This window comes from Peteryoungia aggregata LMG 23059, assembly GCF_030814435.1.
GTDB lineage: Bacteria > Pseudomonadota > Alphaproteobacteria > Rhizobiales > Rhizobiaceae > Allorhizobium > Allorhizobium aggregatum.
Map to the genome: position 1 here is coordinate 167,735 of NZ_JAUSUW010000003.1, position 113,262 is coordinate 280,996.

At 60.6% G+C, this 113,262-nt stretch carries 105 protein-coding genes, 1 tRNA gene and 2 pseudogenes (1 of these 108 running past the window's edge); 43 read left to right on the forward strand and 65 right to left on the reverse strand.

Translation table 11 applies throughout. The features are described 5' to 3' along the window. From J2045_RS05995 to J2045_RS06005, 3 genes are all read right to left on the reverse strand, one after another. Positions 1-705 carry the 5' portion of a primary-amine oxidase gene (locus tag J2045_RS05995; protein ID WP_307370480.1) on the reverse strand. It extends 1,290 nt beyond the left edge of the window, so only the first 705 of its 1,995 coding nucleotides appear in the window; the start codon lies at positions 703-705; its stop codon lies off the left edge, out of view. 66 nt (positions 706-771) lie between these two features. Further along, positions 772-942: a hypothetical protein gene (locus J2045_RS06000; protein WP_307370482.1), complete on the reverse strand. Its 171-nt coding sequence runs from the start codon at positions 940-942 to the stop codon at positions 772-774. After that, positions 939-2,378: an APC family permease gene (locus J2045_RS06005; protein WP_307370484.1), complete on the reverse strand. Its 1,440-nt coding sequence runs from the start codon at positions 2,376-2,378 to the stop codon at positions 939-941. Before J2045_RS06005 ends, J2045_RS06000 begins: the two co-directional genes overlap by 4 nt. A 121-nt stretch (positions 2,379-2,499) precedes the next feature. Between J2045_RS06005 and J2045_RS06010 the strand changes: the two genes are divergently transcribed. Next, positions 2,500-3,513 carry an AraC family transcriptional regulator gene (locus J2045_RS06010; protein ID WP_307370486.1) on the forward strand — a complete coding sequence of 338 codons (1,014 nt, stop codon included), beginning with the start codon at positions 2,500-2,502 and terminating at the stop codon, positions 3,511-3,513. Between the two features lie 21 nt (positions 3,514-3,534). Here J2045_RS06010 and J2045_RS06015 read toward each other — a convergent pair whose 3' ends face one another. From J2045_RS06015 to J2045_RS06030, 4 genes are all read right to left on the reverse strand, one after another. Continuing rightward, positions 3,535-4,563: a histone deacetylase family protein gene (locus J2045_RS06015; RefSeq protein ID WP_307370489.1), complete on the reverse strand. Its 1,029-nt coding sequence runs from the start codon at positions 4,561-4,563 to the stop codon at positions 3,535-3,537. A 139-nt stretch (positions 4,564-4,702) separates the two neighbouring features. Beyond that, entirely contained in the window at positions 4,703-5,071 is a 369-nt protein-coding gene (locus tag J2045_RS06020) for a hypothetical protein (RefSeq protein WP_307370491.1), read from the reverse strand. A gap of 125 nt (positions 5,072-5,196) precedes the next feature. Continuing rightward, positions 5,197-5,727, reverse strand: coding sequence for a GNAT family N-acetyltransferase (locus J2045_RS06025; protein WP_307370494.1), 531 nt, complete (start codon positions 5,725-5,727; stop codon positions 5,197-5,199). A 26-nt stretch (positions 5,728-5,753) separates the two neighbouring features. After that, positions 5,754-6,329, reverse strand: a complete 576-nt coding sequence (locus J2045_RS06030; RefSeq protein WP_307371136.1) for a helix-turn-helix domain-containing protein — start codon at positions 6,327-6,329, stop codon at positions 5,754-5,756. Positions 6,330-6,449: 120 nt separating this feature from the next. On the opposite strand from J2045_RS06030, the gene J2045_RS06035 reads away from it, so the two are divergent. From J2045_RS06035 to tdh, 3 genes are all read left to right on the forward strand, one after another. Then, a complete protein-coding gene (locus J2045_RS06035; RefSeq protein ID WP_307370496.1) occupies positions 6,450-7,016 on the forward strand; it encodes an XRE family transcriptional regulator in 567 nt (188 codons plus the stop codon). Between the two features lie 82 nt (positions 7,017-7,098). Continuing rightward, complete coding sequence (locus J2045_RS06040) at positions 7,099-8,301, forward strand: glycine C-acetyltransferase (RefSeq protein ID WP_307370498.1); 1,203 nt, start codon at positions 7,099-7,101, stop codon at positions 8,299-8,301. A 2-nt stretch (positions 8,302-8,303) separates the two neighbouring features. Further along, positions 8,304-9,329: an L-threonine 3-dehydrogenase gene (tdh, locus tag J2045_RS06045; protein ID WP_307370500.1), complete on the forward strand. Its 1,026-nt coding sequence runs from the start codon at positions 8,304-8,306 to the stop codon at positions 9,327-9,329. Positions 9,330-9,384: 55 nt separating this feature from the next. Here tdh and J2045_RS06050 read toward each other — a convergent pair whose 3' ends face one another. Further along, the gene (locus J2045_RS06050; RefSeq protein WP_307370502.1) at positions 9,385-9,786 is read right to left on the reverse strand and encodes a ketosteroid isomerase-related protein; all 402 of its coding nucleotides are present in this window, start codon (positions 9,784-9,786) and stop codon (positions 9,385-9,387) included. Between the two features lie 81 nt (positions 9,787-9,867). Between J2045_RS06050 and J2045_RS06055 the strand changes: the two genes are divergently transcribed. The 5 genes from J2045_RS06055 (at position 9,868) to lepA (ending at position 13,886) form a co-directional block, all read left to right on the forward strand. After that, positions 9,868-10,461: a GNAT family N-acetyltransferase gene (locus J2045_RS06055; RefSeq protein WP_307370504.1), complete on the forward strand. Its 594-nt coding sequence runs from the start codon at positions 9,868-9,870 to the stop codon at positions 10,459-10,461. Further along, complete coding sequence (locus tag J2045_RS06060) at positions 10,458-11,333, forward strand: carbon-nitrogen hydrolase family protein (protein WP_307370507.1); 876 nt, start codon at positions 10,458-10,460, stop codon at positions 11,331-11,333. The genes J2045_RS06055 and J2045_RS06060 overlap by 4 nt, the downstream gene beginning before the upstream one ends. Before the next feature lie 74 nt (positions 11,334-11,407). After that, the gene (locus tag J2045_RS06065) at positions 11,408-11,677 is read left to right on the forward strand and encodes a CopG family ribbon-helix-helix protein (RefSeq protein WP_307370508.1); all 270 of its coding nucleotides are present in this window, start codon (positions 11,408-11,410) and stop codon (positions 11,675-11,677) included. Continuing rightward, positions 11,674-11,940: a type II toxin-antitoxin system RelE/ParE family toxin gene (locus J2045_RS06070; RefSeq protein WP_307370510.1), complete on the forward strand. Its 267-nt coding sequence runs from the start codon at positions 11,674-11,676 to the stop codon at positions 11,938-11,940. Before J2045_RS06065 ends, J2045_RS06070 begins: the two co-directional genes overlap by 4 nt. Before the next feature lie 125 nt (positions 11,941-12,065). Further along, entirely contained in the window at positions 12,066-13,886 is a 1,821-nt protein-coding gene (gene lepA, locus J2045_RS06075; protein ID WP_307370512.1) for a translation elongation factor 4, read from the forward strand. A 46-nt stretch (positions 13,887-13,932) separates the two neighbouring features. Here the strand turns inward: lepA and J2045_RS06080 are convergent, their stop codons facing one another. Next, complete coding sequence (locus tag J2045_RS06080; protein ID WP_307370514.1) at positions 13,933-14,298, reverse strand: winged helix-turn-helix transcriptional regulator; 366 nt, start codon at positions 14,296-14,298, stop codon at positions 13,933-13,935. A gap of 112 nt (positions 14,299-14,410) precedes the next feature. On the opposite strand from J2045_RS06080, the gene J2045_RS06085 reads away from it, so the two are divergent. The 4 genes from J2045_RS06085 to J2045_RS23145 all read left to right on the forward strand — a co-directional run bounded on the left by J2045_RS06085 (position 14,411) and on the right by J2045_RS23145 (position 15,752). Continuing rightward, positions 14,411-14,716, forward strand: coding sequence for a putative quinol monooxygenase (locus J2045_RS06085; RefSeq protein ID WP_307370516.1), 306 nt, complete (start codon positions 14,411-14,413; stop codon positions 14,714-14,716). A 57-nt stretch (positions 14,717-14,773) separates the two neighbouring features. Continuing rightward, on the forward strand, positions 14,774-15,004 hold the full coding sequence (locus tag J2045_RS06090) for a type II toxin-antitoxin system CcdA family antitoxin (RefSeq protein WP_307370518.1): 231 nt from the start codon (positions 14,774-14,776) through the stop codon (positions 15,002-15,004). Between the two features lie 2 nt (positions 15,005-15,006). After that, on the forward strand, positions 15,007-15,306 hold the full coding sequence (locus J2045_RS06095) for a CcdB family protein (protein WP_307370520.1): 300 nt from the start codon (positions 15,007-15,009) through the stop codon (positions 15,304-15,306). Between the two features lie 80 nt (positions 15,307-15,386). Next, a complete protein-coding gene (locus tag J2045_RS23145; RefSeq protein WP_370873002.1) occupies positions 15,387-15,752 on the forward strand; it encodes a YegP family protein in 366 nt (121 codons plus the stop codon). A 1,516-nt stretch (positions 15,753-17,268) separates the two neighbouring features. On the opposite strand, the gene J2045_RS06110 is transcribed toward J2045_RS23145, so the two are convergent. The 5 genes from J2045_RS06110 to J2045_RS06130 all read right to left on the reverse strand — a co-directional run bounded on the left by J2045_RS06110 (position 17,269) and on the right by J2045_RS06130 (position 22,252). After that, positions 17,269-18,906 carry a CRTAC1 family protein gene (locus J2045_RS06110; protein WP_307370524.1) on the reverse strand — a complete coding sequence of 546 codons (1,638 nt, stop codon included), beginning with the start codon at positions 18,904-18,906 and terminating at the stop codon, positions 17,269-17,271. After that, the gene (locus J2045_RS06115) at positions 18,903-20,216 is read right to left on the reverse strand and encodes a vanadium-dependent haloperoxidase (protein ID WP_307370526.1); all 1,314 of its coding nucleotides are present in this window, start codon (positions 20,214-20,216) and stop codon (positions 18,903-18,905) included. The genes J2045_RS06110 and J2045_RS06115 overlap by 4 nt, the downstream gene beginning before the upstream one ends. Positions 20,217-20,314: 98 nt before the next feature. Beyond that, positions 20,315-20,908, reverse strand: a complete 594-nt coding sequence (locus J2045_RS06120) for a LysE family translocator (protein WP_307370529.1) — start codon at positions 20,906-20,908, stop codon at positions 20,315-20,317. A 104-nt stretch (positions 20,909-21,012) separates the two neighbouring features. Then, positions 21,013-21,717 (reverse strand): type 1 glutamine amidotransferase, encoded by a 705-nt coding sequence (locus J2045_RS06125; RefSeq protein ID WP_307370531.1) that lies wholly within the window; start codon positions 21,715-21,717, stop codon positions 21,013-21,015. Positions 21,718-21,811: 94 nt separating this feature from the next. Then, positions 21,812-22,252 (reverse strand): DoxX family protein, encoded by a 441-nt coding sequence (locus J2045_RS06130; protein WP_307370533.1) that lies wholly within the window; start codon positions 22,250-22,252, stop codon positions 21,812-21,814. A 120-nt stretch (positions 22,253-22,372) separates the two neighbouring features. Here J2045_RS06130 and J2045_RS06135 point away from each other — a divergent pair, with 120 nt between their 5' ends. Then, positions 22,373-22,675, forward strand: coding sequence for an Rdx family protein (locus J2045_RS06135; protein WP_307370536.1), 303 nt, complete (start codon positions 22,373-22,375; stop codon positions 22,673-22,675). Between the two features lie 49 nt (positions 22,676-22,724). On the opposite strand, the gene J2045_RS06140 is transcribed toward J2045_RS06135, so the two are convergent. Beyond that, positions 22,725-23,189 (reverse strand): BA14K family protein, encoded by a 465-nt coding sequence (locus J2045_RS06140; protein ID WP_307370537.1) that lies wholly within the window; start codon positions 23,187-23,189, stop codon positions 22,725-22,727. Positions 23,190-23,443: 254 nt separating this feature from the next. On the opposite strand from J2045_RS06140, the gene J2045_RS06145 reads away from it, so the two are divergent. Then, positions 23,444-23,530, forward strand: a tRNA-Leu gene (locus J2045_RS06145). A gap of 173 nt (positions 23,531-23,703) precedes the next feature. Next, positions 23,704-23,925 carry a hypothetical protein gene (locus J2045_RS06150; protein WP_166600054.1) on the forward strand — a complete coding sequence of 74 codons (222 nt, stop codon included), beginning with the start codon at positions 23,704-23,706 and terminating at the stop codon, positions 23,923-23,925. Positions 23,926-23,986: 61 nt separating this feature from the next. On the opposite strand, the gene J2045_RS06155 is transcribed toward J2045_RS06150, so the two are convergent. From J2045_RS06155 to J2045_RS06175, 5 genes are all read right to left on the reverse strand, one after another. Beyond that, complete coding sequence (locus J2045_RS06155; RefSeq protein ID WP_307370540.1) at positions 23,987-25,213, reverse strand: TadE/TadG family type IV pilus assembly protein; 1,227 nt, start codon at positions 25,211-25,213, stop codon at positions 23,987-23,989. Between the two features lie 194 nt (positions 25,214-25,407). Next, positions 25,408-25,905, reverse strand: a complete 498-nt coding sequence (locus tag J2045_RS06160) for a hypothetical protein (RefSeq protein ID WP_307370542.1) — start codon at positions 25,903-25,905, stop codon at positions 25,408-25,410. Next, positions 25,862-26,716 carry a C40 family peptidase gene (locus tag J2045_RS06165; RefSeq protein WP_307370544.1) on the reverse strand — a complete coding sequence of 285 codons (855 nt, stop codon included), beginning with the start codon at positions 26,714-26,716 and terminating at the stop codon, positions 25,862-25,864. The genes J2045_RS06160 and J2045_RS06165 overlap by 44 nt, the downstream gene beginning before the upstream one ends. Positions 26,717-26,729: 13 nt before the next feature. Beyond that, entirely contained in the window at positions 26,730-27,077 is a 348-nt protein-coding gene (locus J2045_RS06170) for a MarR family winged helix-turn-helix transcriptional regulator (RefSeq protein WP_307370547.1), read from the reverse strand. Positions 27,078-27,172: 95 nt separating this feature from the next. Further along, positions 27,173-28,564, reverse strand: coding sequence for a leucyl aminopeptidase family protein (locus J2045_RS06175; protein ID WP_307370549.1), 1,392 nt, complete (start codon positions 28,562-28,564; stop codon positions 27,173-27,175). 153 nt (positions 28,565-28,717) lie between these two features. Here J2045_RS06175 and J2045_RS06180 point away from each other — a divergent pair, with 153 nt between their 5' ends. Continuing rightward, positions 28,718-29,533 (forward strand): tetratricopeptide repeat protein, encoded by an 816-nt coding sequence (locus J2045_RS06180; RefSeq protein ID WP_307371141.1) that lies wholly within the window; start codon positions 28,718-28,720, stop codon positions 29,531-29,533. A 6-nt stretch (positions 29,534-29,539) separates the two neighbouring features. Here J2045_RS06180 and J2045_RS06185 read toward each other — a convergent pair whose 3' ends face one another. Further along, positions 29,540-30,127, reverse strand: coding sequence for an IMPACT family protein (locus tag J2045_RS06185; protein WP_307370552.1), 588 nt, complete (start codon positions 30,125-30,127; stop codon positions 29,540-29,542). Between the two features lie 10 nt (positions 30,128-30,137). After that, complete coding sequence (locus tag J2045_RS06190) at positions 30,138-30,530, reverse strand: hypothetical protein (protein ID WP_307370555.1); 393 nt, start codon at positions 30,528-30,530, stop codon at positions 30,138-30,140. A 254-nt stretch (positions 30,531-30,784) separates the two neighbouring features. Here J2045_RS06190 and J2045_RS06195 point away from each other — a divergent pair, with 254 nt between their 5' ends. Further along, positions 30,785-33,865 carry a DNA translocase FtsK gene (locus tag J2045_RS06195; RefSeq protein ID WP_307370558.1) on the forward strand — a complete coding sequence of 1,027 codons (3,081 nt, stop codon included), beginning with the start codon at positions 30,785-30,787 and terminating at the stop codon, positions 33,863-33,865. Positions 33,866-33,880: 15 nt separating this feature from the next. On the opposite strand, the gene J2045_RS06200 is transcribed toward J2045_RS06195, so the two are convergent. The 11 genes and pseudogenes from J2045_RS06200 to J2045_RS06250 all read right to left on the reverse strand — a co-directional run. Then, on the reverse strand, positions 33,881-34,690 hold the full coding sequence (locus tag J2045_RS06200; RefSeq protein WP_307370561.1) for an SDR family oxidoreductase: 810 nt from the start codon (positions 34,688-34,690) through the stop codon (positions 33,881-33,883). A gap of 254 nt (positions 34,691-34,944) precedes the next feature. Then, positions 34,945-35,919 (reverse strand): glutathione S-transferase family protein, encoded by a 975-nt coding sequence (locus J2045_RS06205; RefSeq protein WP_307370563.1) that lies wholly within the window; start codon positions 35,917-35,919, stop codon positions 34,945-34,947. 145 nt (positions 35,920-36,064) lie between these two features. Next, a complete protein-coding gene (locus J2045_RS06210) occupies positions 36,065-36,595 on the reverse strand; it encodes a copper uptake system-associated protein (RefSeq protein ID WP_307370565.1) in 531 nt (176 codons plus the stop codon). Positions 36,596-36,599: 4 nt separating this feature from the next. After that, positions 36,600-37,376 (reverse strand): ABC transporter ATP-binding protein, encoded by a 777-nt coding sequence (locus J2045_RS06215; RefSeq protein WP_307370567.1) that lies wholly within the window; start codon positions 37,374-37,376, stop codon positions 36,600-36,602. Further along, the gene (locus J2045_RS06220; RefSeq protein WP_307370570.1) at positions 37,373-38,437 is read right to left on the reverse strand and encodes a FecCD family ABC transporter permease; all 1,065 of its coding nucleotides are present in this window, start codon (positions 38,435-38,437) and stop codon (positions 37,373-37,375) included. Before J2045_RS06220 ends, J2045_RS06215 begins: the two co-directional genes overlap by 4 nt. Next, a complete protein-coding gene (locus J2045_RS06225; protein WP_307370573.1) occupies positions 38,434-39,534 on the reverse strand; it encodes an ABC transporter substrate-binding protein in 1,101 nt (366 codons plus the stop codon). Before J2045_RS06225 ends, J2045_RS06220 begins: the two co-directional genes overlap by 4 nt. 79 nt (positions 39,535-39,613) lie before the next feature. After that, positions 39,614-41,026, reverse strand: coding sequence for a PepSY-associated TM helix domain-containing protein (locus J2045_RS06230; RefSeq protein WP_307370575.1), 1,413 nt, complete (start codon positions 41,024-41,026; stop codon positions 39,614-39,616). A 29-nt stretch (positions 41,027-41,055) separates the two neighbouring features. Then, positions 41,056-41,736, reverse strand: a complete 681-nt coding sequence (locus tag J2045_RS06235; RefSeq protein ID WP_307370578.1) for a helix-turn-helix domain-containing protein — start codon at positions 41,734-41,736, stop codon at positions 41,056-41,058. Between the two features lie 99 nt (positions 41,737-41,835). After that, a complete protein-coding gene (locus tag J2045_RS06240; RefSeq protein WP_307370580.1) occupies positions 41,836-42,183 on the reverse strand; it encodes a hypothetical protein in 348 nt (115 codons plus the stop codon). A gap of 182 nt (positions 42,184-42,365) precedes the next feature. Further along, positions 42,366-43,352, reverse strand: coding sequence for a GlxA family transcriptional regulator (locus J2045_RS06245; protein WP_166600071.1), 987 nt, complete (start codon positions 43,350-43,352; stop codon positions 42,366-42,368). Between the two features lie 282 nt (positions 43,353-43,634). Continuing rightward, positions 43,635-43,795, reverse strand: a pseudogene (locus J2045_RS06250) (osmoprotectant NAGGN system M42 family peptidase); the annotation flags it as partial. 286 nt (positions 43,796-44,081) lie between these two features. On the opposite strand from J2045_RS06250, the gene J2045_RS06255 reads away from it, so the two are divergent. The 8 genes from J2045_RS06255 (at position 44,082) to J2045_RS06290 (ending at position 52,446) form a co-directional block, all read left to right on the forward strand. Next, positions 44,082-44,906 (forward strand): class I fructose-bisphosphate aldolase, encoded by an 825-nt coding sequence (locus tag J2045_RS06255; protein ID WP_307370584.1) that lies wholly within the window; start codon positions 44,082-44,084, stop codon positions 44,904-44,906. A 22-nt stretch (positions 44,907-44,928) separates the two neighbouring features. Next, positions 44,929-46,071: a Gfo/Idh/MocA family protein gene (locus tag J2045_RS06260; protein WP_307371144.1), complete on the forward strand. Its 1,143-nt coding sequence runs from the start codon at positions 44,929-44,931 to the stop codon at positions 46,069-46,071. A gap of 9 nt (positions 46,072-46,080) precedes the next feature. Continuing rightward, positions 46,081-46,752, forward strand: coding sequence for a D-lyxose/D-mannose family sugar isomerase (locus J2045_RS06265; RefSeq protein ID WP_307370586.1), 672 nt, complete (start codon positions 46,081-46,083; stop codon positions 46,750-46,752). Beyond that, positions 46,752-47,813, forward strand: coding sequence for a carbohydrate kinase family protein (locus J2045_RS06270; protein ID WP_307370589.1), 1,062 nt, complete (start codon positions 46,752-46,754; stop codon positions 47,811-47,813). Before J2045_RS06265 ends, J2045_RS06270 begins: the two co-directional genes overlap by 1 nt. A 58-nt stretch (positions 47,814-47,871) precedes the next feature. Beyond that, entirely contained in the window at positions 47,872-48,819 is a 948-nt protein-coding gene (locus J2045_RS06275) for a substrate-binding domain-containing protein (RefSeq protein WP_307370592.1), read from the forward strand. 105 nt (positions 48,820-48,924) lie between these two features. Next, the gene (locus J2045_RS06280) at positions 48,925-50,427 is read left to right on the forward strand and encodes a sugar ABC transporter ATP-binding protein (protein WP_307370594.1); all 1,503 of its coding nucleotides are present in this window, start codon (positions 48,925-48,927) and stop codon (positions 50,425-50,427) included. A gap of 14 nt (positions 50,428-50,441) precedes the next feature. Then, positions 50,442-51,428, forward strand: a complete 987-nt coding sequence (locus J2045_RS06285; RefSeq protein WP_307370597.1) for an ABC transporter permease — start codon at positions 50,442-50,444, stop codon at positions 51,426-51,428. Further along, complete coding sequence (locus J2045_RS06290; protein ID WP_307370600.1) at positions 51,421-52,446, forward strand: aldose epimerase family protein; 1,026 nt, start codon at positions 51,421-51,423, stop codon at positions 52,444-52,446. Before J2045_RS06285 ends, J2045_RS06290 begins: the two co-directional genes overlap by 8 nt. A 4-nt stretch (positions 52,447-52,450) precedes the next feature. Here the strand turns inward: J2045_RS06290 and J2045_RS06295 are convergent, their stop codons facing one another. After that, positions 52,451-53,482 carry a LacI family DNA-binding transcriptional regulator gene (locus tag J2045_RS06295; RefSeq protein ID WP_307370604.1) on the reverse strand — a complete coding sequence of 344 codons (1,032 nt, stop codon included), beginning with the start codon at positions 53,480-53,482 and terminating at the stop codon, positions 52,451-52,453. A gap of 90 nt (positions 53,483-53,572) precedes the next feature. Then, positions 53,573-54,400, reverse strand: a complete 828-nt coding sequence (gene kdgR / locus J2045_RS06300) for a DNA-binding transcriptional regulator KdgR (protein ID WP_307370606.1) — start codon at positions 54,398-54,400, stop codon at positions 53,573-53,575. A 205-nt stretch (positions 54,401-54,605) separates the two neighbouring features. On the opposite strand from kdgR, the gene bglB reads away from it, so the two are divergent. From bglB to J2045_RS06340, 8 genes are all read left to right on the forward strand, one after another. Next, positions 54,606-55,724 carry a beta-galactosidase BglB gene (gene bglB, locus J2045_RS06305; RefSeq protein WP_307370609.1) on the forward strand — a complete coding sequence of 373 codons (1,119 nt, stop codon included), beginning with the start codon at positions 54,606-54,608 and terminating at the stop codon, positions 55,722-55,724. A 122-nt stretch (positions 55,725-55,846) separates the two neighbouring features. Next, positions 55,847-57,133, forward strand: a complete 1,287-nt coding sequence (locus J2045_RS06310; RefSeq protein WP_307370612.1) for an ABC transporter substrate-binding protein — start codon at positions 55,847-55,849, stop codon at positions 57,131-57,133. A gap of 74 nt (positions 57,134-57,207) precedes the next feature. After that, complete coding sequence (locus J2045_RS06315) at positions 57,208-58,101, forward strand: carbohydrate ABC transporter permease (RefSeq protein ID WP_307370614.1); 894 nt, start codon at positions 57,208-57,210, stop codon at positions 58,099-58,101. Between the two features lie 127 nt (positions 58,102-58,228). After that, the gene (locus tag J2045_RS06320; RefSeq protein ID WP_307371147.1) at positions 58,229-58,999 is read left to right on the forward strand and encodes a carbohydrate ABC transporter permease; all 771 of its coding nucleotides are present in this window, start codon (positions 58,229-58,231) and stop codon (positions 58,997-58,999) included. A gap of 13 nt (positions 59,000-59,012) precedes the next feature. Then, entirely contained in the window at positions 59,013-60,098 is a 1,086-nt protein-coding gene (locus J2045_RS06325) for an ABC transporter ATP-binding protein (protein ID WP_307370616.1), read from the forward strand. Further along, positions 60,055-61,398 carry a Gfo/Idh/MocA family protein gene (locus J2045_RS06330; RefSeq protein ID WP_307370619.1) on the forward strand — a complete coding sequence of 448 codons (1,344 nt, stop codon included), beginning with the start codon at positions 60,055-60,057 and terminating at the stop codon, positions 61,396-61,398. Before J2045_RS06325 ends, J2045_RS06330 begins: the two co-directional genes overlap by 44 nt. A 4-nt stretch (positions 61,399-61,402) precedes the next feature. Continuing rightward, complete coding sequence (locus J2045_RS06335) at positions 61,403-62,422, forward strand: Gfo/Idh/MocA family protein (RefSeq protein WP_307370621.1); 1,020 nt, start codon at positions 61,403-61,405, stop codon at positions 62,420-62,422. Beyond that, entirely contained in the window at positions 62,419-63,492 is a 1,074-nt protein-coding gene (locus J2045_RS06340) for a Gfo/Idh/MocA family protein (RefSeq protein WP_307370623.1), read from the forward strand. Before J2045_RS06335 ends, J2045_RS06340 begins: the two co-directional genes overlap by 4 nt. 619 nt (positions 63,493-64,111) lie before the next feature. On the opposite strand, the gene J2045_RS06345 is transcribed toward J2045_RS06340, so the two are convergent. The 3 genes from J2045_RS06345 to J2045_RS23150 form a co-directional block, all read right to left on the reverse strand. Further along, entirely contained in the window at positions 64,112-64,297 is a 186-nt protein-coding gene (locus J2045_RS06345) for a hypothetical protein (protein WP_307370625.1), read from the reverse strand. A 14-nt stretch (positions 64,298-64,311) separates the two neighbouring features. Then, complete coding sequence (locus J2045_RS06350; protein WP_307370626.1) at positions 64,312-65,187, reverse strand: SDH family Clp fold serine proteinase; 876 nt, start codon at positions 65,185-65,187, stop codon at positions 64,312-64,314. Between the two features lie 250 nt (positions 65,188-65,437). Then, on the reverse strand, positions 65,438-65,779 hold the full coding sequence (locus tag J2045_RS23150; protein WP_370873004.1) for an Arm DNA-binding domain-containing protein: 342 nt from the start codon (positions 65,777-65,779) through the stop codon (positions 65,438-65,440). A 148-nt stretch (positions 65,780-65,927) separates the two neighbouring features. Between J2045_RS23150 and J2045_RS06355 the strand changes: the two genes are divergently transcribed. Beyond that, positions 65,928-66,179, forward strand: a complete 252-nt coding sequence (locus J2045_RS06355; RefSeq protein ID WP_307370628.1) for an Arm DNA-binding domain-containing protein — start codon at positions 65,928-65,930, stop codon at positions 66,177-66,179. Positions 66,180-66,182: 3 nt separating this feature from the next. Beyond that, the gene (locus J2045_RS06360) at positions 66,183-67,133 is read left to right on the forward strand and encodes a tyrosine-type recombinase/integrase (protein WP_307370630.1); all 951 of its coding nucleotides are present in this window, start codon (positions 66,183-66,185) and stop codon (positions 67,131-67,133) included. Between the two features lie 499 nt (positions 67,134-67,632). On the opposite strand, the gene J2045_RS06365 is transcribed toward J2045_RS06360, so the two are convergent. From J2045_RS06365 to J2045_RS06375, 3 genes are read right to left on the reverse strand one after another with little or no spacing between them, the layout of a single operon-like run. Then, complete coding sequence (locus J2045_RS06365) at positions 67,633-68,808, reverse strand: FAD-dependent monooxygenase (protein WP_307370632.1); 1,176 nt, start codon at positions 68,806-68,808, stop codon at positions 67,633-67,635. Next, positions 68,805-70,022, reverse strand: a complete 1,218-nt coding sequence (locus J2045_RS06370; protein WP_307370634.1) for an MFS transporter — start codon at positions 70,020-70,022, stop codon at positions 68,805-68,807. The genes J2045_RS06365 and J2045_RS06370 overlap by 4 nt, the downstream gene beginning before the upstream one ends. A gap of 6 nt (positions 70,023-70,028) precedes the next feature. Continuing rightward, on the reverse strand, positions 70,029-71,978 hold the full coding sequence (locus J2045_RS06375; RefSeq protein WP_307370637.1) for a TonB-dependent receptor: 1,950 nt from the start codon (positions 71,976-71,978) through the stop codon (positions 70,029-70,031). A 227-nt stretch (positions 71,979-72,205) separates the two neighbouring features. Here J2045_RS06375 and J2045_RS06380 point away from each other — a divergent pair, with 227 nt between their 5' ends. After that, positions 72,206-73,177 (forward strand): helix-turn-helix transcriptional regulator, encoded by a 972-nt coding sequence (locus J2045_RS06380; protein ID WP_307370639.1) that lies wholly within the window; start codon positions 72,206-72,208, stop codon positions 73,175-73,177. Here the strand turns inward: J2045_RS06380 and J2045_RS06385 are convergent. The 12 genes and pseudogenes from J2045_RS06385 to J2045_RS06440 all read right to left on the reverse strand — a co-directional run bounded on the left by J2045_RS06385 (position 73,174) and on the right by J2045_RS06440 (position 88,577). Continuing rightward, entirely contained in the window at positions 73,174-74,883 is a 1,710-nt protein-coding gene (locus J2045_RS06385) for an ABC transporter ATP-binding protein (protein WP_307370642.1), read from the reverse strand. The genes J2045_RS06380 and J2045_RS06385 overlap by 4 nt on opposite strands. After that, positions 74,880-76,637 (reverse strand): ABC transporter ATP-binding protein, encoded by a 1,758-nt coding sequence (locus J2045_RS06390; protein ID WP_307370644.1) that lies wholly within the window; start codon positions 76,635-76,637, stop codon positions 74,880-74,882. The genes J2045_RS06385 and J2045_RS06390 overlap by 4 nt, the downstream gene beginning before the upstream one ends. Positions 76,638-76,639: 2 nt before the next feature. After that, complete coding sequence (locus J2045_RS06395; RefSeq protein WP_307370646.1) at positions 76,640-78,811, reverse strand: TonB-dependent receptor; 2,172 nt, start codon at positions 78,809-78,811, stop codon at positions 76,640-76,642. A gap of 117 nt (positions 78,812-78,928) precedes the next feature. Then, entirely contained in the window at positions 78,929-79,828 is a 900-nt protein-coding gene (locus tag J2045_RS06400; protein ID WP_307370648.1) for a helix-turn-helix domain-containing protein, read from the reverse strand. Positions 79,829-80,076: 248 nt separating this feature from the next. Beyond that, positions 80,077-80,271: pseudogene (locus J2045_RS06405) on the reverse strand (hypothetical protein); the annotation flags it as partial. A gap of 142 nt (positions 80,272-80,413) precedes the next feature. Continuing rightward, positions 80,414-81,082: a dual specificity protein phosphatase family protein gene (locus tag J2045_RS06410; protein ID WP_307371150.1), complete on the reverse strand. Its 669-nt coding sequence runs from the start codon at positions 81,080-81,082 to the stop codon at positions 80,414-80,416. 44 nt (positions 81,083-81,126) lie between these two features. Next, entirely contained in the window at positions 81,127-82,029 is a 903-nt protein-coding gene (locus J2045_RS06415; protein ID WP_307370656.1) for an inositol monophosphatase family protein, read from the reverse strand. A 57-nt stretch (positions 82,030-82,086) separates the two neighbouring features. Further along, positions 82,087-83,184 (reverse strand): ABC transporter substrate-binding protein, encoded by a 1,098-nt coding sequence (locus tag J2045_RS06420; protein ID WP_370873027.1) that lies wholly within the window; start codon positions 83,182-83,184, stop codon positions 82,087-82,089. A 76-nt stretch (positions 83,185-83,260) separates the two neighbouring features. Next, complete coding sequence (locus J2045_RS06425) at positions 83,261-84,400, reverse strand: ABC transporter substrate-binding protein (RefSeq protein ID WP_307371154.1); 1,140 nt, start codon at positions 84,398-84,400, stop codon at positions 83,261-83,263. A 23-nt stretch (positions 84,401-84,423) separates the two neighbouring features. Further along, positions 84,424-85,551 carry an ABC transporter substrate-binding protein gene (locus tag J2045_RS06430; protein WP_307370658.1) on the reverse strand — a complete coding sequence of 376 codons (1,128 nt, stop codon included), beginning with the start codon at positions 85,549-85,551 and terminating at the stop codon, positions 84,424-84,426. 39 nt (positions 85,552-85,590) lie between these two features. Then, positions 85,591-86,721, reverse strand: coding sequence for an ABC transporter ATP-binding protein (locus tag J2045_RS06435; RefSeq protein ID WP_307370661.1), 1,131 nt, complete (start codon positions 86,719-86,721; stop codon positions 85,591-85,593). Continuing rightward, complete coding sequence (locus tag J2045_RS06440; RefSeq protein ID WP_307370664.1) at positions 86,721-88,577, reverse strand: ABC transporter permease; 1,857 nt, start codon at positions 88,575-88,577, stop codon at positions 86,721-86,723. Before J2045_RS06440 ends, J2045_RS06435 begins: the two co-directional genes overlap by 1 nt. A gap of 534 nt (positions 88,578-89,111) precedes the next feature. Here J2045_RS06440 and J2045_RS06445 point away from each other — a divergent pair. Beyond that, complete coding sequence (locus J2045_RS06445; protein ID WP_307370667.1) at positions 89,112-90,098, forward strand: LacI family DNA-binding transcriptional regulator; 987 nt, start codon at positions 89,112-89,114, stop codon at positions 90,096-90,098. Positions 90,099-90,163: 65 nt separating this feature from the next. Here J2045_RS06445 and J2045_RS06450 read toward each other — a convergent pair whose 3' ends face one another. From J2045_RS06450 to J2045_RS06465, 4 genes are read right to left on the reverse strand one after another with little or no spacing between them, the layout of a single operon-like run. Next, complete coding sequence (locus J2045_RS06450; protein WP_307370669.1) at positions 90,164-91,807, reverse strand: Na/Pi cotransporter family protein; 1,644 nt, start codon at positions 91,805-91,807, stop codon at positions 90,164-90,166. A 19-nt stretch (positions 91,808-91,826) separates the two neighbouring features. Beyond that, positions 91,827-93,512 carry a metallophosphoesterase family protein gene (locus tag J2045_RS06455; protein ID WP_307371156.1) on the reverse strand — a complete coding sequence of 562 codons (1,686 nt, stop codon included), beginning with the start codon at positions 93,510-93,512 and terminating at the stop codon, positions 91,827-91,829. A gap of 2 nt (positions 93,513-93,514) precedes the next feature. Then, positions 93,515-94,114 (reverse strand): dual specificity protein phosphatase family protein, encoded by a 600-nt coding sequence (locus tag J2045_RS06460; protein ID WP_307370672.1) that lies wholly within the window; start codon positions 94,112-94,114, stop codon positions 93,515-93,517. 51 nt (positions 94,115-94,165) lie between these two features. Then, on the reverse strand, positions 94,166-95,020 hold the full coding sequence (locus tag J2045_RS06465) for an inositol monophosphatase family protein (RefSeq protein ID WP_307370675.1): 855 nt from the start codon (positions 95,018-95,020) through the stop codon (positions 94,166-94,168). A 419-nt stretch (positions 95,021-95,439) separates the two neighbouring features. On the opposite strand from J2045_RS06465, the gene J2045_RS06470 reads away from it, so the two are divergent. Beyond that, complete coding sequence (locus tag J2045_RS06470; protein WP_033184615.1) at positions 95,440-95,835, forward strand: YybH family protein; 396 nt, start codon at positions 95,440-95,442, stop codon at positions 95,833-95,835. 58 nt (positions 95,836-95,893) lie between these two features. Here J2045_RS06470 and tnpC read toward each other — a convergent pair whose 3' ends face one another. From tnpC to tnpA, 3 genes are all read right to left on the reverse strand, one after another. Continuing rightward, on the reverse strand, positions 95,894-97,474 hold the full coding sequence (gene tnpC / locus J2045_RS06475; protein ID WP_307370701.1) for an IS66 family transposase: 1,581 nt from the start codon (positions 97,472-97,474) through the stop codon (positions 95,894-95,896). 69 nt (positions 97,475-97,543) lie between these two features. Next, a complete protein-coding gene (gene tnpB / locus J2045_RS06480; protein ID WP_307370703.1) occupies positions 97,544-97,897 on the reverse strand; it encodes an IS66 family insertion sequence element accessory protein TnpB in 354 nt (117 codons plus the stop codon). Beyond that, entirely contained in the window at positions 97,894-98,280 is a 387-nt protein-coding gene (gene tnpA / locus J2045_RS06485) for an IS66-like element accessory protein TnpA (RefSeq protein ID WP_307370706.1), read from the reverse strand. Before tnpA ends, tnpB begins: the two co-directional genes overlap by 4 nt. A gap of 23 nt (positions 98,281-98,303) precedes the next feature. Between tnpA and J2045_RS06490 the strand changes: the two genes are divergently transcribed. Further along, on the forward strand, positions 98,304-98,876 hold the full coding sequence (locus J2045_RS06490; protein WP_307370709.1) for a hypothetical protein: 573 nt from the start codon (positions 98,304-98,306) through the stop codon (positions 98,874-98,876). Positions 98,877-98,999: 123 nt separating this feature from the next. On the opposite strand, the gene J2045_RS06495 is transcribed toward J2045_RS06490, so the two are convergent. Next, on the reverse strand, positions 99,000-100,862 hold the full coding sequence (locus J2045_RS06495; protein ID WP_307370712.1) for an NACHT domain-containing protein: 1,863 nt from the start codon (positions 100,860-100,862) through the stop codon (positions 99,000-99,002). Between the two features lie 725 nt (positions 100,863-101,587). Here J2045_RS06495 and J2045_RS06500 point away from each other — a divergent pair. The 3 genes from J2045_RS06500 to J2045_RS06510 are packed head-to-tail and all read left to right on the forward strand — an operon-like array spanning position 101,588 to position 107,870. Beyond that, entirely contained in the window at positions 101,588-104,086 is a 2,499-nt protein-coding gene (locus tag J2045_RS06500) for an ABC-three component system protein (protein WP_307370714.1), read from the forward strand. After that, complete coding sequence (locus J2045_RS06505; protein WP_307370716.1) at positions 104,086-104,787, forward strand: ABC-three component system middle component 1; 702 nt, start codon at positions 104,086-104,088, stop codon at positions 104,785-104,787. The genes J2045_RS06500 and J2045_RS06505 overlap by 1 nt, the downstream gene beginning before the upstream one ends. Further along, entirely contained in the window at positions 104,784-107,870 is a 3,087-nt protein-coding gene (locus tag J2045_RS06510) for an AAA family ATPase (protein ID WP_307370718.1), read from the forward strand. Before J2045_RS06505 ends, J2045_RS06510 begins: the two co-directional genes overlap by 4 nt. Positions 107,871-108,178: 308 nt before the next feature. Here the strand turns inward: J2045_RS06510 and J2045_RS06515 are convergent, their stop codons facing one another. The 4 genes from J2045_RS06515 to J2045_RS06530 all read right to left on the reverse strand — a co-directional run bounded on the left by J2045_RS06515 (position 108,179) and on the right by J2045_RS06530 (position 113,170). Continuing rightward, a complete protein-coding gene (locus tag J2045_RS06515; protein WP_307370720.1) occupies positions 108,179-108,913 on the reverse strand; it encodes a hypothetical protein in 735 nt (244 codons plus the stop codon). Between the two features lie 37 nt (positions 108,914-108,950). Further along, on the reverse strand, positions 108,951-110,150 hold the full coding sequence (locus J2045_RS06520; RefSeq protein WP_307370722.1) for a DUF2806 domain-containing protein: 1,200 nt from the start codon (positions 110,148-110,150) through the stop codon (positions 108,951-108,953). Between the two features lie 213 nt (positions 110,151-110,363). Beyond that, entirely contained in the window at positions 110,364-111,506 is a 1,143-nt protein-coding gene (locus tag J2045_RS06525; protein ID WP_307371158.1) for an RHE_PE00001 family protein, read from the reverse strand. Between the two features lie 551 nt (positions 111,507-112,057). Continuing rightward, on the reverse strand, positions 112,058-113,170 hold the full coding sequence (locus J2045_RS06530) for a tyrosine-type recombinase/integrase (protein WP_307370725.1): 1,113 nt from the start codon (positions 113,168-113,170) through the stop codon (positions 112,058-112,060). Positions 113,171-113,262 lie beyond the last annotated feature (92 nt).

Sequence of the window (113,262 nt, forward strand, 5' to 3'; positions counted from 1 at the left end):
CGGCTGAACGATATCGAGCGGCTTCAAGCCCTGGCGCGTCTCCGGAAAGGCTTCCTGGCCATAATTGCGCTTCTTCTTCGGCACCGGAATGATTTTTTCGTCGTCAACGAGATCGACCACCTCGTTCTTCACCAGATCGACCACGGCGACGACACCCTCGATCGGATGGGCGTAACCGTTGTCGCGCTCATCCCCACGCCAGTAGGAGACGGCGCGGACGATGCGCTGGCCCTTTTCGAACTCCAGCCCGAAATAGCCCGATGAGAAGGGGTCGATCTGGACGAGTGGAATGTCCTCATCGGTAATGCCGCGCTTCTTGACGGCGGCGATCCAGCGCGGGTCGGATTTCACCGTCCCCTCAACGGTTTCGAATTCGCAGAGCATGACGGGCGGCTGGCCATAGGGCAGTTCGTCATGGGCCAGGCGCTTGTGGTCGGCGACATGTTTGGCCGTCAGGTCGACGATGCTCTCGAAGGTCGCACCGGTCGAGATATCGAGCGAGAGGAGAAAGGCGAGACGCGGCAGCGGCTTGCCGGCCCGAAAGGCGGCAAGGTCGGCCTTGGCAGGCTCTTCAAGCCGGATGATGGGGAAACGAATGGTTTCCGCCAGCGTCTTTTCGTCCTTGAGGATGGCAACCGCTTCCGCGATTTCGGACAGGCTCAAGGGATCGAGCGGGTGGATGATGGTGTCGACGACGGCGTCCATGGGAGCGTCCTTCAGGCAGTTGGGTTGGTGAGGTTTGGGTGGCGCTGTCACGCCACCCGTGTCTTGTCAGCCGCGCCCGGCGCAGATCTCGGCCTCGATGGCAGGCATGCCGTGGATGCAGAAGAGATTGCAGAAGGCATGGGCCTCGGTGGCGAGCAGGATCGTCGCGGCGCTCAGGGCGATCAACGTGATGCCGAGCAGGCGGTCGGTCGCGGGCAGTGTCTTCAGCGCGGTCATTCGAAGGCCTTTCCGAGCGAAGCATAGAGTTCCGGCTTGGCCTTTCTGATCTGCATGGCAAAGGTTGCCCCGATGAGACCGACCAGCACGATCAGATAGGGGAAGGACTTGACGATGAGGCTTTCAGAACCCGAGAGCAGCGACAGGTTGGCAATGACCAGAGCCAGTGCGCCCAGCAAACCGGCAAGGCCGAGCGCCGGGGCAATCGTCGTCGTCCATACCCCGTGACCCGTCTTCACCTTGCGGAAGAACAGGATGATCGCGACGGACACCAGCGCCTGGACAACAAGAATGCCAATAACCGCAAGCGCCGACATCCACGAGAAGACCACTGTATACGGATCGGCACCGGCGAGGATGAAGAGCACGAGGACGACAGCGGCGATGGCGCTCTGCAGCATGCCGGCGACATAAGGCGAACCGTGCATCGGATGCACCTTGCCGAGCAGCTTGAAGGCGAGACCTTCACGGCCAAGGGCAAAGAAATAGCGGTTCAGCGTGTTGTGAAAGGAAAGCACGCAGGCAAACAGGCTGGTGATCAGCAGGATGTTCATCACCTGCGAAGCCCAGGGCCCCAGAATGGTGTCGGTGGCGGTGAAGTAGAAGGCCTCAAGCCCGGCCTCGGCCGTCGGCTGTACGGCTGCCGGACCGTAGAACTGGACGATTGCCCAGGTGGAGAAGGCATAGAAAACGGTGATCAAGAGCACCGCAACGTAAGTTGCGCGCGGAATGGTCTTTTCCGGGTTTTCCGCCTCTTCACCGAAAATCGCCGTCGCCTCAAAGCCGATATAGGAACCGACAACGAAGACCAGGGCTACGCCAAGACCTGGCGCAAATACGGTGGCGGGCGAAAAGGAGGTGAAGCCAAAACCTTCCGGTCCGCCGCCGGCCATCACGATGCCGATGTCGAGGAGCAGCAGAATGGCGATCTCGGCGATCATGCAGACGCCCAGAATGGCACCGGAGAAGGCGATGTTGCGCTGGCCGCAGATGTGCACGATGACAAGTGCTGCAAAGGACCAGACCCACCAGGGCATCTCGACAATCGGCGCCATGGCGCCTGCCATGAACAGACCGAAGAGGCCGTAGACGGCGATCTGGACTGCCGAATAGGTGACGAGCGCCATCAGCGCGCCGCCGACGCCCGCCGGCTTGCCGATGCCATGGGTGATATAGGTGTAGAATGCGCCGGCCCCGCCGACATGGCGGCTCATGGCGGTGAAGCCGACCGAGAACAGCATGTAGAGAATGCCGGCGAGCACGAAGGCGCCGGGGACACCGGCCCCGTTGCCGAACGCGAAAGCGGCCGGCGTCGCGCCGACCACGGCGGTCAGCGGAGCGGCAGCGGCCACAACGAAAAAAACGATATGCGCGAGGCCGACGGAATTCTTTGCCAGCCGGTCGGTCGGACCATCCGCAATGGATTGTAATGTCATGGGAACCCCTCATTTGTTTGATTTTCATCAAGAGGGTAGGCGCGACATTTTGGCCCCGATATTGCAGTTCATGCCAATGAATCGATAAACCGCGCCACATGGCCGTTTCAGGATGGTGAAAATGGCAGTTGCACCGCAAATGAACAGGCCAATGCCCGCAATTGCATCCATTCGGGCCTCAGTGCTTGCCCCGCTCGTCGAACAAATCGACCGGCGCAGCGGCAAGACCGACCTTTTGCTTGCCTCACACGGCATCTTGCGCAGCCAGCTGGACGACCCTTACGCGATGATCCCGATGGCGCGGTATGTCGCGATCTTCGAGGAGGCAGCCCTTATAGCAAGCGAGCCCTCGCTCGGCGCCCGGCTCGGCACACTGTTCAAACCCAGCGATATCGGCCCGATCGGCGTCTTGTTCTCGATCTCGGGCACGATCCGCGCCGGCTTCGAACGTCTGGCGAAATACGTCAACACGGTCCAGAGTGCCACGAGTTCGGGCGTCTTCGAAGAGGATGGCAATCTCGTCTGGAGCTACCGGCTGGAAGATGCCCGGATGTGGCCAAGGCGCCAGGACAGCGAATTCTCCGTCGTCGCCTCCTGCCAGCTGGTGCGCTCGTGTTTTGCCAAGAGCTGGAAGCCGCTGGAGGTGCATTTCGAGCATCTCGCACCCCGGGATCGTTCGGTGCTGGAGCGCATTTTCCGCTGCCCCCTGAAATTCGGTGAATCCGCCAACCGCATCATCGTCGACGGCCGCGACGCCGCTCGTCTCTACCGCCAGGAGGACCCCGCCCTGTCAGCCGTGCTCGAACGGCATGTGGCGGAACTGGTCGGCAAGGCCATCACGCCCGACAACATCAGCGAGCGCGTTCGGGCCCTGATCGGCATCTATCTCGGCCACAAGCCGATCACGCTGCCGTCCGTCGCCGCCGAACTCAGGATTTCGGTCCGCACGCTGCAGCGTCGTCTGGCCGAAGAGGGAACCTCGCTGCGTGACCTGGTGCGGGAAACCCGGGAAGCCATCGCCGCCACGCAGCTTGAGGCCCATGTGCAAAAGGCACGCATCGCAGAGGTGCTCGGCTATGCGGATTCCACAGTGCTCTGGCGCGCCCAGAAAGGCTGGAGCCGGCGGCAGGACTGACCCACCGACCGGCCTCAGCCATCAGCCCTCCAGCCCCTTCAACACATTGGCGACGTTGAGCCCGATTTCCGGCACGCCGTAGCCGCCCTCCATCAGCGTCAGCACCGGCAAGCCGCTCGCCGCAATCATCTCGCCCATGCGGATGTAATCCTGGCTCTTCAGCTTGAAGAAGCTGATCGGATCCTTCTCGAAGGTGTCGACGCCGAGCGAGACCACGATGGCTTCCGCGCCATAGGCCTTGATCTTCTTCAGGCTGTCTTCGAGTGCTGCCGACCAGATCTCGAAGGGCGTGCCTGAGGGCATCGGATAGTTGGCGTTCAGGCCTTCGCCCTCGCCCTCGCCGGTCTCGTCGGCATAGCCGAGGAAGAAGGGGAAGGCGTCTTCCGGTTCGCCATGCAGCGAGGCGAAGAAGATGTCGCCGCGACGATAGGTGATGTCCTGGGTGCCATTGCCATGGTGAAAGTCGACGTCGAGGATCGCGACTTTCTTCGCGCCGTGGTCGATGAGCCGCTGGGCGGCGACGGCGGCGTTGTTGATGAAGCAATAGCCGCCGAAGAGATCACGGCCGGCATGGTGGCCCGGCGGGCGGCAGAGCGAAAAGGCGAAGCGGTTGCCCTCGGTCAGCCAGTCGGCGCCCGACAGCGCGACGTCCATGGACGAGATCGCCGCCTCATAGGTGCCCTTGGAGATCGAGGTCTCGGCGGAATTGCTGTAGTAGCCGACGGCGCCATCGATATTCTTCGGTACACGCCCGGTCTGGCTGCGGCGGCAGGGAAAAGACGTAGCGATCGCCTCGCCTTCGAAGCCATGCGCCTGCCAGCGGTCCCAGCAGGTGCGCAGAAATTCGAGATAGCCGGCATCATGCACCTTGAGCGCCGTTTCGAGCCCGTGTTCGGTCGGTGCGCGCACGTCGGTGAAGCCCGCCTCCTTGACGCCCGCCAGCACCCATTCGGCGCGGAAAGGCCCTTCAAAGGGCTTTACCAGCAGGCCGCCATGCAGCTCGGTCTTGGCGTCTCGGAGCTTGTGCTTTTCGGAATAGAATACGCGCATGTTGTGGTGTTTTCCCTCTGGTCGTTGACGGAAAAACTAGCCTTGTCCCAGCCTCAGCCACAAGTGCAAAAGGGGCGATTTTCCGGGTCAATCGACCAGAAAAATCGCCCCCTGCCCCTCGGCCCCCGCCGATCCGATATCACTCGGTCAGATTGATCTGCTCGGTCTGACCGCCGGTGCAGGTGTAGCAGCAGTTCTCGCAATTCTCGGCGTTCTCGGGACCGGTGCCCCAATAGCTCTGCTTGTCGCCGGAAATCCAGGCGCCGTAGCAGATCGTTTCGCCTTCCTCGCAGGAGAGCGGAATCTGCTTGGTCTCACCATCATCGAGATAAAAGACCTGATTGTCCCCAGGCCAGACATGGTCGCGGTCCTGGCTGTAGAGTTCAACCTCGACAGCGTTCGGATGGTCATTGCGCATGACGAACGTGACGTCTGCTGCGACGACCGGCGCCGCAACGGCCATGGCCAATGCCACAACCACCCATCTCAATGTCGTCTTTGCAACCATTTTGCTCCCCACTGCCTTCAGGTCCCCGAAATCCGGTGGACGATAAGCAGAAGCTCATACGGATGGAAAGAGTGTCCCGCTGACGTTTTTTGGGCTGAATCTCAAGAGCTTGCGCGCAGCGTCTCTCAGGCGAGAGTCTTCCAGAAGATCACCGTGTCGCAATAGCGGCCATCGGGGAAAAGCGCATAGTTCGGAATGACACCAGAGCGCTGCCAACCCAGCTTCTCGTAGAGCGTCTCGGCGAGTTCACCCGCTGCTGTGTCGAGCACCAGCAGCGTACGCCCGACCTCGGCCGCGCCGGCTTCCGCTGCCGCCATCAGGCTCTTCGACAGGCCGAGCCCCCGCGCGTCACGATGCACGAGCAGTTTCATCAGATCGCCGCGGTGCGGCTGGTTGGGTTTCGAGGCAAAGCCCACCTGGACGGTGCCGATCAGGCGGTTGCCGATGAAGGCACCGTAGAGCAGAACCTCGCCGCGCCCGACGGCCTCTGCAACCCCCTGCCAGAAGGCTTCACCGTCGGCGGGCGCAAAGGGCGCCATGAAACCGACGGAGGCGCCACCCTCGACGCAGTCGGCGAGCGTCTCGCAGAGATCGGGCAAGGCGGCGAGCGCATTTGCTTGGGAGAGTTCACGGATTTCGGACTTATTATCGGGCATGGGTCGTGTCCTGTGGTCGGGAAAAGTCAGGGGCCGAGGGAGATCACCACGGCATAGCGGGCGGGTCGGTCGGTCGGGTTCCTGTAGCCGTGCACATCGCCGACATTCATGAACAGGCAATCGCCAGCGTCGAGCCGGTGCAGGGTGTCACCGACGGTCAGTTCGATGACGCCTTCGAAGACCCAGACATGCTGGGTCTGGCTGCGGCCTGTGGGACGGCCGGGAAAGCGCACTTCGGCTCCGGCCGGAAACTCGACCTCGACGATATCGGTCCCGCTTCCAGTCGCCTGGGGGGAGACTGCGCGACGCAGATAACCGCTTTCCGGATCGCGCCAGACCGGCTGGTCGACCCGTCGCGCGAGCGGCGATGGCTCGGCTTCAGCGCTGGCAAAGAAGACAGAGAGCGAAACGCCGAGCGCCGAGCACAGCCGCGCCAGCAGCGCCGCTGTCGGGCTTGCCTCGGATCGTTCGATGCGCGAGATCATCGCCCGGCTGACGCCTGAAAGTTCCGCCAGCTGGTCGAGCGTCAGCCCCCGTTCGACGCGCAGGCGCTTCAGCCTTTCGGCGACATGTTTCTCGAACTGATCTTCTGATTCCATTATCCGAGAATTTCATGCGCAGATATTGGAGTCAAGCTTTCATGCCCGCCCTCTTCCGTTGCGCCTGCCGGTCAGCGTAAAAGAGGCGGTCGGCACCCGCCGACGTGAGCGCAGGACATTCTGATGCAGCAGCACACTCCCGAGATCGGCCCGGCCATCAAGCGCGAGCGCAAGGCGCGCAAGCTGACGCTCGAACAGCTTGGCACGCTGTCCGGCGTCTCAAAGTCGATGCTGAGCCAGATCGAGCGCGGCGAGGCCAATCCGACCTTCGCGGTGCTTTGGAGCCTCACCCAGGCGATGGAGATCGAGCTTTCGGACCTGATCGGCAACGGCACCTCCGTGGCGGGTCGCGAGGAGATCGAGGTGACCTCGGTCATGCACACGCCCGTCATCCGCAGCGCCGATGGCTCCTGCCGGCTGAAGATCCTGAGCTCGCCCCGGCTCGCCGGCCAGACCGAATGGTATGAGCTCGAAATGGATCCGGGCGGCGCGCTCACCAGCCAGCCGCATTCGATCGGTGCCTTCGAGCATTTCACCGCCTTCACAGACGGTTTCGAGATTTCGAGCGGCGGCAGCAAGACGCAGATTCGATCAGGCGAAACCGCCCGTTACCGTGCCGATGTCCCGCATGCGATCCGCAATGGCGGAACGGATATCGGCAAGGGCCTGCTGGTCGTGCTACACAGATAGGCGACAAGGCAATTCCAAAATATCGATTGCCGAAGGGCAAAATTCCGATATGCTGGAATTATTCAGCATCGAGGGATTTCCCATGCAGTCCGGCTTTCTCGACCACATCACCGAAACCCTCCAGGGCATCGAAGCCGACGGGCTTCTGAAGCGCGAGCGCGAAATCGTCAGCCCGCAATCGGGCCGCATCAAGGTGCGCGATGCCAGGGGCACACGCGAGATGATCAATCTCTGCGCCAACAACTATCTCGGCCTTGCCAATCATCCCGGGATCGAACAGGCCGCCAAGGCCGCGATCGACAGCCACGGCTTCGGCATGGCCTCGGTGCGCTTCATCTGCGGTGCGCAGGACATTCACCGCGCGCTCGAGCAGGCGATCGCCCGCTATCTCGACAAGGACGATGCGATCCTGTTTGCCGCCTGCTTTGATGCAAATGGCGGGATTTTCGAGACCCTGCTCGGCCCTGAAGATGCGATCATTTCCGACTCGCTCAACCACGCCTCGATCATCGATGGCGTGCGCCTCTCCAAGGCGAAGCGCTACCGCTATGCCAATTCGGACATGGACGGACTGGAAGACGAGCTGAAGAAGGCGATTGCCGAGGGCACGCGTTTCCGCCTGATCGTCACCGACGGCGTCTTCTCGATGGACGGCTATGTCGCGAAGCTTCCGGAGATCTGCGCGCTCGCCGAGAAATACGGCGCCATGGTGATGATCGACGAATGCCATGCCACCGGCCATCTGGGCGCCAAGGGCAAGGGCACGCCGACACTGACCGGTGTCGGCACCCGCGTCGACATCATAACCGGCACCTTCGGCAAGACGCTTGGCGGCGCCATGGGCGGCTTCATCGCCGGCCCGAAAGCCGCGATCGACCTGCTTCGCCAGCGGGCGCGGCCCTATCTCTTCTCCAACAGCTTGGCGCCTGCCGTCGCCGCCGGCTCGCTGAAGGCGATCGAGATCGCCGAACGTGCTGACGACCTGCGCGAAAAGCTTACCGGCCACACCAAGCACTTCCGCCAGGGCCTGACCGAGGCCGGCTTCGAGCTGCTTCCCGGCGAAACGCCGATCATCCCGGTCATGACCCATGATGCCGTACTCGCCCAAAAGCTCGCTGCCGAGCTCGATGCGCGCGGCGTCTATGTCGCCGGCTTCTTCTTCCCCGTCGTGCCCAAGGGCCAGGCCCGCATCCGCACCCAGATGTCGGCAGCGCTCTCCGAGGCCGATATCGACACCGCCATCGCCGCATTCATCGATGCCGGCAAGACCATCGGGATGATCTGATCATGAAGGCGCTTTCCAAGCAGAAATCCGAGGTCGGCATCTGGATGATCGACGCGCCCGTTCCCGAGATCGGGCCTGACGACGTGCTGGTCAAGATCAACAAAACAGGCATCTGCGGCACCGATGTCCACATCTACAAATGGGACGAGTGGGCGCAGAAGACGATCCCCGTGCCGATGATCACGGGGCACGAATATGCCGGCGAGATCGTCGCCGTCGGCGCCAATGTCCGCAATCTCACAATCGGCCAGCGCGTCTCCGGCGAGGGCCATCTGGTCGGCATGAACAGCCGCGCCTCACGGGCGGGCAAGTATCATCTCGACCCCGAGACAAAGGGCATCGGCGTCAACGTGCAGGGCACCTTTGCCGAATTTGCCAAGATCCCGGCCTTCAACATCATCCCGCTCCCGGACACGATCGACGACGAGATCGGCGCGATCCTCGATCCGCTGGGGAATGCCGTGCACACGGCGCTCGCCTTCGATCTCGTCGGCGAGGACGTCATCATTACCGGCGCCGGCCCGATCGGCATCATGGGGGCCGCGATCGCCCGCCATGTCGGCGCGCGCCACGTTGTCATCACCGACGTCAATCCCGAACGCCTGGCGCTTGCGGCTGAAGTCGCCGATGTGCATCCGGTCAATGTTGCGAATGAAGACCTGCGCGATGTGATGGCGAAGCTGAAGATGAAGGAAGGCTTCGATGTCGGCCTCGAGATGAGCGGCTCGCCGGCTGCCCTCGACCAGATGATCGACCATCTCGTCATGGGCGGTCGCATCGCGCTTCTCGGCGTGCCGGCCCGGCCCTTCCATTTCGACCTCTCCAAGGTCGTCTTCCGCATGGTGACGCTCAAGGGCATCTATGGCCGCGAGATGTTCGACACCTGGCACAAGATGCTCGCCATGCTCGAAAGCGGTCTCGACATCCGCAAGGTCATCACCCACCGGATGAAGGTGGATGACTACGCGCACGCCTTTGAACTGGCATCAGCCGGCAAGGCGAGCAAGATCGTGCTCGACTGGACCTGAGCGAACACCGCCAAGCGACCGGACGGTTCGCCCGCCCGGTCCGGAGACATGCGGATCAGCCGCCGACCTGGGCAATCCAGTCGGGCAGGCTGTAATAGTTGGAAATGCGGGCGACCTTGCCGTCGCGGATCTCGAAAAAGGCGCCGGCGGGCAGGCGGTAGGTCTGGCCATTGGCTTCCGGCAGGCCCTCGTCGGTGGCGAGATAGGTGCCGTTGACGATGAATTCGGCAGCACCCCGCGTGCCGTCCTCGTTCACCATCACCACCATGTCGGTCAGCTCTTCGCGGTAGCAGCGGTTCATGTGGTCCATGAACTTTGCAAAGGCTTCCTTCCCCGTCTGGCGGGCACCCTGATTGATGTCATGCGCGACATCATCAGTCAGGAGCGCGAGGAAACGGTCCATGTCGCCGGCATTGAAGGCATCATAATAAGCGCGGATTGTGGCGGCGGCGGTCATCGATTACTCCTCGTCGTGGAATTGCTTTCTCGGGTCGTTACAGATCGGTATAAACACTCCGCAACGGACTGAAAACACTCTATGGCGCTTACGATCCAATCCTTTTCCGGCAGCGACGCCGCCCCCTTCTTCGACGACCTCGCGCGGCTTCGGATCACGGTCTTCCGCGATTTTCCCTATCTCTATCATGGCGATAGCGACTACGAGCGGCAGTACATGGAGATCTACGCCCGCTCGGAAGGCTCTGTCTTCATCCTCGCCATCGATGATGGCCTGGTCGTCGGCGCTTCGACCGGCACGCCGATGATATCAGAGACAGACGAGGTCCAGGCGCCCTTCCTCGCGGCAGGCCTCGATCCGCAAGAGTTCTTCTATTTCGGCGAAAGCGTTCTCCTGCCCGACTATCGCGGCCAAGGGATCGGGGTCAAATTCTTCGAGGGCCGCGAGGCGCAGGCGAAGAGGCTCGGCCTGCGCTACGCTACCTTCTGCGCCGTCGAGCGCCCCCTCGACCACCCGCGCCGACCGGTCGACTACGTGCCGCTCGACGCCTTCTGGGCCAAGCGCGGCTACACGCATCACCCCGCGCTTCGCACGAGTTTCACCTGGCGCGACCTCGACGAGACCGTCGAGAGCCCAAAGCCGCTTTCCTTCTGGATCCGGGATCTCAAAGCATGACAGCCCTCACCCTTGCCGCCTGCCAGTACAAGATCGATCTGATCGAAAGCTGGGAGGATTACGTCCTCCACCTGACGCGCCTGGTACATCAGGCCGTTGAGCGCGGCGCAAAGCTCGTGCTCCTGCCGGAATATGCCGGCCTCGTGCTCGCCGGCCAGCTCGATGCGGAGATCCGCTCCGACCTCACCGGCTCGATCGCCGGCATCCAGCCGCTGATCCCGGCCTGGGTCGAGCTCTGCGAGGAACTTGCGCGCACCCATTCGATCGTCTTTCAGCCAGGCTCCGCCCCCGTGCTCGACCCGGACGGCCAATACCGCAACCGCGCCTTCCTCTTCGGCCCGGATGGCCTGATCGGTCATCAGGACAAGATCATCATGACCCGCTTCGAGCGCGAGCAATGGGGCATTGCCGCCGGACGCGACGGGCTCACAGCCTTCGACACCCCGCTCGGCAAGCTCGGCATACTCATCTGCTACGACAACGAATTCCCGATGCTGGCCCACACCCTCGCAGAAGAGGGCGTCGACCTGATCCTCGCGCCCTCCTGCACCGACACGCTGGCCGGCGCCTATCGCGTGCGCATCGGCGCCCAGGCGCGCGCACTCGAAAACCAGATTGCCGTCCTCTCCTCGCCCACATCAGGCACCGCCCCCTGGTCTCCCGCGCTCGACGAAAACCGAGGCCGCGCCGCCCTTTACGTGCCCCCTGACTATGGCATGCCGCCCAGTGGTATCTACGCGGAGAGCGAGGCGGATGAGGTCGAGGAAAGCCACTGGCTGATCACGCAAATCGACCTCGACACCGTGCGCCATCTCCGAACCGAAGGCCAGGTCGCCACCCGCCGCGACTGGCCAGAGCAGTTCGGGGTCTAGACCGGCCAAGCCGCCGTTCTGGCGAAATCCCTGAAGGCAGGCTATGCTGTCCCCGTAACAAGTGGAACAGCGCCATGTCCTCCCGCACGACAATGACGATCGAAATCCGCCAGGATGTGAAGGACCAGCTCGATGCCCTGGCATCGGGCGTGGAGCAAAGCAGCCAGCGTCTCGCCGAAGAAGCGGTGACCACCTTCGTCGAACAGGAGCTCGCCCTGCGACAGTCCATCGAGAAAGGCCTCGCCGAGGGCCGCACGGGTGAAGTTGTCCCACACGCCGAGGTCATTGCCGAGATGCGCGCGATGATTGATGCCACGCGGCGCAAACGGGCGGCTCGGGGATGACGCGCCCGGTCGTCTGGGCGACCGACGCCACGCGTGACACGCTCGAGATCCTGCGCCATATCGCGGAGGACGACCCGGATGTCGCCGAGCGCATTGTCGACCTCATCGAGGCGGCGGGCCATCGCCTCGGCGATATCACGACGGGCCGACCGGGACGCGTCGCGGGCACTTTCGAAAAATCCCTCGCTCCCCTGCCCTGGATCCTCAGGGTCATTCATACCGCCCGGAACTGGCCGAAAGGCAGCTGGCCTGGACCGCCCTGAGCGGATCGCGCCTTTCGCGTTGTCGAAACCCTGAGGCGCCTGCGACGCCAAAACCGCCGTGATCGCCTGCAAAACCCGATCTTTCCGCTTTGCGATACAAGGGCTCGCTGCTATATGCGCGAGCCATGAGCACCGATCGCACGCCCCTGAGCCATATCCGCAACTTCTCCATCGTCGCCCATATCGACCATGGCAAATCGACGCTGGCCGACCGCCTGATCCAATCGACCGGCGGCCTCGCCGACCGCGAGATGTCGGAGCAGGTCCTCGACAACATGGACATCGAGAAGGAACGCGGCATCACCATCAAGGCCCAGACGGTGCGTTTGCACTACAAGGCCAACAATGGCGAAACCTATGTGCTGAACCTGATCGACACGCCCGGACATGTCGACTTCGCCTATGAAGTCTCGCGCTCGCTGTCGGCTTGCGAAGGCTCTCTGCTGGTCGTCGACGCATCCCAGGGCGTCGAAGCCCAGACGCTGGCGAACGTCTATCAGGCGATCGACAACAATCACGAGCTGGTGACGGTCCTCAACAAGGTGGATCTCCCGGCCGCCGAGCCCGAGCGCATCAAGGAACAGATCGAAGAAGTCATCGGCATCGATGCTTCCGAGGCCGTGCTGATCTCGGCGAAGACCGGTCTCGGCATCCCCGACGTGCTCGAAGCCATCGTTCACAAGCTGCCGGCGCCGAAGAGCGAAGGCGGCGAGAAGGCCCCCTTGAAGGCCCTGCTTGTCGACAGCTGGTACGACACCTATCTCGGCGTCATGGTTCTCGTGCGCGTGCTCGACGGCGTGCTGACCAAGGGCCAGACCATCCGCATGATGGGCACGGACGCGAAATACGCGGTCGAGCGCGTCGGCGTGCTGACCCCGAAGATGGTCGCCGTCGATAGCCTCGGCCCCGGCGAAATCGGCTTCTTTACCGGTTCGATCAAGGAAGTGGCCGACACCCGCGTCGGCGATACCATCACCGAAGACAAGCGCCCGACCGCCAACATGCTGCCGGGCTTCAAGCCGGCCCAGCCGGTCGTGTTCTGCGGCCTCTTCCCGGTCGATGCCGCAGACTTCGAAGACCTGCGCGCTGCCATGGGCAAGCTGCGCCTGAACGACGCCTCCTTCTCCTTCGAAATGGAATCGTCCGCGGCGCTCGGCTTCGGCTTCCGCTGCGGCTTCCTCGGCCTGCTGCATCTCGAAATCATCCAGGAGCGCCTCGAGCGCGAATTCGATCTCGACCTGATCGCGACGGCCCCTTCGGTCGTCTACAAGCTGTTCATGACCGATGGCTCAGAGCGCGAGCTGCACAATCCGGCCGACATGCCCGACGTGGTCAAGATCTCCGAAATCCACGAGCCCTGGATCAAGGCGACGATCCTGACGCCTGACGATTATCTCGGCGGCATTCTGAAGCTCTGCCAGGACCGGCGCGGCATCCAGACCGAACTCACTTATGTCGGCAAGCGCGCGATGATCACCTATGAGCTGCCGCTCAACGAAGTGGTCTTCGATTTCTACGATCGCTTGAAGTCGATCTCCAAGGGTTACGCCTCCTTCGACTACCATCTCGACGGCCATCGCGAGGGCAACCTCGTCAAGATGTCGATCCTCGTCAACGGCGAGCCGGTCGATGCACTCTCGATGATGGTCCACCGCATGGCAGCCGAAAAGCGCGGCCGCGACATGTGCGAAAAGCTCAAGGACCTGATCCCCAAGCACATGTTCAAAATCCCGATCCAGGCCGCGATCGGCGGCAACGTGATCGCCCGCGAAACCATCTCGGCACTCCGCAAGGACGTGACCGCGAAGTGCTACGGCGGCGACGCTTCGCGTAAGCGCAAGCTGCTCGACAAGCAGAAGGCCGGCAAGAAGCGCATGCGCCAGTTCGGCAAGGTCGAGATCCCGCAGGAAGCGTTTATCGCAGCGCTGAAGATGAGCGACGAATAAAGACGGAATTAACGCCGGCGAAAGCCGGCGTTTTCTTTCTGGCGTCTCAGCTCACACGTCGAATGTCATCAAGGTCAGAGTCCGAGCGCTCAGATTTTCTCGCATCATGCCCCAGCCCCCAGCCACCCATGGCATCGAGCACCGGCACCAGCGAACGGCCGTAACAAGTATAGCCGTATTCGACATAGACCATGTCGCCCTCTTTCAAGGGCTGGCGTGACACGATGCCGTCCCGCTGCAGGGCGGCCAGATTTTCTGACAGAACCTTTTCGGACACGCCGACGTAGCGGCGCAGGTCGCCGAAGGTGGCCGGCCCATCGCGCAGCCGCCAGAGGATCCTCGGCTTCCACTTGCCGCCGATCACCTCGATCGTTGCCATGACCGGACAGTCGCGCATCTTGTCTGTGTCCACCGGATATCCCTTCTGGCCCTGCTCGCGGCGGCAGGCCCTAACCTCCAGGTAAGCCCTTGCATGCTCGCAGTTTTTGGCGAGCATGCATTTTCACAACCGGAGGACGCTGACCATGATCGTTGAATATATCCGCTACGAACTCAAGACCCATCAGCCGAGCGAGCTCGTCGAGGCCTATCGGCTGGCCGCGCCGCAGCTCGAAGCGGCACCACAATGCCATGGCTATGAACTCTCCCACTGCGTCGAGGAGCCTTCGAGCCTGACGCTCCGCATCCTCTGGACCTCGACGGAGGACCATCTGCAGGGCTTTCGCAAAGGACCGCATTTCCCACCCTTCCTGGCGGCCATCAGGCCCTTCATCGGCGAGATCGCCGAGATGCGCCACTACGCAGCGACGGATGTCGAGTGGCATCGTTGAAGAGGCTACTCCCGCCGGTCGTTTCGCGCTATAATCGTGCATTCTCGGAGTTGCGCCATGTCGATCGAAGCCCGAAAGCCACATGACCTGACCGTAAGCGAAGCCCTCGTCACCGAGGCTGAAAGCCTCGGCCTCGATGTTGCGGGTGCGGCAGAACAGGGCATCGCCCGCGCCATCAAGGCCGAGAAGGAGCGGCGCTGGAAACAAGAAAACGCCGAGGCGATACAGGCGTCCAATGACTATGTCGCCAAGCACGGGTTGCCGCTCGCGAAATACCGGATGTTCTGACCATGACCCGCTTCCACGTTCACCGCATCGGGAACGACGGAAGCCTTGCCCTCGACGTGCAATCCAATCTTCTGGATGCTCTGACGACCCGTGTGGTTGTGCCGCTTGCACCGGTCGGTGACTTTGCCACCCTTGTTCCGCGCCTCAATGTGCGCCTTGCCATCGATGGAGAAACCTTTGTGATGCTCACCCAGTTCATCACGACGGTCCCCGTCTCGGCTGTCGGCCCCTCGGTCGCCGATCTCTCGGCCCGCGCCGACGAGATCACCGCTGCCACGGATTTCCTGTTTCAGGGCTTTTGAGCCCTTCTTGCCCGCCCGTCCCCATCGCGCTAGCATTCGAATGCAATGATAAGCCGATAGGCAAAACAGGGGAGACGGGCATGCACAAGTTCAAGATCGTCAAGACCGAAAAGGGCGAGTTCCGCGTCCAGTTCGTCTACAATGCCGAGATCATGGTCTGGTCGGAAAACTACGCCTCCAAGGCCAGCGCGAAAAACTGCGTCGAGTCACTGAAGAAGAACGCCCCCGCAGCGCCCGTCGTCGATCTCACGAAGAAGGAGACCGGCAGCGGTTATCGGTTCGAGATCGACGAGGCCAAGAACGGCGAAACCTTCGTCCGCTTCCGCGCCGCCAATGGCGAAATCATGGTCCGCTCGGAAACGTATAAGTCGAAGTCCAGCGCCAAGAACTGCATCGAGTCGATCCAGAAGCGCGTGGAGGAGGCTGCGGTGGAGGAGGCGGAGTAACGCCTCGGCTCTATCCGTCAAACTGAGGCGCCGGCGGGTTTCCACCTCTCCCCTGTGTGGGAGAGGTTACAAAATCGGAGGCTTAGCCCGATCAGGGCTAAACTTCAGATTTTGTTGGTGAGGGGATCGGTGCTGCGGGCACGACATAACCGACCCCCTCTCTGGCGATTTCTGATGTTTAGGCGGCTTGCGCTCGCCTAACTCATCGAAATCGCTTTCTCCCCCACCAAGGGGGAGATGGGCGTCGCGCGAGCCCCTCATCCTGAGGTGCCCGACAGCGTCGGGCCTCGAAGGACGAGGCACAACGGGATCCGGTGTCTGGATCCTTCGAGGCCCTCGCTTTGCGAGGGCACCTCAGGATGAGGGATATCCGTCAAGCCGCGAACTCGCGTCATCTCCCGAAAAAAGGGGGACGACTTTCGAAAATCCTCCAACAAAATCAACAAAACAAAGTTTTTTCATCCCCCACCATTTTCCCTGTTTTACCCTAATCCCTGTCCCGCCCTCGGATACACGTGACGATGCGATGTCAGGCGAGGCGGGGCCGGCGCCGGGGTGGCGTGCTCTCGCAGGCACAAATCCCCGGCCCGCTGCAACGGTCTCCCTCCGGACGAAGGGCTTGACGAGGGTGATGGGGCCGGATGCGCCCCAAAGCCTGGATACCCTGATCGGAAGGACGTGCCTCAGAGGCACACAGACAAGGCGCCAGCGCTGTCGCGAACACCCAGACAGCGAGGCGAAACAAACGGCGGGGATGATGGCCGAGGTCGCCAATGACCAGGGCCCCATCCCCCGGGCGAGGGTCCCGGTCGGGTAGGTACCATCCGGCGGAAACCTCCCGGGCCACCGGCCAGGCTGAAGCGTCATCTCGTATGATGCCGCAGCCGGACCCGCGCCCGGTCATCCCTGGAACGCAAGTTCCAAGGACCGTCGCCGCCTTGCCAGAGAGACGCATGCAGCGGGAAAAGACGCCGAACGAGGCGCCGGAAGGAGCCACATAAAACTACTTGGACAGGTTGCTTCTGGCGCCTCGTCCGAGACAAATTTCAGCCCATCCGGAGGGAGCGATCCCGACCGGCGGCGAAGCTTGGGGTTTTTGACATCGACAGATCACCCCTCATCCTGAGGTGCCCGACACAGTCGGGCCTCGAAGGGCGAGGCCACCCCGCCACCCCTCATGCTGAGGTGGGAGCGAAGCGACATCAGAAGCACGAGGCCACCAGAGCGGGATGCTTCGAGGCCCGCGCTTTACGCGGGCACCTCAGCATGAGGGAGCCGAAGCGCCTATGGGGTCCTATCTCCCCCTTTGCGGGGGAGAACGGAAAATCGAAGGCTTGAGGTCCGCGCAAGCCGCCTAAACTTCAGATTTTCCAAGAGAGGGGCAAAGTTTCGTGGGCACTCACCTCACCGAGCCCCCCTCTTGCGAAATCTTAAGGTTTGGCCCTGATCGGGCCAATTCCTCGATTTCGCTTTCTCCCCCGCAAGGGGGGAGATAGGCGCGTCGCATAAGAGAGCCTCACATTCCCTCGCCCGGCATCCATGCTCTCGGCGCCACACCGCGCTCGACCACATAAAACCCGTCCGCCGCCACCTTCTGCCACGCACCCGCCTCGCCGTCCGGCCAAAGCACGCGCATCTCGGTTTCTGCCCGTTCCCCCAGACCAAGGTGATGCCAACCAGTCTTGCCGCCCGCATGGCCGCCGCCGATGGTCACCTCGCGGCGCTGGATCACGTCGCCGGTCTTCACCTCGATCCAGGCACCGACCGCATCGCGGTTGGCTCCCTTCTGGCGAAGCGCGATCTGCAGGAAGCGGCCGGCGCCCTCAGTCGTGTTGCGCCAGATCTCGACGGCTGAGCCCTGGTTGACCACGAGCAGATCGACCAATCCGTCGAGATTGAAGTCGGCAAGCGCCCCGCCCCGGCCCTTGGCCATCGAGGCGACGCCGGCCTTGTCGCCCATTTCGATGAACCGGCCGTCCTCGCCCTGGACGAGCAGATTATTGGGGTCCTGTTCGGCGAAATCGGGCATCTCGGCGACATTGCCCTTGGCGACGAAAAGGTCGGTGCGGCCGTCATTGTTGACGTCCTCGAACTCCGTGTGCCAGGCGGTCGAGGGGCGGATCTCGCCGCCGGTATAGGGCCGGTGAGCGGTGGCACCCTTCGCAAACGCAACGTCGTTGTAGGACGGCTTTGGCTTACCATCGGCGGGGATTTCGCCAAGCTTCTGCAGCTTGTTGTCGGCCATGCTGGTCAGGAAATATTCCGGATAACCGTCGAAATCGAGGTCGTGAGAGGCGATGCCCATGCCCCAGATGCGCAGGTATTTCCAGCCTTCGGCCTGGGTGTAGAGCTCCGGCGCCTTGCCCGGCTCCAGTTTCCACATCTGCTCCTGGCCGCCCTTGTAATATTCGCGGTCGTTGGAGACGCGCAGCGAGGGCGTGCCGGAGCGGTTCCAGTCGGTGAAGAGGATCGACAGCGGGCAAAAGGAGGGGTTGAGCGCGATCCGCGGGGCGAAGCGGCGCTCTGTCGTCGATGCCGGGCGATGCAGCCAGTTGTCGGTGCAGGAGCCCCAGGGCTCGAAGTCCTCGAAGCGGTCGATGTAATTGCCGATGGCGAGCGTCGGCCAGGTATTGCCACGCTCCCAGGTGGCGGAGAAGGCGGTCGACCAGGCGTCGCCGCCGTCAAATCCCCAGGCCTCGTTGGCGCGCTCGAAGCGGCATCCGCCAAGGCCGCGCATCACGACATTCTCGCCGGAGCGCAGCAGCACGACGTCCTGCAAGCCGTCGCCATCGATATCGAGCGGATAGGCGCCGATCACCTTGTCGAGTTCGAGGCCCGAAGGTTTTTCCTCAAATTTCAGCGCCCCGCCCTGGCTGCTGCGGTTGAGATAGAATTTCGCCTTGTCCTCGCCGCCCGCCAGGACAAGGTCGGGGAAACCATCCGCATTGCAGTCGAAGCTGCCGGCACCGCCGCCGACCATGTATTCCCAGTCGCCGCGATAGGTGCTGGCGATGCCGCTGGAGGCGGTTTCATCGGTGAAGCGGGGAACGAGGGGGCCGCCATTGGCGAGCGCTGGCGCGGCCTGAGGCAGCGACAGCAGCAGGGCAAGGCCCGCGAGCCGAGCTGGAAGACGAACGTTGTTGCGCCCGGTCATCCGCGTGTCCTCAGGGCGACCGTCTTTTCGCCGATGCAGCGGCCCTGGTCGAGGCCGCGATCGATGGCGGCGCGGAAATGGATGCCGCCATAGAGGCGGGAGACGCCGGCTTCCTCGGCCGCATCCCAGAAGCTCTTGAAGCTCCGGTTCGGCAGCTTGTCCTTTTCATGCGTGTTGTCGGTGAAGGCGAAATTGTCGCCGAAGAAGGCTGTAAGAACGGTGGCGGCGGCACCCGACTGGGTGGAATGGCCGCTCGGATATTCCGGGAAGGGCGGCGTGATCAGGATCGGCTCCCATTTGGGATCAATCACCCGCTTGATGTAAGTGACGGGGCGAAGCAGGTCGTATTCGAATTTCGAATGCCAGCAGCCGATGAAGGCGTCGGCGAGCGTGACACCAAGGCGGGCGAGCAGGTCTGCATGTTCGGCGGCACTCGCCTCGCGTTCGTCGAGGATCTTCAGGCCGATCACCATCCAATGGCCGGGCGGGGTCGGCGAGAGCATCGGATCATCCGACCAGAAGCGGGCGATGGCGCGCTGTTCCGGCGTCAGGGTCTTGACGGTCTCGTAGACTTCGAGCGCTTCCTGATAGAAATCCGAGCCCTTTTCCTCGCTATAGGCGGGCGGTGCCGGAAGGGGGCAACCATTGCCCGTTTCCATCGCGAAGGGCCGGTTCTCGCCCCATTTCGGCAGGAGCGGCTTCTGCTGCTGGTTGATCAGGCTCGTGGGTACCCAGTTCGATGGTCCCTTGTTCAGCGTGAACTCCAGCGGGAAGCCCATGTTCTCGACCTTGGCGCCGCCATCGCCCTCAGACCAGCTCAGGATATGGGCGGTGACGCTCTCACCATAGGCCTGGCTGCGGGCGACGAGATCAGGGGCGAGACCGGCCGAGACCTCCTTGGCAAGCTTTTCCGTCATGCGCTTCATGGCGCGCTGGCCGGTCGGGCCGGTATTGCCGAAAAGCTGGCGAGCGGCGGAAGAGAGTGCGGCCTGCATAACGACGGCTTCGTCATAGGCGAGACCCGCTTCACGCTGCGGCATGGGCGTGAGGCCATTCAGCTGGCCGGAGAGCGAGGTCAGCGTCCGGTCGCCGGAGGCGAGACCCTCGTAGGCGGTGACGCCGAGATAGGCGAAGGCGCGGCTTGCAACCGGTGGCGAATAGGTCGGCGTGTGCCGCACCAATTCGAGCACGAGGCGGTACCAGTCGCGCATGACCCTATCGGCTCCGACAGAGCCTGCCTGAGCCGGCTGCACGGCCAGCGCCACAATGATGAAGCAGAGCGCCAGGAGGCGCGTCCCCACTGCCTTCATGTCCCCCTCCCACAGGTTTCAGAAGCGATCTCAATCGATTGAATGTCGATTAAGCACGGGGGCGGACGGCTCGCAAGAGGGCGGCGGGTGACGGGCGATCAAATCCAGCCGATGGCGCGGCCGGCGAGGCTAATGGCGAAGACGACGAGGAAGCTTGCGGCGACGCGACCGAAGAGCAGCGGATTGGTGGTGGCGACACGGCGCAGGATGGCGGCCCCGGCGCTCAACCAGCAGGTGGCGACGACCATCACCAAGAGCGCGAAGAGCGCCAGGTAGGGAAGCGGTACGACAAGCGTTTCAGGTGCGGCGAAGGAGGCGGGGGGAATAAGCGCGAGGCCGATGATCAGGGCCTTGGGGTTCAGCACCGTGGTGCCGTAGACGGTCGCCGCGGTGATTGCACCGGGCTCGGTGGCCGAGGGCGGGCGGGTCCAGAGCCGGGCTGCAAGCAGCAGGACCCAGAGTGTCGAGGCGAGCTTGATGACCAGGGAGGCGACGGGTTGTTCGGCAAGCAGCGGGGCAGCGAGGAAGACCAGAGGGACGATGGCGGTGAGATAGCCTGCGAGCTCGGCGCCGATCAGCGGCAGAGAAGCCTTGAGGCCGCGCGCTGCGCCCGAGACGGCGAGCAAGGTGTTTGTCGGCCCCGGCGTCAGGAGAAGGAGGAGAACGGCAAGGGCAAAGGCGGACAGGGACATCGAGGCACTCCGTAACTTTCGTGCCGGAGATAACAGGTTGTCCAAAACAGCTGCTTGATTTCGGTCAAGCCCGTCTCTTGAGGCTGAGAGCTACGGCCCGTCGCTCAGGACGGCCGGATCTGGCGGACCCAGGCGCGGGCGATGGTTAGGCCAGCTTCGTCGGAGAGGTGCCCGTCCGTCGGTTCGAATTCGGAATGCCGGGCAAGCCAGCCAGGTTCCTTGCGCTCGATCACCTCAGGGAAATGCGTCATCCAGTTGCGGACGACCTCGCGATTGGCCTCGAAATGGAACTGGAAGCCATAGGCGGCGCGGCCCAGGCGGAAGGCCTGGTGGCGGGCAGCGTCGTTTTCCGCCAGATGGGCAGCCCCTTCCGGCAAGGTGAAGGTGTCGTCGTGCCACTGGAAGGAGAGGAAGCGGTCGGGCAGGACCGAGAGCACCGGATCGGCCTTGCCGGCCTCGGTGCGGCCGATGCTGCGCCAACCGAATTCGGGGGCGGCACCGATCAGATTATCGCCGCCATAGGCGCGGGCGAGGATCTGGCTGCCGAGGCAGATGCCCAACACCGCCTTGCCGCTGTCGCCGAAACGGCGCATCAGGGCCGCGAGCTCGGGCAGGTAAGGGTGCTTCTCGTCATCGCGGGCGTTCTGTTCGCCGCCAAAGACGACCAGCGCGTCCTGGGTGTGGAAATCCGGCAGCGGTTCGCCGGCATGGGCGCGGATGGTGACGACCTCTGCGCCGGCTTCAGCCAAGGCGATGCCGACCTGACCGGCTTCGGTGACGCGGGTATTCTCGACAATAGCGACACGCATGGGGAATCGGTCTCGTGGGCGGGTTCAAGACAGAAGCATGCGATGGCGACCACGGCAAGATGGGAGGGTGCCGTGAAAGCCCCCTCCCCACCCCTCAGAAGGTCTTCTTCAGACGGGCGTCGACCGACTGGCCATTTGCGCCGCGAAAGACGAAGAACAGCGTCATTGCCGTCCAGAGCAGCGACTTCTCGGCGCCGGAGAAACCCTGACCGAGCTGGATCCAATGGAAATAGACGGTGACGAGCAGCACGATGGTGGCGGCGAAGGCAGCCGGACGGGTGAAGAGGCCGATCGCCAGTAGAATGCCGCCGAAGAACTCGGTGACGGCGAGCAGAGGCGACCAGACGACGCCCGGATAGAAGCCGAGCCCCTCGACCATCTGAACGGCGCCGAAGGGATCGACGATCTTGCCGGCACCATGAATGACGAGGAAACCACCGGTGACAACGCGCAGCAGCGTTTCGACGAGATCATGGCCGGAGCGATAGACCGGGGCGAGGCCGGGAACAAAAAGACGATTCGGATCAATGGACATGGATGAACTCCTTGAGGACTATGCCCCCGCCTCTTGGCGAAACGCAGTCAAAGTGGCAATCGTCAGACGACACAAAAGATGACAAGTTTAGTTAACTTATTCGTGAGCCAGGAGCATTCGATGGCCAAGCCCAGGATTTCAATCACCTACTGCACGCAATGCAACTGGCTCTTGCGCTCCGGCTGGATGGCACAGGAACTGCTGCACACGTTTGCCGATGATCTTGGAGAGGTGGCGCTGATACCCGGCACCGGCGGGATCTTCGAGATCCGGCTGAATGAGGAGCTGATCTGGGAGCGCAAGCGCGATGGCGGTTTTCCCGGGCCGAAGGAGCTGAAGCAGAAGGTGCGGGATGCCATCGATCCCGAGCGCGACCTCGGCCATGTCGACCGCGCGAGCCGCAATGACGGGCTCGATAACTGATATGACAATGGCGGCCCTGGGGCCGCCATCACGAAGGCGAGCCAGAGTTTCAATAGAAGGGCGACTGGCAGACCTTGTAGTAGCCGCTCGACGAGAGGAACTGGTTGGTGCGCGGATTGTAGGACCGATAGCGGTTCAGGCACCAGTCGACATGGCGCTCCCAACCGCGACCGGGCGGGCGATAGCCAGGATCGGCATAAACCGGCGGGCGAGGCCGCGGACGGTAACCGGGCTCCACATAGACGGGCGGACGCGGGCGGGGACGATAGACCGGCGGCTCGTCATAAACGGATGGCGGATAATATTCCGGTGGCAGAGGACGCGGGCGGCGCGGCGGCGGACGGTTCCAGGTCTCGTAGCAGCCTGAGAAGTCGCAGACGAGATCAACCTGTTCAGCATCCGTGTGCTGGCTCAGGACCGGCTGTGCCGGTTTCGGCATGGCGGCTTCCGCCACAGGGGTGAAAATCTGGGTGCCGGCCAGTGCCAGAGCCACAAAAGCGGAGCGTAACTTCATCTCGTCATCCTGTTCTGGTCCCGGCAAAGTGCAAGAGGCGCTTCGCCGACTGCGAGATAGAGCGGATTGATCACGGCTTTTTCACGACAGCGTCATCGGCATCACCAGAAGCTTCAAACGGCCACAAGCCCTGTCCACCGGGGAGTTGAGCGTGAGTGCATGAGGCTCTTTCGAAGCGCTTTCGGTCCGCTGACACGAAAACTTCAAAATGGCGGTTGACAGGCCGAAGCAGTCCCTTTACACGGCTCCTCGTCGCCCAGATGGCGGAATTGGTAGACGCGCCAGCTTCAGGTGCTGGTACTCGAAAGGGTGTGGAGGTTCGAGTCCTCTTCTGGGCACCAAATTCCGATTTGAGATCAGCAGTTTATGCGATCGTCAAACAGTTGAAAAAAGCCCGGCTTGCCGGGCTTTTTTCTTGTCTGCCGATAGGCTTTTGACGCCTTTGCAAAGTCATTTTCGACCGTATTCCGCAGCCCTTCCCGAACGCCCGCGCATAGCCGAAAAAGGACAAACCATGGACGAGACCGTCGCCATCGAAAGCCGCAGCGAATTCGCCCTCTGGGCCATCGAGCGGGCCAAGGAAATCGTGGCGCAGGAAGGCACGGCGCTGGCGCTTGCCGCACGCGACATGGACGAGGAAGGATTGCGCGAGGCGGGCCACAAGCTTGGCGGCGCAATCAGCGAAGCCTTGCTTGAAGTCTTCGACGGCCTGCTTGGTCAGGACGACCAGGGCTGACACCAAAAGAGGGGGCCCCCGAGCAACGCCCCCTATCGCGGTGATCCCTGGCTGCCTGACGTCAACGCAGGATGCGGGGATTGGCGAGGCCGCTTGTCGAGGTCGATCCGCCAGCCTGCAGGGGTTCGATCGTCCAGTTCGACGAGTTCATGATGATGGTGTTGACCACCAGTGTGATGTTGTTCGTCTGATTCGTCTTCGAATTGTAGGTCACGTCACGATTCGGCAAATGAATGATGCCCTTGAGGATCTCGCCCTTGCTGCCGTTGAAGATGTATTGCTGCGGATAGCGGTTGTTGCTCGCGTCGCTCGTCTTCTCGAACATCAGGATGTCCTTGTAGGTGCCCGAGGTCGGCGCCGTCGCCGTGAATGTCAGGCCACCATTGGCGCGGATCTCGCTGTTGACGTCGGGGAAGTAGAAGGTCACGCCCTCGGCCTTAACGGTTGCGCCCGAGTTGATGATCATGCGGCCGGAAATAATGTGCAGGCCCGGCTTGAAGGTGATGGTCGGCGAGCCGTTGAAGGTCGTTCCGCAGTGCTTGCCCGGCTGCAACGTGATGCTCTGGCCGTCCATCGTACCCGAAGTGGTGCAGTTCGCCGGGACCTGCGGCTCCGGCATCTTGCCGGCATAGGGATCGGCTTCGGCGGCACATTTGGTCTGGAGATTGGTAAGCGTACCGCCGTTCTTGATGTAGTTGGCTCCCTTGACGCAGAACTTCGCCGTATCGATCGTCGCACCGGCATTCATGATGAAAGCGGGGTTGCTGGTCGAATGGACATGCACCTCGCACTTCGTCGACTTGACGTTGGCGCCTGAGTTGATGAGCACCGCCTGGCTTTTGTTGCCGAGCGCATAGATGCAGCCATTGCCGCCGGCTGGCTCTGCGGCGCTCGCCGCCACGGTGGTCGTGACGCCAACGTCGAAGTTGGAGAGACCGATGATGCCGAGAAAACGGTTGTCGACCGTCAGTTGATAGCCACCGGTGAGCGAGCCATCGGCGTTCACGGTCAGCTTGAAACCGGCTCTTTCGCTGAGTTCGTCCTCATCGACGCTAAGACCCAGGAAATTGCGGGCTTCCTGCTCCTGGGCGGTCTTGCCGCTCTTGCGCGCGGCGGCGAGCATGGCTGCATCAAGCTGCCCCTGCATGTCGACCCGGGCATTGTAGGCCGATGCGACATCCAGGGCGCCACCGGCCGAAACCAGCAGGATCGGCGCCAGAGCCGCCGAGATGATCCCAAAATTGCCGGAGCGATCCAGCCAGACGGAACGCAGTCTTTTCAACAGCATGCAAAATCTCCAATGCGAAAACCTGCAGGCCCGGGCCGCAATGGCGGCCATACAGGCGCAGTCATATCGCGACGAAGATTGCCCAAAAACGCTACACTCTCGTGTGTTCCATTTCTAAAATTTTACATATTTGCGCAGAATCCCAAGGCGAATTGTCCTCTTGCCTAGAATATCTCCGCAGCACCTCGCCAACTTCAGTCGATGACGCGCGGATTGACGCCCGGATACCACATGCGACCGCTGCGGGGCGGTTCTGTGCCTTGATAGACGATGCCGTTCTTTTCGCAGCGATAGACTGTGTAAGGGAGACTGTCGCGCAAGTCGCGGCGACCGAAGCGGTGGTTGGGCACGACGGTCCGGGTTTCGCAGGTGTAGCCCTCACCGAACTGATTGGCCGGATCCTGCGGCTTCACGCCAGGAAGGTCCTTGAAGCTCTCCTGACCTGCACTGCCCCAGGCAATGCCTTCAGCGGCCGAGACGGGTGACACCAACGCCGCGAGCAGGATGGCGAGCACTGCCGGACCCGCCTTGCGGCTGATCTTGCGGGGCGTTTGAAATTCTCGGCGAACCGGCAGCATGGCAACAATCTCATCGGGTATGGAGCCGTCGATATAAGCGCTCGGCGCGCCCGCACCAAGGGCTGCGCCTTCACGTTTCGGCGACAGGGCGGCGATACCCGGTCGGCGTGCCATAGAGCCAGCCGATGCGCTCGATCGCGGCGTCCAGCGTTTCGCGCGCAACGCTCATGGTGTGGCCATTGGCGTGGATCATGGAGGTTTCGTCCTCCATGATCGCGACATGGCCCTTCCAGAAGACGAGATCGCCGCGCCGCAGTTCGTTGCGTTCGATCGGCACCCCGAGACCAGAGGCCTGCATGTCGCTGTCACGCGGGGCCCTCAGCCCGGCCATGCGCATGGCGAGCTGGACGAGGCCCGAGCAATCAATGCCGAAACCGGACTTCCCGCCCCAGAGATAGGGCGTCTCGAGGAAGAAGGCCGCGACGGAGACATAGTCGATGGCAGGCGGATCAGAGACCGGGCGGAGATGACGGGCGACCAGGGCGCCACCATCGGCAAGCAGAAAATAGCGTGTGCCGCGGGTTTCGGCCTCGCCGATGATGGTGAGCCGGCTGCCCATGGAGAGAGCCAGGCGAGTGGGGAAACGCAGGTCCGGACCGGAATAGACGAAGGTGCGGGGTACGGCCACAACATGGGTTGCCGTCGTGACGCCCCCGAGGGTCGCTTCCGGCAGGTAGCCGACATAGCCGTCATCGACAGCCTGAACCCATGCCCAGCCATTCTCACGCTCAAACACGCGGACTTCCTCGCCCATGAGCAGTTCCGTATCGATACCGATGGACGGATCGGCTTTCGGGCGTAGCGCGACGACGGGCTGGACGACCATTGCAGGTTCAGGCGTGACGAAACGCGCGGCTTCGACCTGCCCTTTCAGGGCGACGTCGGCGAGATCCGGGCGAAAGGCGTGCAGGCGCCGGTCGAGCATGAGGAATTCTCCGTCAGCCGAGTGATCGGCCCCTGGCGATGATGCAGTCGCCGAATTTTTCGAGAAAGAGCGCACCGCCCACGGTGCGCTTGACGATGACGCTGCGGCGATCGAGGTCGTCCCTGATACGATCGACGAGGCCCATTTCGCCGAGCGTGTCGAGCGCGCGGGTGATCACTGGCTTTGTGACGTTCAGCGTCGCTGCGAGGCCGCGCACCGTATGTGGCGGGGGTACAAGATAGATTTCGAGCAACAGGGCAAGCTGGCGCATGGTGAGGTCGTGGCCCTCGCGCTGAACCTGATCCAAGGTCACCCTGTGCCACAGGCCAAGCGCCTGGGTCGCCGTCATCTCGAGGCCCATGGCCCCTCCCCCTCGTGATCGTCCGGAGCACCGGCCCCTCGTCTGCATCATTCCGGCAAAGGAACGATCTGGCAAGGGGCGCGGTGTCTCATGCTTCAGTCGGCGCCGGACTGGAGGTAGCGATAGAGAGCCCGGATTGCCTGGGCCTCGCCGCCGACGGGCGAATGGGCACGCTCTGTCTGCGACCAACCGAAGATATCGAAATGCGCCCAGCGGCGGCCGGGCGAGACGAAGCGTTTGAGGAAGAGGGCTGCAGTGATCGCGCCGGCCATGCCGCCCGAAGGGGCATTTGTGAGATCGGCGATCTGGGCCTTCAGCATGCGCTCATAGCCCTTGTGCAGCGGCAAACGCCACACGGGATCATCGACCTCAAGGCTGGCATCGGCGATCGCATGAGCCAGATCCTCGTCGTCGGTGAAGAAGGGCGGCAGGTCGGGGCCGAGGGCCACGCGCGCGGCGCCGGTGAGGGTCGCCATGTCGATCAGGAGCTCCGGCTCCTCGGCATCGGCGTAAGTCAGCGCATCGGCGAGGATCAGGCGTCCCTCGGCATCGGTGTTGTCGATCTGGACGGTGAGACCCTTGCGGCTCTTGTAGACGTCGCCGGGACGGAAGGCATTGCCGGCGATGGCGTTTTCGACGGCGGGGATGACGACGTGGAGATCGACCTTCAGCTTGGCGTCCATGATCATCAGCGCAAGGCCGAGAACATTGGCCGCACCGCCCATGTCCTTCTTCATCAGCAGCATGGAGGAGGACGGCTTGATGTCGAGGCCGCCGGTATCGAAGCTCACGCCCTTGCCGACGAGGGTGACCTTGCGGTGGCCCTTCTTGCCCCAGCGCATCTCGATGAGGCGAGGTGCGACCGTGGAGGCGCGACCGACGGCATGAACGAGGGGGAAGTTCTTCTCAAGGAGTTCGTCGCCGGTGACGACGGAGACCTCGGCCTTGTAATGTTCTGCAAGCCGGCGGACGGCGGCTTCGAGATCGGCCGGGCTCATGTCGTTGGCAGGCGTATTGATCAGGTCACGGGCGAGATAGACGCCTGATATCTGGCGCTTGATGTCGGCGGCATCGGCATCCTGCGGGATCAGGAGGCGGGGTTCGGTGAGGCGCTCGGAGCGATAGCGGTCGAAGCTGTAGGCGCCCAGCCCATAACCGAGAAGCAGACGGTTGGCAGTGAGCGGGGCCGTCTCGATGTGCCATTCACCGGCGGGCAGCGCGCGGGCGAGCTTGCCGGTCAGATAAGGGTTCTCCGAAGGATTGGAGCCGAGGCCGAAAAGCGCCCCGCCGACATGGCCGTCGGATGTGGGGATCAGGAGGACAGAGCCGGCCTCGGCCTTGAAGCCAGCCTTCTTCGCCCAGTCGAGGGCCAGCGGTTCCAGAGTGCCGGTTTCGACATGGGCCGGGGTGACGGCGAAGACCGGCAGCGTCTTTCCTCCCTTGGTGCTGAAGGGGGACGGTCTTTCAATGTACTGGAACGGGGCCATGGTGCACGCTTTCTGGGATTCGTCTGGAGAATCGCGGGGATGCTCGATTAACACTCCATTAGGGTTAACGGATTATTGCTTGAGCGGAGATTGTGCCGCCCCGGAAATGGCGAGGCGGTGGCGAAAACGGAACTCGGGACGATCACCATGCGCATGCGAAACCCAGCTTTGGCAAACTCCCTGCGGACCATGGCGATGACCGGCATGGTGATGGCCGCGCTGGCGCTCACCGGCTGCGCTTCAGCCAAGAAGGAGCTGACGACCGGTTCGATCCCCAAGATGAACCACCAGCTTGATTCGCTGAGCGGGCCGGCGCTCGCCCGCGCCGTTGATGGCATCGGCCAGGCCTATGAGCGCAATCCCCGGGATCGCAATATCGGCCTTTCCTATGCCAACGGATTGATGATGACGGGCCGCAACACCCAGGCGCTTGCCGTCATGCAGCAGGTGGCGATCGCGCATCCGAGCGATCGGGAAGTTCTATCGGCCCTCGGCAAGGCGCAGGCTGCGGCCGGGCAGCTGGAAAAGGCACTCGGCACCATCCAGCGGGCCCAGACACCCGACCGTCCCGACTGGCGGCTGTATTCCGCCGAAGGCGCCGTGCTCGACCAGCTGGGTCGCTCCAGCGAGGCGCGCTCACGTTATCGCATGGCGCTGCAGATCCAGCCGAACGATCCGAGCGTGCTTTCCAATCTGGGCATGTCCTACGTGCTGGCGGGCGATCTGAAGACGGCCGAGACCTATCTGCGCCAGGCTTCACAGCAGCCGGGTGCGGACAGCCGTGTGCGTCAGAACCTTGCCCTGGTGGTCGGCTTGCAGGGCCGTTTCCAGGAGGCGGAGCAACTGGCGTCACAGGAACTCGACCCGCAGCAGGCTGCTGCCAACCTGCAATATCTGCGCGGCATGCTCGCCCAGCAGAATTCCTGGAAGCAGCTGTCCAGCCAGGATCAGGCAAAGAAGAACGGTTGAGCCTGCTCAATCCGGAAAATGCAGCTCGGAGCGGCCACTGGTGAGATCGCGCACCAGCCGGGCCGCCTGACCTTCGTCGCCCTGACGCAAGGTGACGGTCAAATCCACACCCTCTGCCGTGAAAGCTTCCGCCAGGACCAGATGCGGAAACGCGGTCAGCCGCGCCTTGACGAGCGCGAGGTCGGAAAAGCTTACCGCACATTCGCCTGATACCATCGGGATGATCTCGCGCTTCGCGGCCACGCGCAGCATCTGCGCCGCGGTCCCGCCATAGGCGCGCATGAGACCGCCGCTGCCAAGCAGGATGCCGCCAAAGAAGCGGGTGACAACCACGACCGTGCCATCAAGATCCTGTCCGTCGATTGCCTGGAGGATCGGCTTTCCGGCCGTGCCGGAGGGTTCGCCATCGTCGGAGAAGCGATAGGCCTGACCCAGGCGCCAGGCCCAGCAATTGTGGTTGGCGGCGGGATCGGAGACCCGGATGATGAAGGCCTTTGCTTCGTCCTCGCTTGCGATCGGGGCCGCGTGGCCGATGAAGCGGCTCTTCTTGATATCCTGGACGAATTCGCCGGGTGCGACGAGGGTATGGGGCATGGGAACCGCCTCAGCTGGCCGATTCGTGGCGTGCAAGCCACTCGGCGAGCACGGCGATGACCGAGAGCCTCAAAGCCGCCTTCATGGCAAGCGCACGGGTCAGCGAGGGGTCACGGCTGGAGAAGCCGAGTTCCGCCATGACGCCTGACGGAGAGAGCCTGCGCGCGCGCATCACCGATTCGATGCGCTCGATGGTCGAGGGAAGCAGGTAGCGACCATTGGCGATCAGGGCTGCGGCATCCCCGGGAAGCGGGTCATGACCTGACGGCGGGACGGCTGCCGCCGTGTGCGCCCGCGCTTCCGCCGAGACGAGATCAAGAAAGGCCTGGCGCTCCTCCGGGCCGGCGGATGTCCAGGCCTTCAGGAGTTTCTTCAAGGGGCTGGGCTTCTCTTTCTTGGACATGACCGGCTTTCTGTTCGTGTCCGTCCATAGCCCGACCGGCGGGCCGGTGCGAGAAAAAAACTTGGCGACACGCTTCTTCCGGCTAGGGGCGAGATTCGGCTTTGGCAACAGCGGCATCGGGGTTGCAACCGTCCCTTCCGGACCCGTTGTTCATTAGGGAATTCTTCCAGATGGAAAGCGGTCGTTAACCTTTATTTTCTACTCAGATAGCTCAGTTTTCGCGTCTCCGTATCTCGTCAGCGTTCAGGTTTTCGATGCTCCCTCCCCGTTCCAATTCCGCGTATCAGGTCAATCAGTTGGGCGAGAACGAGGGTCAGGAGGCCGATCAGTCGGCAGCCAACCAGATCGAGGGGCGCGAGGAAACGCCCGTCTGGCAGAAGGCTTTTGTGCTCGGACCGAATGTGCGCTTCACGCGCACGCCCGACCGCGCGCCGGGGAAGCCAGAGACTGCTGCAAGCCCGGCACCTCAGGCGACCATCCCGACGATGCATCCTGCGCAGGCAATGCAGCTGGAACAGCCGCGACAGGCCTATACCCCGGCAAGTCAACGCGCTCCTGCGGCGCAGCCACCCAGACAGACGCCGTCCACACAGACCAGCGTACCCTTTGCCGGCCTGCCTCGCACGGGGGCACCGGCGCCTGCGCCAAGACCCGAGGCGCCGCGCGTGCCGGCCTCCGTGACGCTGCCGCAGCCGCCGGATGCGATCGGAGCCAGAGCGCTCACCTACAAGCTTCGCCGGGAACTGGCGCGCCAGCAGGCAGAGCAGGCCGCCTGGGACGCGTCCATGGCTGACGGCGCATCGCCGCGCGAGATCGGCCCTGCGCCGCAGGCGATCCAGCCAGCACCGCTCGTGCAGGGCATGCGCAGCGTGCTCGCCAGCACCCAGGCCGCCAGCGTCGGCACAAGCGTTCGGTCGACGACCGAGACAAACGTACCGCCGCATCTGCAACGGTCGCTGGCCCAGCAAGCCGAGGCAGTAAGGCTTGCCGCTCAACAGGCGGCCCCGGCAGTGCGGCCGCCGATGGTGCGCAACGCGTTTCTGCGCACACCGCCCCAGCCGGTCGCTTCGGAGCCGGTTGCGGCTCCCGTGACAGCGTCTGCAACTGCGCAGCCAGTTGCGACTGCTCCGGCTGCAAGCCCGGCTGCCGCACCGGGCTTTGCCGCCTGGGCGCAGATGACCAATCCGGCGCCGGCTATGCCCGAGCGACCGGCCGCCACGGCACACGCCGCAATAGAAGCCGAGACGCAGGCCGCACGGCTTCCGATCGCCTCCCTCCTGTCGGACCATATCTTCTTCGAAGCCATGGTTGCGCCGGTGGAGGCGCCCGCCGAAATGGAGATGGCGCGGCCCGTTGCCGCACGGCCGGTGGCGCAGTCGCGCATGCCGGTCTCTCGTCCGCCGGTTCAGCCGATCGCGCCGCAGCCTGTCCGTGCCATTCCCGAGCCGGCACCGCAGGCCGTTTCGGTCGTTCGCGCCGAAGTCGTGCGTTATCATCCCGAGGGCGTTTCGCTCGCCACGCAGCCGGTTACGGCTCTGCCACGCAAGCCTGTCTTCGAGCCGACACCGGGCTCGGTGGTGGCGCTTTACCGCGAGGTGGCAAGCCGCGCCGTGTCGGCGGCGTCTTTCGTGCCGGAGCAGGCCCAGCCGGCGATGACCGAGCCTGTCGCGCCGGTGGAGATGGCCGCTCCGGCAGCGCTTCAGGGGAACACCGCCCACTCTGCCCCGATCTCGACCGCACAGCCGCGCCAGCCGCTGTTCAAGGCGCAGGAAGCGCTGGGTGAAGGCGAATACGAGCTGCCCTATCTCGACTACCTGCAAATGCCGCCGGTGCAGACGGGCGTGACGATGACGGCAGAAGCGCTCGAACAGAGTGCCGGTCTTCTGGAAAGCGTGCTCGAAGACTTCGGCATCAAGGGCGAAGTGATCGACGTGCGCCCCGGCCCCGTCGTCACGCTCTACGAATTCGAGCCGGCACCGGGGGTCAAGTCCTCGCGCGTCATCGGTCTCTCCGACGATATCGCCCGTTCGATGTCGGCGCTTTCGGCGCGTGTCGCAGTCGTGCCCGGCCGCAATGTGATCGGCATCGAGCTGCCGAACCCGGTGCGCGAGACGGTCTATCTGCGCGAGCTGATCGAGACGCCCGATTACGCCGAGACGCGCTACAAGCTGCCGGTCTGCCTGGGCAAGACCATCGGTGGCGAGCCCGTGATTGCGGAACTGGCGAAGATGCCGCATCTGCTCGTAGCCGGCACCACGGGTTCGGGCAAGTCGGTGGCGATCAACACGATGATCCTGTCGCTGCTCTACCGGTTCCGGCCGGACGAGTGCCGGTTGATCATGGTCGATCCGAAGATGCTGGAGCTTTCCGTCTATGACGGCATCCCGCATCTGCTCACCCCCGTCGTGACCGACCCGAAGAAGGCCGTGATGGCGCTGAAATGGGCGGTGCGCGAGATGGAGGATCGCTATCGCAAGATGAGCCGCCTCGGCGTGCGCAATATCGACGGCTACAATGCCCGCGCCGCCCAGGCGCGCGACAAGGGCGAGACGATCACCGTCACCGTGCAGACCGGCTTCGACCGGCAGAGCGGCGAGATCGTCTATGAGGAGCAGGAACTCGACCTCTCGCCGATGCCCTATATCGTCGTCGTGGTCGACGAGATGGCCGACCTGATGATGGTGGCCGGCAAGGAGATCGAAGGTGCGATCCAGCGGCTGGCGCAGATGGCGCGTGCAGCGGGCATCCACCTGATCATGGCGACGCAGCGTCCCTCGGTCGATGTCATCACCGGCACGATCAAGGCCAACTTCCCGACCCGCGTCTCCTTCCAGGTAACGTCGAAGATCGACAGCCGCACCATTCTGGGTGAGCCGGGTGCCGAACACCTGCTCGGTCAGGGCGACATGCTGCATATGGTCGGCGGCGGACGCATTGCCCGCGTGCATGGTCCTTTCGTTTCCGACGAGGAAGTCGAGAAGGTCGTCGCGCATCTGAAGCTGCAGGGCCGCCCCGAGTACCTGGGCACCGTGACCGAGGATGCGGACGAGGTGGAAGACGAGCCGGAAGAGGATGTTGCCGTCTTCGACAAGAGCGCCATGGGCGAAGAGGACACCAACGACCTCTACGACAAGGCCGTGAAGGTGGTACTGCGCGACAAGAAGTGCTCGACCTCCTATATCCAGCGCCGTCTTTCGATCGGCTACAACAAGGCCGCCTCGCTGGTGGAGCGCATGGAGCAGGAAGGCATCGTGGGCGCTGCCAACCATGTCGGCAAGCGGGCGATCATCGTCGGCGGGCGCGAGGTGAACGGCGACGGCGACTACGAAGGTTAAGCCTTGGGCTGACTGTCAGGGCCGGAACTCGGCCTTGACCTCCTTCATCGCCAGGCGATCGACGATCTGAGGCGCGAGCAGCCTGAGCCAGCGACCGAGCTTCATCCGGGGCGTCATGAGAACCTCACGACGCCCCTTTTCCATGCCCTCGCGGATGAGCCTTGCGCAGGTTTCGACCGGCATGGCGCGGTCATCCCGGATCATCGAGACGCCGGCCGGTGAACCGCCGGGGCCGAAGCCCCGCTTGCGCAGATCCGTATCGATCGTGCCGGGATAGGCAATCATGACCCTGAGCCCCTTGGGAGCGAGTTCGGCACGCAGCGCTTCGAGAAAACCGTTCATGGCGAATTTCGTGGCGCAATAGGCGGTGCGGCCCGGCACGCCGACGAGACCGGCGACGGAGCTGACGCCAACCACGAGGCCTTTCGAGGCAAGGAGATGCGGCAGGGCGGCCCTGGTCAGCCAGACGACGGACCAGTAGTTCATCACCATCAGCTTTTCGGACCAGTCGAAATCGGCATCGGTGAAGCCTTCGAAATTGGCATGAGCCGACATGCCGGCATTGTTGACGAGTACATCGATCCGGCCGAGCCGGTTGATCGTCTCGGCGATCAGGTGACGGCAGGCTTGCTGGTCCGTGACATCGGTGGGAATCACATCCACGCGGGTGCCATGGCCCCGAAGCTCGCGGGCGAGATCGTCCAGACGCGCGACATTGCGGGCGGCGAGGACGAGGGCGACCGCGCTCTTCTCCTTCACGGCGATCTGGCGCGCGAGCTCGCGGCCGATGCCTTCGGATGCGCCTGTGATGATGATGGTCTTCATGCGTGTCACTCCTCCCGCGATCATGCCGGCGCACGTTGCAAGCCAGGACTCGACCGGTCAAGCCATGGGACCGTCGGGAGGCGGCGAAGCGGCCCTGGGCAGGTGCCGAAGTCGCTCTTCAGCCCTGGACGGGACGGATAGTATTCTTCGCGACGATACCGTCGACGATGCCCCGCACGAGATCGGTGCGCGCGCCACAGTGAACATGGACATTCACAAGCCGGCTAACTATTCATGCCGATTCGGACCTGCCGTCAGACCTCCGTGCGGGCGAGGAGGTCGAGAACGTGCTGCGGGCCGGTCGGGACGATGCCGGTCGCGTTCAGCGTCTTGATCGAATAATAGCCGCGCGTGATGTGATCCATATTCACTGTGGCGCGCACGCCGTCGAGCCTGAGGACACGCTCCTGATACGCAGACAGGGCCGGATAGTCGACGATTCGGTAGCGGTTGGTCTTGAACAGGCCATGATAGGCGGCATCGAAGCGGATCAGGGTGACGAAGAGGCGGATGTCGGCCTCGGTGAAGCGGGCGCCGAAGAGGAAATCGCGACCGTCCGACAGGCGGGTTTCCAGCTCGTCCAGCATGACGAAGACGCCGTCGACGGCTTCGTCATAGGCGCCTTGCGTCAATGCAAAGCCGGCCTTGTAGACACCGTTGTTGAGCTGGTCGTAGACGCGGGCATTGAGCGCGTCGATTTCGGTGGCCAGATCCTCCGGGTAGAGACGCAGATTCGAGGGCACGAGGCCTTCGAAGGCGGTGTCGAGCATACGGATGATATCAGCGCTTTCGTTGTTGACGATCGTGCCTGTCTTTTCGTCCCAGAGCACGGGTACGGTGGCGCGACCCGTGAAATCAGGAGCGGCACGGGTATAAAGCTCGTGCAGAGAGGTCGCACCGAAGAGGGGATCGGCATCGGCCCCGGGATAGCCGCCGAACTGCCAGCCCTGGCTGGACAGCGCCGGGGCAACGATGGTGACAGCGATGACGTCTTCGAGACCTTTCAGGGCGCGCGCCATCAAGGTGCGCGAAGCCCAGGGGCAGATATAGCCGACATAGAGGCGGTAGCGACCGGCCTCGGCGGGGAAGCCGCCCTCGCCCGTCGGGCCGGCTGAGCCATCCGGCGTGATCCAGTGGCGGAAGGAGGAGGTCTGGCGGACAAACCGGCCCTTGTCGTCAGCCTTCTGCACCGGCTGCCAGTCTTCCGTCCATTTGCCATTCACCAGCATTGTTCACATCTCCATCACGGCGCAAGGGTCACTGCCTCTTGTGTGCAGCCTTTATGCGCTCCGGGACTGTTCAGCGAAATCGAAAGTTTCTTGAAGCACTGTTCGACGATGTTGAACACTTGTCCGTGGCTGGGATGCGGCTATATCAGGGCTTATGGTCGCCGTGGGCGTGACCCGCCGCGCCATCGGCGCCTTCGACCATGACTGTGCCTTCAAAGCTGGCGAACAGAGCGAGCGTTTCGGCCGGCAGCGGCTTTTCGGCTTCGGCAAGGTGATGGGCCAGATGTTTGGCGTCCGAGGCTGGAATGCCGATCTTGGCCAGCACGTCGGCCTCTCTCAGACTATCGCCGCTGCAGAGATGAATGCTCCAGCCCTCGCCCTTGCGTTTCAGAAGCGCTCGGCCACCGCGACCATCCTGGGTCCAGCCGGCGATGGCCCAGTCACCGGCGACCACGACCGGTTCGACGGAAAGCGGGTTTCCCTCGGTTTCGAACATCGCCTTGAGCTTTGCGGTGATGTCGGCAGCAGCGTCACCTGTCGGGGCGGGTTCGTGGGCGGAGCCTGCACCATGGGCTGCATGAGCCTCCGGATGTTTGTGACCCGAATGGGCCGAGACCGAGGCGGGGATCGCGAGGGCAAGAATGGCCGCCAGGGCGGGTATGAGATGCCTGTTCATGGGGTTATCCTCCTGAAGGTGAATGCTGCTGGATCGCGGAAAGCGGCAGGATGACGGGCCGCCCCTGGCGGCAGGTCAGAAACTCCGCTTCGACGCCGTAGATGTCGCGAAGCGTGGCGGGTGTCATGACGGTCTCGAAAGGGCCAGCGCCGACGAGGCCGCCCTTGCCGAGCATGATGACGCCGTCCGTGTGGCGGGCGGCCAGATTGAGGTCATGGATGGCGAAGAGAACGAGGGCCCGGGTGCGCAGGACATAGCGGCGCAGCAGGTCGAAGACGCGCATCTGGTGGGCGAGATCGAGCGCGCTGGTCGCTTCGTCGAGGAGCAGCAGGCGGGGTTCGCGCAGCAGGCGTTGCGCCAGCATGACCAATTGCTGCTGTCCGCCCGAGAGCGTGCGGATTTTGCGGGCAGCGAGATCGGCGAGGCCAAATTCCGAGAGGATGGCGCCTGCCGCTTCGAGAACATCTGGAGCCACGCGCCAGCCGAGGCGCTCGTGGCGGCCAAGCAGGATAACTTCCATGACGGTGAGATCGGCGGCAACCTGGCTCTGCTGCGGCATGAAGCCGAGTTTCGCGTGGTCGATCGGGGCGTCGGCAAAGCGGATGATCCCGTCATGGGAGACCGTTCCGGCGATGGCCCCGAGCAGGGTGGATTTGCCCGCACCGTTCGGTCCTATCACTCCGATGATCTGGCCGGCGGGCAGGCTGCAGTCGATGTTGTCGAGTATCCGGCGGTGGTTACGCGTGACCGAGAGGTTTTCGAGCGTCAGCCTATCGGTCATGTGCGCCCCCGGTTGCCGGAAAACAGGATGACGGCAAAGAGCATGGGAATGCCGGCAACGGCGGTGACGATGCCGACGGGGATGGCAGCGCCTGGCGAGATCGCCTTGCCGAGCACCGAGGCGCCAATCAGGATGATCGCGCCGATGATCGCCGATAGCGGCAGCGAAAAACGGTGATCCTCGCCGACCAGCATGCGGCAGACATGCGGGGCAATCAGGCCGACGAAGCCGATGGTGCCGACGAAGCAAACGGCGGCTGCGGTGAGCAGTGCCACGAGCACGAAACTTTGCCGGCGCAGGCTGTCGACGGAGAGACCAAGGCTCCGTGCATTGGCATCGCCGAGCTTCAGCGTGGTGAGAGACCAGCAGTTGCGGGCAACAAAGGGCAGGCAGGCGAGGAAGATGAGGCCGCTGACCGTCACGCTGGTCCAGCTTGCCTTGAGCAGGCTGCCGAACAGCCAGAAGACGATCTGCTGCAGGACCTCAGGCGAAGCCATGAATTGCAGGAGCGACTGCAGGGACTGGAAAAAGAAGGACACGGCGATGCCGCCGAGGACCAGGATTTCCGGCGAGGCACCGCGCAGCCTTGCGATCAGATGGACGATGCCGGCGGCAGCGAGCGTCATGGCGAAGGCGGCGAGCGGGGTGACGATATAGATCGGAAGCGGCAGGACGCCGCCGAACATGATGGCAAGCGCCGCACCGAAGCCGGCGGCGGCCGAAAAGCCCAGGGTGAAGGGGCTGGCAAGCGGATTGTCGAGAATGGTCTGCATCTGCAGGCCGGCAAGCCCGAGGCAGGCGCCGACAATGGCTCCCATCAGGGTCTGCGGCATGCGCAGCTGCCAGAGGATCGTGGCGATCGTCTTGTCTTCGCCGGCGGGCCCGGCAAGAAGACCCGTCCAGACATCCTGCAATGGCATGCCGGAGGGGCCGGTGGTCAGGTCCAGAAGCATAAGCGCAACGAGTGCGGATGCGGCCAGCACGAGGCTGACCGCACGGCGGACGGATGCACGGCGGAACGCGCCGTGCATCGCATCGATATCGCCGGAGGCGAGGCTCATTGGCCGGCGGCCTGATAGGGCAGCACGAAGACGCCATCGGCCTTGATCGGCAGCCACTTGGCGTAATAGTCGGCGATGTTCTTCGCCGGATCGACGTCCTTGAAGGCGTCCGGATAGAGCTGCTTGGCGATATACTGGGCGTAGACGAAGTCCGACAGGGTGCGGGCACCGCCATGGTAGATCGCATGGACCTGGCCGGTCTTGACCGCCGGAAGCTCGCTCCAGCCGGCGCGCTCGACATAGGGCTTCATGCGCTCGCGGGTGACGGCCGGATCGGCACCAAAGCCAACCTGGACCGACTGCGGCCGGTTGACCCATTCGGAGCCGGCGAGGAAGATCAGGTCGGGCTTTTCAGCGAGAACGTATTCGGGGCTGAGCGGTCCCCAGTTGCCGACCTGGCCCTTGGCAATGTTCTTGCCGCCAAGCTTTTCGACCAGCGCACCCCACATGGTATCGCCATAGGAGTTGCCGGTTTCGGCAGCGCCCTTCTGGGCAAGCTCGACATAGACCTTCTTCTCCGTCGGTCCGGCTGCCTTGATACGGGCGTCGATGTCGGCCATCGCCGCTTCGTAATCCTTGGCGAGCTGCTCGGCGCGATCTTCCGTCCCCATCAGCTTGCCGAGTGCCAGCGTCGAAGCGACATGCTTGTCAACGGTCTGGGCGTTGTAGTCGAGCACGACGATCGGGATGCCGGCGGCCTCGATCTGCTTCACGCCTTCGCCCAGCGCATCATAGGACCAGGCAGCCAGAATCAGGAGATCGGGCTTGGCGGCCACGACCTTTTCAATCGAAAACGTATTGTCCTCGGTGTTGCCGATATCCGGGATGGAGGAGAGCTTCGGCAGAGCCTTTTCATAGAGCGCGAACTGGTTCGGGCGCCAGTCCTTCCAGGTGGACAAAGACAGTGCGACGACCTTGTCGAGGGCATCAGGGCCGGCGATGGCGAGATAGTCCTCGTAGTAGAAGCCGAGAACGACACGCTCAGGCACGTCCGGCACGGTGACCGTGCGGCCCTTGACGTCGGTGACGGTGATATCGGCGAAAGCCTGGCCGACAAAGGCCAGCGTCGCGACTGCGGCGAGGAGGAGTTTCTTCATCAATCGTGTCCTTTTGTATTGCATGGATTTGAACTTGGTGCGGCGGCAGGAAACCGGACGCCGCAGCGATCGAAGTCGATCAGCTCAGGGCCTTCTTCAGCGGTTTGATGTGACGGAAGAGGAGGAGGTCGAGGAGGAGAACCGCCAGGAGGACGGCACCGGAGAGCGGGAAGAGCAGTGCCGTTCCCAGCATGACCAGCGCTCCGGTCTTCCAGAGCGGTCCGGGTTCACCAACAGTGGGAGCCACGAGACGGGTCGCACCCTTCGGGCGGCGCTTCCACCACATGACGAAACCGCTGACCGAGAGGAAGATGAGCGACAGACAGAAGACATTGACCAGGATCAGGTTCCAGAGGCCCATGTCGCCCTCGTGGAAGGCAATGCCGGCGGCCATGGCCTTGCCGGCCGCGCCATAATCGTCGAAGCCGACATCGGCGAGGATGCGACCGGTATACTGGTCGACATGCACGGTGCGATCCAGCAACGGATTGGCGCTGTCATTGCTCATCGTGTCGCGCGAGATGGTCCAGACGGCCGTATCGTCGCCGGGGAAGGCAAGCTGGAAGCGCTGATCGAAGCCGAGTGTGCGGGCGAGCGCGACGATGGCATCGAGCGTGACGGGCTGGCCTTCGGGCGTACCGATGACACCTGCAGCCGAGCCGGAGGCCGGCATCGGGGTCTGTTCCAGCGTCCACGGCACTTCCTTGACGCCGCCGTGATTCATGCTGGCATGGGTCTTGTCCGACAGGGGCACATTGTCCCACTTTTCCGCCGGGAAGGTGCTCCAGGCTTGGGTCATCTTCTCACCCCAGATCCCGGCCCAAGTGAGGCCCGAGATGAGGAAGACGACGAGGAAGAGCGAGGCATAGAAGCCGATCGTCAGATGCAGCGACTTCCACAGCTGGCGGCCCTTGGCGGAGAGGCGCGGGACAAGGACGGATACGAAGCCCTGGCCGTCGCGTGGCCACCAGAGATAGAGGCCGGTGATCACCAGCACGATGCCGAAGCCGGCCGCGATCTCGATCAGCTGATCTCCGAAGCCGCCGATGAGCAGCGTGCCGTGGATGTCGCTTGCCAGATCATAGAGGCCGTCGCGGCGATCCCAATGGCCGAGCACTTCGGCGCTATAGGGATCTACCGCGACCATGAAGGAGGTCTCACCCTGATTGATGCGGAAGAGCGCAGCCTGTTCGGGGGTTCGCGGCGCGATGTACTGAATGATCTGGCCGGGGATCTCCAGGGTGGCGGCGCCGGCCTGGGCGGAGACGGAGGCAAGGGTGGCCTGCGGTTCAACCGTGTAGACCTTTTCGCCATCACGGCCGAAAAGCGTCGCGGTCCAGAGCATGATGAGGCCGGTGACGGCGAGCATGATCATGAAGGGTGCGACATAAAGGCCGGCATAGAAATGCCAACGCCAGGCGGTGATGTAGAAGCGGCGTGACAGAGCGGTGCTCTTCGCCGTTGCGGGGGAGAAATCGGAAACGGTGGTCATCCTGGGTCTCGACTGGTTTGGGGGAAGGATCAATGGGACAGGGAGCGATCGCCGGCGGCGACCCCAGCCAGCTGCTGCGGCTCAAGCAGCGTGATCAGATCGCCGTGCTGGATATCGATGAGGCCGGCCTTCTTCAGACGGGTGAAACACCGGCTGACGGTCTCAACGGTGAGACCCAGCCAGTCGGCGAGATCGCCGCGGGTCGGATACAAATGGAAGGTGACGGCGCCGCGCCTCTTGCTCCGCGCCGGGCGACCAAACTGGGCGGCGAGGTCGAGGACGGCGGAGGCCACGCGCTCCGGTGCCGTCTTGCGACCGAGCAGCATGACCAGCGCCTGGGACCGGGCGAGCATCTCGCCGAGCGCGGTCTCGCGCTCACCCTCGGCCATCGTCTCGTGTACGGCTTCCAGCCGGGTGAAGCCCAGCGTTTCGGCTGAATAGCGGTTGTGATCGCCGAAACCGAGGCCAATCAGACGGCCAGGGCCGACAAGGTCGATGATCTGCCGCCGGCCATCGGCCAGGGTCTGGGCGGTGGCGACACAGCCGTCGACCACACGGTATTGTGGGGACCGGGCGAGACCTTCGAGAAAGACCACCGTGCGCGGCGGCAGAAGCGGACCGGCAAGAGTGTTCGCCCTCGGCTGGGACAAGGTTGGGGGAACGGGCGAGAACGGAGACAGCGCCCCGCGATCGGCAAGCATTTGCAGCATGACAGACATCCGAATTCGACCGGAGCTGCACGACTGCTCGCTCACCGGCCTGACGACACTGAGAACCGGACGCTGGGACGCGCCGGCCGTGACCTTCGATCAGGCGGTGACGGGGGGCGCGCGGGGATGGCTGTCGGGCGGGAAAAGCTGGCGATAATGCGCCTCTGCCGGCTGTGGCAGGGCGACAGCGGCCACGAGCGGCATTCGGATGCCGACGGCGTCGGATGGTGTGGGAAGGAGTGCCGTTGCGGAGATGCGGCAGGCTTCGCAATCGGATGTCGCCGCGTGGGCCTTGCCCTTGCCGTCTTCAGACGGCAGACAGAGTTCCGGCAGCGTGCCATCGGGCAGCGTGAGGGCGGCGATTTCCTGCAGAGAGAACTGCGGCGCCGGTGAAGCAACCGGGCGGTGCGCAAGGCCAAGCAGAACCAGCGCGACGACGCAAATCATGCGTATCGCTCGGTCAAAGCTCATCCGGATGCCACAATCGGCCATTCTATCCCCCGACAGATTTCTGTTGGATAGCACTCGGCGGGGCGCGTCACAAGCGGTTGCATGTATCACTCGGCGTCGCAGGGAGACTGCCTAAAAAAGCTAGCCCTACATTACTCATTGCATCAGCCCAGAGCGCATCAGATGGCCGGATTGCTGCGCATCTGGCCAGGCGTTCTGCCATAGGTGCCCTTGAAGACACGGGTGAAATGGGAGGTGTTCTGAAAGCCGACCTGGAGCGCGATGTCGATCAGGGAAGCATTGGTCTGGGTGACCAGCATCTTGGCGCGCTCCATCCGGAGCTTGGTATAGATGCGGGCCGGGGAGACATCGATCTTCTGGGCGAAGAGGCGTTCGAGCTGGCGGCGCGACAGGCCGACGGAGCGGGCGAGCTGATCGATGGTCAGCTCGTTTTCGAGGCTCTGCTCCATCAGGATCAGGACCGCCTTCACCCGAGGATCGTCACATTCGATCGTCAGCGGGCGGCGGACCTGGATGTCCCTGTTCGTGCGGGCCTTCTCGATCTGCAGGACTTCCAGCGCGTTGCGCTCGGCATCGTGGCCCAGATACTGGCGGACAATAAAGGCGGCGAGATCGGCCGAGCTGCTGCCCCCGGCACAGGAGCCGCGGCGGCGATCGAGATTAAACAGGCGGTCGGAGCGCACCTCGTGATCGGGGAACCGATCGCGGAACTGCTGGTAATGCAGCCAGCTGACGCAAGTCTGATGATTCTTCATCAGACCGGCTTCGGCGAGGATGAAGGTGCCAGTACAGAGCCCGATCAGCGGCACCTTCTGGGCATCGGCCTTCTTCAGGAAGGCGATGGTCTGGTCGTCCACGGCCGGCTGGCGTCCGAGCAGGCCACCCACGACGACGATATAATCGAAGCGGCTGGGGTCGACGAAATCGCTTGTTGGCGCGACCTGGACCCCGCAGCTCGACGTGATGAGATGGCGCGTGCTGCCAATGACCTGCCAATCGGCGAGCACGCGGCCCGAGCGGTCGTACTCATCGCTGGCGAGCCTGATCGTATCGATGAACAGGGCGAAGGCCGAGAGCGTGAAGGAACGCGACAGCACGAAGCCGATCTTCAGCCGCGGCCTTTTCGTTGCCTCGTCGCCTGACATTATCTCGATCTCCGCATGTTCGGCGCATCGGCCATCCCGAACGCGAGAGCATTTCCGGCGAAAACAGACTCGCCTTCAATGCTCCATCTGCTTGTATCACGCAATTGCGGACGCAAGGCCGCTTCGCACGTTTGCTGGAACTGCTCTAGCAGCGGGAAACAATCGCTGCAATCGGTGTCAATCCATGCTCGAAACTTCCGGTGTGTCCCGCGCCAGATGCGCCTTCCAACGCCCCCGTCCCCGATGTTCGAAGAGCTGACCCAAGGCGGACGACAGCTCACTGGGTTCGTTAAGGCTGAGGCTCCGCTCGGCCGGAACCACCTTCTGGCGGGTGAAGCCGTTGAGACCGGAACCTCTTCGCTATCGCGCTCGATCTGGACTTCGCTCGCGGTGTGACAAACCACCAGCCTGGCCACCGACATGAGCGCATGAAGATGGATGCGCAGGCATCAATGCCAAAACAGAAGTGCGGGCCTGATGGCGCTAGACGGTCGCCGGGTGCGGATCACAATCCAAGGCAGAGCCTTCAGCCGAGACCTCAGATCGTCCGGGTCGATGTCGATCGGTGTCTGCATCCAGACCTTGTCGCCGTCAATACCGGGCGGGCCAACATCAGCATCTGGCACCTCCTTTGCCTCGATGTGGTATCGTTTCCACATTTCTCGTTGACACGATGTTCATTCAACTCTAACTTTTTATGAAAACGTTACCACATCGGGAGGAAAATCGATGAAACTGGCGCGGTTCAACCGCCTTTTCGGCACGTCTGGAAACTGCTTCGACGTGGCCATCGACCACGGCATGTTCAACGAGCGGACCTTTCTCGCCGGCATCGAGAACATGCGCACCGCGATCGACATCATCGCGGCGGCGGCTCCCGATGCGATCCAGCTGCCGCCGGGCACCGCGCCCATGCTGCAGTCGATCCCGGGCAAGGCCCGCCCTGCCCTCGTGCTGCGCACCGACATTGCCAACATCTATGGCAATCCGCTGCCCAGCGCCCTGTTCTCGGAAATCATCGACCGCCCCGTCGAACAGGCAATCGCGCTCGATGCAGCCTGCGTCGTGGTCAATCTGCTGATGCTGCCCAACCAGCCTGAGGTCTACCGGGCCTGCGTGCGCAATGTGAACAGCCTCAAGCGCGAGTGTGAAATCTACGGCATGCCGCTGATGGTCGAGCCGCTGGTCATGCAGGACAATTCAAAGGGCGCCTACATGGTCGATGGCGCGATCGACAAGATCCTGCCGCTGGTTCGCCAGGCCGCAGAACTGGGTGCCGACATCATCAAGGCCGACCCCTGTGACGACGTCTCCGAATACCATCGTGTGATCGAGATCGCACAAGGCCTGCCGGTTCTCGTGCGTGGCGGTGGCAAGGTCTCCGACGAAGAGATCCTCGCACGTACCAAGGTGCTTATGGAACAGGGTGCACGCGGCATCGTCTATGGCCGCAACGTCATCCAGCACGCCAATCCGGGCGGCATGACCCGTGCCCTGATGGCCATCGTTCACGAGGGCGCCACGGCCCAGGAGGCGTCACGCCACCTCGCCTGAGGCAGCGTGACGGGAGGAGGACATCATGAAGACATTCCGTTTCGGCGTCATCGGTTGCGGCCTGATGGGACGCGAATTTGCCAGCGCCGCCGCGCGCTGGATGCATCTGACGGACGCCAAGGCGCGGCCGGAGATCGTTGCCGTTTGCGATACCAATCCGGACCTGATGGGCTGGTTTACGACGCACATTCCCACGGTTCGCCAGACCACCACCGACTACCGCGAACTGCTGGCCAATCCGGATGTCGACGCGATTTATTGCGCAGTCCCGCATGTCCTGCATGCGGAGTTCTACACGGACATTCTGAAGGCCGGAAAACACCTGCTGGGCGAAAAGCCCTTCGGCATGGACCGGGAGCAGAACCAGGCGATCATGGCAGTGCTCGCCGAACACCCGGACCTCATCGTTCGCTGCTCATCGGAAATGCCCTACTTCCCCGGCGCCCAGAAGGTCATCGCCATGGCGGCCAGTGGGGAGATGGGCGACATTCTCGAGGTCGAAGCCGGCTTCCTGCATTCCTCCGACATCGATCCCATGAAACCAATCAACTGGAAGCGCATGGAGCATGTCAACGGTGCTTATGGCTGCATGGGGGATCTCGGCATGCATGTGCTGCATGTGCCGCTGCGGCTTGGCTGGCGACCGGAAACGCTGCATGCCAACCTCGTGAAGCGGGTCACCGAGCGGCCGGATGGCAAGGGCAACATGGTGCCCTGCACGACCTGGGACAACGCGACGATCAGCAGCCGCGTGCGCACGGCAGATCAGGACTTTCCGCTGGTCTTGAAGACCTGGCGCATCGCACCGGGCGAATCCAACACCTGGTACATCCGCGTCCTCGGCATGAAGAAGAGCGCCTTTTTCTCCACCAAACAGCCACGCCAGTGGCAATGGATGGATTACCAGGGCGGCACCCAGTCCTGGAGCACAGAAGACCTCGGCTACGGTTCGGTCTTTCCAGCCATCACCGGCAAGATCTTCGAATTCGGCTTTGCCGACGCGATCCAGCAGATGTGGGCGGCCTTTCTCGATGAACTGGCAGGCGGCACGTCAAATGGCTTCCCCTGTGCGAGCCCCGCTGAAGCTGCAGCTCACCACGCCGTGCTGACGGCAGCGCTCGAATCCGGCCTCGAAAACCGGGTCGTCGCTGTCGACTACGAATGAGGAGCGGCAATGAGACGCTCTGAAATCAACGCAGCATTGCGTTTTGCCATCGAGATGCTCGACACTTGGCACTGGTCTCTTCCCGTCTGGGGCCAGTGGACCACAGCCGACGTCGCGGCCAATCCCGATGTGACGCACCATCTGCGCAGCCGACAGCTCGGCTGGGACGTCACCGACTTCGGCTCCGGCCGCTTTGCCGAACAGGGGCTGGTGCTCTTTTGCCTGCGCAACGGCATACTCGGTTTGGCGGGCGAGCGCAGCTATGCCGAAAAGCTGCTCTTCATCCAGGAAGGCCAGCTGACACCCGCCCATCTGCACAAGGCCAAGCAGGAGGACATCATCAACCGCGCCGGTGGCGATCTCGTCATCGAATTCTGCGCGGCGGATGAGACAGGTGGAACAACCTCATCCGAAGTGACCGTCCTTGTTGATGGTATCGAACACCAACTTGGCACCTGGGAACCGCTGGTCCTGCATCCCGGCCAGAGCGTGACCATTCCCACTGGTCTCTACCACCGCTTTTATGGAGCAAAGGGGACGGGTCCGGTTCTGGTCGGCGAAGTGAGCCAAGTGAACGACGACCGGACGGACAACTACTTCCTGGAACCCGTTGGTCGTTTTGCGGCCATTGAGGAGGACGCACCGCCCTTGAGGCCCCTCTGGAACGAGGGAAGCGCCTGATGAGAGCCGGGGAGGAGGTTCGAAACGGACGCGAGGCGAAGACAGGCGGCGGCATCGTCTGCGTCGGCAACTTCATCGTCGACCGCATTCACACGGTTTCTTACTGGCCCGAGCAGGGCAGCCTTGCTCATATCCTCCACCAGGATATGGGAGTCGGCGGCGGTGCGGCCAATGTGGTGACCGACCTCGCATCGCTCGGCTTTCACGGCCGGCTTTCCGTGGCCGGTGCACTGGGAGATGATCGCGACGGCGACTACGTCCGGCAGCGTCATGCAGCGCTCGGCATCAATATCGAAGGGCTTCGCACCCTGCCCGGCCATGCCACGGCCCATACCCATGTGATGAACGTCCCGGGCCAGAGCCGCACCTTCTTCTATCACGGTGGTTCCAACGACCTTCTGACCGACAGCGCGATCGATCCGGCAACCTATGCCGCGAGCGGACACCGGATCTTCTACCTGGGTTACCTGATGCTCCTTCCAGGCCTCGACCGAAGGGACGAAACCGGTTCCTCCGGAGCAGCCCGTCTTCTGAAGGCGGCACGCGAAGCCGGTCTGACAACCTGCGTCGATTTTGTCTCCAGCGAGGACCCCGCCTTCGCCAACCAGGTCGCCGTTGCACTGCCCCATTGCGACTACGTGATCGTCAACGAGACGGAGGCCGGACGCGCAACGGGGATCACCGTCAGGGATAAACAGGGTGCGCTCTTGCTGCCCGCCCTCGAAACCGCGGGGCAAAGACTGCTGGACGGCGGCGTTGTCCAAGGCGTGGTCATCCATGCGCCCGAGCTTTCGATCTGGCTCGCCCCCGGCAGCGCACCGGTCAGGACAGCGGCCTACCCCGTCGATCCGGCCGAAATCGTCAGCCCTGTCGGTGCCGGCGATGCCTTCTGTGCCGCAGTCTTGTTTGGCCTGCACGAAGGCTGGCCAATCCCAACCATTTCCGCTGTCGCCCATCGCGCGGCGGTCCATTGTCTCGGTGGTGCGACAGCCACCGACGGCATCCCCGACATGTCGGTCCTGCTCGCCGAAATCGGCGGCAAGGTCCCGGCAGCCGGATAGCAGGCCGGTCATGGCGAGGAGGCCGTGATCGTTCACCAAACCCAAGGGAGGAATAAACATGAGGAAGATCATCATTGCGGCAACGCTCGCGCTTGCAGCGAGCACAGGCATCGCCACCGCACAAGACAAGCCCGTCATCGCCAGCATCGTCTTCCAGGGCGACCAGTTCATGAAGTCGCTGCAGGCCGGCATGCGGGACGCCGGTGAGAAGGCCGGCGCCGAAGTTCTGGAAATCAACATCGATGGCGATCAGGCGAAGGAAAGCCAGGCAATCGACACTTATATCGCCCGTAAGGTGAATGCGATCGTCATCGCCCCCGTTTCCGCCAAGAATTCAGCTGCCGCCCTGAAGCGGGCCCGCGACGCCGGCATCGTCGTCGTCGCCGTCAATGGCGGCCTGACCGAAGCGGGTATTGCCCAGGCAACGTTTTCAACCTCCAACAAGGATCTCGGCGCCACCACCGGCAAGGCGGCGGCAAGCTTCATCAAGGAGACGCTCGGCGGCAAGGCAAAGGTTGCCATCCTCGGCTTCAAGTCGCTGCTGCCGGAACAGAGCGGTGAGCGCACCGAAGGCTTCAAGGAAGCCGCAGCAGAGGGCAACAGCATCGATGTCGTGACCGAACAGGACGCCTGGCTGCCGGAAAAGGCCGTCTCGGTCGCAACCGACATCCTGACGGCCAATGCCGATGTCAACGTCCTCTACGCGGCCAATGAGGGCGGCACCATCGGCGCCATGCAGGCCGTTCGCAACGCCGGCAAGGCAGGGTCCGTCTATGTCTTCGGCATCGACGGCTCGGAACAGCTGGCCAAAGGCCTGCTCTCCTCCGACAACGTTCTGCAGGCCGTGACCGCCCAGTCGCCTTTCGACATGGGTGCCAGCGGTGTCAACGCCGCTTTGGCCATCCTGAAGGGTGAAAAGGTTGCAGAGCAGACCTCCGTGCCGACCCTGCTGCTGTCGCGCACCGATCCGGATGGCGTGAAGGCCTTCGCGGAGTCGCTGAAGTAAGGCCGGCGGAGAGACCTCCATCCCGCTGGACAAGGGAGGTGCAGAGCGCGAGCCGCCTCTGCACCTCCCCCTTCTTCGAAGGCCCCTCGAATGCACGGAGCAAACATGGCGATCGCGCTCGAACTCAGGCAGCTGACAAAGCACTACGGAAGCGTGAAAGCGCTGAACGACTTCACTCATTCCTTCGCGAAGGGGCAGGTGCATGCGCTGCTCGGCAAGAACGGCTCGGGCAAGAGCACCTTCATCAAGATGCTGGCGGGCGCGGTCCAGCCGACCTCGGGCGAGATCCTGGTCGAGGGCAGGCGCTGCAGTTTCGCGCATCCGTCGGATGCCCTCAAGGCGGGGATCGTGACAGTGCATCAGGAGCTCAGCCTTGTGCCGCATCTGACGGTCGCCGAAAACATCTATCTCGGCCGCTTGCCGCGTCATGCCAACACGCCCTTCATCGACTGGCCCGGGCTGCGGCACCAGGCCAAGGCTCTGCTGGAGGAAATGGGCGCCGGCGACATCGACCCGGGCCAACCGGTTTCAAGCCTCTCGATCGGACGCCAGCAACTGATCGAGATCGTCAAGGCGATGTCCCTCAATCCTTCGGTGCTGCAGCTGGATGAGCCGACCTCGGCACTTGCCCAGGCGGAAGTCCAGCAATTGTTCACCCTTGTTCGCCGCCTGCGCGACCGTGGCGTGACGATCATCTACATTTCCCACCGTCTGGCCGAACTCGGGGAGATCGCCGATACCGTCACGGCCTTGCGCGACGGCCAGTTCACGGGCTCCTGTCCGATGGCCGAGGCGACACCTGCCGTCATTCTGGAAATGATGTTCGGCGACATCAAGCCGGCCACGCGACCGCCGCGTCCGACCGCAGCCGGAGAACCGATCCTGAGTATCCGGAACCTGCGCATCGCGCCTGTGCTCAATGACGTCAGCTTCGATCTGCACCGGGGCGAAGTGCTTGGCATCGCCGGCATGCTCGGCTCCGGCCGTACCGAATTATTGCGCGCGATCTACGGCGCCGGCCCTGTCGACGGCGGTCAGATCCTGGTGGATGGCAAGCAAGTCGACAATGTCTCGATACCGGTCATGAAGCGCCTCGGCATCGGCTACACCTCCGAAGACCGCAAGGAGAGCGGGCTGGTCCAGATCCTCTCCATCCATGCCAATCTCTGCCTTGCCGCCCTGCAGCGTTTCAGCCATCGCGGCTTCATCACCGAACAGCGCGAACGGCCCGCCGTCGACCGCCAGATCCGCAACCTGTCAATCAAGATCGGTAATTCGATGCTGCCCGTCTCCAGTCTCTCCGGCGGGAACCAGCAGAAAGTTGTCGTCGGCAACTGGCTCAACAACGAACCACGCATCCTGCTCTTCGACGAACCGGGCCGTGGCGTCGATGTTCAGGCAAAGCAGCAGATCTACCAGATCATCTGGTCGCAGGCCGTCGAAGGCCTGTCGAGCATCGTCGTCTCCACCGAACTGGAAGATCTCGTCGAATGCTGCGACCGCATCCTGATCCTCCGCGACGGCCGCATCGCGCAAGAATTCGTCAATGACGGCGTCGATCCCAAGACACTCTATGCCGCCTGCATGGCGCGGCAGACCAACCCATGATTTCGGAGAGGCCGATGACCCGCTCGGGCAACACCTTCGCGACCTTCGCACGACGCAATTCGATGCTGATCATCCTGATCGCGCTCTACATCCTCGTGGCCTTGACCGCCCGCGGCTTCATGAGCATCGACAACCAGCTGAACATCCTGCGCACCATTGCCGTACCCGGCATGATCGCCTTTGGCATGACCCTGTTGATCATCGTCGGCGAGATTGACCTCTCCGTCGGCTCGATGGTCGCCGCCTCAGCCTGCGTGCTCGCCTGGCTGGTCAGCCTGATATCCGGCGGCGCCTTTGAGCCTGGTGTCTGGCATGTCATCCTGGCAGGCCTTCTCACCCTGGGCTTCGGCGCCTCGGTCGGCATGTTCAACGGCTGGCTGCGCAATCGCTTCATGGTGCCGACCTTCATCTCGTCGCTCGCGATGATGGCGACGCTTGCCGGCCTCGCCAACCTCATCACCGACGGAACCCCAATCGAATCCTTCCCCTCGTGGTATTACTTCATCGGCAGCGGCCGCATCTTCCATGTCCCCTTCCCCGTCTATCTGCTGCTAATGGCCTTTGTCGTCACCCATGTGCTCGCCAACTACACAAGCTTCGGCCGCTCCGTTTATGCGATCGGCGGCAATGCCGAGGCGGCCAGACTGTCCGGTCTACACGTCAACCGCACCCGGACCTGGTGCCTCGTCATCACCAGCCTCTTTGCCGTGGTCGGCGGCATCGTCTATTCCTCGCTTCTGAATTCTGGCAATCCGACCATCGCCAAGGGTATGGAGCTGGAGGTGATCTCCGCCGTCATCATCGGAGGCGTCAGCCTCTTTGGTGGCAAGGGTTCGATCTGGGGCGCTTTTGTCGGCGTTCTCTTTCTCGGCGTCCTGCTCAATGCCATGACGCTGTGGGGCTTCAACCCCTATGCCCAGCAAGTGGTGCGCGGGGTCCTGATCCTCGGCGCCGTCTTCATCAACCTGATCATCGATCGACCGAAAGCAAGCCATGGCTAAAGAGGAACACATCGAGCGCATCTCGATGCGCTGGGATCGCGGCGAAGCCACCCTGCAAAGCCTTGGCGGCATGCTGGCTCCTGTACACTTCGATCTGGAGGACGGTCGTTCCGTCTCTCCCATGCATGTCGCACCTTGGCACGACGAGGACATGGACGATCAACCCGGCATCCTGCGCCGGCTGCGCGGCGACTGGCCCTGCGTGCCCTTCGGTTCACAGCCACAGGCACCTCTTCCATCGCCCTGGGATGCCGACACCCGACCTGCCGTGTTGCAGGCAACAGAGCAGCATCCGCATGGCTATGGCGCAAACCATCACTGGAGCCTGGGCGAGGCTGACGGAAGCCGTCTCACGGCGACCATTCGTTACCCGGGAGACAGCCCCATCGAGATGCTGGCCCGGGAGATCGAGGGAGTCCCCGGGAAAGCTGAAATCATCTGCAGCCTGACCATCACGCCTCGCAAGGATTGCCTGCTCCCGATCGGCCTCCACCCGGTCTTCCGGCTGCCGGGCGGTGAAGGCGAGGCCGAACTCGATGTGGGGCCGCACAGGGCGGTCTGGTCACATCCCCTAGATGAAGATCCGCCGCTCTCTCTGGTTCAGCCCAACCGCCCCTTTGAGAGCCTTGACGGGCTGTGGAGCCGGCACGATCGGCCGCTGTCCCTGTCGCGTCTTCCAATGTCCGGCCGTTCTGAAACACTCTTGCTGCTGACCGGCGCAAGCGGCAGGGTCGTCCTCACCAACAGGGCGGAACGCTACAGTGTCACCTTGCGCTGGGATCCGGCGATCTTCCCCAGCTTGATGCTCTGGATTTCCAATCGCGGCCGCGACTACCGCCCGTGGAACGGTCGCCATCTTGCGCTCGGTATCGAACCGGTCAGGGCCGCCTTCGACCTCGGCGAAGCCATCTCCGCTGGCCGAAATCCGCTGCGCAATGCAGGGACGGAAACCGCCTTTGCCTTCAAGGCGGGTGTGCCGCTTTCGACGAGATATGGCATCCGCGTCGATCCGGCTTGAGTGTTCAGTCCGGATCGGCAGGAGGTACGGCACCGGTCGTTTCCCTGACCACCAGATGCACCGGAAGGCGGACCAGGGATGCCGGTCTGCGCTCCAGCCCCTGCTGGCGATCGAGAAGACGTTCCTCGAGCCGACGCGTTGCCTCAAGGGCGACGTCACGGATCGGCTGGGCGACGGTCGTCAAACGCGGCAAGACATAGGACGCCTCCGGCAGATCGTCGAAGCCGATGACGGAACAATCCTCCGGCACGCGTCCGCCATTGTCGCGCACGGCATGAATGGCTGCGATTGCCGCGATATCAGAGGTTCCTATGATCGCGGTGATCTCGCCATGCTCCCGCTGGATCTGCTGTGCCAAGGCATATGTGCCTGCGAAGCTGTGGTCCTCACCGATCGCTTCGACTGCCGGCGGAAGCCCGCACTCGTGCAATATCCCGCGAATGCCTTCCAGCCGCAGCTGGATCGGCTGGCTGTGGCCGGGTGCACCGACCACAGCGATATGGCGGTGGCCAAGATCGACCAGATGTCTGGTCATGAGGCGTCCGCCTTCGACATGATCAGCCATGAAGACATCATCCGATATGCCGATGAGCTGCCGATCGATGGCGATGATGGGGATGCCCGATTCGACCAGCGGCTGCAGATGCGAGGTGCCGCCATAAGCGCTGGCCACAATGACGCCTTCGACACGCTGAGCCCTCAGCATCGCGACATAGCGCGCTTCATGATCCTCGTTTTCGGCTGAAATACAGATCAGTGTGTGGTAACCGCGTTCGAACAGTTCCCGCTCGATGGTATTGGCGAGTATGCCGAAGAAAGGCACGTCGATGGAGGGGAGCATCAGGCCGACCATCCGGCTGGCCTCGCCCCGGAGCATTCGAGCGCCTTTGCTCGGGGTGTAGTTCAGATCCTTGATGGCGGTTTCCACCCGCTGGCGAACGTCCAGAGAGACATAGCCACTGTTGTTCAGGACGCGCGAGACGGAGGACACCGAGGTTTCGGCAACCCTGGCTATCGTCCGAATACTGGTTGTCATGCCTCGCCTTTCCGCAATGCTCCACAAGGATCGCAGTACGAAGAATTGGCAGCCCCTACAAGTCGCAACTGCTCAAACCACCATCGACCCCTAGGTGGCGGTGTCCTTTGGGGCGTGCTCATCACCGGAATAGCCCAAGGCGACGGAGGCGCTTGCGCCAGCACTCTTGAGAAGCCGGATGTATTCCGGCTTCCGGGCTTCGTCGAAACGGAAGAGCGGGAAGGAGATCGACATCGCAGCGATCGGTTTGCCGAGATAGTTGAAGATCGGGATCGCCATGCAGCGAACGCCAGCTTCGCTTTCCTCGATCTCCTCGGCAAAACCCAGCTGTCGGGAGCGATGCAGTTCGTCCAGCAGGGCCTCCGGATCGGTAATCGTTCGCGGTGCCAGCCTGACCAGATCCATCTGCTTCAGCCGTTCGCGGATTTCCTCATCGTCACGCCAGGCCAGAAGCGCCTTGCCCAGGGACGTGCTGTGCAGGGGATTGCGCAAACCGAGCGTCGACTTCATCGAAAGACTGTAAGCAGAATCGTATTTGTGGATGTAGACGACCCGCTGGTCGCGATCGTCCAGAATGCCAAGATTGATCGATTCTCCGGTTGCACGGGACAGCTTGCCCATGGCCTGATCGGCCACCCGAAGGAGGTCAGCCTGCTCGGTCAGCGACCGCGCCCCGAGGCTGAACAGCTTCAGCGTCAATCCATATTTTTCCGTCTCCGGATCCTGTTCGACATAGCCGAGCTCGACCATGGTTTGCAGCAGACGGTGTGCTGTTGTCTTTGATGTCATGGCTCTCTGCGCCAGATCGGCGAGCCCGACCCGCTTGTCTTCGACAAGGGCCTCGATGACTGCGAACACCTTGAGGACCGCAGCCACATTCTCTGATTTTGGCTCTGATTTCGGGTGAGTGTCAGACATGGATGTTCTGCATTTTTCGGAATTACATTCTGGATTTTTGGGACAATCGTGTCAAGATGCGCGCCAAGCTGGTGCATGCTCCCGCCCCTGCTCTCAATGGTTTGAATATTGCCTTGAAAATTGCGTGTTGAAAAGTCTTTAGGAGTGTGATTTCTTATTTTCCGGAATTCAATTCCGAAAAAAATTTATTGAGGATCTCGACAGAATGCATCCGCTCCTGCAGCAAAAGTCCCATATCCTGGAGCGAAACGCGGTCTGCGAGCGCATAGACCGTCTGGCCCGAAATCTCGTAAACATCGAAGACAAGACCGGCGAGTTCCTGCTGCGTCTTGAGGATGGGCGCGTCATCGACACCAAGGGCTGGGCCGGCTGGGAATGGACCCATGGGATCGGTCTCTACGGCCTGTTGAAATACTGGCAGCTCACCGGCAATCAGGAGGCGATGGCAATCATCCGCGAATGGTTCGACGCGCGGCTTGCCGAGGGAACGCCGACGAAGAACATCAATACGGTAGCGCCGTTCCTGACACTTGCGCATCTCTATGAAATTTCGCCCCAGCCGCAATGGCGGGCCTATCTCGAAACCTGGGCCGAGTGGGTGATGTACGAAATGCCGAGGACCCGTGAAGGCGGCCTGCAACACATCGTCTACAACAGCGTCAACGATCAGCAGATGTGGGACGATACGCTGATGATGAGCGTTCTGCCGCTCGCCAAGATCGGCCTGGTGCTCGATCGTCCCGAGTTTGTCGAAGAAGCCAAGTATCAGTTTCTGGTGCATGCGCAGTATCTGATGGATACGCAGACGGGCCTCTGGTTCCACGGCTGGACCTTCGACGGCAATCACAACTTTGCCCGTGCCCGCTGGGCACGCGGCAACAGCTGGGTGACGATCGCCATTCCCGAATTCATCGAGCTGCTCGGACTGCCCGAGACCGATCCGCTGCGTCGGCATCTGATCTCCGTCCTGTCGCGGCAGGCAGAGACGCTGAAGGAGTACCAGGATGTGTCAGGTCTCTGGCATACGCTGATCGATGACCGTTCCAGCTATCTCGAGGCCTCGGCCACCGCAGGTTTTGCCTATGGTCTGATGAAGGCGGTGCGCAAGCGCTACCTGGATAAAAGCCATCTGCCTGTGGCCGAGCGCGCCATGAAGGCTGTCATCGACAATATCAGTGCCGATGGTGAGTTGCAGCAGGTCTCCTTCGGGACGGCCATGGGCAGCGACCTCGATTTCTACCGGCAGATCAAACGCACGGCCATGCCCTATGGGCAGGCCATGGCGATGTTCTGCCTGACCGAACTTCTGCGCAGCCACATCTGAGCGGCGCAGAATGAAGACGACGGTGGATCTGCCTGGAGGAGGCGGTTCGCCGGCGAAGCAGACATCAGTGACATCGGACGGGCGTGTGATCGCGAACCCGTCAGTCTCAGGAGGAGGAGATTATGACAATACTGACGAGACGCAGCATGCTGGGAGCCATGGGGGCGGTCGCCGCAACTTCGCTTCTTCCCGCCGTGCCCGCCTTTGCGGAGACCAAGACCATCCGGCACTACTGGTGGGGCAACCCCGAACGCGACAAGCGCACCTTTGCCGTCATCGAAGCCTTCCAGAAGAAGAACGCGGGCATTGCGGTTTCCGGCGAAACCATCGGTTGGGGTGACTACTGGACGAAGATGGCAACGCAGACCGCCGGCCGCAACATGGCCGACCTTGTCCAGATGGACTATCGTTATCTGTTCGAATACGTCCGGCGTGGCGCCCTGCAGCCGCTCGATCCGCATATCGGCAAGACCCTGATGATCGCCGATTTCGACCAGGGCCCCATCTCCGGCGGCAAGGTCGACGGGCAGCTTTTCGCCCTCAATATCGGCTCCAACAGCCAGGTCATGGTCCACAATACACGGGTGTTCCAGGAGGCGGGCATCGATGCTGACCTGATCAATTGGACCTGGGACGACTTCGCTTCCGCCTGCGAAAAGATCACCAGCAAGACCGGAGGTGCCGTCAGGGGTTCTGACGATATGTCTCTGCAGATCGAGGTGTTCGAGTCCTGGGCACGTCAGAACGGCCGCGAATTCTATGATGCCGAAGGCAAGGTTGCCGTCACCGCAGACGACGTGGCCGGCTATTGGCAGTATTGGGCAGACCTGCGCAAGGCCGGTCTGGTGCGTGACAAGGATCGGACCCTGACCCTTGATGCGCCGATCGTCGAAATGGGCGTCCCCGTCGGCGATACCGCCGTCTCCCATTTCTGGTCCAACCAGCTGGTCGGTATCCAGGCGGCTGCCAAGGACAAGATCGGCGCGGCCATGGTTCCGCACAAGGCCGGTGGCGGCCAGCCCGGCCAGTTCATCAAGCCGTCGATGTTCATGTCCTTGAGCCGGGACGCCAAGGATGTCGATGCCGCCATCGCCTACATGAATGCCTGGGTCAATGATCCGGAGATTACCGGCATCCTCGGCCTGGAACGCGGGATCCCGGCATCACCGAAGGTGCGCGAAGCACTGCAGCCCAACCTGACCGAAGTCGAGAAGCTCTCTGTCGACTACTTCGAAGCCATCGCAGGCAAGGTAGGCCCGCTTCCGCCTCCGGCGCCAAAGGGCGCTGGCGAAGTGCGCGATGCCTTCATGCGCATCGGATCTGAAGTGGTGCTCGGCAACATGGAAGCCAAGGACGCGGCGGCTGTCTTCGTCGAGGACGCCCAGGCCATCGTCGAACGGGCGCTTTGACCGCTCCTTAGCCCAAGGTCCCGGATCGGTTTTGCCCGGTCCGGGACCCGTTTCTCCGCCAGAAGGTTTTGTGAATGAGACGCTTCCTCGCGCGCAATGCGCCGGCTTACATGTTCCTGCTGCCATGGCTGCTCGGGTTTTTCCTTCTGGCGCTCGGGCCGATCCTGGCGTCGCTTTATCTGTCCTTCACGCGCTATGACATGGTCGGGACGCCTCGCTGGACCGGGCTTTCGAACTACGAATACATGTTCACCCGCGATCGCCGTTTCTGGAAGGCGCTTGAGGTCACGTTTCACTACGTCGCGCTCTCCGTTCCGGCCCGGCTGATCATGGCGCTCGCCGTTGCCATGCTGCTCGACAAGGGCCTGCGCACCATCGGCCTCTATAGGGCGATCTTCTATCTGCCCTCGCTGCTCGGCGCTTCCATCGCGATTGCCATCCTGTGGCGGGAACTGTTTGCGGCGGATGGCGTGGTCAATGAGCTGCTCGGCTATATGGGCATTCAGGCCTCGTCCTGGATCACCGATCCCAACACATCGCTCTACACGCTGGTGATCCTCGCCATGTGGCAATTCGGTTCGCCGATGCTGATCTTCCTGGCTGGCCTGCGCGGCATTCCACAGGATCTCTATGAAGCCGCAGAGATCGACGGAACGCCGAAATGGCGCCAGTTCACCCGCATCACGCTGCCGCTGCTCGCACCGGTGATCTTCTTCAACCTCGTGCTTCAAACGATCGAGGCCTTCAAGACGTTTTCCAGCGCCTTCATCATTTCAAACGGCACCGGAGCGCCGGCGGACAGCCTGCTTTTCTATACGGTCTATCTTTTCAACGAGGCCTTCAAGTTCTTCCGCATGGGCTATGCCTCGGCGCTTGCCTGGGTGCTGCTGCTGATCATCGCCGCCTTCACGGCGATCGCCTTCCTCACCTCGAAATACTGGGTGCATTATGAAAACGACCGCGACTGACCTCGAACTGGCGATGCAGCTCGACGAGGCTGCGCGGGTCGCTCACGAATTGCGCTTGAAGAGAGAGAAGCGCGAGCGGAACGGGCGCATTCTGAAGCACCTGTTTCTGATCGGTGTTTCCGTCATCATGCTCTATCCGCTGTTCTGGCTGCTGGCATCGTCCTTCAAGCCGGAAAACGAGATCTTCGGCAACCTGACGCTCTGGCCATCGGAATTCCGCTTCGAGAACTACACCGAGGGCTGGTTCGCCTTGCCGGTGTCGTTCACGGTCTTCTACTGGAATTCCACCGTCGTTACCCTGCTGTCGGTCATCGGCAATCTCATCTCCTGTTCATTCGCGGCCTATGCCTTTGCCCGCCTGCGCTTCACAGGCCGCAACTTCTTGTTTGCGCTGATGATGATGACACTGATGATCCCCTATCATGTGGTTCTCATCCCCCAATATGTGCTGTTTTTGCAGCTGGGCTGGGTCGACACCTATCTGCCGCTGGTCGTGCCGAGGTTTCTCGCGTCGGAAGCCTTCTTCATCTTCCTGATGGTGCAGTTTTTCCGGCAATTGCCGAAGGAGCTGGACGAGGCGGCGATGATCGACGGCTGCTCGCCCTTCAAGATCTACTGGGCGATCATCCTGCCTCTCTCGCTGCCGGCCATGGGCACGGCGGCGATCTTCTCGCTGATCTGGACCTGGGAGGATTTCCTGGCCCCGCTCATCTATCTCAACGACATCAAGAGCTACACCGTGCCACTCGGGCTTCGCCTCTTCCTCGATCAGGAAGGCCAGTCCGCCTATGGCCAGATGTTCGCCATGTCTGTGCTCTCCCTGGTTCCGGTCGTCATCTTCTTCGTCCTGTTCCAGAAACTGATCGTGCGTGGCATCGCCACATCCGGAATGAAGTAAGGAATGAAATGACATGGCTGGACTGACCCTTCGCAATGTCGGCAAGCGCTATGGTGCGCTCTCGATCATCCAGGGGCTTAACCTCGACATCCACGATGGCGAATTCCTTGTCCTCGTCGGCCCGTCCGGCTGTGGCAAGTCGACCTTGCTGCGCATGATTGCGGGACTGGAGGACATCACCGACGGCACGATCTCGATCAGCGACAAGGTGGTGAACGATCTGCCCGCCTCGAAGCGCGAGCTGTCGATGGTTTTCCAGAGCTACGCGCTCTATCCGCATATGACGGTGCGCAAGAACCTCGCCTTTGGCCTGCAGAACTTCAAGATGTCCAAGGCCGAGGTCGAGCGACGCGTCGCGGAAGCAGCCCGCATTCTCCAGATCGAGCCGCTGATGGATCGCAAGCCGCGGCAGCTCTCTGGCGGTCAGAAACAGCGCGTCGCGATCGGTCGCGCAATCGTGCGCGAGCCCAAGCTCTTCCTCTTCGATGAACCGCTTTCCAACCTCGATGCGGAACTGCGCGTTCAGATGCGGGCGGAACTCGCCTCGCTCTATGCCCGTCTCGGCACCACCATGATCTACGTCACCCATGACCAGGTCGAAGCCATGACCATGGCAAGCCGCATCGTCGTGCTCCGCAGCGGCAAGATCGAGCAGGTCGGCACGCCGCAGGAGCTTTACACGCGTCCTCAGAACCTCTTCGTCGCCGGCTTCATCGGATCGCCGAAGATCAACATGCTGAAGGCAGGCGTCCTGCGCGAAGGTGCTTCCACCCGTGTGCGGGTCGAAGGCTGGCCGGAATTTGCCATTGCCGATCTGCCAACAACCGACACGCAGCTGACACTCTGCGTTCGCCCGGGCGCTCTTCTGGTCGGTGCCGGAACGATCAGGACCGAGGCAACCGTGCGTCTTGTCGAATATCTCGGAAACGAGACATTGATGCACATGGTCTTGCCGACAGGGCAGACCGTTCTGGTCAGCGACAGTGGCAAGATCACCTATCGCCAGGGCGATACCGTCACGATCGGCTTCGAGCTGGAGGCGATCCATTATTTCGATGCGTCTGGTCAGCGCGTCGAGCCCACGGGTGAGAGGGTCTGAGAAGGTGAAGATCGCTATTGTTGGATGCGGCTCGCGGCACAAGATGTTTCGCGATTCCATTACAGATGACTATGCCGACAAACATGAAATCGTTGCCCTTTGCGACAGCAACCCGCATCGGCTGGGTGAGGCGGCCAAGGCGGTGCAGCGGCCTGGGACCAACGGCGTTGCAACCTATCTCGCCGAAGACTTCGACCGCCTGATCCTCGAGCAGAAGCCTGACACCATCGTTGTCACCACGCCCGATTTTCTGCACGCCGATTACATTGTCCGGGCCTTCGAGGCCGGATGCGATGTCATCTGCGAAAAGCCGCTGACCATAGACCTTGCGCGGTTGAAGACGATCGTCGACGCACAGGCTCGGACCGGTCGCAAGGTGCAGGTCACCTTCAACTATCGCTATTCGCCGGCCAGGACCCAGATCAAGGAGCTCATCTCATCCGGTGCGATCGGCGAGGTCACCGCCGTTGATTTCCGCTGGCATCTCGATCGGGTCCATGGCGCAGACTATTTCCGCAGATGGCACCGTCAGAAGGAAAACTCGGGCGGGCTTCTCGTTCACAAATCGACCCACCATTTCGACCTCTTGAACTGGTGGCTGGGTAGCCTGCCGACCGCAGTGCTCGCATCCGGCAGGCGCGCCTTCTACCGCCCGGAAACGGCCGCAGCACTCGGCCTAGAAGGGCGGGGACCGCGATGCCACGGCTGTCCCGTGGCCGCCAAATGCGACTTCAAGCTCGATCTGGCGGCCGACGAAAGCCTGAGGAACCTCTATCTCGAGGCAGAAGGCGCAGACGGCTATTTCCGTGACCTCTGCGTCTTTGATGCCGATATCGGCATCGAGGATACGATGCAGGCCCATATCCGCTATGCCTCCGGTGTCACCGCCAACTACACACTGACCGCCTATTCGCCCTGGGAAGGGCTGGAGATCAAGTTCCAGGGAACCAAGGGCGATATCACGCACCGCCATGTCGAGGTTCACGGTGTCTTCGGCGGCACGCGGGCGCATGCCGATGCGGACGCCGTCACCACCGAGCTGCATCTGGCCGGTCAGATCCCCAGGCTTCTGGACGTTCCCCACGCCAGCGGACATCACGGCGGGGCCGACCCTGTGATGCTAGGTTACATCTTCGATCCCGAGGGCATGACACCCGACCGATACGGTCGCGCCTCCGATCATGTCGCCGGTGCCTGGTCGATCCTGACGGGAATTGCCGCCAACGCCTCCATCGACACGGGCTCGCTCGTCGATATCAAATCCATGCTGCGATCGCGTGGCATCAAGCTGGAGCACTAGCGCCATGGGATCACGGGTGAAGTTTGCGGTCATCGGTGTCGATCACGGCCATATCTACGGGATGATCGACGGCCTTCTGTCCGTCGGCGCCGAATTTTCCGGATGGTGCACCGGACCGGAGACGCCGCCCGAAGTGACCGGTGCTTTCGCGTCCTGCTATGACGCGGCTCCGATGCTATCGGAAGAACGGATACTGGAGGATGCGGATATCAGCGTGATCCTCTCCGCCGCGATCAACAGCGACAGGGCCGATATCGCGATCCGATCGATGCAGCACGGCAAGGATGTGCTGGTCGACAAACCGGGCTGCACGACATTCGAGCAGCTGAGCCGGCTGAAGGACGCCGTTCAGGCGACCGGACGTCGATGGCTCGTCTGCTTTTCCGAACGGTTGACGGTCGAAAGCACCACGGTCGTGGATCGCCTGATCGGCGAAGGCCGGATCGGCCGGGTTGTCCAGACCGTCGGCCTCGGCCCCCACAGGCGCAATGCCCATCTGCGTCCGGCCTGGTTCTGGGACAGACACCGCAGCGGCGGCATTCTGAACGACATCTGCGCCCATCAATATGACCAGTTCCTTCACTTTACCGGCTCGACGGAAGCACGCGTGATCTCGGCGCATATCGGCAATGTCGCCAATCCGGAGCGACCGGACTTCATGGATTTCGGTGAGGTCCTGCTCGAGGGCAATGGCGGGCGCGGTTATGCCCGCGTCGACTGGTTGACGCCGGATGGCTTGCCGACCTGGGGGGATGGCCGAATGACCATCCTCGGGACCGAAGGCTATATCGAGATGCGAAAATATGTCGACATCGGTGGCCAAGCCGGTGGCGATCACGTGATCCTGGTCGACGCCAAGGGGGTTGAGCGGTTCAACGCAGGCGGCGCCGGAACGCCCTTTTTCGGCAGGCTCTTGCAAGACGTCAGGGAGCGCACCGAAACCGCGATGCGCCAAGATCATGCTTTTCTGGCAACCGAGCTTTCGCTCCAGGCACAGAAGATGGCAGAGGAGAAGATCCGATGAGCAAGCGCATCAGAGTGGCGGTTCTGGGTGCCGGCATCGGCAGGTCGCATATCTCGGGCTATGCCGCATTGCCGGATCATTACGAGGTCGTCTATGTCTGCGATCTCGACCCGGAAAAGGCTTCGGCAGGGGCCAAGCTTGCACAGGGAGCAAGACCCGTCATCGCCGTGGCGGAGGTCTTCTCAGACCCGAATATTGACCTCGTCGACATCTGCCTGCCGCCGCATCTGCATGCGCCTATGACGATTGCGGCACTCGATGCCGGCAAGCATGTGGTCTGCGAGAAGCCGATTGCCGGCTCCATGGCCGATGTTGCCCGGATTTCAGCGGCGGCATCGCGGGCCGGACGTCAGGTCTTTCCGGTTTTCCAGTATCGCTATGGTGCCGGCTACCGGGCAGCCCACGCGCTGCGGGAAAAGGGGATGCTGGGGAAGCCCTATGTCATGGCGCTGGAGACCCACTGGCAGCGCGGGGCGGATTATTACGCCGAACGCTGGCGGGGTAGCTGGAAAGGCGAATTGGGTGGCGCCATCGTCAGTCACGCCATCCATGCCCACAATCTTGTGACGCTGCTGGCCGGCAATATCCGTTCCGTGGCCGCGTTTCTCGATACGCGCGTCAATCCGATCGAAACCGAGGACTGCGCCGCCATCAACATGAAGACGCTTGAGGGGGCGTTGGTGACCTCCTCGATCACGCTTGGCGCGGCAGGCAGCAAGTCGCGATTCCGCGCCTGCTTCGAACATGTCACGATCACGTCAGGGACCGAGCCATACCATGTCGGTGCCGGCCCGTGGGCGTTTCAGGCCACTGACCCGATGCGGCAGGTGGAGTTCGATGCCGTCCTGGCCAGCGTTCCGGATGTCGCAGACCGCTTCGCCGGACAATTCGCGGACATCTTTCATCGGTTGAGTGGGGCTCCTGATCTCTACCTGCCAACATTCGACGAAGCCATGCACTCCATCGAGCTGATTACGGCGATTTACGATTCCGCCATCAACGCCCGGATCGTGGAGCTTCCACTGCCCGCTGATCATCCGTTCGAAGATGGCTGGCAACCGGGACGCTAAAGAACTCGCATCATTGAACAGATTTTGGATGCGTGGCTGCCGGCCAGCTGGGGCGGTCAACCCGTTATGGTCGCCGACAGAACCCACGCCAACCAAAACATCGTGGCGAACTGAACTGAACAGCCAAGAGCGAATGGCCCATGACTTTCCATGAAATCAGTACGTTACTTGATAAAGTGGCGGACAGGGTGGCCGTAGACTTGAGGCGCTATAGGCTCTCAGAAGTATACGCTCTTAACAAGAAGACTTGGCTCGATACCCGCTTTTCTATCCTCATTTTTCTGCGCTGCCATAGAGATAGATGGATTGGTAAAGGTCGATCCCGGCGCGCTGCATGCAGCCTGAAAGCAGTTACGACGTGAGCGAAGGCCGAGTTTTCGTGTTCAGGACGAGCCTCGTTTACATGACTTTGCGGCAACTCACGTCACGCCCGCCGTGACCACGTCGGCGCAGTGCCAGCTTCTCATCCGCGCAGTTCGGACGAGCCCTCAGCTCGTAGAGGACAGTTGAAAAATCATGGGAACGCAGCGGCAGGGACCGTGCAATAACCTGCCAGTGTAATCTTACAGACGGAGACCAGTTTACGCGACTGGTCTCCTTAACCGGCGTCTGTCTCCGGTCAGCGGCACCACTGAGCACCGACGATGGTGCGGTCGGACGAGTAAGGCAGCTTAAAGCGCTCAGTGCCCTCTTTCTTTATCTCGTTTGAAACGACTTCCAGCCGGTCAAGCATTTCGATGATATTCAGGCTGGCGGTGCTCGCTTGAGTTTTCGCGAGCTCGCGAACTTCGGTAGCGTATGCCATCTTCGTCACTCCGGTTATGCGATCGGCACGAACCCAGATCTGTGGGTGTGGATCGCGGCTTTTGACCCCATTTTATCGCCAAAATCAATAAAGAGATTGTAATAGTCTCTAACCGCTTGATTTGTTTTTGGTTCCGCGCCAAAATCATGCACAAGAAGCTTGATCTCCTCGCTGGCCAATTCTCTCATTCCGATACCGCGACCGTGTGAATGCCATCTCGCGGCGTTCCCTAGACACTCAGCGATTTGGCTTGCGCGAGCAATTCGGTCGTCAACCGTCACATCCGTCCCGCGTGTTTCGGTCTTGGTCCAGTTCTTGAACTTATGCCGCGGCAGCCACTCTTTCAGTAGCGAGATAGAGTGCTCAATCGCATGCTCAATGTGGTAGAGTTTGCCAGGGTCGAACTTTTTTAACAAATAGGCGATCTCTGCGGACACGTTTCTGAAGTCGCCGCCGGAAATCCGTTTCTGCTCCTCCTCGTTGATCGTCGCGCACAGTTCGTTGTACTTCGCGAGGTAGCCTAGGCCGGGCACAAGCCCGCCTCCGTTTTCGTCTTCGACCTGCGGATCGATCGGACCAAGGACCGAATAGTAATCCATATGGATCTCATCGCCGGAAAGCGCCAGCACGGTGCCAGCAGAATAGGCGTAGTTCGGGATCACAAATTCGACCGCCGTGAAATGGCGGCGAAACACCGAGTAAATTCGCTCAACGGTTTCGATGTACCCGCCCGTCGTCTCGAGCATAACGACCAGTTTGCCGTTATCCCTTTGTGGCTCTTCAGCGATCAATTCGATCTGCTGCCTTACAACGTCATCTAAGCCAAATCGCATTGGACTGCGCAAAATGATTGCGGTGCCGTCAAAGGCTTCTGCAAATCGCGCATTCATCGCCGTGAGCGCTCCACCCACGACATCATTAGACGAAATTTTGTGCAGATCAGTACTTCCCCACCCGTTTTGAGAAAATAGTAGCACCGTAGATATATCCCGCAAGAGTTGTCTTCCGGCTTAGGTGAGTTTCTTCGCTTGGCCTAGAGATGACTGCCTGAAAGTCCGCTTTTGCGGCCGATTGTTGCGCCGCCCTCGCATCGCTGATGCGAACATCCGGATAGCAGCCGATCGACAAGAGCTTTTCTCTTTACCGAAATCGGTATCTCATGCGCCAGAGCTTTGAGCCTGATGGTGCTACATAGAGGTGAAGGCCGCCTGAGTCGGTGAGCCTACAGGGCTTCTCTTCCTTCTTGGCCTTCCGGATCTGAACGTCGGTGAGTGTATTGGACGATACCCTAATTTCCCGAAACGATACCCGCATTTGATGCGGAACGAGCGGGTGCATGTAGAACTGATTGGGAACATCCAAGCACCGAAAGCGGTTGGATATCAAGGGTATTTGGGCAGATAAGGAGCGTCTTGGAAAGGGTAGGTGGCGGACAGGGTGGCCGCTTTTGCGCGCGCACCATCCGAACTCATTCAATCTCATATCATATTGTTATTATTGCATCTTCTCCTCCTGCTTCACTTGTCCACACACTATCTCGTACCATCCCGTAACATCAAATCGCGGCTCTTGTGGCGGGCTGAATGGCGGGCTAGCAAACCTTCATAAAGTGCATGAAGGAGAGTGAAGCATGCTCAGCGACGCCAAGGCCCGGAAGCTGAAACCGACCGACAAGCCCGTATCAGACGGCACCATTACCGGGCTCTACCTTGTACCGGGAGGAGCCCCCGGCAGCGGAAAGTGGATCTTGAGGTTTCTATCACCCACAACTGGAAAACGCCGTGAAATGGGTCTTGGAAGTTATCCGACGACATCCATTCGGGAGGCCCGGACGAAAGCCTTCGAGGCGAGGGGCGAGATTGATGGCGGCAACGATCCCTAGGAGGTGCGCCGAAAACAGGAGCGTGAGGCCGCTAGACTTGCAACGGTTCCAACCTTCGCCGAAGCTGCACGCCAACACCATGCCGACAAGGCGGAAGGCTTTCGTAACAAGAAGCATAGAGATCAATGGATCAGCACACTTGAACGGTTCGTTTTCCCAAAGATTGGAAAGAGACGCGTCAACGAGCTCGGCCCGGCCGACTTTGCAGCCTGCCTCAAGTCTATCTGGCTAGAGAAGCCAGAGACTGCATCGCGGGTAAAGCAGCGTTGTGACGCCGTCATGAACTGGGCAGCTGCGAACGGCTTTATCGTGGCAAGTCCCGTTGGCGTGGTAGACAAGATACTGCCCAAGCAGCCAGGCAAACGCGAGCGGGTCCAGCACCAACCTGCCCTACCCTGGAGATCGCTGCCGACATTCTTCAGTGACGTCCTACGTGCCGGTGAAGCCAATACCACTCGGCAGATGCTGGAGCTTGTCATCCTGACCGCCTGCCGCTCCGGTGAACTTCGGCACATGGAATGGCAAGAGATCGACTTCGCTCAGGCTATCTGGACGGTGCCTGCACCCAGGATGAAGGCCAAGGTTGCCCATCGCGTTCCGCTGGGGCCTCGAGCCATCGAGATCCTTGAAGCACGGCATGAGCAATCGGAACGCAGAGTAGGACTGGTGTTCCAGTCACGAACTAAGAAGCCAGTTACCGACATGGCATTGACAAAATTTCTGCACGATCATGACGTCGAAAGCGATACCCCTGGACGAAATGCGACCGCACACGGGTTCAGATCAAGCTTTCGCGACTGGGCATCTGAGAACGGCTACCCGCGTGACCTGGCCGAAAGGGCACTGGCCCACACCGTGAAGAATGCGGTCGAAGCAGCCTACCATCGAACCGATCTTCTGGACCAGCGCCGCCCTATGATGCTGGACTGGGAGCGGTACTGCATTCATGGATAACGGCAGCGGCTCTCGCAGCACCGCCAAGCTAGGCATTGCCTGAAGACTTACATTATGGAACTCTCTCTTGATCGCGCGCTGGCTAGGCACCCGGCGCCAAAAAACAGCGGTGCGTGAACTGGCGCTGTTTGCCGATCGTGCTTCTTCATTGAGCAAGATGAGGAAGCGAAGTTGGTCTTTGGCAAAGTTGTTCCCCAAGGTGAAACGGCAGCGGGGTCTGGAATGGCGCTGCCGGCCAGCTTTTTCACAGTCAAGATTTTCAGACGACCACGCCTACAGCACAAGTGACTAGTTACTGCTCACTCAGTCGCCTTGAAAGGACTCGAACCATAGACAGATAGTTCCAAAGACAAATCACCGAAAATTCCGGCTCTTCACCTTCAACGTGTTGAAATGGAGCGCAGGCATGAATATTTCGACGACCGGCTTCGGCCTGGCGTATCAATCCGAAAGCAGCAGATCGCCGCTGCCTCTCAGCAGCGACAACGTTTGAAATTGTTCAGTTCGATCTTATCCTTGCCAGCTCGATTTCAGACCTGATTGCGCTGCTGAAGTACCTGCCCAGCCAAGCGCGCGGCATGTGGCGCATGACGAGATTGCGCAGACGGAACGCCAACCGGCTTTGCGGAATGAAAATCGCCGCCATCTTGCGGCTTCTCGCCTGAAGCCGGCCTATGATCGGCCGCAGGCGCGCCTCGTGACGCGCAAGCGCCCCGGTCAGGGCACCGCCCTCCTTCAGCGCTTGCGCCAGCATTTCCGCAGAGGCGAGTGCCATACCCGCGCCTTGCCCCGAAACGAGTGTCAGGCAATGCGCGGCATCGCCAAGGAGAAGCACCCGGCCCTTCGACCATTGCGGCAGATCGACCATGGTCAGGCTGTCCACAACAATGGGATCCTCTGCGCTCCCGGCCTGCTCAAGCAGTGCGCGAACCTGCGGATGGCTGGTCGCACTGACGCTGTTGAGCAAAGCCATTTTGTCCGGCACCCGTTCCAATCCACTGCGCCCGTCGCGCCAGACATGCATGGCGGCCAGACGCCCGCCATGCAGCGCATAATATTCGGCGAGATGTCCCGGTTCCGCATAGGATACGAAATCGGTCTCGAAATCCTTTGGTGCATCGACATCATAGACGGAGAAATAATAGCCCAACGGCTGAAGACAGTCGCCATCCGGCCCGAACAGGGCCTGCCGCGTGTGCGAACGGAAACCATCGGCACCGATCAGCAGATCCGCCGTCATCGTCTCACCGCCGGTCAGTGTCACGTCAACATGCGTGCCCTTATCCTCGAAGCTGGCAACCGTTTCACCGAAGCGGACTTCAGCCGTGTCGGGCAGGCTTTCGGCCAGCACCCGCACGAGATCGTTCCGTCGTATGGCGAGATAAGGAAGGTCCCGAATGAAATCGCGATACCGCAATCGCAACAGTTCACGCCCCTTGCTGTCTTTATAAACGTTCTCATCGATCCGGTATGACGTCGCCTCCAGCGTTTCGATGAGGCCCATGCGGCTGGCGGTCTCGAAACCAAGGCCGGAGAGGCCGAGCATGTAACCGTTCTCACGCAATTCCGTAGCACGTTCGATCACGAGCGAGCGCCAACCGGCCTTGTCCAGCCACCAGGCAGCGGCAAGACCGGCGACACCGGCACCGACAATCACGGCAAGCGGTCTGGTCATTGTAAAACTTCCTTTCTCAAAAGACGCTCGAAGAGGATAAGCAACGGCGGTACGATTGCTGCCAAGAAGGCCGCCAGAGCAAAGACCGGGGCATAGCCGGCTCCTGCTGCCAACATCGCACCGCTCATGCCGCAGATCGCGGCGGCAATTGCACTGGCGCATTGGAAAAGCGTGAAATCGACACCCGGCTGCTCAGGAGAGGCAAGTGACATCAACCGCGCGTAACTGGTGACGAACCCGGCCGCCATGACGGCGCTCTCGATGACAAACAGGCTGACCAAAAGATAGAGATTGTCGGAGGCAAGCAAAACGGCGCTAGCCAGCGCCACAATTGAAAGCACATGAAGGCCGGCAACAGACAGCATAGCCCGGACCGCCCCGAACCGGTGGGCAAGCGCGCCACCGGCTGCAGTACCGGCAAGCCCCGCCGCCACGCCGCCGCCGCCGTTCAGCAGACCGAGCGTTGCAAGCGGCAAACCGGCATCGACCAGGAATGGCCCGGCCAGCGCCTGCGCCAGCCGCCCGCCCAGTTCGAATGTGATCGCCATGAGGATGCCGATGCGGATCTCAGGCCGCCGCACGGCCTTCAGCAATCCAGCTGCGGTAAGCGGTGCGGTCGGTACGGCGGTTTCACGAACTGTCGCCATCGGCACTGAAAACACAATAACGAGCGCGGCCAGAACGAAGGATGCCACCAACCAGCCAAAGGCCGCATAGACGACAACGAACAGACCGCTGCCGAAGATCATGCCGAGATAACCGCCGCCAACCTGCGCCACATTGGCCAGTCCGCGCCGGTTTTCGGGAAACTGTTCGATCAGGAAGGCATCACAGGCAATATCCACCGTGGCCGATGCCAGTGCCATGAGAATCAGAAGGCCGAGAATAACCGAAAAATCCGTTCCCCCGGCAAGGCCAAAGGCCATGAGAGCCAAGACGACGACCGCCTCACCTGCAAGGATCAAAACCCGCGAACGGCGTTGCCCGCCCGTACCGATGCGCCATCGTTCAACCGGTCCGGCCCAGAGAAACTTCAAGGCCCAGATCAACATTGCAAGTGATACGAGACCTATCCGGTCAAGCGCCACATTTTCAGCGCGCAGCACAGCGGGAACGCCCAGAAACGTCAATCCGCCAACGAGGCTCTGCGCGGTGTAGATGCCGCCTGCCGCGAGCAGAAGGCGCGGCAGGGGCATAGTCGAAGAAGCGCGCATGGCCGGTCAGAATTCCTTGCGCAATGTCAGGCCGAAGGTCCGCCCCTTGCCCAGCGTGCCAAGCTCAGAGGCACCATTCACATAACCCGAAGTCTTGTAGGATGTATCTGCGATGTTCTGGACGTAAAGCTTTGCCGACAAACCGTCGGCCTTCGCAAAATCAAGGCTGGCGTCGAAGGTGGCGTAGCCCGACTGTCCGGTGGCATTGGCCTCGTCGAACCAGGTTTTCGAATAGACGTTGGCCGCAGCGTTGGCCGTCAACGTACCGTCGAACAGAGTGTCGGTCAGCACATAGGCGACGTTCAGGTGGGCGGTAATGTCCGGCGCATAGGGAATGCGATTGCCGTCATAGGAAGTGCCGGTATAGGGATCGGTGAAATCGGTGAACTTTGAGCGGCCGAAAGCGGCATTGCCGGTCAGAGTCAACTTCTCTGTGGTGCGCCATGCCGCCTCCACTTCGATACCGGTACTGGTGGCCTCACCCGCATTGCGAATGAACTGCTGCCCGATCATGCCGACATAGATCTGCTTGTCGGAGGAGCGAATGTGGTAGACGCTCGCGGACAGATCCAGATCGCCATCGAAAAGTGTGGACTTGAAGCCTGCCTCGAAGTTCCAGTTCGTTTCAGGATCATAGGGCGCCGCGTCGATGGACGAGGAAATGCTGTGGTTGAAACCGCCAGGCTTGTAGCCGCGCGAGACCACGCCGAACAGACGCATATCGGGCGTCAACTGGTAACCGACCGCAAATTTTGGCTGAAGGCTGGTGAATTCGGCATCACCTTCAAAGTCGAACCCCATGCCCGTGCCGTAGCTATCGGCACGGAAGGCATTGATGCTTGAATGATCGTAGGTGGCGCGCAGCCCCCCTGTCAGGTCAAGCCGTTCCGTCGCATGCCAGGTAACATCGCCAAATGCGGCAACACTATCTGCCACGACATTGTTGGTGGATTCTCCGTAATAGGGTGCAATTACGCTCTTCCAGCCCATGAAATCGTTGTGGCTGTACCACAACCCGGCAACACCGCTGAACAGATCGCCCTCATAGCTCAGGCGCAGCTCCTGCGAGATCGTCTCGTCATCCTGCGGCCACTCATAACGGCTGCCTGCACCGGCGGAGAAGTCCCGCTCCACATCGCTCTTCTGATAGCCGGTGATGCCGGACAATGTGAAATCGCCGAAACGATAGTTCCACTGGCCGGAAAGCGTGGTCACATCGCGTCGAAGATCGGGAATGTCGCCGTAGAGACCGCTCCGGTAAATCCGGTCATCCACATCGGCCTGGTACGAATAGAGTTCCTCGTGGGAAAGCAGCTTCTCCTTCGAATAGCTGAGGGCTGCGTCAAAATCGCCGCCGGTCGGCGCATAGCGCAGCGTCGCCCTGCCATAACCGTTATTGGCGGTGTTGATGTCATCCTCGCCGGTCGTTGCATCGTCGATATCACCCGAGAAGTGACGGAAACTGGAAGCATAATCGAAGTAAAGCGCGTCCGGCACCACCACCGCCGTTCCGCCGATCTCCACCGAGGGTTCATCCAAAGAGACGTTCGTCTCGACATAGAAGCGGTTGGCATCCTTGCGCTTCGTGATGATGTTGATCACCCCGCCATAGGCATTTGCCCCATAAAGCGTACCCTGCGGGCCGCGCAAGAGCTCGACACGCTCCACATCGGTCAGCATCTGCGCAAAGGTCGAGGGCAGTTGCGGAACGCCGTCGACATAGACCTGAACGGTCGGGTTGAAATAATCCGGCGAGGAAATGCCCCGCACCGTCACGTTGGAATAGACGCGGTTACCGCGATTGCCCATGCTGACGCCGGGAAACACCTTCTGGAGATCGTCAACCGTGCGCACGCCGCGCTGCTGAAGTTCCTCGCCGGTGACGACCGTGACGGAGGCATCAACCTTGCCGATCTCCTGCGCGCGCTTTGTGGCTGTAATAGTAATCTCGTCCAAAACCGTCGCACCTTCGACGTCCTGTGCACGAGAATCCGCACCGGAAAGCGCAAGAAGGCACACCGACGCCGTCAAAGCCATTTTTCTAACGCGCAACATATTGAATCCCCAATGCCTGCGAAATAAACTTGACTGCTGTATTCCAGTTAACAAATGCAAAGGCTAACGTTTTCCGGACGCGAATTAACGGAATCCGGACTAAAAACGGCCACGCAAAGGACAAACGCATGAGCGGCATCGAGACTTCGGCGAAGGAAACGGCAGATGCCGTTGCGATGCAGGACTCGACCAGCTGGAAGACATGCGTCGATGCGGAGATCGACCAGCTTGGCTGGCGCGAGGCGACGCGGATCGAGCAGCCGGGCGACGACGTCACCATCTACACGATCGACGTGACGCCGCCTGAGGATCTGGTTTTCCGGCCCGAAGGACCCGCGACCTTTTCCCTTTCCGTCTTTCTCGACGGTACCGGAACCTTGTCAGTCGATGGTGCCAAGCCGCTGAGCGTGAAGCCGGGAACTGCCGTTTTCTTCGCCTGCGACCGGGTTACGCGTGGCGAAAATCATGTCGATGCCGGCCGCCGCCTGAGCATCGTGGATATCCGTGTGGAAAGGCCGCTGCTCGAAAAGCTGGGCGGCATTTCGCTCGCCCGCCTTGGCGGTGCCGTGATGACGGAGCACAGCCTGCCGGATCAGGATATTTTCCTGATCGGCTTCAAGGCGCCTGCCGAACTGCTGACCGTCGCCGCCGATGTTCTGCAATGCCGCTTCGGCGCAGGTTTGGCGCGCCGGGCCTATCTCTACGGCAAAGCCATCCAGGCCGTCAGTATCGGCCTCGATGCCGTGACCCGCCAGTCCGATGGTTCGCCACTCAAACCCCTGACAGGAGAGGAACGGAAGCGGCTTCATGCGGCCATGACGCTGATCGAACAGCATTATAGCGCCGACTGGACCATCGCTCGGCTGGCCCGCGAGGTCGGCCTCAACGAGCGTCGCCTCAAGGAAGGATTTCGTCTGGCGATCGGCACGTCGGTCCACGCCCATCTACGTGCGACACGGCTCGACGTCGCCGCAACGCTTCTTTCCGCCGGCTCAAGTGTTACAGAAGCCGCCTATGCGGTTGGCTTCGACAATCTCAGCCACTTCAGCAAGGCGTTCCGCGAGGCAAAGGGTGTGCTGCCCAGCCACTACCGGAGCTAGCTCTGCTCGGCACCGGTCTCTGCAAACCGCCGCCAGAGGTTCCGGTATTGCTGCGAACTGCGCAACAGATCATCATGCCGTCCGCTTGCCTCAGCACGGCCCTGATCGAGAACGATGATATTGTCGGCTTCGGCGATGGTGGAAAGGCGATGGGCCACAACGATCACGGTTTTTTCGCGGATCAGCGCGTTGATAGCGACCTGGATGAGATGCTCGCCTTCCGGGTCCAGTGCCGATGTCGCCTCGTCCAGCAGCACGACCGGGGCATCCTTGAGAATGGCGCGGGCAATGGCGATCCGCTGGAGCTCTCCGCCGGAGAAATTACGGCCGAGCGGCGCGACCACGGTGTCGTAGCCGCCACGTGCCATGATGGTGTCGTGGATCGCAGCCTGCTTTGCCGCCGCAATCACCTCATCGTCACTGGCATCAGGCCGGCCGAGGCGGATATTGGCGGCAACCGTGTCATGCACGATCAGCGCCTCCTGAAAGACCGGCGCATAACATGAGGCGAGCGCATCCGGGGTAAGGTCGCGGATATCCGTTTCGCCGATCGTGATTGCACCGCCGCTCACATCGCGAAAGCGCATCAGCAATTGCAGGCAGGTCGTCTTGCCGCTGCCGTTATGGCCGACCAGGGCGGTCAGCGTTCCCGGCCGTGCCTCGAAGGAGACGCGATCCAGCGCCTCGCGCTCCTGTCCGGGATAGCGGAAGGAAACGTCGCGAAAGATTACGCCGCCCTGGCCTGCCGGCGCGGAGCGATCGCCATGCGTCATGTCCGCCTGCGCCAATATGCCGCCGATGTTGGTGCGGGCGATCCGCGCCAGCGCCTGCATGGCCATCAGTGCGGCGAAATTGCGGGCGGGGATCACGGTTGCGGCGAGCAAGAGGCAGGAGGCTGCGAGGCGGCCCAGATCGCCGTCCTGTCCACCGGACAGAGAAAGCGACAGGGCGATCGCGAGCGCCGCGGCCAGGTCGACCAGCCCGCGAAACATCACCGCCAGCGGCGTGGCGAACAGAACGCCCTTGCGCGCCCCCAGCCGCAACTGCTCCACCTGCCTCTCGAAGCCGGGTGCGCATCGTTCCGCCGCGCTGAAGGCTCGTAGCACCGGCATGCCCTCACAGAATTCGCTCGTGGAAAGGGCTGCCTGCTCAAGACCGCGCGCGCGCCTGCCGAAGCCACGCTCCAACCGCTTCGCAAGCAACCGTAGAAACAGGAAGCCGAGCATGAGAAACAGTATCGCCGCGACAGCCGGCAGCGGCGAGACTGCCAGCGCCGACACAAGCAGCGTCGTCATAGCCGCCGCGTTGAAGGCTATGTCCGCCTGCGTGCTGGAGGCCTCGTTTTCGAGCCAGAGCACGTCCTCCCCGAAGGCCTGAACGAGACGGCCGCGCTCCAGCGCCTGAAACGCTCCCAGCGGCAGGCGGATCAGTCGGCGGAGAACGCCGGCGCGCAGATGGAGGCCGCCATCATAAGCGCCCCGATAGCCGGCGATCGCCGTCCGGCGCATGACCAGCCAGCGCAACAGCGTGATCGCCACGAGCGACCCCAGCGTCATGCAAATGGATGGGGCATCACTGGGGGATACCTGAAGGAGGCTGATGGCGGCAACGCTAGCCTGCAGCGCAAACAACACACCATCAACGAGCCGCGCGACCAGCAGGCGGGGTTGGCGCAGGCCTGCAAATGGATCGTTCTTCGACATCATTCGGAACCCCGAAGCTTGAAAGTGAGGGCGGCGCGATGGGCCTGCCATTGCCGTGCGTAAAGCCCGTCGAGCGCCATGAGTTCGTCATGCGTACCCTGTTCGGCAATGCGCCCTTCATTCAGGAAGACGATCCGGTCGAAATGGCGAACCGTCGATAACCGGTGGGCAATGGCAATCACGGTCTTGCCGCGCATCGCCTCCTCCAATCCTTTCTGGATTTCGAACTCGCTTTCGGGATCGGCAAAGGCTGTCGCCTCATCCAGGACGAGGATCGGCGCATCCTTTAAAATCGCACGCGCTAGCGCGATCCGTTGCCTCTGCCCGCCGGAAAGCCCGCCACCGTCCTGAAGCACCGTATCGTAGCTGTCGGGCAGCGCACGGATGAACGCATCTGCCTGTGCCCGGCGCGCGGCGGCAACGATATCGTCCTCTGACGCCTCCACTCTTCCGAGTGCGATATTGTCGCGGATCGAGCGCGAAAACAGAAAGACCTCTTGAAACATGGCCGACATGCAGGCTGATAGGGCATCGGGCTCGAAGCCCCTGATATCCCGGCCGCCGAGCAGGATGCGCCCTGCGTCAGGGTCCTGGAAACGCAGGATCAGGCGCGCCAGCGTCGATTTTCCCGACCCGCTCGGGCCGACCAGCGCCACCCGGCAGCCCCCCGGAATATCCAGCGTGACGCCGGCAAGGCCGAAGCCTTCCCCATGGGAAAAGGAGAGGTTTTCAATCGACAGATCGCCGCCAGTTACGGCCTTCTCCGCCCCCGGCGGCAGGGGCCGCAGGCTGGCAAGCGCCGAAATGCGCGCAAGTGTAACAGCCTGAATTCGCAGGCGCCCCATGGCGCCGAAGAGCCGCGCGGCGATGGAGGTGAGCCCGTAGGCGACCATCAGGAAGAAAGCGAGCGTGGCAAGGTCGGTTTCCTGGCGGCCGAGCAGGAATATCCCGAGCGGCAATACGAAGACCAGCGTTGTCGTGGTGGCCAGAAAGAAGGCCGTCACGCCGCCCATGCTGAAGGCCAGCCACTGCCCGACGACGACGCGATAGTCGGAAAAGGCTTGTTCCGGCCGCCTGAGCGCGCTCTGGCGCACGTTATAGGCCTTGATCAGCGGAACCACCGAAACCGCTTCCTGCAAGGCGGCAGCGATTTCGGCCTGCGCATGCAAGAAACGCGAGGAAAGGCCATTGTCACGCCGCATGATCGTGCTGAAGGCGACGCCGCCCGCGATAACCGGCAAAAGCGTCGCAACGGCCAGTCGCCAGTCGATGGCCAGCATCACTAGCACGATCGCCAGCGGGGCGACGATGGCAGCGGCGAGATCGGGCACGAGATGAGCAATGCCGTCCTCGACACGTTCGACATCTTCCATGAGCACACGACGGATTGCACCCGGCTCCAGCCGCTCGACGTCACCGAGGGGCGCTGACAGAAGGGCAGACCCGATCAATCGGCGTAACGCAGCCTGAACGTCGATGGCCACGAAGTGCGAAATGAGGGCGGACGCCATCTGCGCGACGTGGGCGACGACAACGGACCCAAACAGGCCTCCGACGAGTGGAACCAAGTCCATCATCCGTCCACCAGAGAGGGCCCCGATGGCCAGCGCCGTGAATGCTGCTGGCGCGATTTCCAGTATGGCGGCCAGTACCGAACACCCGACCGCCAGGATCATAGCGACACGATGCGGCGCCAGAAGCCCGCCGAGCGTCAGCGTGCCGTGGCCGGCGGCGAAAGTCTTTTGCCTGTCCGCCATGGTCAGAACTTGAGCTTCAGTCCACCGCCAACCGTCAGCGGATCGCCGGCGGTAACGAGCGTCCCCTGTCCGAGATCGGCTGCCAGGACGCGATAGCGCTTGTCACCGATGTTCTTGGCGTAGACATAGGCGGTGTATCGATCATTCTCCAGCGCGGCATAGGCGTTGAAGAGCCCGTAGCCCGGCTGCCGGATGGTGTTCTGCACGTCGAAGTAATAGGCCGACCGGTACTGGTAGGAGACGCCCACCTTGCCGACCAGATCGTGCCAACCGGTTTCCCACTGGTAATCGATCCCGGCTGAGCCCGTGAATTTGGAGACAAACTGCTGCTGGTTACCGCTGACATCTACCGAACCCGACCCATCGAGCGCACGGGCATTGGTGAACTCCTTGTAGATGGCATCGGCATAGCCGGTGGAAGCGCGTACGCTCCACTGGTCGGTCACCTGGAAGCGCCCGGTAATCTCACCACCCCATGACTCGCTGCGCGGCGCGTTCATCAGCGGCGTCGTGCTGGTCATGGCATTGAAGCCCTGAACCTGCTGGTCGCGCCAGTCGATGTAGAACACCGAGGCATCGACGCTCAGGCGTCCACCGATGTCCTCCGCCTTCAGCCCTGCTTCATAACTGATGAGCTTTTCCGCACCATAAGCGCCCTCGTCGCCGGACCCCACGAAACCGGCATTGAAGCCGCCGGACTTGTAGCCGGTCGCAACGCCGGCATAGAGGTTGACGTCTTCGGTCACGGCAAACTGGAGGCCGGCACGCGGCGTCGCATAGGTAGAAGACCGGCTGTCGGAATAGCCAGGGGCAAAGGCACCGGTCAGGCCGAGCATCGTTGCCGTGGCATTTGCGTCAAGGTCATAGTCGAAGTGCTTCCGATCATAGCCGACACGCAGACCGCCATAAAGCTTCCAGCGGTCGGTCAATTCGTATGTGCCGTCAGCGAAGGCCGAAACCGAACTCGTATCGGTCTCGCCGCGGCTGTAGAGCGTCGCCTCGCCACCTGTAAAGCTGCTGTTTGCACCGTATTCGCGCGTGGCGGAGGAGTATTCGCCATAAAGCCCGGCCACCCAGTCGAAGCGCTCGTTCCCCTCGGAGACATAGCGCAGCTCCTGCGAAAACTGACGGTAGGCACCGTCATAGGGATTTTCCGACCGGTAACGAAAACCTGGAAAGCCATAAGACTGAAACAAGGCGTCGTAGGCGGCAAAATAATCGACCGGGAAGCCATTCCCGCTAACTTCCACCTTGCTCCTCTGGAAGCCGGTTTGGGAGACGATCTTGTCGCCATTTTCCAAGTGATAGGTGAACTGCCCCGAAACGGTCGTCAGATTGCTTTTGATGCGGCTGGGATCATCGATGGCGACGCTGTTGCTGCCCGCCAGGAAATCGGCCTCCGGCATGCCAAACATCTCCGCATCGAGGGTCTGCCGCTCCATATCCACGCCGCCGATGAATTCCAGATTGTCGGTGACATCGCCAGCGATGCTGAGGCGGCCATGAAGATCCTCGCCGTCGCCGAGATCGTCACCGATGATGGTAGAGGTCATGAAGCCCCCAGTCTTTGCGACGGACAGTGCGCCGCGCGCCGCCCAGCCACCATCGCCGATCGGGGTATTGAAGATGCCGGTGGAGGTGACGGTGCCGCGCGAACCGTAGTCGACGCCGATCTCCCCGCCTGTCTTTTCCGGATCGGGACGATTGGAAATGATGTTGACAGAGCCGGCAATGTTGTTGCGTCCATAAAGCGTACCCTGCGGACCGCGCATCACCTCGATGCGATCGACGTCGAGCAGAGAGCCGCTATGCGCCTGCGTGGAACCGATGCCGATACCGTCGACATAGAGCCCGACCGCCGAATCGCTCTCGATCAACGCCGAACCGACGCCGCGAATGGCGGTGAAGGAGGTGTAGAGCTTTGCCGTCGCCGCCCCGGTTACGGCATTCGGCGTTTCGGCGATTGCCTCCTCCCTCCGGCCGGTTTTCTTCAGCCTCAGGTCCTCGCCCTTCTCCACGGACAGGCCCGCCGGCACGTCCTTGCTTTGGGTGGCCCGCTTCTGCGACGTCACCGTAATCGTGTCGAGAACCGTTTCCCCAGTATCCTGCGCGAGTGCCGAGATCGGCAGGCTGACGCCAGCGAGAAGAGCGGCGAGGTGAAGTCCTAGTCTCATGTCATGTCCCCAGTCTGCGATTGGGGCGGATTATCGGGAAGAGAGACAGGCTCGTCGACGGTCATGACTTATGCGATTCGGCAAAAACCTTATGAAGTTTATCTACTTTAAAAAGATTCAATTTTTCAATCGGCTAGGTGGATAGCCAAAGTGTTTCGTAAAGGCAGCGGTGAAATTTCCGGGGTGCTCATAACCTGCCCTGTAGGCGGCCTCGGCAATGGTCAGACGGTCACGGAGGATCGCGTTGCGGCCGATGAGCATGCGCCGCTCGAAAAGATAGTCGCGAGCGGTGACGCCGAAGGCCCGCTGAAAATCCCGCTTCAGGCCGCTCTGGCTCAGGCCAAAACGAGAGGCCAGTTCGACCAGGGAGTTCACCGCCACAGGATCAGCGTCAATATGGCGCCGCACCTCGGTCATGCGCTCCAGCCCCTTGCCGCCAAGCCTATCGGCAGGAGTCGGGCTCTTGGTGGCCTGAAAATATTCGGCGAGAATGCACAGCATGTTGAGCGCGCAGGCGTCCAGGTGTTCGTTCACGAAGGCGCCCGAGACCGGCGGTCGCAATGCCGACCAGGCGATCTGCCGCAAGCGGGCATCAAGCTTCAGGCGGCGCACCATCAACGGCTGGCTCATGGCTTGTGCCATGTTCTGAAACGCGACGTCGCCAGCCATCCGCTGGCGATTGTCCGCGACCCAATGCGGCATCAACAGCAGTTCGACCACCCGCACCGGCCGCTCGGCGTGGATCGTCATACTTGTGGGTACGCTTTCACCTGTTGAGGTAACCCAGACTTCGTCCGGGCAGAAACCACCCTCAAGAGCCTCCATATTGTTGATCGCAAATCCTTCGAGAACCACCGAAAGGCAAATCGCCGGGAACGTCCGGCTTTCATAGCGAACTGGCACCTCGAGTTGCACATCCATGACGCCGATCGACATGCCAGGTTTGACCTGACGCCAACGCCGCGCCTCGTCGGCAAGTCTGGCGGAAACCCCGTCCGCGGCGTTGTCGGTCTCCATGCACCCGTCCCCTGACCCGGTCGGCAATTCAATGATCGCCGCACATCCGATAAGTTGATTAATTCAATCATCTTTATCGTTCTGTCAAACGATGTGCAAAACGGCAATCCCGCACTTCAGGAAAGCTGACGGCCCAGACGGCGAATGCCTTGGCAACGGAATTCGTTGAAGGCTTAAGTTCGGAGCTATACCCAACCTTCCCCCGGCAAGAGTGATCCTCAATGTAGTCCAATCTGGTCGCGGCAGGTCGCCTTGATGCGGGTTTCGAGGATTTGCTGGTAGGCCTCGAAGGCAGGCGTTGGTGCTGCGGTCACGATCTGCCCCTTGCCTGTCGTGATCTCTGGTAGTTTGACGTACTGCCGCAAATCCTTCGGCATCACCACATCGGCGAAGGCGCGGAACATGGCGATCAGTTCGGGGACGTTCACGAATGCCGCCATTCTCTAGAGGGCATTTCAAAGCGGAGAATTCACGAGACACCGCATCACAGATGACAAGGCAACTCGACTAATCAGTCCAAGCTCTGTAGCTGACTAATGCGCGTCAATGTTGAGGCATCGGGTTCCACCTTGTGAGGCGCATCAACTAGATGACATTGCGCAGAACGGCGTCAGGCAGCGGATCAGGGTGAGCAGCTGCGTCGATTGCCCGAATCCACTGAGCAGCTTGCAGGGCGGCATCTGCAAGGACTGGCTTCGGCGCCTTGTACCACTCGTTTGCGGGCAACTCGCGACGCTTTCGGATAAGGGCTATGGCCGCGTCCAGCGTCGGAAACTCTTCTGGCAGTGTGAGGTGCAGGAAAAGCGCCACCACGGCGACAGAGCGTGAGCGCCCGCCACGGCAGTTGACGAGGATATTTCCGCGCTCACGCCTCGGATAGGACGGCTTGTCCGGCATGACCTGCTCAAGTGCGGCCCGAAGGATATAATGGGCCGCCACCATCTGAGTTTCGGGGTTTCCCGCGCCGTCGATCAGGCCGATCTTGTAGTAGCGGATTTCCCCCGGTCCAAAGATGCTACCCTGAGGGTCTGACACCGCCTGCGGTTGCCGCACGTAGTTGAAGTCGAGATTGACCGCACAATTCACAACCGTCGTGATGCCGTTGCGGCGAAGCAAATCAAGGTCGCTTGCTCCTTCCTTGCCCGAAATAAAGAGATCGACGCCGTAGGTCGGGTGATGCTCATAGATGAGACTGAGGGTAGGCAGTTCACCGTGCTCCGGTGTCTCCTCTCCATTTCCTTGAGTTCTCTGCATCTCATTCTCCGCAGGTGATGCCCCCTCTGCCCGAAAACCGCTCATCAGGCTTCAACCTTCGCCTGGACGAACTTGTCGATACGGGTTTGCGAGATCGACCGTGCGACACGATCAAGCGTTGGATAATCTGCTCCCTCGCCTGTCGCGATATAGCCGGGGCAAAGATAATCCGGGGAGCCCAGAGCAACCTTGCCGAGGGTCAAGGCTTCGTAGCGCCCACCAGCCTTCCTGAGGATAAGGGCGGCGGCTGCGACATCCCAGGCGTTAACACCGAAACCTGCTGCAGCATCGGCCCAGCCGGCCGCCACATGGGCAATGCTGAGCGCAGCACTTCCGGGACGGCGTAGGGTCGAGAAGGTCTCGACGAGTATGCCCATATTGGCAAGCGCCTCGTCCCTCCCATCGATACGAAAGTCCCGCGAGACCGGATAACCGGTGATCAGGGTCGCCTGCGCCTCGCTGGCGACGGCGCTGGAGCGCAGCGGTTCACCATTGAGATACGCCGAGCCGAGGTCGGCTGAAAACATCAAGTCCGCAATGGGGTCATAGATTGCGCCTGCAACGACTTCATTGTCGATGACCGCTGCAATCGAGACACACCAGAAGGTAAGGCCACGGGCGAAATTCGCCGTACCGTCGATCGGATCGACATACCACTGAATATCGCCGCTGCCGATCTGGCCGCCCTCTTCACCCATGATGGCCGAAGAAGGTTCGCGCTCAAGAATGAACGCACGGATCGTGGCTTCCGCGCGTTTATCATGGACCGTCACGATGTCGTGCAGGTCCACCTTGTAGTCGACAACCATTGTCGAGCGAAACGCATCCAGCAGCGGTTCACGGACAGAGAGAGCTGCGGCTTTTGCCAGATCCATCAATCGGCGAGAGCGGACAAGTGCGTCTTGCAACACAGATGGCGAACTTGCCGGAAACGGGTGGTCCAACATGAAAATCCTTACCTTTCAATGTAAAAACCGGCGCAGTCGAAACCGCGCCGGTCGGCATCATTTGGAGTAATTGACGCGCCAGAAATCCTGCCACTCTTCGCGCCGATCGAAATCGTCGAGACCCGTTGCCGCGTCGTAGCCGAAGAGCTTGTCGGAAACCTTGGCCAGGCCGGATGGCTCATTCTCCGGCATCTTGATGTCCGTATTGCTCGGAAGCTTTCCGTCCTTCATCTGCGGCGCGATCCCCTCTTCTGTCAGGATATAATTGATGAAGAGCTTTGCCGTATTCGGGCTCTGCGTCTTCGACGCGATCAGCCCGAGCTTGATGTAAGTCCAACCGATCCAGGGATCGAGATCATCGCAGATGCCAAGCTTATATCCCTTGTCCGCATTGTCGCGGAACTTGGCCGAGCTCAATAGGCCGAAGAAGGGCTCCTTTTGGCCTGCGGCTCCGACCGCTTCCGCTATCGGGTCGTCACCATCCGTAACCAGCGGCGCATTCTGCGCCAGCGCCTTGATCCAGGCAGCCGCGGCACTTTTCTCGGTGGTCTCGATATCTTTGCCGAAATGCACTTTGTACGCTGCCGCGACCTTATCGTTGCCGTGCGTTTCGAGCTGGTTGAACCAGTCCGTATAGCTTCCCTTGGTCAGCGGATCGACAAAGGCGACTTTGCCCTTCCACTTCGGCTCGGTCAGTTCCCAGATGTTGCTGACAGGGCATTTGTCATAAGCCTCGGTATTGTAGGCCCAGACATTGGCATTGGTCGAAATCGCCAGCGGGTTTTGCAGACCACCCGGGATCTTCCCGACCATGTCGGCAGGCAGATAGCTCTCGACAACCCCCTCCGGAAGGAGCTGCGCCAAAGCGGCCGGGGCGTCGGTGATCAGAACCACATCACCCTGCACATTGTTTGCCTGGTTTTCGCGAATGATCATCTCGAGCTGGCTGTTGGCCGAAACCTTCATGCCCGTTGCCTTCAGCCCGTATTTCGCGCTGAAGTTATCCGCCATCTCGACGATTTTGCCGGTGCTATCGTAGACATTAATCGGCTTTTCCTGCTTTGCAGCGGCAATCAAGGCGTCGAGATCAAAAGCCTCCTCGGCATGCAAACCTGCCGTTGGTAGGCCTGCGAGAAGGCTGGTGGCCATCAACATGCCCAGCAGATTTTTTCTATTCCTCATGACTTCCCCTCCCAAGGAAAAAGCAGACGGGGCCCAGCTGCCCCTGACCTCACTGTTTGTAGTTAACCCGCCAGAAATCCTGCCAACCCTCGCGCTTATCCAGGTCGTCGGCCGCTGTCGCCGGGTCGAAAGACATCAGTTCTCCGAGGTGCTTGCCGACCCCCGAAGGCTCGTTTGACGGAAGGCCAATCGTGGACTTGCCGGAAATTTTGCCATCTGCCGTCTGTGGGGCGATGCCCTCCTCTGTCATCAGATAGCGGACGAAGAGTTTGGCGGCATTCGGGCTCTTGGTCTTGGCCGCGATCAGACCAAAACCGGGATAGAGAAAGCCGGTGAAAGGCTGAACACCCGAGCAGAGGCCAAGTTTCAGACCTTTGGATTCGTTGTCGCGATATTTCGCCGTCGAGGTGATAATGAAGAACGGATCCGCCTGACCTGGCGCACCGGCTGCTTCCGCAACGGTCGAAGAGTCCGTCAGAAGAGGCGCATTTTCCGCAAACGCCTTGACCCACGCCGCTGTTGCCGTCTCACCGCTGGTATCGAGCTTCTTGCCGTAGAGCGCCTCATAGGCCGCCGCCACGTCAGCATCGTGATGGGTCTCGATCTGATTGAACCAATCGGCATAAAGCGGCTTGTCGAACAGGTCGAGCATGGCAAGTTTGCCCTTCCACTCCGGTTCCGTCAGTTGCCAGATATTGGTTACTGGGCACTTGTCGTATTTCTCCGTGTTGTAGGTAAAGACGTGCGGGTCGGAGACCACGACCAAGGGATCGCGCAGCTTTTCGCCGATGTCGCCTGCAAGATCCGGCGGCGTCCAGCTGGTGACGATGCCCTGAGGAAGGAGTTCGCCCATGGCCGAGGCAACGTCGGTCGCGACGCTGACGTCACCCACGACGTTGTCCGCCTGGAATTCGCGGATCATCAGTTCGACCTGGGTCGCCTCGTTGACCTTCTTGCCGCTCGCCTGAACCCCGTACTTGGCCGTGAAGGCCTGAGCCGTATCGACGATCTTGCCGGTGACGGCATAGACGGTGATCGGCGGCTCCTTCTTCGCAGCCTCAATCAATGCTTCGAGATTGAATGCGTCTTCAGCATGCCCGCTGCTGCCAAAGGCTGCAGAAAGCGTCAGGGCAAAGGCGCAAACGGCTGTCGCATGCCGATAGGTCTTGATCCGCGTGGTCGTGGTCATCATGTTTGCTCCCAATAGCTTTTTCATTTTTGGTAGTTCATCCGCCAGAAGTCCTGCCAGTCCTCGCGCGCGTCCCAATCCTCAAGGGCAGTCGCCATGCTGTAGGGCATCACCTGGTCGAGGGCGGAACCGATGCCGGACGGCTCGTTGGCCGGCAGCTTGACGTCGCTGTTCGTCGACATCTTTCCATCTGCCGCCTGCGGCGCGATCCCCTCCTCCGTCATGACATAATGGATGAAAAGCTTGGCCGCGTTCGGGCTGTCCGTCCCCTTTGTGATCAGCCCGACACCGGGATAGAGCCAGCCGAGCCAAGGCTTCAGATCCTTGCAAAGGCCGAGTTTCATGCCCTTCTCAGCATTGTCGCGAAACTTGGCGGAACTCATCAAACCCATGAAGGGCTCGGTCTGTCCGGGCGCGCCAACGGCTTCAGCTGCTGCCGCATCTGCATCGGTCAACAGAGGAGCATTGGCCGCCAGGGCCTTGATCCAGGCGGCTGTGGCGCTTTTGCCGCCCGTCTCCAGATCCTTGCCGTAGAAGTCCTTGTAGGCAGTGGCCACCTTGTCGTCACCGTGGCTCGCCATCTGATTGAACCAGTCCACATAGGAGGCCTTGCCGAGCGGATCCTGCATGGCCACCTTGCCCTTCCACTTCGGCTCGGTCAGCTCCCAGATGTTGCTGACAGGGCACTTGTCGAATAGCTCCGTGTTGTAAGCCCAGACATTGGCGCTGTTCACGACGGTGAGCGGTGACTGATATTCAGCCGGGATCTTGTCGGCCAGATCCGACGGCAGCCAACTCTCGGCAAAACCCTGCGGAATGAGCTGAGCCATCGCCGCGGGCGCATCGCTGATGATCGACACATCGCCCTGGATGTTGTTGGCGCGGGCCTCGCGAATGATCATCTCGAGCTGTGCGGTCGCCTTGACCTTCGAGCCCTCAGCAGCAAGTCCGTATTTCGCGGCGAAGTTCTGCGCCATGTCGACGATCTTGCCGGTGCTGTCATAGACAGTGATCGGCTTTTCCGCCTTGGCCGCTTCAATCAGAGCATCGAGGTTGAAAGGCTCCTCCGCCTGTACAGTGCCTCCGAGCGTCGTCAAAAGCGCGGCCGTCACGAAAAGCCGGCTCCTGCCATTTTTCATTTGTTGCGTCATACTGCTCCTCCTCCAGCAAACGTCTAGAACCCGTTGAATTCAGTTTCGGTTGTCCATAAGGACTGTGTCGGCTTCACTGATCCGCTTCCCCTGCAAGTCGAAAACATGGATGGCGTCAGGCGGCGCGTGCACGAAAACCCGCTCGCCACTGTCGATGCGCGGCAATGCGTGGGTGGTAAGGAAGAGCGTGTGGTTCTTGCTCTTCAATTCGAGGATCCAGCTTCCACCGGTTGGCAGCACTCCCGTGACCGTCATTTCGGCGCTGAAACTGTTTTGGGGCACTTTCTCCCGGCTGGTCGCGTAGCTCATGGCTTCGGGCCGCAGGCCAACCGAACCTATTCCCCGCAATTGCGGAAACTTCGCCGAGAGATAAGCTTCCGCCTGATCGGCAATGTCTGAGGCCCCCGGCTTGCCGAAGTTCAGGATGTTGATGGGCGGGCTGCCGACGAACTCCGCAACGAACCGGTTGGCCGGTCGATCATAGATGTCGTTCGGCGTCCCCATCTGCTGCAAGGTACCCTCGTTCATCACGGCAATCGTGGTGGCCAGGGTCATGGCCTCCCACTGGTCGTGGGTCACGAAGACGATCGTAGTCTTGAATTCATGGTGCAGCCGCTTGAGTTCCGCCCGCATTTCGAGACGCAGCCGTGCATCGAGGTTCGACAACGGCTCATCGAGCAAAAGCACACCCGGATTGACGGCCAGCATACGGGCAAGCGCCACGCGCTGCTGCTGGCCTCCGGACAGCTGCGAAGGATAACGGTCGCGGTATTTGGCAATATCGAGGGCCTGCATGACGCGCTCGACACGGGCCTCGCGCTCGGCTTTCGGCAGATTGCGCAACCGCAGACCGAAGTCCGTATTGCGCTCGATGGTAAGGTGAGGCCAAAGCGCATAGCTCTGGAACACAAGACCCATCTCCCGCTTTTCCGGCGGGACAAAGATGCCTTCCCGCACGGAATCGACGACCCTGTTACCGACCTTGATCTCTCCGCCGGAAAGGTTTTCCAGGCCGGCAATCATCCGCAGCGTGGTGGTCTTGCCGCAGCCGGAGGGACCAAGCAGGCACATGAATTCACCATCGCGGATTTCCAGGTCGAGATCGGCAACGGCATTCGCGGCAGCGACACCATAATTCTTCTGTGCACCCCGTAGGTTGATGGTAGGCATCAGCTTCCAAGTCCTTCTGCAAGATTTGTGCGGGTAAGCTTCTGGGCCAGCAGCGTGCCGAAATAGGCAATCGCAGCGATAATCAGCACCACGGCATTGGCAGCCTGGGTGTAATGATAGTCGACCAGGCGCAGGGAAAAAGTTGTCAGGACGTCAGTGCTCGGCACCGCCAGGATGACGAACAGGCTGAGACCCTTGATGCCCGAGATGAACGGCAGCAGCACGCCGGTGACCAGTGAGCCCTTCTGGATCGGGATCACGATGGAGACCATCCGACGGAACCAGCCGGCGCCCGCAATCTGTGCTGCCTCTTCCGGATCCTTGCCCAGCTGCGTCATGGCAGAGATACCGGCCCGCGATGCATAGGGCATCTGATCGGCAATCAGTGCCAGGATCAGGATCATCACCGTGCCATAGAGTGCGGGCATGGGGCCGCGGGGCACAGCAAACAGCGAAAGGTAAGCGGCGGCGAACGCGATGCCCGGAACGAGATAGGGCAGGAATGTCACCTGACGGAGAAAAACCGAAAGGCTACGGACCGGCGTACGGATGACGACATAGCCGACAAGCAGACCGAGGACACCCGAGACCAGGGACGCGAAGCCAACGATCATCAGCGTGTTCTTAGCCGCAGCCCAGAGGTCGGGGCTGAGAAGAATTCCGGTCTTCAGGGCAACCGTGTGAAGATCTGTGCCGATCCAGTAATCGAGGGTGAAATTGTCGAGTGTAAACCGCGCCGGCACTTTCATGACTGTTGAGAGGACGAGTGTCAGCAGCGGCATGCCGACGCTCAGAATGAAGACCGCTGCGGCAAAGCCGGTTGCCGGAAGACGCAGCTTTCCAAGACGGTTTTGACGGTTCATCGAACCCTTGGATCCGATGGTCACGAAACGCCGCGCCTCGCGGACCAGTCGCGCATCGATCATCAGCGTAATGATCCCAATCAGCATGATCGACGCTGCCACGACACCTGCGACGCCGGTCTGGCGTGAGGCGATGCTGCGAAACAGCGAGGTTGAAAGCACCTCGAACTTCACAGGCAAGCCGAGCACGTAAGGCACACCGAATTCACCGAGGCACTTCGCGAAGATCAGCACCATGGACGACATAAGCGCCGGCCGCATCAACGGCATGATGATCTGGATGGCGACCTGGTAGCGGCTTGCGCCGAGAATGCGGGCGGAGTCCTCAAGCTGACTGTCGAAACGACGCAGCGCAGAGCCAAACAGCAGGATCACGAAAGGGGTGTAATGCAAGGCCAAAATGATGATGATCGGAAAGCGCCCATAAGCGAGCCAGTCCGGAGGCGTCAGGCCGATAGCCTCGAACCAGCCCGGTTGGCCGCCCACGGTCCGGTTCTTGAACAACGTGGTCCAGGCAAGCGCAAAGGTCCAGGCGGGCAGCATGTAGGGCACGATCAGTGCGGTCGCGAACCAGCGACGGCCGAACATATCGGTCCGGCTGATCAGCCAGGCAAGGATGGTGCCGATTACCAGCGACAGCGCTATCGCACCGAAGGCAACTGTCAGGGTGTTGAGGAGAGGTCGCCAGAACAGGTCGGTTGCCACAGGCGAGAAGAACGCGCGATCCATGTAGTAGAACGTGAGAGCCCCCACATCCTTGCCCAGACGGCGCTCATGGCCGAACTGCACCATCACGGAATCCAACACGATCGAGATGATTGGCACGACGATCAGGTAGGTAAACAGCAAGGCGATGAGGATACCAATCAATGTGGTCGGCTCGCGCATTGCGACCTTCAGGCGATATCGCCAGGCCTGCCACGCTGAAGGCGCGCTGGACACCTTACGCCCCAGCGGACTTTCCGCATTGGTTGCTTCACTTAGAAGAGCCATGTTTCCTCCACCGGCCATCCACCGCAAGGTCCCCAATCGGAAGACACACGAATGCTTTGTCACTCGGACTGCAAACAAGCAGTCTCCAGCGCATAGCCTTCTGCGATGTATTCAATCCTCCCGACGGGTTTCCCGACCCGCCACACCTGCGCGAACGCCCATAGGCGTCCCCTGTCGCGGACTCGGTGGAATTCATCCCCCTTTGATCCTGCGATAGCGTGGATGATCAATCCTATGTGGCGTTTTGTCAATCATAAATTTGCACACGCGGTCATTATTTTATCTTATTGTTTTTATTATGTTATATTGGAGAAATTCTCATCATTTATGCACGCGCGATCATTGCTGATGTTGATTTGGCAGCTTGATTGGAGACAGGCTCAGCGCTGTTGCTCGAACAGGCGCTCATCTCTGCCGGAGCCATCGCGACGATCCGAAGTTTTCTCGCATCAGTTCAGCATTCAGACATTTTGGGGATTGGAATATTGCGGACTTTATGGCCAGTGATGCGGCAAGAATGGTGAGGGGAACACGATGGCTAGAGGGTTCGTGACGGCGGAAGAAGTGGCACGACGTGCCGGCGTCTCGCGTTCGGCGGTGTCACGAACATTTACGCCCGGCGGCAGCGTGTCCAAGGCCGTACGCAAGAAGGTGCTCAAAGCAGCACAGGAGCTGGGTTACCGGGTCAACCGCCTCGCACAAGGGCTCAACAATGATCGCTCGAACCTGATTGGTGTGGTGGGAGCCAATCTCAGTTCGCCGTTCATCTCGAAACAGCTTGACGCCTTGAGCCTCGGCCTTCTCAGACGCGGCTCACAGTGTCTACTGCTGAATGCGGCCGATGCACGCAAGGATATCGCGCCGCTCATCGAACTCCTTTTCGAGTTTCGTGCTCAGGCAATTGTTGTCCTGTCCGGCGAACCACCGGCATCGATCATCGACGAATGCATCGCCAACGGCGTTCGTCTTGTCCTGATCAATCAGAGCATGGACCGGACTGACACCAACATCGTTCTGAGCGACGACTCCCACGGCGCCGATCTTGCGGCGCTGCGCTTGCGGGCGGCAAAATGCCGAAAAGTCGCCGTTGTCACCAGCGGCAGCCAGACACCGGCACAGATGCGACGGGCCAACGCCTTCACAAAACGCATGATTGCGGAAGATATCGAGGTTGTTTCCTGGTCAGACGGGCCGACCACTTACGAGACAGGATACCGGGCCGGCTGCGAGCTGTTGAAGGACAACGGGATCGATGGTGCCTTTTGCGTCACCGATCTCCTGGCGCTCGGCTTTCTGGACGCTGCCCGGCTGGAAATGAACCGCCGCGTACCACAGGATCTCTCTATTGTCGGTTTCGACGACATCCCGCAGGCAAGCTGGAAAAGCTACCAGTTGACGACCATTGCACAGTCATTCGAAGCACTGACGGAAAAGGTGCTTGCGGCTCTCGACAGCGACGAACCGGAAATAAGGCTGCAAGTGGTGCCCGTCAGCATGATTGAGCGGACCACCGCTCGTTAGGCGCGATACCCTCTCCTATTGAAACACAAGCAATGCCGGCGTGTCACTGCTCAATTCATGGGGCGTCAGGTCACCTGCCGGATGCGGCTGTCATTCAAAAGGCCGCTGTCACTGAGGATGGGAAGCGCAACCGACGCGATATGGGCATTGATCCTTTTCAGGTCGCGCAGCAGATCGAGATGCAGTGAACTGGTCTGGATGCTGTCCGAGCGCCCATCGCGCAAGCGCTGCAGGTGACGTGCTGCCGACTGTTTTTCCAAGCGCCGCACATCTTCCTTCACTTCCACGAGGCGACGGGCCAGCTCACAATTCTTTGTGGCGAACACTGACTGGGCCATGCGCAGATTTTCGAGCGTGATCGCAAACAGCCGCTGCAGTTCGTCTTGGCCGTCCTTCGAGAACTCAAGTCCCAAAGCCACCTTCTTCGCAATTTCCGGTCGGATGCCCTTCTCGATAATGTCGCCAATGTGCTCCAGATTGATGGCATACTCCACGATATCCATTGATCGGCGATAGTCCTGTTCGCTCAAGTCCTGCTGGCCGATCCTGGAAACGAAAACCTTGATTTCATGTTGAATACGATCGACGCGCCCTTCAAGCGCACTGATATTGCTCAACTGTGAGACGTCGTTGCCTCGCATGGCGTCGCAAGCCTGGCGCAGCATGCTCTCGATCAGATCGCCAACCAGCATGACCTCGCGACTGGCACCTGCCAGCGCTGCGACCGGTTGATCCAGATCGTGGACGTCAAGAAAGCTGCGCTGGCCATCCAGCGGCTTCAGGTCGGGCAGAATCGCAGCAGTCAGCTTCAAGAGGAGTGGAGCGAGCGGCCAGGCAATGAGGACGACAGCAATGTTGAAGAGAAGATGGGCATCAACGGCCAGCTGCTGATGGGAAAAATAGGGAAGCTCAAGCAGCCGCGCCGCAGAACCGGCTAGCGGCATTGCAAATGCGCAGCCAACGGCCCGGATGATAAGATTGCCAAGCGTTACGCGCCGAGCCGCAATCGAGGCTTTCATCGTGGCAAGGACGGGTGGGACAGCGCCACCCAGGTTTGCGCCAAGAACCAGTACGATCACTAAGCCGGAATCGATGCCGCCGCTTGCCGCCAGCGACAGGATCAACACGACCACGGCAAGGCTTGAGGAAGCAAGCACGGCAAGGCCCGCCGAGAACAGGAGCGCGACGGGCCAAGCGTCACCCAGCATGGTGATGAACAGATTGAGCGCTGGAGACTGGCGGATCGGATCGGTCGCGGCCGACAAAAGATGCAACGACAAGAGCATCAGTCCAACGCCAACCAGCGCCGTTCCAGCTCCCTGTTTTGCCGTAGATGCCGTTCGCAACAGAACAACGCCGCCGAGGATGAGCAAAGGAGATAACCAGCCAAGTCCAAACGCGACGATCCAGGCTGTGACCGCCGTACCGACATTGGCGCCGAGCATGACGATTTGCGCCATGGCCGGCACAATCATATCTCTCTCCACAAAAGAGGCGACCATCAGGGCCGTCGCCGTGGAGCTTTGCAGTGCAATAGTGGAGAGGAAGCCTGTAACGAGCGATCTGGGGCCGCTTCGAGTCCCGGCGGCGAGGCCGGATCGCAACCTTGGACCGAGCGCGCGCGTCATCCCCTCCTTGATCTGGCGAAGACCGAAAAGAAGCAGAGCGACAGCGCCGAACAGGTTGATGCCGACTATGGCAGATTCCATCTACTCACCTCATGGTCAGTCAAGCCGGCACGGAATCGCCCTGCGTCGGCATGCGAAGCGTCAAACTTGGTGAACCGCCCTCGGCACGATCGAGGAAAAGGCCGAGAGCAGCGAAGAAAATTTCGAGAAAGCTTTGAACGGAGCCGTCATGCCTGTTGGCGTCGCGACCAAAGTTTGACGCCAATAAACGATAGAGCTTGAGCCTTTGCGGTTCGATATGCGGCAAGGAGAGCCAGGCTCCCTGCCGCAGGCAGTACCAGTCGGCTATCAAGTCCAGCATGGAAAGCTCTGCCGCGCCCTCATAGTCGCTGCTCTTGGCATCCTTTGTCGCAAGGAATTGGGCAATCACATCGAGCACGGTTTTGTCGCGGATCACGTCGACAATTCTTGCAGGCCACTCCTTGGCGAAATATCGATGGCGAACGAGCGCTCGCTTATGCTGCTTCAGGAAATTCCCGTAATTGACCGCACTGAAGGCCGGGTCTCTCGCCTCCCCGCTGATTTCGGCTTCCTTTAGATAGCTCTGCACCAATCGCGTGTTGATTGGCAGGCCGGACATCTCCACGGTGTCCACCTGAATGTTCTGGCCCGTGGCACGCACGACCTTGAAAGCCGGAGGAAAGGCGACGAGTGACGGGACAGCAATATTGGTCAGGGGCGTCTGCTCTGTTCCCCGCTGCGTCAGGCCCTCCACGTGCAGGTGTCCGCTGAAGTGAACCGTGACGCCGGCAGCTCTCAGAGCGTCTTCCACTGCCTCGCCGGGCGTACGACGGACGACATTGGTCTCGCCAAACAGCAAGCTCTCGGCGCGGCTTGCGCCATCAAACGGATCGAGCGCCGGATAATGAGAGAAGGCGAGCAGTGTTTTATCTTGGCGTCTCGCCCTGCGGCTCACATCCGCGATCCAGTCGAGAATGAAGCCCTTGGTCCGCAGCATCGCGTTCCAGCCCCCGGATGTGCTGTCGATAAACGCCGCCTCTTCCCCATCGACGAAATTTCCGCCCAGAGGCTCGAAGACATTGGCGTCGATCATCAAAAGCCAAAGCCCGGCGACCGGCTCCACGAGATAGGACGCATCCATCAGCTGGTAACGATTGCGCCCGTCGGGTGAAGCAACCCAGTATCTCCGGTCTGCATCAGCATCGCTTGCACCGAAAGGTGTTTCCCAATGCAGATATTGGGGGCGTCGGAAATAGCCGAACTCCCCCATTGGTCTCAGCCCAACCGGATAGCCCTCGCAATACATCTCTTCGCTGACGACGACAGCGTCACGGCGAAGTGCCGGATCGCTGGTCACTGACAGCGGCCTCCCCTCGGTGGCGAGAAACTCCTTCTTATGATGCCGCCCCTGCGGACCGAAAACATCGTGATTGCCCGGCAAGGCATAGAAGGCCGTTCCATGCGACTGCGAATGCGCCGTCAAAATCCGCCTGAGGCTTTCCGTGGTGGTCCGCTGACCGTCGTCCGTGTAGTCCCCAAGCAGCACGACATGGCGAATGCCGCGTTCGGCCACCTGATCGAGCGCCGCGAGCAACGTGTCAGCACTTTCGTTGAAGACGCGCGTGGACTGGCGCGTATCCGACCAGCTGCGCATCGTCAGCCGTTGTCCATCGACCTCGACACCGGCAAAGCCGAAATCAGCCTTGGTGTCATGGAAGTGGGCATCAGCGATGACCGCAATCTCTAAGGAGCCGTGCAACGAGATGTTCAAGCCTCCCTCCGGCCCTCGACAAGATCGATCCACTCAGACGCACGCCGGGCGGCTTCATAGAGACTTGGCTTCGGCGTCTCAAACCACTCATCGGGCCTCAGCTCTCTCTTCTCACGGATATCGGCGACGGCATCATCCAAGGTCGGATAGCGATCCGGCTGTTGCTTGTGCAAGAACAGCGCCACCAGCGACACGGACCTGCTGCGACCGCTGCGGCAGTTGACAAGGATGTTGCCGCCATCGGCGAAGGGATAGGTCGCCCTCTTTGGCATCGCCTGACGCAGCGCGCCGTCAAGAATGTAGTAGGCCCCCAGCATCATCGTGTCGGGGCTGCCTTCTCCGTCAATTAGGCCGAGCTTGTAGTAGCGAATATCGCCGTAGCCGGTGGCGCGCAGGTCACCCTCGTCAACGCCTCCACTCACGAGATTGATGTCGAGGTTGACGGCACAGTTCACGACGGTGGTGATGCCATGGGCCCGCAGCAATCCGATGTCGCTGGCCCCATCGCTGCCTCCAATATAAAGCGTTGACTTGTATGGGCCGAGATCTTCAGCAATCTTGCTGATTGCGGGCCGAGCATAAACCGGTCCATCCATGGTGAAGCTCTCCTCTTTACAACTGAACTGCCATAGCTCGTTCGCGGTTGATCAAGCGACCGAAGTCACCCTGTGTTCTGTTGTCCCATCACCGACGCCATCGAGTGCGGCCAGCGGGATTTTCGACGCTCTGCTGACTCCGGCAGAAATGCCCCTGGCAGCAGCCAGGACGGCCCCACCTTCGCGCAGGCTACCGATTTCCAGGAATGGGCATACATCGCCGCCAGCCTCGCTGACCAGCAACAGACCGGCAAGGCAATCCCAGGAATTCATGTGCAACTCGATATAGCCGTCGGAGCGGCCATCGGCGACATAGGCAAGAGCAAGCGCCCCAGAACCACCGCGACGGACGTTGGTCCCCATGTCGAGCAGATTCTTCACGACACCGAGATAGACGTCGTTTGCAACACGCGTCGACCAACCCATTTCGATGGAAGCGGAATCAAAGCGCTGCGTTGCCGCAGTGGAGATAGCCTTGCCATTCAGCGTCGCGCCATATCCGCGACGGGCGAAATAGAGCTCCTCAAGAGCGGGATTGTAAATGGCGCCGATCTCCGTTCGACCATTTTCAACATAGGCGATCGAAATGCAGAAATGCGGTATCCCGCGCGCGAAATTCGCCGTGCCATCGACGGGGTCTACGACCCAGACCTTCGAGCCAATTTCACCGCCGCCCTCTTCGCCAAACACTGTGTCATGCGGAAAATGATTCTGGATCGCTGCGCGAATATGCGCTTCGGACGCAGCATCGGTCTCGGTGAGAAAGTCCTGCGGCCCCTTCATCGAAAAGCTGCGTGTCGCCGTGCCTTGAAAGCCCTTCAGCACCAATTCGCCGGCCGAGCGGCTGACCGCGCGGCAAAGATCGGCGCGAGCCTCAAGCGTATCGGCATATTGGAAACCTTCCATGAAACCACCATCAAATCGACTTGAACACGCGTTCATAATTGCACGCGTGTGCACTGCTTGCAAGGCGTTATTTAATCTACGCGAACCCAATATCAGCGGCGGGTGGCTTCCCAGTTCGCGCGACCTCCAGATAGCTCAGATATCGCTTTTACACCCCGGCGACGAAGACAGGAGGAATTGCAGATCAAAGTAAACGGTGTGCCGCTGGCACCTTGACTAGTTTGCTCAAAATTGGACGTGATCATTTGCCCGTCGCTCACGCTGGTGATATAGATGCACCATGGAATTTGTTCGCTCTTTCGCTGTGATTATTATCACCATTCATCGAGTGGTGGGCTAAGCACGTCATATTTCCAGACAAAGCAACCCGCCGCGAGGCGGGTTTTGTTTTTCCGCTCGCGGCCATTTTGGAGTCCAGAATGTCCGACCATCCCTTGAAAGCCCTTATCGAATCTGCAGACCGTTCCATATCGGCCAAAGACTTCGACGGCTTGATGCGATTTTACACCGATGATGCCACCTTAGTGGTCAAGGCAGGCATGTACGCCAAAGGCAAAGACCAGATCAGGAAAGCGTTCGAAGCAATCTCTGCTCATTTCCAAGGTAAATTGAAAGTCCGCCAAGGGCGGATGGAGGTGATCGAGGGCGGAGACACAGCGTTGGTCATCATGGAAACGTGGTTGGATGCCGTCGACGAAAGCGGCATTGCGACGTCGACGGTACGACGTGCCACCTATGTGTTTCGTAGAGACTCGTCTGGCACCTGGTTATGCGCTGTAGACAATTCCTACGGCACGGCTCTCCTCGATAGTTGAGAATGCCCCCGGCCCAGTGCCTACGTTGGGTCGGGGACAGCGTTCCGGTTGGCGCAAATTACGTTGCCGCATACTTCCACGGCAACAGCTCGTCGATCCGGCTCTGCTTGTGGCAGCCGTTGACAATGGCGGTGAGCGTGGCAGTCAGGTAGGCCAAAGGATCAACCGAATTGAGCTTGCACGTTTCGATAAGCGAGGCGATGGTGCCCCAGTTCTCGGCTCCCGCGTCATGTCCTGCAAAGAGTGCGTTCTTGCGATTGAGGGCTATCGGCCGGATGGTCCGCTCGACGGTATTGTTGTCGATCTCTATGCGTCCGTCGGTCAGGAAGAGCTTCAGGCCGTCCCAGTATTTGGCGATGTAGGCCAAAGCCTCGCCGAGCGGGGACTTCGTTGCGACGCGGGCGCGGTGATGGACAAGCCAGGACTGCATGTCGGCGACCAGTGGCGCTGACCGCTCCTGTCGCCCAGCCAAGCGAGCCTTCGGATCAAGGCCCCGAAGTTCGGCTTCGATGCGGTACAGTTCGCCGATGCGCTTGACGCCGTCCTCGGCAATCGGTGCTGCGCCGTTGCGGGTGATCTCCACCAGCTTGCACCGAGCATGGGCCCAACAATAGGCAAGCCGAATGTTTAGGCCAATTCGCTCTGGCGCGATCAGCCTGTTGTATCCGGCATATCCATCCATCTGCAGAATGCCGGAGAAACCGTGCAATATCCGTTCGGCATAAATGCCACCGCGACCGGGAGCGTAGGTGAAGGCCACACCTGGTGGAGCGCCACCACCCCATGGGCGATCATCACGCGCGAGCGCCCAGAAGTATCCGGTCTTGGTTTTACGCGAGCCGGGATCGAGAACCGGGGCGCGGGTCTCGTCCATGAACAGCTTGGTCGAACGCTTCAGGTCTGCGACTAGCGCATCGAAGACGGGCCGCAGTTCGTACGCCGCCCGACCGACCCAGTCGGCGAGCGTGGAGCGGTCGAGATCAATGCCCTGACGGCTCATTATCTGGGCCTGGCGGTAAAGCGGAAGGTGATCTGCATATTTGGAAACCAGCACATGGGCGACGGTTGCTTCCGTCGGTAGCCCGGCTTGGACAAGCCGTGCTGGAGCTGGAGCCTGAACGACACCGTCGGTACAGACACGGCAGGCATATTTGGGGCGACGGGTGACGATGACGCGGAACTGCGCCGGGACCACGTCCAGCCGCTCGGAGACATCCTCACCGATGCAATGCAGGCAACCTCCGCAGGCGCAGATGAAGCTTTCTCGCTCGATCACCTCCTCCACACGCGGAAGATGCTTTGGAAGGGAGCCGCGATTGATCGCGCGCCGCTTGGCAATCCTGTTTCCTGCAGGAGTGTCCGCCTCATCCTCGGCATGGATCACGGCCATGGCCGTCTCCAGGTCTTCGAGCGCCAGGTCGAATTGGTCAGGATCGGTCTTCTCGGATTTGCGCCCAAAGGCTGCCTGCTTGAATGCTGCGACCAGCTTCTCAAGCCGCTCGATCCGCTCATCTTTGCGGGTGATATGCTCGTCCTTGCTCGCAATCGCGACGTCCTTGGCCGCCTCGCGGGCCTGGGCCGCGATCAGCATCGCCTTCAGGGCGGCAACATCATCGGGAAGGTCGGCGGCATCAAACATGGCAGGAAGCTACCAAATCCGGAGCCGATTTGCCTCTGCAATTTGCACTGCTGAGTCATCGTGCCGCAGCTATTCGACGGCCTCTGGCGTTCTCGTTTGGACGGCATGAACCCGCCGCCAATCGAGGCCTGCGAACAGCGCTTCGAACTGGGCATGGGTCAGCGTCATCAGGCCATCCTTTATGCCGGGCCACGTGAATGTGTGCTCTTCCAGCCTTTTGTAGGCCATGACGATCCCGGAGCCATCCCAGTAGATCAGCTTCAACCGGTCCGCCTTGCGGGACCGGAACACGAAGACGGTTCCGGTGAACGGGTCCTTGTGCAGCTCGTTCTTCACCAGCGCCGCCAATCCATCATGACCCTTGCGGAAGTCGACTGGTTTGGTCGCTACCATGATCCGCACACGGTGCGATGGAAAGATCATGTCGTCGCCGCCAGGGCACGCGCGATGGCGGCGATCCGGGCGGCTGATGCCCCTTCCTCAAGACGGATCGTCACTGGGCCAAGAACGATCTCAGGGCGACTAACCGTTTTAGGAGGCGGTTCCGAAACTGGCGGATCGACGATCACCGCCGCGAACTCTACCGCATCCTCCGGTGCGGGCAGGATCAGCTTGCCCTGCCGCGCCATTGTCCGCCAGGTTGAAAGGCTGTTCGCTCGCAATCCATAGCGCTGCGCAACTTCATTGACCGTCGTACCAGGCCGCAAGCTTTCCGAAACGATCTTCGCTTTGACCTCGTCCGGCCATTGACGATGAACCTCACGTACAGGATTCCTGGTTGTGAGAAACTCCAATGTAGTCTCCATGGAGAAACTCCCGTTCTTCATCCATGGAATGTCGATCACAGATCAGGCGGCAACGAGCAACGTGGGAGTGGGACAGCGGTTACGATGAGGCGGATGTCAGCCATGCTGAACTGTTCGGAGCAGCGGAGATCGCAGGATCGTATAATCTGAAGGCCAGTCATCGAGTTGCACGGGAAGTTACCCGCAAGCAGGGATATGTCTGGGAAGCTTTCGAAAATATGGCTATTCAGAATGGTGCCCGGCTTACAAAGCCACGTCACGCCAAGGGCTACGAGGTCGATGGACTAGTAGATAACGCCGGCGAAAAATTCTTGCTTGAGATCAAGACGACCGTGCTCGCCTCGGACGTCTATACAGGTGTCGGCCAGCTTCATCTTTATAATAAGCTGATACCTAGCGTGAAAAGTGCACACAAGATACTGCTACTCCCGGGTACACTGGGCGAAGAAATCAAAGCTGCCGTCTCATCGACGGGCATTGCGGTGCTAGCCTATGACATGAGGTATCAAAACGACCACCTGATGATTACGTTCCCTGAAGAAACGAGATTGTTTTTCGGGTTCCTGCCATCAAAGGCGAACCTGGAAGAGAACTGAATGGATCCCGATAGAAGCGCGTTTCCTGTCGCCCGCGGTTCCCCGCATGAGAAGCTAATATTCCGTGTAGCAGAACAGACACAAAACTAAAAAACGAGTGAGTTGGCACTCTACTAGCTGTCACTACTTGTACTTGTACTTGATGTGACGGATTTGTGTCTTAAAAAAATCCTCTAATTCGTGCCGCGTCCGAAGCGCATCCCGCAGGTCCGCGCCAGATATGGGAACGACCAAGGGCATGGCGGGATTCGACGCATTAAGAGCCAAGGCATCGTAGGCGATTTTGGTGAACCCATTCATTGAAATGATGAAACCAAGTTTCACGCGAGCATTCGCGATCTTGCCCATGAAGCCATTGGCATCAGAGACTGGCGAATGTCCCAAGAGATTTTTGCATTCGACAAGAAAATCCCCGCCGAAATCTGCCCAGAAGGGGCCTGGGACCACATTCTCGACCATAATGTCTATCTCGCCAACGTGTAGATTGGCTCGACTGGAGACTATTTTAAATAGTCCGCTTAGTAGACGGATGCAAAACTGTTCGAACAATTCGCCTCTCTTGTGACTGGTTAGCTGTACGTTTGAGGCAGTATCTAACAGGTTAAGGAGCTCGGAGGGTTCATCAAGCTCCGGCGAAATTTTGTCGAATATGTTAGAATGGCTCGCCTCATTTTCGGAGCGACCGACGAGCTTCTGCATGAAGGCATCTCCAAGGACGCGGCGCAGATTCTGGATTACATAGGTTTCAAGTGCAGCATTACTTGATTTGGCCTCCCTCAGAAAGTTCACAGCATCGGTGAACATGCCGGCACCGACCGCGGCTTCAACTAGTGGAGAGACATCCGAGACAAGGCCCGCGCCAAATTCTGTGACAGCAGTTCGATCACCCTGTTTGATTCGATTAACGAAAAAGCTCGGCTCGTTTCGATAATGCCACGCAAGGAAATACTCCTCGATCGATCTATGACTGAACCCGATCCTCCCCTGCGACCATTCAGCAACGAATGTTGGATTGCGGTTGGTTAAGAATTCTACGACCTCGGCCCCACGCCCGGTGACCTTCCGGGCAATGGTTGCAATCTGCTCGTGGGAAGCTTCATGAATCTGTTGCTCAGAGAAGAATTGGGCAATTTCACCGAGCAAACTCAGAAGTTCGCCGCGGCTACACGCCGGCGATCGAACCAACGAAAACTCGCGGTCGATCGATACGTCAACAAAGTCTTGATATACCCCGGAGCGAAGCGTGGGGAGAGCTCCCTTAGCTTCAAATATCTCCAACATGAACTCTGTCATCATCGGACTCTGCAGGATGGAAGCGCCAGCAGCGTTTCTCGCAATCTGGTCCAAGAACCGATCGATAAGGCCACTGCTTTCGATCCATCGGGCACGAAGAAGCGCCTCGACGCTGTCCAAATCCAGAGGCTCTAGCGATATTACTGCAAAGCCCTTAAGATTGGCGGTCAATGACATGGGTCGAGAGGAGACTAGGCCCTGAAGTTTTGGAAACTGCCTGAAAAGGTCAGTTAGACGGCCGATGACGGCGGCGTCTGGAACCTCATCCAGAGCATCTGCAAGTAGAAACAGCTTGCCGAGTTCCATCATGGTAGAAAGCTCTTGACGCTCAAGCTGTTCTCCGGTGCGCGAACCAATAAGGGTTGCCAAAGCCTCTAAGATGTCCGGTACCCCAGCGATTTCGCCGATTTCGGTCGGCCCCAACACCAGGGGGCAAATTTCAGTCGTCGGGGAAGCAAGGAAACGCTCACCCAAATCAGCCGCGACCTGCCCTAGAAGAGTCGTTTTTCCAGCGCCGGCAGACCCGATTAGAATCGATCTTGGAAACCGCTGAAGTAGATCCGAAGCCTTTAATCGCTCACCGTCCGGTCCCAAAATGTACCGGTCCACAATCGTCGGCCTGCCGTCGTGCCTCGGCCGGGTGATGCCGAGATACGCCCATCGTTTCGCCGAGTATGCCAGATGCCTCAACATTAAAAATCCTACCCTAATGGTTCAATTATCCAATCAGCACACTTTCATGTTCCATTGTGCAATTAACAGACATCCGCCTACTAGTAACGCTCGGCGCCGGCTGCATAAGGTGAAAACCCCAAGACCGCGAACCGCGCATTGCGAGGAATCTTCCCCTTGGTCATCCGAAATCAATCGCAGAGCTCGAGCGCGGACTTCCTGTGAAGATTTGTTTGTAGTCTGGCTCATACCCGCTCCACTTTCTCAGAAGTTGGAGCCTCCGGCAAACTCGGTGCGGTTGAGGTGAAATGCGTGAAGCCCGATTGAGCGAGCCGTTGTCCTGTTTCTCAATCAACGCCCCAGAGAAAAAAGTGTGGCTTACCGTTCGGCGAGAGAGTGCGGAAGGGCCCGGTTGCTATGATCGTATCTCTTCTGAAACACCTTGAAGCCGGATCAGCATAGCTCACCTTCAGCCATCGGCAGCACGTTTATCGCAACCTTACCTTTACTCATCTCTGGAAATACGCGCGTAGATGTGCAATCAAATATGTGATGAGAGATTACGTAGGGAGGCACTGATGACGGCAAGAAAGGTATTTGCGCACTGCTTCGGGCAGCGACGCAGGTCAATCGCGAACACAGATACTCCTTAAAAAGCCAACTATCGTGGACACCATGCCGATCAGTTTCAATCAATTCGGCTCGCGGAAACTCGAGGACACGGTTGAGGCGGACATTCCAGCTCCATGTTAAGTCCTACAGACACTATTGCTGGTTCCAGCATCAACGCCCACCCAGGAGTTTACGTCCTCGGATCCTTCGATACCCGGATAACGTTCTACTCGCAGCAAGTCAGGGCTCTCGAGCTCGCCCATGCGCTCTTTTATGAGCACAGGCTCCCAGCCAATGCGCGGGTTGCGGTCATTGGCGGAGGCGCAGCAGGCTTAACACTTGCTGCAGGCCTCGCCATGCAAGGTGGTGTCATTGTCCACTTGTTTGAAAAGGCGCAACATTTGTTGCCTTTGCAGGGGGATTCACAGCGTCGGCGTCTCGATCCACATATCTACGATTGGCCGAATCCAGACGCTGACCACGAAAGAGCGGAATTGCCGTTGCTGGATTGGCGTTCGGGGTCGGCAATCGACGTCCGAAGGGCCGTCCTGCGGGAGTTCAGCGAAGTTCAAATGGCGACTGAAGATCGTCTATTGGTTCGCACGAGGCATGCAATCACAGCGATCACACCGCAAGCCGGTCGTTTCATCGTTTCTTTTGAGCGAGAAGCCGACGGAGGCGCGCGCGAGACTGCTAGCCAAGAGTTTGATATCGTCGTGCTCGCCATTGGCTTCGGCCTCGAAAACCCTTTCGCGCTACCTGGAACAGAAACCCCTAGCTACTGGCGCGACGCGGGTGTGCCAGGAGCCGAGATTGCGGGGAACGCTCGGCCAACTTTTCTCGTAAGCGGCAATGGCGACGGCGGCCTGATCGATCTTATTGCGGCTGCGAGTTCAACGTTCCGCCACGATGATATCGTCCGAGGCATCGCGCAGCGGCAAGGCGTGCAGGCCTTGCGAGGCCCGTTGTTAGCGATCGACACTCAGGCGCTCGCGGCCGAGTCTATGGGGCAAGGTTTCGATTTCATCGCCGCGTATGAAAATGCAATTGGCGTCGAAGTCGAAAATCTTGGACTTGTAGACCAGATGCGCGAGCAGATGCGCGTAGGCGTGCAGCTGTTTTTTCAAACGCGCGAGAACGAACTTCTATCGATCAGAACAGCCCGTTTAAATCGTCTCGCTGTCTTTCTCTTGAAAAAGGCCTGCGAACGACCGGGCCCCGAAAGCTTCACGCACGTCACCTGTAGTGATGTACAGCAACTGACGTCTCAGCCAGGGGACCGTATTGGGTCGAGGCGATTCATTTGTGGGACGACTACGGTCGTGGCCGACTGGGTAATTGCGCGGCGCGGTCCAGGACGTGATGCGATCCGCCAACCATTCGAAAACCTACTCGCCGGTTACGAGGCCGAACATGCGCAATGGGTAACGGCCTTTCCTGTTGACAGTATTGCTCCCAAGCTTAATCCGGCGACACGAGAACACTTCGTGCGGCTGTCTCGCCAAGCCCGATTGCCTCCACCGCGTTACCACATCGATGCGATACTGGCCGCGGTTCCGCAGAGCAGCAAGCTCTGGCTGGTCGATAACCTTGCGCGCTGGAGCGGAGATACACCACTCGCTGACGTCGCCACATTTTGGTCTGACGATAGTACGGCGCGTGAACTCACCGTCATCGATCCGCCCGACCAACTTGGACCGGCCCTTGCTCATGCTATCGCGCGTCTCGCGATTCACTCGCCACGCGCAAGCTTTTTCGTAGATGTCGCCCGCTGGCGACCGTTCCTGACATTGCTCTCAAGCGAGTCGCCCAGCGCAGCCGATTTGCGGCTGCCCGGCTTGCGGGCGCTGGGTGGCAATCCCTCCATCCTTAATTCGGTGGCCATGGCGCCTAATGACCTGGCTACAGACATCAACAGGACGCTCGACAACTGGTTGCTCGAGGCTGTCGACTATCATCTTCGACGCTATATCGGTCACGCGGAGGATCCGGGCCACCTGGTGTCATTTGTGTCAGCGGCAGATATTCGCCAGCAAATGGGACCGATTTGGCAGGGCTGGATCCACCGATTTCGAACCGAGCCCGGACTGCTTCCCCGCTTTTTCGGCCTTGCAGTCTGCGCGAAGGACGATGAAGAGGCAGGGCTGGAAGGTTCGGTCCTCGCCGGACGCTTGCTGCTTACGCCCTTGATCCGTGCTTGCGCAGTAGCGCTCACGGTTGCGACCACTTGGCAGGTCATCGCGCCACGTGATAGCCGACCCGGAAATTTACGTCGTGACATTAACGGGGCTATGCGGTCAGGCCATACTTGCGCAGCAGCCTTCATTGACAATGAAGACATGGCAATCATGGCGTTGCGGCATGCCTGGACCACCGAATTTGTTCTCCTTCCGATGCAAGCGGTCCCAGCCGCCATGATCGTCGGAGCCAACAACTCGCTTAACAACACCAGCAATGTTATACCGCTAATTGGTCAATCAGGTGCCGATGGAAAGCTGATGCTCACGGTCGATCAGCGCTTTCGCATCGCGGCCCAGGCCGGTGCACAGGAGCTCAGCAACCTTCTGCAAGGTATCGAGGAAAATCACTTCGCCCAATTGAGAGCCGCTATCATTCCCGCAGGAGGCACCTAGTGAGCGAATCCTTAGCGACATCGCCTGCCCAAGAGGCTCTGGATACGGTCGAACGTTTGCTTATCCACCGAGCGATGACCATCGGCCTTCCTGTCGAAGCAAAACCTAATTTTGCCGGCACCATCTTCGCCGGTGGCAGTGACACACCTTCGGCCCGGATCGAGGCCAGCGACCTGCCCAATCACGTTCGAGGCCTGCTGATCGGACGCTATCCAGTACTGTTGACGCTGCTGCCCGAGGCTCCCAATGATGAGGGACTTAGCGACGTCATCCGGCGCGTGCGCAACCAGTGCGTCGTGGCTCGTTCCTATCTAAGCCCGTCGGCAGCACTCGACCTCCATGCGATTTTGCTCGGCCCCCGAAGCAGCGAAGGCGTCGACCGATGGCGCGCGCTTGCACTTATCGCCGAGCGAGATGAACGTGTTGCCCGCAAACTTGTCTGGCTGCGACCGAAGGATGCTAATGCTGACGAACAGAGTTTCGACGATTTTTCGAAACGAAGCTTCCTCGCCCGGCCCTGGGTCACCGACGCCATCTTTTCCATGGCGCCACTCGACAATGTAAGCCGGGCGGCATCGTATGGTGAAGTTCCCAGGGACACCGCCGGAGAATGGATCCGTGCGGCGAGCGAGCCTGGGGTCGATGCAGACCAGCTGGTCGACGAGCTGGTGGCTTCTTGGCAGCGACGGAGCGCGCAATGAGCAAAACGTTTCTTCGGGAAGTTCATCTACATGATTTTCGAACGTTTGGGGATTTCACGCTTCCGTTGGCCCCCGGCCCTGGCCTGACCCTGCTCGTCGGAACGAATGGACTTGGTAAAAGCAGCTTCTTCGATGGGATAGAATGGGGTTTGACCGGCAGAATCCGACGCTTCGAGAATTACGTCGGGCGGCTTAAGGAGAGCGACTATATCACCCGCCGGGACGCGCCGGCTGGGATGCATCGGGTCAGCCTCACATTTACCGATGGTGAGCCTTTAACGCGCGGGTTGTTTGAGGAGCCAGATCAAAGCGTACTGAAGGCTCTGCTCAAAGATTCCAAGTGGACCGAGATAGGCGACATCGGGGCCTATCTCGGCTTTACCCATTTTCTCGGGCAAGCGTCCCAACAACGCTTCACCAGCCGCGACAAGAACGATCAATGGCAAGCGCTCAAGGGTCCGAGTGGCATCGACCGACTGGAAGCGATCCGCACTGCCCTCCGCGGCCGTTTGACAATGAACGCATTCAAGCGCCGGGCAGAAAACGAGGAGAACGCTGTTGCGGTAGCCGCTCGCGCACTTGAGGAATGGCAGGCAAATACGGCGAAGCTTACCGAGCTGGGTTCGCGTGGCGCCGCACTAGGTGCGCAGTCCGAAGCTGCGCTTCAACAGCGCTTGGCTGTCATTGAAAGTTCTCTCTTTTCCGACCGTGATCTAACCGGTGGCTTGGCAGATCGCCTGCTTCGGGTCCGGTCAGCGATCGAAGGCGAAGAGAACAGGCTTGCACACGATCGTGCCGCATCCAAGGGTCTTCGGGCTATCGTCGAACAGTTCGCCTCGTCATCTGCCATCATCGAAACTCAGGGGGCCCGAAAAACTGCAGCTGATCAAGCAGTTGCGACAGCGACAGCGCAGCTGACTGAGGCTATGCTGTCGGCAAACCAGGCAGACAAGGCCGCCGCGCAGCAAGCTGAGCTGGTCGCTCGCGCTGAGTCCGAGTATGACGAGCGCGTTCGCGAGCGCGCGGCAATAGCCGAGTTTTCCACTCTACGCGCAGAGCAGGAAAGCATTCTCGCTCTGGCGGAAACGCTTAAGGCTGATCGAGATCTCTGCCAGCAAAATACCGCGGACGCACAGGTCGATCTCGAACGCGCTCATCAGGCCCAGACAACTCTCGGTCGCTTGGATGGCGAGCAAGCGACAATTCAAATTTGGTCGTTGCGTGCGGCAGATTTGCAGGCGCAGGAAGTCTCGGCGCGCGAGCAGCGCAATGCAGCCAATGCGGCTGGGGTTGCGGCTGAGCGGGCGCGCAGCGAGCTGCACGCCCTCGAACGTGCCGCCATCGAAACCGAAAATGCTGAAGCCATGGCCCGAGATCGGTTGGTGGCCCACCAGCGCGATGCGTCCGAACTGGCCGAGCTTCTGTCAGGCCTCACCGCCCATATCGGACACGACGATATCGACTGCCCGGTCTGTGCCACACGGTTCGAGCCCGGCGACCTTCAGAAACGTGCTCGCAATGCCTTGGCCGCACAGGACGTCCAGCTGGCGGAGCAAGTGCGTACTGTCGGCGCGCTTGCAGATGCAACCGAAACGGCAAGGCAGGCACTCATCAAGGCGCGGGCTGTGATTTCTGCTGCTGCCGAGGCCGAAATTTTCGCGCGAAATGCAGAGGAAGCCGCGGCCATGGATCGAGCCGCAATCGCTGAGGCTTTTAATGTCCCCGCCGAAACGGATTTGAGAGCACTTGTCGGTGATCGACTGGCGCAGGCCGGTCGTGCGCGGGCTGCTCATGTTCGAGATGCGGGTGGCAGCTCGATCGATGTCAGCACTGCGCAATCGCGCCTCAACGCACTGACTGCGTCACTCGCTTCTCTCGACGAACGGTTGGCAATCACAGTCCAGCGCCGAACAGTCAACGAGACCACGCTGAAATCTTTAGGTGAACGTCTAGCCGCGCTCGCACAGCCATGGAGCAGCGAAGCTGCCAACGAGGCTGTCGAGGCACAGGGCAAGGTGTTGGAGACAGCCCGCGCGAGCCTGGACGACCTTTCGGTCAAAAGGGCAGCCGCCGCCAATGCAGAATCGGCGGCGCGCGAGCGCCTCGCGACGGCTGAGGCTGATCGGGATCGAAGTTTCGCGGTGATTTCCGATGCTAACGCCTCCCGCTCCTCGGCACTGAAGGCATGGCAGGAAGCCGGCTTGTCAGAAAACCCCTCCTCACAGGCTATTGAGGCGCGTATTGCGGCTTTGGGCGACCGCGCAATCGCGCTCGCACATTATTCCGAAGATATGGGAGCGCTTTCTCGGGGCTACGAAGCATGGCTTGGGCAAAATGAGCTCCACGAGCTGCGCAGCCTTATGGAACGGCTTGGTGGGTCCGGCGCGGCGGACAATCCTGTCGCTCGCGAGCAGACCCTGCAGGCAGAGCTCGCGGCAGCACGCACCGCTCTCCATCTGACCAACGAGGCACGTGAAGCCGTGATGGTCTACGGCGAGAAGCTCAAGGAGGAAGCCGATAGCTTCTCGGCGAAATTCCTGTTGCCTCTCAATGACCTGATCGATTCATTCAACCGCGCGCTGTTAAGCACCCCCGGTGAAACCGTGCAATTCACGGCCGAGCACACTGTCGAACGAACGTCGCTTGGCATGGAGCTGCGCTATGCCGATCCGATCGAAAATGCCCAGTACAGGACATCCTTACCGCCGCAGCTGGTCTTGAGCGAGGGCCAGATGGCGGCCAACGGCTTCAGCATCCTATGCGCTGCAAGCACCGCCTATCGCTGGTCTCGCTGGCGCGCGCTCTTGCTCGATGATCCCTTGCAGCACAATGACATCATTCATGCGGCAGCCTTCGTCGACGTGATGCGCAATCTGGTGGAGCTCGAGGGGTATCAGTTGCTAATGTCTAGCCATAAGCGCGACGAAGGCGAATTCATTGCACGCAAGTTCGATGCGGCAGGCTTGCCTTGCACCGTAGTTGAGCTGGTTGGCGCTTCCAAGGACGGTGTCCGGACCGAGCCGCCACGCCACAATGCTGCCGCCCGCCGCCTTCTCGCGGAACCGGCGGCGAAGTTCGCTTAAACAGCCCTTTCCCGTTCATAGACCATCAAGGGCGCGTATTTTTTGTCTCTCATTAAGCGAATAAGCGCGTCAGTCCTGTGCTCAGCGTCCAGAAAATGATGCGTTGGCTCGCTTGAGAGCGCCCACAGCGAGGCGAATTTCGGCTACACCGTTGTGCACATCCCGGAGGGCCATGTAAGGAACAGGGATTCGGCCTACCGTGGAGCAGCGAAGCCGCTGATAGCCTCAGCAACTGTAAAGATGAGTAATCATTTGGTCAGCGTCTTTGCTGCAGTGTCAAACGAGCGGGTCGCCTTCTGTGACGAACGTTACCTGCCAATGCCCATAAGCATATCATGCAGCTTATGCTGCAAGATAATGCTCGGTTCATCGCCTCGGGCACGCATCTCAATCATTTCTATGAGCTCCAGCATGCTGACGGTGATGATCAGCTTCCCCGTTTCGCGTAGCGCGCCATGGCGAGCCTTCCGTGCCCCCTTGCTCTCCCCACTTCGAGCGACAAGAACCGCGACTGAACGCAGGGCAGTCGTAAAAAGATACTTCTCTGTTGAGTATATGGCAGCCTGGGGTAGCTCGCTTGGGTAGTTCTTAAACTCGAACACGACATATCTTGTACGAAAATCTGAGCGAATTGCCGACCAGAACTGACTGACAGGTTTCAAATGTGCTAGAAGGTCAAGCCGGTGAAATCCCTCTTCAACCGAACTTTGCTCGATCCACTGATCGAAGTCCTCACGAAAAACATACTTCAGCGCGGCGCTACAGGCCAACTCAAACGATTTTGCGCCACGGTAGTGTCCCTCGCACGTCTGCAGAGCGTTGATTAAACCTGCGATTTCACCAGTGTCTTTTCCCGGTGGGAACGTAGTATCTGAAGCAGTGTCGAGACGAGGACCGGCTCCGGTCAGTGATGTGAGATAGTCTTCCAGCAATTTGAGCTCTGCCAGGAGCTCGGGGCTTCCATAAGCCATCGCATTGAGATTGCTAAGACGTGTGCGAAGAACCTCCTCATCTACAAAATTTACATTTGCTTCGATATCCATTTTGTAGCGAACCTAGCTGGCCGAAAAGTAAAGATTTCTAGTTGTGACTTTCTGCTTCGATAATTGCAGGCAACTGGTACTCGTCAAAACCTTCAAACTCTTGGAGGATGTCTAACAAGGTGGCCTTGGCTTGCTTGTCATCTAGCTCGATCAAATTTGTCTCATCGACTGAAATTTTGAACTTGTTAGCCATCTCCGCTCTCTCCCCCGAATAAACCAGCTTATTTCCTGATCCGGTTCTAAGAAGAATGCTGGATTCGATTGCCCATCGATTGCCCATCTCCTGCAACAGGCAAAGGGCGACATTCCGAACCATCGCAGATGAAAGCTGAACCGCCTGCTGCAGAGACGCAAGCTGGCCCTTAGCCGCGCTCATGCTCAAGGCAGAGGGTAGATCGCGGAAATTGGCATCGGTCAGGTTTAGAATTTCCGTACCGACGGTTGTTAGCTTTATCGTCTCGAACGCGAACCTCTCACTACTTTTATATTTGAAATTCAAGATGACGTCGCCGAAAAGTAAACTGTAGACGCTAGTTGTTTCTATTTTGAGAAGCCCCATTTCGATCATGGCTTCCAGATTGAAATCAACTATGCCCAGTCTGTCTTCATTGTCGAAGAGCTGGATCGGCACCTGCCGGAGGGACGCGATCAGCCCAGCCGAAGCTTTGAAATTCGCAAATGTGTCTTGCTGGAAGAAGCGAAGCGTGTCTAAGGCCTTGGGAGAGAGCTTGGATTTCGGGCGCGTGGCTGCGTCGGCAAGTGCTCTGGCCAATATCTCAAGGATATCTTCATCTCTGATTTCCGAAGCATATTTAATGAAGCGGCTCAGCCAATCGTCGTCGATCTCGTGCTCTTCAAAGCGATCGGGGTCTTCTGTGATTTTCTCATACGCTTCATAGAAGACTTCCGACAATCGCAGCAGGTCTTCTTCCAATTGAGTTATCCGGCCATCTTGCTGGTCAAGCAGCTTCTTGATTTCCTTCTGCCAGAGCTCGTTGAACTGGCCTTTCAGGGAAGCCGGCAGATCTGGAGCATTCGCCTCGATCTTCGGCGGCATTTGGTCGAGCTCAATTTCCAACCCGATTTTTGGCGGATCGACTTTCTGAAGGTGAAGCGAACCAGGGGCCTGTCGATCTTCGGCCACACGGCTCCACAACTTCTCTGGTACATTACGCAAAATGAACTTTGCAAAGGCGCTCGCTATCGTCTTTTTCCCGGCGGGTACCTGCTCAGTCATCGGACAGTCTCCACGGACACCTCTATGAGGCAGCCTTTAGCGTTAGCGCCAAGCGCGACGATACCCGGAATGGTTATAGCGATTTAGGTAAATCACAACCGCTAATTCGACTGTCGATCTCGGTGGGACTGACGCACGCCTGGAGTAAGAAGATTGAGGACGAGCTCAGTTTGGGATTGGGCTTGCTATGATCAGTCTGAGCTTTGGTGTTTCCTACTGAAAACCCCACACTCGAAACCTCCCCCTGCCCGTCATCTCGCGAAGACCAAGCTCCTGCACGATCCGCCGCGCGCCTTGTGGCGTGACCTCGAGCGTCTTCGCCACCATCCCAGCCGAGATCAGCGGCCGCGCAATGACGAGCTCCACGAGCTCCGGCAGCCTGGACGACGCCCGCCGCCCCTCCAGCTTGCGCAGCATCATCTGCCGCGCCAGCACCAGCCGGTCATGCTCCTTCAGCCCAGTCTCGGCCGCAATCGTCAGCGCCCTTGATATCGCCAGCAACCGCGTCTCGCGATCTCGATGCCGGCGCCGATCGACAGGGATGGCCTTGAGCCCGAGATTGATCGCCGCGAGATGGGAGCCGGTGGTAACGCCACCTTCGCGCAGGATCGAGGCGGAGAGCAGCCGGCCGAGCCAGGGAGCATGCTGGAGGACGGCGATCTCATTCCAGGCATCCAGCGCCACGATGGCCTGAAGAACCGGCGGCAATTCCTGGGCACGAGCCAACAAGGCCTGCCAATCCGCCAGCCGCTCGTCCTCATCCCAGTCGAGATCGTAGACGAACGGATCCTTGTCCGGAACGTTTTTAGCGCGACCCGGCTTCTTCGCCTCTTCGATCGCGGCCTCAGACCGGGCGAGCACAGCATCGATCGCAGCAAACGCATCACTCAGACCGTCGACACCAGGTTCTTCGGCCTCCCCTACCCCAGCCCGAGTGTCGCTGACATCAACATTCCCATCCGGTAAATCCTCACCGTCTCCACCCAATGATGCTCCGGCCCCCGGCCGGCCGCGGAGGGAGGCGAGGCCTTGAGCAGAGAGCGCCCAGGCAGGCGGATGGGCAGCGATGCGGCGGCGGGTTTTCAGGATGTCGCGGGCAATGGTGCGTTCGTGGGTGGGAGCACGGATGTCCCGGAGCGCGTCATGCAGGACGAGGTCTTCGAGATGGACAAGTTCCCCATCGATCCAGAGCGAGGCATGCGCGTCGAGGAAATGCGAGCGCTCGAGAAAGCCCTCGCCAACGGGAGAGCGGGCAATGCGCTCGTCGAGACGGGTGAGCGCGACGGCGGCCTCGGAGATCGGCCTCAGCAGGCTCCGGATGGGCAATTTCGTGAGATCGTAAGACATTGAAATTATGGTAAATGATTCGTTAAGCGAAAGCTATATGCGTATTACGGTTCTGTACCTCGCACAAATGAGCCCGGGGTCGCTGACCCCCGATAAGTAACCCTTATCAAGTCCGACAAAAAAATTTACAGGAACGCAACGCTTCAATGCATGCATCATATATATATTCAATGATGCTGAATAAAAACACATTAATCGATTTATATACACAAAATATACAAACACCCAACATACAATTTGCACCGGGTAAGCAGCCGCAAAAGAGTCTAAAAAGCGATATTACTTAGACCGCGATCGGGACATATTTTCTTTCTGCCAGTGCTAATACCAGGCGCACCATGCACCTGATCAAAGAACTGCCCCGAACGCAACCGACCTTATCTGATCTGACCTAAATCTGGTGGAAGAGCCAAGGGGTTCAGGCTAAAGTGGTGCCTTGGTCCTAGGGAAAAGGGAGTCCTGAGAATGGATGGCATGCTGGGCCCGGCATGTCCCAAGTCTACTGTCCGCTTCATCTGATGCTTGGCGGCAAGAGCATTGCCGCCACGGCACTTGGACCTTTAGCTCCTGTCCAGCGCCATCTGCAGGATCTTTCTAACCACATCCTGCGTTTCAAGGCTCACGCGCTCGGCTAGTTCACCGATGTCGCGCGCACCCGGATTGCGCTGCTTGTCGCGCATCTTACGAAACAGCTCCTGCTTCACCTCAGGCTCAACATCGCCGTAGTATTTCGACGTCGTGCTGATCTGCTCATGCCCAAGGTTCTGGCTAAGCGCCTTCATGTCGCGCAATGACGAGGCCCATTCATCGCAAAGCTTGGCGACCGTTGAGCGAACTGCGTGTGGCTTGAAATAGGGAACACCCGCGGCAGCGGCTGCCTTGCGCAAGACCTTCCGTACTGGTGCAGCGGTCGTGAGAAACTCGAGCTCGATTCTGTGCCGGCCAACCCACGGCTTGAATGGCGCCGTCGGAAAGAGAGGAGCATCGTCGCCGGCACCCATGCTCCTCAGCTCGCCAATCCATTCGATGACAATGCGTTCGATGTCGTCGCCCACTGGGAACCAGTCAACAAAACTCGTCTTGCTGAACTTGGTTTTCACCTCGCGTGCATCCTGGAACACCTGCTTGCAATCGATATCGACATGCTTGAGACGAAGCGAGATCAATGCGCCATCTCGGACCCCAAACAGGAAGAGCGCCGCCAGCATGGCACGGTCTCGCCGTTGTGCCGGAATATTCGCCGGCATCTCCTCCAACATCGTTCGAAGCTGGTCCGCAGTCGGCACAAACTTCTGCGCTGCAGCCCCTGCCATCTCGACCAGATGACGCGGTGAGTTGAAGTGATTGTACAGCTGCCCGGTGATCGACCGCCTGTATCCATCCTGATTGGAGAGCCACGAGAAAAAGGCCTTCAGATTGCCGAACGTGTGCACGATGGTCGAGGCCGATAGCCCATGCTTGCCGTCCTTACCTGCACGACCGATGAGTTCGTCCTTGAATTCCTCGATCATTCTCCGGGTCACTTGCCGAAAGTCGACAGATCCGGTGTGCTCCTCAAACTGCCAGATGTGGCGAAGGATGCCGTCGATGGTCTTCGGGTGAAAGCCCTTACCGTGCCTCAGCTCGCCTTGATAGAGATAGACAATGGCGGCATTCGTCTTTGAGATATTCATAGTTATTTCTTTCAATTGATTGCGATCCATAAGGACCGCACAGCTTTGCGTTACCGAAGGCGGACCTTCGGCTAACCAGTTTGGTGGTAGAC

What these genes read in the sequence shown, in the direction of transcription:
- J2045_RS06000 (WP_307370482.1), bottom strand. Translation starts at nt 942, where the DNA reads ATGACCGCGCTGAAGACACTGCCCGCGACCGACCGCCTGCTCGGCATC.
- J2045_RS06005 (WP_307370484.1), bottom strand. Translation starts at nt 2,378, where the DNA reads ATGACATTACAATCCATTGCGGATGGTCCGACCGACCGGCTGGCAAAG.
- J2045_RS06010 (WP_307370486.1), top strand. Translation starts at nt 2,500, where the DNA reads ATGGCAGTTGCACCGCAAATGAACAGGCCAATGCCCGCAATTGCATCC.
- J2045_RS06015 (WP_307370489.1), bottom strand. Translation starts at nt 4,563, where the DNA reads ATGCGCGTATTCTATTCCGAAAAGCACAAGCTCCGAGACGCCAAGACC.
- J2045_RS06020 (WP_307370491.1), bottom strand. Translation starts at nt 5,071, where the DNA reads ATGGTTGCAAAGACGACATTGAGATGGGTGGTTGTGGCATTGGCCATG.
- J2045_RS06025 (WP_307370494.1), bottom strand. Translation starts at nt 5,727, where the DNA reads ATGCCCGATAATAAGTCCGAAATCCGTGAACTCTCCCAAGCAAATGCG.
- J2045_RS06035 (WP_307370496.1), top strand. Translation starts at nt 6,450, where the DNA reads ATGCAGCAGCACACTCCCGAGATCGGCCCGGCCATCAAGCGCGAGCGC.
- J2045_RS06040 (WP_307370498.1), top strand. Translation starts at nt 7,099, where the DNA reads ATGCAGTCCGGCTTTCTCGACCACATCACCGAAACCCTCCAGGGCATC.
- tdh (WP_307370500.1), top strand. Translation starts at nt 8,304, where the DNA reads ATGAAGGCGCTTTCCAAGCAGAAATCCGAGGTCGGCATCTGGATGATC.
- J2045_RS06050 (WP_307370502.1), bottom strand. Translation starts at nt 9,786, where the DNA reads ATGACCGCCGCCGCCACAATCCGCGCTTATTATGATGCCTTCAATGCC.
- J2045_RS06055 (WP_307370504.1), top strand. Translation starts at nt 9,868, where the DNA reads ATGGCGCTTACGATCCAATCCTTTTCCGGCAGCGACGCCGCCCCCTTC.
- J2045_RS06060 (WP_307370507.1), top strand. Translation starts at nt 10,458, where the DNA reads ATGACAGCCCTCACCCTTGCCGCCTGCCAGTACAAGATCGATCTGATC.
- J2045_RS06065 (WP_307370508.1), top strand. Translation starts at nt 11,408, where the DNA reads ATGTCCTCCCGCACGACAATGACGATCGAAATCCGCCAGGATGTGAAG.
- J2045_RS06070 (WP_307370510.1), top strand. Translation starts at nt 11,674, where the DNA reads ATGACGCGCCCGGTCGTCTGGGCGACCGACGCCACGCGTGACACGCTC.
- lepA (WP_307370512.1), top strand. Translation starts at nt 12,066, where the DNA reads ATGAGCACCGATCGCACGCCCCTGAGCCATATCCGCAACTTCTCCATC.
- J2045_RS06085 (WP_307370516.1), top strand. Translation starts at nt 14,411, where the DNA reads ATGATCGTTGAATATATCCGCTACGAACTCAAGACCCATCAGCCGAGC.
- J2045_RS06090 (WP_307370518.1), top strand. Translation starts at nt 14,774, where the DNA reads ATGTCGATCGAAGCCCGAAAGCCACATGACCTGACCGTAAGCGAAGCC.
- J2045_RS06095 (WP_307370520.1), top strand. Translation starts at nt 15,007, where the DNA reads ATGACCCGCTTCCACGTTCACCGCATCGGGAACGACGGAAGCCTTGCC.
- J2045_RS23145 (WP_370873002.1), top strand. Translation starts at nt 15,387, where the DNA reads ATGCACAAGTTCAAGATCGTCAAGACCGAAAAGGGCGAGTTCCGCGTC.
- J2045_RS06110 (WP_307370524.1), bottom strand. Translation starts at nt 18,906, where the DNA reads ATGACCGGGCGCAACAACGTTCGTCTTCCAGCTCGGCTCGCGGGCCTT.
- J2045_RS06115 (WP_307370526.1), bottom strand. Translation starts at nt 20,216, where the DNA reads ATGAAGGCAGTGGGGACGCGCCTCCTGGCGCTCTGCTTCATCATTGTG.
- J2045_RS06120 (WP_307370529.1), bottom strand. Translation starts at nt 20,908, where the DNA reads ATGTCCCTGTCCGCCTTTGCCCTTGCCGTTCTCCTCCTTCTCCTGACG.
- J2045_RS06125 (WP_307370531.1), bottom strand. Translation starts at nt 21,717, where the DNA reads ATGCGTGTCGCTATTGTCGAGAATACCCGCGTCACCGAAGCCGGTCAG.
- J2045_RS06130 (WP_307370533.1), bottom strand. Translation starts at nt 22,252, where the DNA reads ATGTCCATTGATCCGAATCGTCTTTTTGTTCCCGGCCTCGCCCCGGTC.
- J2045_RS06135 (WP_307370536.1), top strand. Translation starts at nt 22,373, where the DNA reads ATGGCCAAGCCCAGGATTTCAATCACCTACTGCACGCAATGCAACTGG.
- J2045_RS06140 (WP_307370537.1), bottom strand. Translation starts at nt 23,189, where the DNA reads ATGAAGTTACGCTCCGCTTTTGTGGCTCTGGCACTGGCCGGCACCCAG.
- J2045_RS06150 (WP_166600054.1), top strand. Translation starts at nt 23,704, where the DNA reads ATGGACGAGACCGTCGCCATCGAAAGCCGCAGCGAATTCGCCCTCTGG.
- J2045_RS06155 (WP_307370540.1), bottom strand. Translation starts at nt 25,213, where the DNA reads ATGCTGTTGAAAAGACTGCGTTCCGTCTGGCTGGATCGCTCCGGCAAT.
- J2045_RS06160 (WP_307370542.1), bottom strand. Translation starts at nt 25,905, where the DNA reads ATGGCACGCCGACCGGGTATCGCCGCCCTGTCGCCGAAACGTGAAGGC.
- J2045_RS06165 (WP_307370544.1), bottom strand. Translation starts at nt 26,716, where the DNA reads ATGCTCGACCGGCGCCTGCACGCCTTTCGCCCGGATCTCGCCGACGTC.
- J2045_RS06170 (WP_307370547.1), bottom strand. Translation starts at nt 27,077, where the DNA reads ATGGGCCTCGAGATGACGGCGACCCAGGCGCTTGGCCTGTGGCACAGG.
- J2045_RS06175 (WP_307370549.1), bottom strand. Translation starts at nt 28,564, where the DNA reads ATGGCCCCGTTCCAGTACATTGAAAGACCGTCCCCCTTCAGCACCAAG.
- J2045_RS06180 (WP_307371141.1), top strand. Translation starts at nt 28,718, where the DNA reads ATGCGAAACCCAGCTTTGGCAAACTCCCTGCGGACCATGGCGATGACC.
- J2045_RS06185 (WP_307370552.1), bottom strand. Translation starts at nt 30,127, where the DNA reads ATGCCCCATACCCTCGTCGCACCCGGCGAATTCGTCCAGGATATCAAG.
- J2045_RS06190 (WP_307370555.1), bottom strand. Translation starts at nt 30,530, where the DNA reads ATGTCCAAGAAAGAGAAGCCCAGCCCCTTGAAGAAACTCCTGAAGGCC.
- J2045_RS06195 (WP_307370558.1), top strand. Translation starts at nt 30,785, where the DNA reads ATGCTCCCTCCCCGTTCCAATTCCGCGTATCAGGTCAATCAGTTGGGC.
- J2045_RS06200 (WP_307370561.1), bottom strand. Translation starts at nt 34,690, where the DNA reads ATGAAGACCATCATCATCACAGGCGCATCCGAAGGCATCGGCCGCGAG.
- J2045_RS06205 (WP_307370563.1), bottom strand. Translation starts at nt 35,919, where the DNA reads ATGCTGGTGAATGGCAAATGGACGGAAGACTGGCAGCCGGTGCAGAAG.
- J2045_RS06210 (WP_307370565.1), bottom strand. Translation starts at nt 36,595, where the DNA reads ATGAACAGGCATCTCATACCCGCCCTGGCGGCCATTCTTGCCCTCGCG.
- J2045_RS06215 (WP_307370567.1), bottom strand. Translation starts at nt 37,376, where the DNA reads ATGACCGATAGGCTGACGCTCGAAAACCTCTCGGTCACGCGTAACCAC.
- J2045_RS06220 (WP_307370570.1), bottom strand. Translation starts at nt 38,437, where the DNA reads ATGAGCCTCGCCTCCGGCGATATCGATGCGATGCACGGCGCGTTCCGC.
- J2045_RS06225 (WP_307370573.1), bottom strand. Translation starts at nt 39,534, where the DNA reads ATGAAGAAACTCCTCCTCGCCGCAGTCGCGACGCTGGCCTTTGTCGGC.
- J2045_RS06230 (WP_307370575.1), bottom strand. Translation starts at nt 41,026, where the DNA reads ATGACCACCGTTTCCGATTTCTCCCCCGCAACGGCGAAGAGCACCGCT.
- J2045_RS06235 (WP_307370578.1), bottom strand. Translation starts at nt 41,736, where the DNA reads ATGCTGCAAATGCTTGCCGATCGCGGGGCGCTGTCTCCGTTCTCGCCC.
- J2045_RS06240 (WP_307370580.1), bottom strand. Translation starts at nt 42,183, where the DNA reads ATGATTTGCGTCGTCGCGCTGGTTCTGCTTGGCCTTGCGCACCGCCCG.
- J2045_RS06245 (WP_166600071.1), bottom strand. Translation starts at nt 43,352, where the DNA reads ATGTCAGGCGACGAGGCAACGAAAAGGCCGCGGCTGAAGATCGGCTTC.
- J2045_RS06255 (WP_307370584.1), top strand. Translation starts at nt 44,082, where the DNA reads ATGAAACTGGCGCGGTTCAACCGCCTTTTCGGCACGTCTGGAAACTGC.
- J2045_RS06265 (WP_307370586.1), top strand. Translation starts at nt 46,081, where the DNA reads ATGAGACGCTCTGAAATCAACGCAGCATTGCGTTTTGCCATCGAGATG.
- J2045_RS06270 (WP_307370589.1), top strand. Translation starts at nt 46,752, where the DNA reads ATGAGAGCCGGGGAGGAGGTTCGAAACGGACGCGAGGCGAAGACAGGC.
- J2045_RS06275 (WP_307370592.1), top strand. Translation starts at nt 47,872, where the DNA reads ATGAGGAAGATCATCATTGCGGCAACGCTCGCGCTTGCAGCGAGCACA.
- J2045_RS06280 (WP_307370594.1), top strand. Translation starts at nt 48,925, where the DNA reads ATGGCGATCGCGCTCGAACTCAGGCAGCTGACAAAGCACTACGGAAGC.
- J2045_RS06285 (WP_307370597.1), top strand. Translation starts at nt 50,442, where the DNA reads ATGACCCGCTCGGGCAACACCTTCGCGACCTTCGCACGACGCAATTCG.
- J2045_RS06290 (WP_307370600.1), top strand. Translation starts at nt 51,421, where the DNA reads ATGGCTAAAGAGGAACACATCGAGCGCATCTCGATGCGCTGGGATCGC.
- J2045_RS06295 (WP_307370604.1), bottom strand. Translation starts at nt 53,482, where the DNA reads ATGACAACCAGTATTCGGACGATAGCCAGGGTTGCCGAAACCTCGGTG.
- kdgR (WP_307370606.1), bottom strand. Translation starts at nt 54,400, where the DNA reads ATGTCTGACACTCACCCGAAATCAGAGCCAAAATCAGAGAATGTGGCT.
- bglB (WP_307370609.1), top strand. Translation starts at nt 54,606, where the DNA reads ATGCATCCGCTCCTGCAGCAAAAGTCCCATATCCTGGAGCGAAACGCG.
- J2045_RS06310 (WP_307370612.1), top strand. Translation starts at nt 55,847, where the DNA reads ATGACAATACTGACGAGACGCAGCATGCTGGGAGCCATGGGGGCGGTC.
- J2045_RS06315 (WP_307370614.1), top strand. Translation starts at nt 57,208, where the DNA reads ATGAGACGCTTCCTCGCGCGCAATGCGCCGGCTTACATGTTCCTGCTG.
- J2045_RS06320 (WP_307371147.1), top strand. Translation starts at nt 58,229, where the DNA reads ATGCTCTATCCGCTGTTCTGGCTGCTGGCATCGTCCTTCAAGCCGGAA.
- J2045_RS06325 (WP_307370616.1), top strand. Translation starts at nt 59,013, where the DNA reads ATGGCTGGACTGACCCTTCGCAATGTCGGCAAGCGCTATGGTGCGCTC.
- J2045_RS06330 (WP_307370619.1), top strand. Translation starts at nt 60,055, where the DNA reads ATGCGTCTGGTCAGCGCGTCGAGCCCACGGGTGAGAGGGTCTGAGAAG.
- J2045_RS06335 (WP_307370621.1), top strand. Translation starts at nt 61,403, where the DNA reads ATGGGATCACGGGTGAAGTTTGCGGTCATCGGTGTCGATCACGGCCAT.
- J2045_RS06340 (WP_307370623.1), top strand. Translation starts at nt 62,419, where the DNA reads ATGAGCAAGCGCATCAGAGTGGCGGTTCTGGGTGCCGGCATCGGCAGG.
- J2045_RS06345 (WP_307370625.1), bottom strand. Translation starts at nt 64,297, where the DNA reads ATGGCATACGCTACCGAAGTTCGCGAGCTCGCGAAAACTCAAGCGAGC.
- J2045_RS06350 (WP_307370626.1), bottom strand. Translation starts at nt 65,187, where the DNA reads ATGAATGCGCGATTTGCAGAAGCCTTTGACGGCACCGCAATCATTTTG.
- J2045_RS23150 (WP_370873004.1), bottom strand. Translation starts at nt 65,779, where the DNA reads ATGAGATTGAATGAGTTCGGATGGTGCGCGCGCAAAAGCGGCCACCCT.
- J2045_RS06355 (WP_307370628.1), top strand. Translation starts at nt 65,928, where the DNA reads ATGCTCAGCGACGCCAAGGCCCGGAAGCTGAAACCGACCGACAAGCCC.
- J2045_RS06365 (WP_307370632.1), bottom strand. Translation starts at nt 68,808, where the DNA reads ATGACCAGACCGCTTGCCGTGATTGTCGGTGCCGGTGTCGCCGGTCTT.
- J2045_RS06370 (WP_307370634.1), bottom strand. Translation starts at nt 70,022, where the DNA reads ATGCGCGCTTCTTCGACTATGCCCCTGCCGCGCCTTCTGCTCGCGGCA.
- J2045_RS06380 (WP_307370639.1), top strand. Translation starts at nt 72,206, where the DNA reads ATGAGCGGCATCGAGACTTCGGCGAAGGAAACGGCAGATGCCGTTGCG.
- J2045_RS06385 (WP_307370642.1), bottom strand. Translation starts at nt 74,883, where the DNA reads ATGATGTCGAAGAACGATCCATTTGCAGGCCTGCGCCAACCCCGCCTG.
- J2045_RS06390 (WP_307370644.1), bottom strand. Translation starts at nt 76,637, where the DNA reads ATGGCGGACAGGCAAAAGACTTTCGCCGCCGGCCACGGCACGCTGACG.
- J2045_RS06395 (WP_307370646.1), bottom strand. Translation starts at nt 78,811, where the DNA reads ATGAGACTAGGACTTCACCTCGCCGCTCTTCTCGCTGGCGTCAGCCTG.
- J2045_RS06400 (WP_307370648.1), bottom strand. Translation starts at nt 79,828, where the DNA reads ATGGAGACCGACAACGCCGCGGACGGGGTTTCCGCCAGACTTGCCGAC.
- J2045_RS06410 (WP_307371150.1), bottom strand. Translation starts at nt 81,082, where the DNA reads ATGCAGAGAACTCAAGGAAATGGAGAGGAGACACCGGAGCACGGTGAA.
- J2045_RS06415 (WP_307370656.1), bottom strand. Translation starts at nt 82,029, where the DNA reads ATGTTGGACCACCCGTTTCCGGCAAGTTCGCCATCTGTGTTGCAAGAC.
- J2045_RS06420 (WP_370873027.1), bottom strand. Translation starts at nt 83,184, where the DNA reads ATGTTGATGGCCACCAGCCTTCTCGCAGGCCTACCAACGGCAGGTTTG.
- J2045_RS06425 (WP_307371154.1), bottom strand. Translation starts at nt 84,400, where the DNA reads ATGACCACGACCACGCGGATCAAGACCTATCGGCATGCGACAGCCGTT.
- J2045_RS06430 (WP_307370658.1), bottom strand. Translation starts at nt 85,551, where the DNA reads ATGACGCAACAAATGAAAAATGGCAGGAGCCGGCTTTTCGTGACGGCC.
- J2045_RS06435 (WP_307370661.1), bottom strand. Translation starts at nt 86,721, where the DNA reads ATGCCTACCATCAACCTACGGGGTGCACAGAAGAATTATGGTGTCGCT.
- J2045_RS06440 (WP_307370664.1), bottom strand. Translation starts at nt 88,577, where the DNA reads ATGGCTCTTCTAAGTGAAGCAACCAATGCGGAAAGTCCGCTGGGGCGT.
- J2045_RS06445 (WP_307370667.1), top strand. Translation starts at nt 89,112, where the DNA reads ATGGCTAGAGGGTTCGTGACGGCGGAAGAAGTGGCACGACGTGCCGGC.
- J2045_RS06450 (WP_307370669.1), bottom strand. Translation starts at nt 91,807, where the DNA reads ATGGAATCTGCCATAGTCGGCATCAACCTGTTCGGCGCTGTCGCTCTG.
- J2045_RS06460 (WP_307370672.1), bottom strand. Translation starts at nt 94,114, where the DNA reads ATGGATGGACCGGTTTATGCTCGGCCCGCAATCAGCAAGATTGCTGAA.
- J2045_RS06465 (WP_307370675.1), bottom strand. Translation starts at nt 95,020, where the DNA reads ATGGAAGGTTTCCAATATGCCGATACGCTTGAGGCTCGCGCCGATCTT.
- J2045_RS06470 (WP_033184615.1), top strand. Translation starts at nt 95,440, where the DNA reads ATGTCCGACCATCCCTTGAAAGCCCTTATCGAATCTGCAGACCGTTCC.
- tnpC (WP_307370701.1), bottom strand. Translation starts at nt 97,474, where the DNA reads ATGTTTGATGCCGCCGACCTTCCCGATGATGTTGCCGCCCTGAAGGCG.
- tnpB (WP_307370703.1), bottom strand. Translation starts at nt 97,897, where the DNA reads ATGATCTTTCCATCGCACCGTGTGCGGATCATGGTAGCGACCAAACCA.
- tnpA (WP_307370706.1), bottom strand. Translation starts at nt 98,280, where the DNA reads ATGGAGACTACATTGGAGTTTCTCACAACCAGGAATCCTGTACGTGAG.
- J2045_RS06490 (WP_307370709.1), top strand. Translation starts at nt 98,304, where the DNA reads ATGGAATGTCGATCACAGATCAGGCGGCAACGAGCAACGTGGGAGTGG.
- J2045_RS06495 (WP_307370712.1), bottom strand. Translation starts at nt 100,862, where the DNA reads ATGTTGAGGCATCTGGCATACTCGGCGAAACGATGGGCGTATCTCGGC.
- J2045_RS06500 (WP_307370714.1), top strand. Translation starts at nt 101,588, where the DNA reads ATGTTAAGTCCTACAGACACTATTGCTGGTTCCAGCATCAACGCCCAC.
- J2045_RS06510 (WP_307370718.1), top strand. Translation starts at nt 104,784, where the DNA reads ATGAGCAAAACGTTTCTTCGGGAAGTTCATCTACATGATTTTCGAACG.
- J2045_RS06515 (WP_307370720.1), bottom strand. Translation starts at nt 108,913, where the DNA reads ATGGATATCGAAGCAAATGTAAATTTTGTAGATGAGGAGGTTCTTCGC.
- J2045_RS06520 (WP_307370722.1), bottom strand. Translation starts at nt 110,150, where the DNA reads ATGACTGAGCAGGTACCCGCCGGGAAAAAGACGATAGCGAGCGCCTTT.
- J2045_RS06530 (WP_307370725.1), bottom strand. Translation starts at nt 113,170, where the DNA reads ATGAATATCTCAAAGACGAATGCCGCCATTGTCTATCTCTATCAAGGC.